This window comes from Acinetobacter sp. A1 (genome assembly GCF_012371315.1).
Lineage (GTDB): Bacteria > Pseudomonadota > Gammaproteobacteria > Pseudomonadales > Moraxellaceae > Acinetobacter.
This window is the reverse complement of the sequence record NZ_JAAZQY010000003.1, coordinates 1-115,343: the sequence shown is the minus strand read 5'-3', so window position 1 is coordinate 115,343 and position 115,343 is coordinate 1. Positions and strand designations below refer to the sequence as shown.

The 115,343-nt window shown below is 40.4% G+C and carries 115 protein-coding genes and 1 other RNA gene (1 of these 116 running past the window's edge); 36 read left to right on the top strand and 80 right to left on the bottom strand.

The window, feature by feature from the left end; translation table 11 throughout:
• The 3 genes from HHA41_RS02120 to HHA41_RS02110 form a co-directional block, all read right to left on the bottom strand.
• Positions 1-140, bottom strand: partial view of a SurA N-terminal domain-containing protein gene (locus tag HHA41_RS02120; protein WP_168460321.1) — the 5' end (the start) only. It extends 1,732 nt beyond the left edge of the window; only the first 140 of its 1,872 coding nucleotides appear in the window; it begins with the start codon at positions 138-140; its stop codon lies beyond the left edge, outside the window.
• A gap of 131 nt (positions 141-271) precedes the next feature.
• Complete coding sequence (locus HHA41_RS02115) at positions 272-544, bottom strand: HU family DNA-binding protein (RefSeq protein WP_168419049.1); 273 nt, start codon at positions 542-544, stop codon at positions 272-274.
• Between the two features lie 214 nt (positions 545-758).
• Positions 759-1,235: a phasin family protein gene (locus HHA41_RS02110; RefSeq protein ID WP_168419048.1), complete on the bottom strand. Its 477-nt coding sequence runs from the start codon at positions 1,233-1,235 to the stop codon at positions 759-761.
• A gap of 195 nt (positions 1,236-1,430) precedes the next feature.
• On the opposite strand from HHA41_RS02110, the gene HHA41_RS02105 reads away from it, so the two are divergent.
• The 10 genes from HHA41_RS02105 (at position 1,431) to HHA41_RS02060 (ending at position 8,765) form a co-directional block, all read left to right on the top strand.
• Positions 1,431-2,078, top strand: coding sequence for a hypothetical protein (locus HHA41_RS02105; RefSeq protein ID WP_168419047.1), 648 nt, complete (start codon positions 1,431-1,433; stop codon positions 2,076-2,078).
• 123 nt (positions 2,079-2,201) lie between these two features.
• Positions 2,202-2,675: an Rrf2 family transcriptional regulator gene (locus tag HHA41_RS02100; RefSeq protein ID WP_168460319.1), complete on the top strand. Its 474-nt coding sequence runs from the start codon at positions 2,202-2,204 to the stop codon at positions 2,673-2,675.
• Position 2,676: 1 nt separating this feature from the next.
• Positions 2,677-3,894, top strand: a complete 1,218-nt coding sequence (locus HHA41_RS02095) for an IscS subfamily cysteine desulfurase (RefSeq protein WP_168460317.1) — start codon at positions 2,677-2,679, stop codon at positions 3,892-3,894.
• A gap of 105 nt (positions 3,895-3,999) precedes the next feature.
• Positions 4,000-4,386 (top strand): Fe-S cluster assembly scaffold IscU, encoded by a 387-nt coding sequence (gene iscU, locus HHA41_RS02090; RefSeq protein WP_168419045.1) that lies wholly within the window; start codon positions 4,000-4,002, stop codon positions 4,384-4,386.
• Between the two features lie 36 nt (positions 4,387-4,422).
• Positions 4,423-4,743, top strand: a complete 321-nt coding sequence (iscA, locus tag HHA41_RS02085; RefSeq protein ID WP_168419044.1) for an iron-sulfur cluster assembly protein IscA — start codon at positions 4,423-4,425, stop codon at positions 4,741-4,743.
• 101 nt (positions 4,744-4,844) lie between these two features.
• On the top strand, positions 4,845-5,360 hold the full coding sequence (hscB, locus tag HHA41_RS02080) for a Fe-S protein assembly co-chaperone HscB (RefSeq protein WP_168460315.1): 516 nt from the start codon (positions 4,845-4,847) through the stop codon (positions 5,358-5,360).
• A 42-nt stretch (positions 5,361-5,402) separates the two neighbouring features.
• Positions 5,403-7,262, top strand: coding sequence for a Fe-S protein assembly chaperone HscA (gene hscA, locus HHA41_RS02075; RefSeq protein WP_168460313.1), 1,860 nt, complete (start codon positions 5,403-5,405; stop codon positions 7,260-7,262).
• A gap of 15 nt (positions 7,263-7,277) precedes the next feature.
• Complete coding sequence (gene fdx / locus HHA41_RS02070; protein WP_168419041.1) at positions 7,278-7,616, top strand: ISC system 2Fe-2S type ferredoxin; 339 nt, start codon at positions 7,278-7,280, stop codon at positions 7,614-7,616.
• Between the two features lie 172 nt (positions 7,617-7,788).
• Positions 7,789-8,127, top strand: a complete 339-nt coding sequence (locus tag HHA41_RS02065) for a hypothetical protein (RefSeq protein ID WP_168460312.1) — start codon at positions 7,789-7,791, stop codon at positions 8,125-8,127.
• Between the two features lie 209 nt (positions 8,128-8,336).
• Complete coding sequence (locus HHA41_RS02060) at positions 8,337-8,765, top strand: OmpA family protein (protein WP_168460311.1); 429 nt, start codon at positions 8,337-8,339, stop codon at positions 8,763-8,765.
• 141 nt (positions 8,766-8,906) lie between these two features.
• Here the strand turns inward: HHA41_RS02060 and HHA41_RS02055 are convergent, their stop codons facing one another.
• The 7 genes from HHA41_RS02055 to HHA41_RS02025 form a co-directional block, all read right to left on the bottom strand.
• Entirely contained in the window at positions 8,907-10,376 is a 1,470-nt protein-coding gene (locus HHA41_RS02055) for an adenylate/guanylate cyclase domain-containing protein (protein WP_168419379.1), read from the bottom strand.
• 68 nt (positions 10,377-10,444) lie between these two features.
• Entirely contained in the window at positions 10,445-10,879 is a 435-nt protein-coding gene (locus HHA41_RS02050; RefSeq protein WP_004976660.1) for an HIT family protein, read from the bottom strand.
• Between the two features lie 210 nt (positions 10,880-11,089).
• A complete protein-coding gene (mfd, locus tag HHA41_RS02045) occupies positions 11,090-14,551 on the bottom strand; it encodes a transcription-repair coupling factor (protein WP_168460310.1) in 3,462 nt (1,153 codons plus the stop codon).
• Between the two features lie 183 nt (positions 14,552-14,734).
• On the bottom strand, positions 14,735-15,094 hold the full coding sequence (locus HHA41_RS02040; protein WP_168419377.1) for a hypothetical protein: 360 nt from the start codon (positions 15,092-15,094) through the stop codon (positions 14,735-14,737).
• A gap of 228 nt (positions 15,095-15,322) precedes the next feature.
• Positions 15,323-16,102 carry a glutathione S-transferase N-terminal domain-containing protein gene (locus HHA41_RS02035; protein WP_168460309.1) on the bottom strand — a complete coding sequence of 260 codons (780 nt, stop codon included), beginning with the start codon at positions 16,100-16,102 and terminating at the stop codon, positions 15,323-15,325.
• A 49-nt stretch (positions 16,103-16,151) separates the two neighbouring features.
• The gene (rraA, locus tag HHA41_RS02030; RefSeq protein WP_168460308.1) at positions 16,152-16,664 is read right to left on the bottom strand and encodes a ribonuclease E activity regulator RraA; all 513 of its coding nucleotides are present in this window, start codon (positions 16,662-16,664) and stop codon (positions 16,152-16,154) included.
• A 12-nt stretch (positions 16,665-16,676) separates the two neighbouring features.
• A complete protein-coding gene (locus HHA41_RS02025) occupies positions 16,677-17,342 on the bottom strand; it encodes a nucleoside-diphosphate sugar epimerase (protein WP_168460307.1) in 666 nt (221 codons plus the stop codon).
• A 215-nt stretch (positions 17,343-17,557) separates the two neighbouring features.
• On the opposite strand from HHA41_RS02025, the gene rpsT reads away from it, so the two are divergent.
• Positions 17,558-17,827, top strand: coding sequence for a 30S ribosomal protein S20 (rpsT, locus tag HHA41_RS02020; RefSeq protein ID WP_004976669.1), 270 nt, complete (start codon positions 17,558-17,560; stop codon positions 17,825-17,827).
• A 197-nt stretch (positions 17,828-18,024) separates the two neighbouring features.
• Here rpsT and HHA41_RS02015 read toward each other — a convergent pair whose 3' ends face one another.
• The 5 genes from HHA41_RS02015 to HHA41_RS01995 form a co-directional block, all read right to left on the bottom strand.
• Positions 18,025-20,673 (bottom strand): M66 family metalloprotease, encoded by a 2,649-nt coding sequence (locus tag HHA41_RS02015; protein WP_168460305.1) that lies wholly within the window; start codon positions 20,671-20,673, stop codon positions 18,025-18,027.
• Positions 20,674-21,066: 393 nt separating this feature from the next.
• Positions 21,067-21,801, bottom strand: a complete 735-nt coding sequence (locus HHA41_RS02010; protein ID WP_168419373.1) for a histidine phosphatase family protein — start codon at positions 21,799-21,801, stop codon at positions 21,067-21,069.
• A 63-nt stretch (positions 21,802-21,864) separates the two neighbouring features.
• A complete protein-coding gene (locus HHA41_RS02005; protein ID WP_168460303.1) occupies positions 21,865-22,713 on the bottom strand; it encodes a 3'(2'),5'-bisphosphate nucleotidase CysQ in 849 nt (282 codons plus the stop codon).
• Positions 22,714-22,932: 219 nt separating this feature from the next.
• On the bottom strand, positions 22,933-23,112 hold the full coding sequence (locus HHA41_RS02000) for a hypothetical protein (RefSeq protein ID WP_168460301.1): 180 nt from the start codon (positions 23,110-23,112) through the stop codon (positions 22,933-22,935).
• A 374-nt stretch (positions 23,113-23,486) separates the two neighbouring features.
• Positions 23,487-23,732 carry a hypothetical protein gene (locus HHA41_RS01995; RefSeq protein WP_104851912.1) on the bottom strand — a complete coding sequence of 82 codons (246 nt, stop codon included), beginning with the start codon at positions 23,730-23,732 and terminating at the stop codon, positions 23,487-23,489.
• Positions 23,733-24,011: 279 nt separating this feature from the next.
• Here HHA41_RS01995 and HHA41_RS01990 point away from each other — a divergent pair, with 279 nt between their 5' ends.
• The 4 genes from HHA41_RS01990 to HHA41_RS01975 all read left to right on the top strand — a co-directional run bounded on the left by HHA41_RS01990 (position 24,012) and on the right by HHA41_RS01975 (position 27,075).
• Positions 24,012-24,686, top strand: coding sequence for an HAD-IA family hydrolase (locus HHA41_RS01990; RefSeq protein ID WP_168418944.1), 675 nt, complete (start codon positions 24,012-24,014; stop codon positions 24,684-24,686).
• Positions 24,679-25,119 carry a S4 domain-containing protein gene (locus tag HHA41_RS01985; RefSeq protein WP_104851911.1) on the top strand — a complete coding sequence of 147 codons (441 nt, stop codon included), beginning with the start codon at positions 24,679-24,681 and terminating at the stop codon, positions 25,117-25,119. Before HHA41_RS01990 ends, HHA41_RS01985 begins: the two co-directional genes overlap by 8 nt.
• Positions 25,120-25,262: 143 nt before the next feature.
• The gene (gene recA, locus HHA41_RS01980; protein ID WP_104851910.1) at positions 25,263-26,309 is read left to right on the top strand and encodes a recombinase RecA; all 1,047 of its coding nucleotides are present in this window, start codon (positions 25,263-25,265) and stop codon (positions 26,307-26,309) included.
• A 79-nt stretch (positions 26,310-26,388) separates the two neighbouring features.
• Positions 26,389-27,075 carry a regulatory protein RecX gene (locus HHA41_RS01975; protein ID WP_168460299.1) on the top strand — a complete coding sequence of 229 codons (687 nt, stop codon included), beginning with the start codon at positions 26,389-26,391 and terminating at the stop codon, positions 27,073-27,075.
• A gap of 47 nt (positions 27,076-27,122) precedes the next feature.
• On the opposite strand, the gene ffs is transcribed toward HHA41_RS01975, so the two are convergent.
• Positions 27,123-27,219, bottom strand: an RNA gene (ffs, locus tag HHA41_RS01970) — signal recognition particle sRNA small type.
• Between the two features lie 351 nt (positions 27,220-27,570).
• On the opposite strand from ffs, the gene HHA41_RS01965 reads away from it, so the two are divergent.
• Entirely contained in the window at positions 27,571-28,404 is an 834-nt protein-coding gene (locus tag HHA41_RS01965; protein ID WP_168460297.1) for a YbgF trimerization domain-containing protein, read from the top strand.
• A 93-nt stretch (positions 28,405-28,497) separates the two neighbouring features.
• On the opposite strand, the gene lpxA is transcribed toward HHA41_RS01965, so the two are convergent.
• The 12 genes from lpxA to rimO all read right to left on the bottom strand — a co-directional run bounded on the left by lpxA (position 28,498) and on the right by rimO (position 40,814).
• A complete protein-coding gene (gene lpxA, locus HHA41_RS01960; RefSeq protein ID WP_168460295.1) occupies positions 28,498-29,286 on the bottom strand; it encodes an acyl-ACP--UDP-N-acetylglucosamine O-acyltransferase in 789 nt (262 codons plus the stop codon).
• Positions 29,283-29,768 (bottom strand): 3-hydroxyacyl-ACP dehydratase FabZ, encoded by a 486-nt coding sequence (gene fabZ / locus HHA41_RS01955; RefSeq protein WP_168460349.1) that lies wholly within the window; start codon positions 29,766-29,768, stop codon positions 29,283-29,285. The genes lpxA and fabZ overlap by 4 nt, the downstream gene beginning before the upstream one ends.
• Positions 29,769-29,773: 5 nt before the next feature.
• Positions 29,774-30,844, bottom strand: a complete 1,071-nt coding sequence (lpxD, locus tag HHA41_RS01950; protein WP_168418939.1) for a UDP-3-O-(3-hydroxymyristoyl)glucosamine N-acyltransferase — start codon at positions 30,842-30,844, stop codon at positions 29,774-29,776.
• Between the two features lie 3 nt (positions 30,845-30,847).
• Positions 30,848-31,348 carry an OmpH family outer membrane protein gene (locus HHA41_RS01945; protein ID WP_168460293.1) on the bottom strand — a complete coding sequence of 167 codons (501 nt, stop codon included), beginning with the start codon at positions 31,346-31,348 and terminating at the stop codon, positions 30,848-30,850.
• A 41-nt stretch (positions 31,349-31,389) separates the two neighbouring features.
• Positions 31,390-33,834 carry an outer membrane protein assembly factor BamA gene (bamA, locus tag HHA41_RS01940; protein WP_216075684.1) on the bottom strand — a complete coding sequence of 815 codons (2,445 nt, stop codon included), beginning with the start codon at positions 33,832-33,834 and terminating at the stop codon, positions 31,390-31,392.
• A 40-nt stretch (positions 33,835-33,874) separates the two neighbouring features.
• On the bottom strand, positions 33,875-35,230 hold the full coding sequence (gene rseP / locus HHA41_RS01935) for an RIP metalloprotease RseP (protein ID WP_168460291.1): 1,356 nt from the start codon (positions 35,228-35,230) through the stop codon (positions 33,875-33,877).
• Positions 35,231-35,233: 3 nt separating this feature from the next.
• Entirely contained in the window at positions 35,234-36,430 is a 1,197-nt protein-coding gene (ispC, locus tag HHA41_RS01930) for a 1-deoxy-D-xylulose-5-phosphate reductoisomerase (protein ID WP_168460289.1), read from the bottom strand.
• Complete coding sequence (locus HHA41_RS01925) at positions 36,431-37,255, bottom strand: phosphatidate cytidylyltransferase (RefSeq protein WP_168418935.1); 825 nt, start codon at positions 37,253-37,255, stop codon at positions 36,431-36,433.
• 3 nt (positions 37,256-37,258) lie between these two features.
• On the bottom strand, positions 37,259-38,011 hold the full coding sequence (gene uppS / locus HHA41_RS01920; RefSeq protein WP_168418934.1) for a polyprenyl diphosphate synthase: 753 nt from the start codon (positions 38,009-38,011) through the stop codon (positions 37,259-37,261).
• Positions 38,012-38,014: 3 nt separating this feature from the next.
• Complete coding sequence (gene frr / locus HHA41_RS01915) at positions 38,015-38,569, bottom strand: ribosome recycling factor (RefSeq protein ID WP_004976711.1); 555 nt, start codon at positions 38,567-38,569, stop codon at positions 38,015-38,017.
• 88 nt (positions 38,570-38,657) lie between these two features.
• Positions 38,658-39,386, bottom strand: a complete 729-nt coding sequence (pyrH, locus tag HHA41_RS01910) for a UMP kinase (protein WP_019836498.1) — start codon at positions 39,384-39,386, stop codon at positions 38,658-38,660.
• A gap of 84 nt (positions 39,387-39,470) precedes the next feature.
• Positions 39,471-40,814 carry a 30S ribosomal protein S12 methylthiotransferase RimO gene (rimO, locus tag HHA41_RS01905; RefSeq protein ID WP_168460287.1) on the bottom strand — a complete coding sequence of 448 codons (1,344 nt, stop codon included), beginning with the start codon at positions 40,812-40,814 and terminating at the stop codon, positions 39,471-39,473.
• Between the two features lie 349 nt (positions 40,815-41,163).
• Between rimO and glnL the strand changes: the two genes are divergently transcribed.
• Both glnL and glnG read left to right on the top strand, forming a co-directional pair.
• The gene (glnL, locus tag HHA41_RS01900) at positions 41,164-42,273 is read left to right on the top strand and encodes a nitrogen regulation protein NR(II) (RefSeq protein ID WP_168418932.1); all 1,110 of its coding nucleotides are present in this window, start codon (positions 41,164-41,166) and stop codon (positions 42,271-42,273) included.
• Positions 42,260-43,738 (top strand): nitrogen regulation protein NR(I), encoded by a 1,479-nt coding sequence (glnG, locus tag HHA41_RS01895; RefSeq protein WP_168418931.1) that lies wholly within the window; start codon positions 42,260-42,262, stop codon positions 43,736-43,738. Before glnL ends, glnG begins: the two co-directional genes overlap by 14 nt.
• A gap of 103 nt (positions 43,739-43,841) precedes the next feature.
• Here glnG and HHA41_RS01890 read toward each other — a convergent pair whose 3' ends face one another.
• Entirely contained in the window at positions 43,842-44,171 is a 330-nt protein-coding gene (locus tag HHA41_RS01890; protein WP_168460286.1) for a hypothetical protein, read from the bottom strand.
• A gap of 127 nt (positions 44,172-44,298) precedes the next feature.
• Here HHA41_RS01890 and HHA41_RS01885 point away from each other — a divergent pair, with 127 nt between their 5' ends.
• Both HHA41_RS01885 and HHA41_RS01880 read left to right on the top strand, forming a co-directional pair.
• The gene (locus HHA41_RS01885; protein ID WP_168460285.1) at positions 44,299-44,745 is read left to right on the top strand and encodes a guanosine-3',5'-bis(diphosphate) 3'-pyrophosphohydrolase; all 447 of its coding nucleotides are present in this window, start codon (positions 44,299-44,301) and stop codon (positions 44,743-44,745) included.
• A gap of 56 nt (positions 44,746-44,801) precedes the next feature.
• Entirely contained in the window at positions 44,802-45,701 is a 900-nt protein-coding gene (locus HHA41_RS01880; RefSeq protein ID WP_168460283.1) for a LysR substrate-binding domain-containing protein, read from the top strand.
• A gap of 238 nt (positions 45,702-45,939) precedes the next feature.
• On the opposite strand, the gene map is transcribed toward HHA41_RS01880, so the two are convergent.
• Positions 45,940-46,734, bottom strand: a complete 795-nt coding sequence (gene map / locus HHA41_RS01875; protein ID WP_168460282.1) for a type I methionyl aminopeptidase — start codon at positions 46,732-46,734, stop codon at positions 45,940-45,942.
• A 329-nt stretch (positions 46,735-47,063) separates the two neighbouring features.
• Here map and brnQ point away from each other — a divergent pair, with 329 nt between their 5' ends.
• Together brnQ and HHA41_RS01865 are read left to right on the top strand one after the other, a co-directional pair.
• Positions 47,064-48,356, top strand: coding sequence for a branched-chain amino acid transport system II carrier protein (gene brnQ / locus HHA41_RS01870; protein WP_168460280.1), 1,293 nt, complete (start codon positions 47,064-47,066; stop codon positions 48,354-48,356).
• Between the two features lie 524 nt (positions 48,357-48,880).
• Entirely contained in the window at positions 48,881-49,117 is a 237-nt protein-coding gene (locus tag HHA41_RS01865) for a hypothetical protein (protein ID WP_168418925.1), read from the top strand.
• 124 nt (positions 49,118-49,241) lie between these two features.
• On the opposite strand, the gene HHA41_RS01860 is transcribed toward HHA41_RS01865, so the two are convergent.
• Positions 49,242-49,694, bottom strand: coding sequence for a hypothetical protein (locus tag HHA41_RS01860; protein ID WP_168460279.1), 453 nt, complete (start codon positions 49,692-49,694; stop codon positions 49,242-49,244).
• Positions 49,695-49,833: 139 nt separating this feature from the next.
• On the opposite strand from HHA41_RS01860, the gene HHA41_RS01855 reads away from it, so the two are divergent.
• A complete protein-coding gene (locus HHA41_RS01855; RefSeq protein WP_168460277.1) occupies positions 49,834-50,694 on the top strand; it encodes an alpha/beta fold hydrolase in 861 nt (286 codons plus the stop codon).
• 212 nt (positions 50,695-50,906) lie between these two features.
• Here the strand turns inward: HHA41_RS01855 and HHA41_RS01850 are convergent, their stop codons facing one another.
• Positions 50,907-52,430 (bottom strand): transporter associated domain-containing protein, encoded by a 1,524-nt coding sequence (locus HHA41_RS01850; protein ID WP_168460276.1) that lies wholly within the window; start codon positions 52,428-52,430, stop codon positions 50,907-50,909.
• 881 nt (positions 52,431-53,311) lie between these two features.
• Here HHA41_RS01850 and HHA41_RS01845 point away from each other — a divergent pair.
• Complete coding sequence (locus HHA41_RS01845; protein WP_168418921.1) at positions 53,312-53,776, top strand: MarR family winged helix-turn-helix transcriptional regulator; 465 nt, start codon at positions 53,312-53,314, stop codon at positions 53,774-53,776.
• Positions 53,777-53,806: 30 nt separating this feature from the next.
• Here HHA41_RS01845 and HHA41_RS01840 read toward each other — a convergent pair whose 3' ends face one another.
• The 5 genes from HHA41_RS01840 to HHA41_RS01820 form a co-directional block, all read right to left on the bottom strand.
• Positions 53,807-54,484 carry an SOS response-associated peptidase family protein gene (locus HHA41_RS01840; protein WP_168460274.1) on the bottom strand — a complete coding sequence of 226 codons (678 nt, stop codon included), beginning with the start codon at positions 54,482-54,484 and terminating at the stop codon, positions 53,807-53,809.
• Positions 54,485-54,585: 101 nt separating this feature from the next.
• Positions 54,586-56,028: an aldehyde dehydrogenase family protein gene (locus HHA41_RS01835; protein ID WP_168460273.1), complete on the bottom strand. Its 1,443-nt coding sequence runs from the start codon at positions 56,026-56,028 to the stop codon at positions 54,586-54,588.
• A gap of 191 nt (positions 56,029-56,219) precedes the next feature.
• On the bottom strand, positions 56,220-58,385 hold the full coding sequence (locus tag HHA41_RS01830; RefSeq protein ID WP_168418918.1) for a malate synthase G: 2,166 nt from the start codon (positions 58,383-58,385) through the stop codon (positions 56,220-56,222).
• A gap of 357 nt (positions 58,386-58,742) precedes the next feature.
• Positions 58,743-59,897 (bottom strand): cell division protein ZapE, encoded by a 1,155-nt coding sequence (zapE, locus tag HHA41_RS01825; protein WP_168460272.1) that lies wholly within the window; start codon positions 59,895-59,897, stop codon positions 58,743-58,745.
• A 101-nt stretch (positions 59,898-59,998) separates the two neighbouring features.
• Positions 59,999-61,006 carry an AraC family transcriptional regulator gene (locus HHA41_RS01820; RefSeq protein WP_168460270.1) on the bottom strand — a complete coding sequence of 336 codons (1,008 nt, stop codon included), beginning with the start codon at positions 61,004-61,006 and terminating at the stop codon, positions 59,999-60,001.
• 154 nt (positions 61,007-61,160) lie between these two features.
• Between HHA41_RS01820 and HHA41_RS01815 the strand changes: the two genes are divergently transcribed.
• Together HHA41_RS01815 and HHA41_RS01810 are read left to right on the top strand one after the other, a co-directional pair.
• Positions 61,161-62,639 carry an NAD(P)/FAD-dependent oxidoreductase gene (locus HHA41_RS01815; protein ID WP_168460268.1) on the top strand — a complete coding sequence of 493 codons (1,479 nt, stop codon included), beginning with the start codon at positions 61,161-61,163 and terminating at the stop codon, positions 62,637-62,639.
• A 69-nt stretch (positions 62,640-62,708) separates the two neighbouring features.
• Entirely contained in the window at positions 62,709-63,614 is a 906-nt protein-coding gene (locus tag HHA41_RS01810; RefSeq protein ID WP_168460266.1) for a lysine exporter LysO family protein, read from the top strand.
• A gap of 86 nt (positions 63,615-63,700) precedes the next feature.
• Here the strand turns inward: HHA41_RS01810 and pyrF are convergent, their stop codons facing one another.
• From pyrF to HHA41_RS01670, 28 genes are all read right to left on the bottom strand, one after another.
• Positions 63,701-64,381: an orotidine-5'-phosphate decarboxylase gene (gene pyrF, locus HHA41_RS01805; protein ID WP_168460264.1), complete on the bottom strand. Its 681-nt coding sequence runs from the start codon at positions 64,379-64,381 to the stop codon at positions 63,701-63,703.
• A 182-nt stretch (positions 64,382-64,563) separates the two neighbouring features.
• Complete coding sequence (locus HHA41_RS01800) at positions 64,564-64,929, bottom strand: lipopolysaccharide assembly protein LapA domain-containing protein (RefSeq protein ID WP_168419001.1); 366 nt, start codon at positions 64,927-64,929, stop codon at positions 64,564-64,566.
• Positions 64,930-64,946: 17 nt separating this feature from the next.
• Positions 64,947-65,252, bottom strand: coding sequence for an integration host factor subunit beta (locus HHA41_RS01795; RefSeq protein WP_168419002.1), 306 nt, complete (start codon positions 65,250-65,252; stop codon positions 64,947-64,949).
• Positions 65,253-65,412: 160 nt separating this feature from the next.
• Complete coding sequence (gene rpsA, locus HHA41_RS01790) at positions 65,413-67,089, bottom strand: 30S ribosomal protein S1 (protein WP_168419003.1); 1,677 nt, start codon at positions 67,087-67,089, stop codon at positions 65,413-65,415.
• A gap of 119 nt (positions 67,090-67,208) precedes the next feature.
• Complete coding sequence (gene cmk / locus HHA41_RS01785; RefSeq protein WP_168460263.1) at positions 67,209-67,901, bottom strand: (d)CMP kinase; 693 nt, start codon at positions 67,899-67,901, stop codon at positions 67,209-67,211.
• A 17-nt stretch (positions 67,902-67,918) separates the two neighbouring features.
• Positions 67,919-68,350 (bottom strand): SRPBCC family protein, encoded by a 432-nt coding sequence (locus tag HHA41_RS01780; RefSeq protein ID WP_168460261.1) that lies wholly within the window; start codon positions 68,348-68,350, stop codon positions 67,919-67,921.
• A gap of 66 nt (positions 68,351-68,416) precedes the next feature.
• Positions 68,417-68,944 carry a tRNA adenosine(34) deaminase TadA gene (gene tadA, locus HHA41_RS01775; RefSeq protein WP_168460259.1) on the bottom strand — a complete coding sequence of 176 codons (528 nt, stop codon included), beginning with the start codon at positions 68,942-68,944 and terminating at the stop codon, positions 68,417-68,419.
• Between the two features lie 28 nt (positions 68,945-68,972).
• Entirely contained in the window at positions 68,973-70,094 is a 1,122-nt protein-coding gene (locus HHA41_RS01770) for an enoyl-CoA hydratase/isomerase family protein (RefSeq protein WP_168419007.1), read from the bottom strand.
• Positions 70,091-70,804, bottom strand: coding sequence for a uracil-DNA glycosylase (gene ung, locus HHA41_RS01765; protein ID WP_168419008.1), 714 nt, complete (start codon positions 70,802-70,804; stop codon positions 70,091-70,093). Before ung ends, HHA41_RS01770 begins: the two co-directional genes overlap by 4 nt.
• A gap of 37 nt (positions 70,805-70,841) precedes the next feature.
• Positions 70,842-71,438, bottom strand: coding sequence for a 6-carboxytetrahydropterin synthase (locus HHA41_RS01760; RefSeq protein WP_168419009.1), 597 nt, complete (start codon positions 71,436-71,438; stop codon positions 70,842-70,844).
• Positions 71,439-71,616: 178 nt separating this feature from the next.
• Positions 71,617-72,597, bottom strand: a complete 981-nt coding sequence (gene gspK / locus HHA41_RS01755) for a type II secretion system minor pseudopilin GspK (protein ID WP_171525205.1) — start codon at positions 72,595-72,597, stop codon at positions 71,617-71,619.
• Between the two features lie 15 nt (positions 72,598-72,612).
• The gene (gspJ, locus tag HHA41_RS01750; protein ID WP_168460257.1) at positions 72,613-73,242 is read right to left on the bottom strand and encodes a type II secretion system minor pseudopilin GspJ; all 630 of its coding nucleotides are present in this window, start codon (positions 73,240-73,242) and stop codon (positions 72,613-72,615) included.
• The gene (gene gspI / locus HHA41_RS01745) at positions 73,239-73,619 is read right to left on the bottom strand and encodes a type II secretion system minor pseudopilin GspI (RefSeq protein WP_168419011.1); all 381 of its coding nucleotides are present in this window, start codon (positions 73,617-73,619) and stop codon (positions 73,239-73,241) included. The genes gspJ and gspI overlap by 4 nt, the downstream gene beginning before the upstream one ends.
• Entirely contained in the window at positions 73,609-74,160 is a 552-nt protein-coding gene (locus tag HHA41_RS01740) for a prepilin-type N-terminal cleavage/methylation domain-containing protein (RefSeq protein WP_168419012.1), read from the bottom strand. Before HHA41_RS01740 ends, gspI begins: the two co-directional genes overlap by 11 nt.
• Before the next feature lie 7 nt (positions 74,161-74,167).
• Positions 74,168-74,782 carry a TetR/AcrR family transcriptional regulator gene (locus tag HHA41_RS01735; protein WP_168419013.1) on the bottom strand — a complete coding sequence of 205 codons (615 nt, stop codon included), beginning with the start codon at positions 74,780-74,782 and terminating at the stop codon, positions 74,168-74,170.
• Positions 74,783-74,878: 96 nt separating this feature from the next.
• On the bottom strand, positions 74,879-75,652 hold the full coding sequence (locus tag HHA41_RS01730; RefSeq protein WP_168419014.1) for a TatD family hydrolase: 774 nt from the start codon (positions 75,650-75,652) through the stop codon (positions 74,879-74,881).
• A gap of 24 nt (positions 75,653-75,676) precedes the next feature.
• Positions 75,677-76,018 carry a PilZ domain-containing protein gene (locus tag HHA41_RS01725; RefSeq protein WP_168460255.1) on the bottom strand — a complete coding sequence of 114 codons (342 nt, stop codon included), beginning with the start codon at positions 76,016-76,018 and terminating at the stop codon, positions 75,677-75,679.
• 10 nt (positions 76,019-76,028) lie between these two features.
• Positions 76,029-77,018 (bottom strand): DNA polymerase III subunit delta' C-terminal domain-containing protein, encoded by a 990-nt coding sequence (locus HHA41_RS01720; RefSeq protein WP_168460254.1) that lies wholly within the window; start codon positions 77,016-77,018, stop codon positions 76,029-76,031.
• Between the two features lie 14 nt (positions 77,019-77,032).
• Complete coding sequence (gene kdsB, locus HHA41_RS01715; protein WP_168460252.1) at positions 77,033-77,794, bottom strand: 3-deoxy-manno-octulosonate cytidylyltransferase; 762 nt, start codon at positions 77,792-77,794, stop codon at positions 77,033-77,035.
• Complete coding sequence (lpxK, locus tag HHA41_RS01710) at positions 77,791-78,807, bottom strand: tetraacyldisaccharide 4'-kinase (protein ID WP_168460250.1); 1,017 nt, start codon at positions 78,805-78,807, stop codon at positions 77,791-77,793. The genes kdsB and lpxK overlap by 4 nt, the downstream gene beginning before the upstream one ends.
• 3 nt (positions 78,808-78,810) lie before the next feature.
• Positions 78,811-80,538 (bottom strand): lipid A export permease/ATP-binding protein MsbA, encoded by a 1,728-nt coding sequence (gene msbA, locus HHA41_RS01705; RefSeq protein WP_168460248.1) that lies wholly within the window; start codon positions 80,536-80,538, stop codon positions 78,811-78,813.
• On the bottom strand, positions 80,538-80,960 hold the full coding sequence (locus HHA41_RS01700; RefSeq protein WP_168419020.1) for a biopolymer transporter ExbD: 423 nt from the start codon (positions 80,958-80,960) through the stop codon (positions 80,538-80,540). The genes msbA and HHA41_RS01700 overlap by 1 nt, the downstream gene beginning before the upstream one ends.
• A 9-nt stretch (positions 80,961-80,969) precedes the next feature.
• On the bottom strand, positions 80,970-81,623 hold the full coding sequence (locus HHA41_RS01695; protein ID WP_168460246.1) for a MotA/TolQ/ExbB proton channel family protein: 654 nt from the start codon (positions 81,621-81,623) through the stop codon (positions 80,970-80,972).
• A gap of 30 nt (positions 81,624-81,653) precedes the next feature.
• Positions 81,654-82,541, bottom strand: coding sequence for a ParB/RepB/Spo0J family partition protein (locus tag HHA41_RS01690; RefSeq protein ID WP_168419022.1), 888 nt, complete (start codon positions 82,539-82,541; stop codon positions 81,654-81,656).
• Complete coding sequence (locus tag HHA41_RS01685; RefSeq protein WP_168460244.1) at positions 82,538-83,320, bottom strand: ParA family protein; 783 nt, start codon at positions 83,318-83,320, stop codon at positions 82,538-82,540. The genes HHA41_RS01690 and HHA41_RS01685 overlap by 4 nt, the downstream gene beginning before the upstream one ends.
• Before the next feature lie 24 nt (positions 83,321-83,344).
• Positions 83,345-83,977: a 16S rRNA (guanine(527)-N(7))-methyltransferase RsmG gene (rsmG, locus tag HHA41_RS01680; protein WP_168460346.1), complete on the bottom strand. Its 633-nt coding sequence runs from the start codon at positions 83,975-83,977 to the stop codon at positions 83,345-83,347.
• An 84-nt stretch (positions 83,978-84,061) separates the two neighbouring features.
• Complete coding sequence (gene murU / locus HHA41_RS01675) at positions 84,062-84,751, bottom strand: N-acetylmuramate alpha-1-phosphate uridylyltransferase MurU (RefSeq protein WP_168460242.1); 690 nt, start codon at positions 84,749-84,751, stop codon at positions 84,062-84,064.
• Positions 84,752-85,765 (bottom strand): phosphotransferase, encoded by a 1,014-nt coding sequence (locus HHA41_RS01670; RefSeq protein WP_168460240.1) that lies wholly within the window; start codon positions 85,763-85,765, stop codon positions 84,752-84,754.
• Positions 85,766-85,885: 120 nt separating this feature from the next.
• On the opposite strand from HHA41_RS01670, the gene HHA41_RS01665 reads away from it, so the two are divergent.
• Both HHA41_RS01665 and HHA41_RS01660 read left to right on the top strand, forming a co-directional pair.
• The gene (locus tag HHA41_RS01665) at positions 85,886-88,333 is read left to right on the top strand and encodes an LPS-assembly protein LptD (RefSeq protein ID WP_168460238.1); all 2,448 of its coding nucleotides are present in this window, start codon (positions 85,886-85,888) and stop codon (positions 88,331-88,333) included.
• Positions 88,333-89,634, top strand: a complete 1,302-nt coding sequence (locus HHA41_RS01660) for a peptidylprolyl isomerase (RefSeq protein ID WP_168419028.1) — start codon at positions 88,333-88,335, stop codon at positions 89,632-89,634. Before HHA41_RS01665 ends, HHA41_RS01660 begins: the two co-directional genes overlap by 1 nt.
• A 169-nt stretch (positions 89,635-89,803) precedes the next feature.
• Here HHA41_RS01660 and hfq read toward each other — a convergent pair whose 3' ends face one another.
• The 4 genes from hfq to tsaE form a co-directional block, all read right to left on the bottom strand.
• Entirely contained in the window at positions 89,804-90,322 is a 519-nt protein-coding gene (gene hfq, locus HHA41_RS01655) for an RNA chaperone Hfq (protein ID WP_168419029.1), read from the bottom strand.
• A gap of 92 nt (positions 90,323-90,414) precedes the next feature.
• Positions 90,415-91,359 carry a tRNA (adenosine(37)-N6)-dimethylallyltransferase MiaA gene (miaA, locus tag HHA41_RS01650; RefSeq protein ID WP_168460236.1) on the bottom strand — a complete coding sequence of 315 codons (945 nt, stop codon included), beginning with the start codon at positions 91,357-91,359 and terminating at the stop codon, positions 90,415-90,417.
• 6 nt (positions 91,360-91,365) lie between these two features.
• Entirely contained in the window at positions 91,366-93,345 is a 1,980-nt protein-coding gene (mutL, locus tag HHA41_RS01645) for a DNA mismatch repair endonuclease MutL (protein ID WP_168460234.1), read from the bottom strand.
• On the bottom strand, positions 93,338-93,814 hold the full coding sequence (tsaE, locus tag HHA41_RS01640; RefSeq protein WP_168419039.1) for a tRNA (adenosine(37)-N6)-threonylcarbamoyltransferase complex ATPase subunit type 1 TsaE: 477 nt from the start codon (positions 93,812-93,814) through the stop codon (positions 93,338-93,340). The genes mutL and tsaE overlap by 8 nt, the downstream gene beginning before the upstream one ends.
• A gap of 216 nt (positions 93,815-94,030) precedes the next feature.
• On the opposite strand from tsaE, the gene HHA41_RS01635 reads away from it, so the two are divergent.
• The 3 genes from HHA41_RS01635 to HHA41_RS01625 all read left to right on the top strand — a co-directional run bounded on the left by HHA41_RS01635 (position 94,031) and on the right by HHA41_RS01625 (position 95,948).
• Positions 94,031-94,945, top strand: a complete 915-nt coding sequence (locus tag HHA41_RS01635; RefSeq protein WP_168460232.1) for a pseudouridine synthase — start codon at positions 94,031-94,033, stop codon at positions 94,943-94,945.
• 109 nt (positions 94,946-95,054) lie between these two features.
• Positions 95,055-95,411, top strand: a complete 357-nt coding sequence (locus HHA41_RS01630) for a type II toxin-antitoxin system RelB/DinJ family antitoxin (protein WP_168419033.1) — start codon at positions 95,055-95,057, stop codon at positions 95,409-95,411.
• Positions 95,412-95,504: 93 nt separating this feature from the next.
• On the top strand, positions 95,505-95,948 hold the full coding sequence (locus HHA41_RS01625) for a GNAT family N-acetyltransferase (RefSeq protein ID WP_168419034.1): 444 nt from the start codon (positions 95,505-95,507) through the stop codon (positions 95,946-95,948).
• Between the two features lie 43 nt (positions 95,949-95,991).
• On the opposite strand, the gene HHA41_RS01620 is transcribed toward HHA41_RS01625, so the two are convergent.
• Positions 95,992-96,714, bottom strand: a complete 723-nt coding sequence (locus tag HHA41_RS01620) for a 16S rRNA pseudouridine(516) synthase (protein ID WP_168460230.1) — start codon at positions 96,712-96,714, stop codon at positions 95,992-95,994.
• 158 nt (positions 96,715-96,872) lie between these two features.
• Here HHA41_RS01620 and HHA41_RS01615 point away from each other — a divergent pair, with 158 nt between their 5' ends.
• A complete protein-coding gene (locus tag HHA41_RS01615) occupies positions 96,873-97,328 on the top strand; it encodes a DUF441 domain-containing protein (RefSeq protein ID WP_168460228.1) in 456 nt (151 codons plus the stop codon).
• 41 nt (positions 97,329-97,369) lie between these two features.
• On the opposite strand, the gene HHA41_RS01610 is transcribed toward HHA41_RS01615, so the two are convergent.
• Positions 97,370-98,536: an MFS transporter gene (locus tag HHA41_RS01610; protein ID WP_354667267.1), complete on the bottom strand. Its 1,167-nt coding sequence runs from the start codon at positions 98,534-98,536 to the stop codon at positions 97,370-97,372.
• A 127-nt stretch (positions 98,537-98,663) separates the two neighbouring features.
• Entirely contained in the window at positions 98,664-99,584 is a 921-nt protein-coding gene (locus HHA41_RS01605; protein WP_168419036.1) for a LysR family transcriptional regulator, read from the bottom strand.
• A gap of 209 nt (positions 99,585-99,793) precedes the next feature.
• Here HHA41_RS01605 and metE point away from each other — a divergent pair, with 209 nt between their 5' ends.
• Positions 99,794-102,094, top strand: coding sequence for a 5-methyltetrahydropteroyltriglutamate--homocysteine S-methyltransferase (metE, locus tag HHA41_RS01600; protein WP_168460225.1), 2,301 nt, complete (start codon positions 99,794-99,796; stop codon positions 102,092-102,094).
• Between the two features lie 72 nt (positions 102,095-102,166).
• Here metE and HHA41_RS01595 read toward each other — a convergent pair whose 3' ends face one another.
• The 6 genes from HHA41_RS01595 to HHA41_RS01570 all read right to left on the bottom strand — a co-directional run bounded on the left by HHA41_RS01595 (position 102,167) and on the right by HHA41_RS01570 (position 108,525).
• Positions 102,167-102,850: a hypothetical protein gene (locus tag HHA41_RS01595; protein ID WP_168460224.1), complete on the bottom strand. Its 684-nt coding sequence runs from the start codon at positions 102,848-102,850 to the stop codon at positions 102,167-102,169.
• A gap of 52 nt (positions 102,851-102,902) precedes the next feature.
• Positions 102,903-103,058 (bottom strand): hypothetical protein, encoded by a 156-nt coding sequence (locus HHA41_RS01590; protein ID WP_168460223.1) that lies wholly within the window; start codon positions 103,056-103,058, stop codon positions 102,903-102,905.
• A gap of 261 nt (positions 103,059-103,319) precedes the next feature.
• On the bottom strand, positions 103,320-103,517 hold the full coding sequence (locus tag HHA41_RS01585) for a helix-turn-helix domain-containing protein (protein ID WP_168460221.1): 198 nt from the start codon (positions 103,515-103,517) through the stop codon (positions 103,320-103,322).
• 83 nt (positions 103,518-103,600) lie between these two features.
• A complete protein-coding gene (locus HHA41_RS01580; RefSeq protein WP_168460220.1) occupies positions 103,601-104,584 on the bottom strand; it encodes an ion transporter in 984 nt (327 codons plus the stop codon).
• A 135-nt stretch (positions 104,585-104,719) separates the two neighbouring features.
• Positions 104,720-106,432 carry an AAA family ATPase gene (locus HHA41_RS01575; RefSeq protein ID WP_168460219.1) on the bottom strand — a complete coding sequence of 571 codons (1,713 nt, stop codon included), beginning with the start codon at positions 106,430-106,432 and terminating at the stop codon, positions 104,720-104,722.
• Between the two features lie 89 nt (positions 106,433-106,521).
• Entirely contained in the window at positions 106,522-108,525 is a 2,004-nt protein-coding gene (locus tag HHA41_RS01570) for a hypothetical protein (RefSeq protein ID WP_168419316.1), read from the bottom strand.
• Positions 108,526-108,979: 454 nt separating this feature from the next.
• Here HHA41_RS01570 and HHA41_RS01565 point away from each other — a divergent pair, with 454 nt between their 5' ends.
• The gene (locus HHA41_RS01565; RefSeq protein ID WP_168419315.1) at positions 108,980-110,152 is read left to right on the top strand and encodes an iron-containing alcohol dehydrogenase; all 1,173 of its coding nucleotides are present in this window, start codon (positions 108,980-108,982) and stop codon (positions 110,150-110,152) included.
• A 276-nt stretch (positions 110,153-110,428) separates the two neighbouring features.
• A complete protein-coding gene (locus HHA41_RS01560) occupies positions 110,429-111,406 on the top strand; it encodes an alpha/beta hydrolase (protein WP_168460218.1) in 978 nt (325 codons plus the stop codon).
• Positions 111,407-111,453: 47 nt separating this feature from the next.
• Here HHA41_RS01560 and HHA41_RS01555 read toward each other — a convergent pair whose 3' ends face one another.
• Positions 111,454-112,635, bottom strand: coding sequence for a transcriptional regulator (locus HHA41_RS01555; protein ID WP_104473543.1), 1,182 nt, complete (start codon positions 112,633-112,635; stop codon positions 111,454-111,456).
• A 244-nt stretch (positions 112,636-112,879) separates the two neighbouring features.
• Between HHA41_RS01555 and HHA41_RS01550 the strand changes: the two genes are divergently transcribed.
• On the top strand, positions 112,880-114,391 hold the full coding sequence (locus HHA41_RS01550; protein ID WP_005177426.1) for an aldehyde dehydrogenase family protein: 1,512 nt from the start codon (positions 112,880-112,882) through the stop codon (positions 114,389-114,391).
• A 176-nt stretch (positions 114,392-114,567) separates the two neighbouring features.
• Here the strand turns inward: HHA41_RS01550 and HHA41_RS01545 are convergent, their stop codons facing one another.
• On the bottom strand, positions 114,568-115,152 hold the full coding sequence (locus HHA41_RS01545; protein ID WP_168419311.1) for a YceI family protein: 585 nt from the start codon (positions 115,150-115,152) through the stop codon (positions 114,568-114,570).
• Positions 115,153-115,343 lie beyond the last annotated feature (191 nt).

Here is a 115,343-nt window from a genome sequence, read left to right as displayed (position 1 = left end):
CCATTCACGGTTTGTGCAGTGTCTTCAGACTGACCACCACTAAAATATCCTTCAATACCTACAAGTGCTAAAGGGGTCAAGAATAAAACGAGCAAAACTTTGCCCAACCAACCCTTAATAACTTTACGAAAAGATTCCATAAGTATTCCAATATTTTATTTGCGGAAGATTTTAACTGAAAACCCTCTGCGAATGAATGCATTGACGCCTTTTATTGACATTATTAATAAAAAACGCGCCAATTGGCGCGCTTTCTTGGCATTTTAAAAGATTATGCTACTGAATCTTTCAAACCTTTACCTGCTTTAAAGCTTGGTACTTTGCTTGCTTTAATTTCTAGGGTTGCACCTGTTTGTGGGTTGCGACCTGTACGTGCAGCACGCTCTTTCACGCTAAATGTACCAAAACCCACTAAAGTTACAGTATCACCAGCTTTAAGCGCTTCAGTAATTGAAGCAATTGTTGCGTCTAAGGCTTTACCTGCATCAGTCTTAGACAATCCCCCTTTCTCTGCAATTGCATCGATTAATTCTGATTTATTCATGAAGATTACGTCCTCTTAATATCGTTTATTTAAGGTCCAGAGATTTAATTTAAATTACCGTAACGCCTTTATAGCAATGCTTTGAGGGTAAAAGCAATACTCCCTGTACGCTTTTATGCAAAATAAATGGTAAAAAACGATGGAGCATAAGATACTATTGACAATTAGTCTAAAACCCGTCTCTCATCCACATCTGCATGTTTCTAAATCTAGGCTAGACACGTTTACTTTTTGCAACATCTTCTTTTAATTGTTTATTTTCTTCAATCAAGGCATCAACTTTGGCATGTAATTGTAATACTAAATGCTCTAAATGTTGAAGATCTTTTGCTGTTACTAAGCCAATTCTATTTAAAGAATGATTTACGCTATGGTCAATCAGACGCTCGACCTTGTCTTTGGTGTCTATCACCGATTCCTTGGCTTTTTCTGAAACCTTTTCAACAGTTTGGTCAGCAATTTCAGTGGTTTTAGATTCCAGCTCTTCCCCCACCTTGACCAGAGAGTCAAACAATTTATTGCCTTCCTCTTCAGCGCGTGAAAAAGCACCTAAACCTGCTAACCAAATTTGCTTGGTATATTTACGAAAATCGAGTGAAGATTTACGACCTGCACGTATTTTATCTTTATTTTTCAATGTATTTTCAGATTCAGAAGTATGTTCTTCTGGCGTTTGTGTTGCATTTTCCATGGACACATCTCCCGCTTATTTTATGCGCAAATGAATATAATAAACCTACAAAATACGCCAATAATAGCAAATTAAATACTTGATCGTTTTGCTAAACTGTTCTACAAAGCAAGATTATTGCATGTGTTTTCCGATATTTCTGATCAAAAAACACAAATTAAGGAATTCAACTTTTAAATTAAGGGACTTGGTTTTATGAGTGACTCGCAACAAAGACAAAGTAATCCGCATTTGTTGCTCACCATGGTTATGATTGTGCTTGAAACCATTTTTAGCTTTATTTTAAAGCACGATCGCGTTGTCGCATTGCAAGCTAAAAAATTTGTAGATCAAAAAATTACTATAAAAATTAATAGCTACATTCCTTATTTTGACATATATGTGCAATTTAGCCCACATGGCATTTTGTTTGACAGTAAAGCGCCTGATCAAGCTATTGATTTAGATGTACGCACCACTTTAATGGATTTATTTAAAATCTTCATTTTAGGCAACCGTCGTAGCATCAAACACATGCGTATAGATGGCGACATCACTCTAAAAGATGAATTTCGTGATCTGATTTTGCATTTTAGTGCGCCTAAAGTTTTGGCCGACTGGAAACAGTGGTTAAAAGAAGCACCTCAAGGGCAAGAAGTGGTTAGCTCTAAAAAACGTATTGCCCCACTTTTAGACAAAATTGATGAGCAGCGCTCTAAAATTAACACCTTACAAGTTGAGCTGAAACAACATAAAAACCGTATTCGTCGTATTGAGCGACGTCAAAAACGTATCAATATCGCCTTTAGCATAATAACAGTACTATTAATTACGTTATTAGTGTATAATTTATGGCTGAATTAAGAACACTAAAACATCAATAAAAACAGCCCTAAACCTCCGCTACAAGATAACAATAAAATACTTGACTAATTTAGTCGGGATTCATAGAATACACACATCTAGTCTAATCATGTGTATCGAATCATGCGCTTAACAACTCGCGGTCGCTACGCAGTGACTGCTCTACTTGATTTAGCTTTGCAGCCAACTGAACAAACGATCACGCTTGCTGAAATTGCAGCCCGTCAAACTATTTCTGTTGCTTATCTTGAGCAGTTATTCGCAAAACTTAAGCGCCACGGCTTAGTGTCTAGTGTTCGCGGTGCTAACGGTGGTTACCATTTAGCACGTAGTGCAAATGAAATCACTGTACTAGAAATTATTGAAGCCGTAAATGAAACAGTTGATGCCACTCGCTGCGACCATAAAGGGAACTGCCAAAATGGTGCAATGTGCTTAACTCATGACTTATGGCAAGAACTCTCCCATCATATCGCCGACTATCTCGCTAAAATCTCACTTGCTGACTTAGTAGCCCGTGACAACGTACAAACCGTTGCCATCCGCCAAAATACAGCTCCGTTTGATTCAGCCTTTTTATCGGTTACAGGTATTTGACATGAAACGTCCTATTTATCTTGACTACGCAGCAACCACTCCTGTAGATCCGCAAGTTGCAGAACGCATGATGGAGTGCCTGACTTTTGATGGGACTTTCGGTAATGCCGCTTCTCGCTCACACGCTTATGGCTGGCAAGCAGAAGAAAAAGTTGAATATGCACGTGAACAAGTTGCTAACTTGATCAAAGCAGACCCTCGTGAAATCGTGTGGACTTCAGGTGCAACCGAATCTGACAACCTTGCGCTTAAAGGTGTAGCACAATTCTACGCTTCTAAAGGCAAACACATCATTACCTCTAAAATTGAGCATAAAGCCATTTTAGATACCTGTCGTGAGCTTGAATCTGAAGGTTTTGAAATCACCTACTTAGAGCCACAACCACAAACAGGTTTAATTACTCCTGAAATGGTTGAAGCGGCAATTCGTCCAGATACGATTTTAGTATCTTTGATGATGGTGAATAACGAAATTGGCACCATTACCGATGTCGCTGCAATTGGCGAAATCACACGTGCTAAGAAAATCTTCTTCCACGTTGATGCTGCACAGGCCGCTGGTAAAGTTAAAATTGATTTATCTACTTTAAAAGTAGATTTGATGAGCTTCTCTGCACACAAAATCTATGGTCCTAAAGGTATTGGTGCACTTTTCGTTCGCCGCAGCCCTCGTGTTCGCCTAAAAGCGCAAATGCATGGTGGCGGTCACGAACGTGGTATGCGTTCAGGCACACTTGCAACACACCAAATTGTAGGTATGGGCGAAGCGTTTGAGCTTGCAGGTAAAAACTTAGCTTCTGAACAAGCACGTTTACGTGTATTGCGTGACAAGCTTTGGAATGGCTTAAACTCTATGGAACAAGTGTTCCTGAACGGTCACCCAACTCAGAACGTAGCAAACTACTTAAATATCAGCTTCAACTTTGTTGAAGGTGAATCTTTAATGATGTCACTGAAAGATGCTGCGGTATCTTCTGGTTCTGCATGTACATCTGCAACTTTAGAGCCATCTTATGTATTACGTGCTTTAGGTCTTTCAGACGAACTCGCACATAGCTCAATCCGCTTCAGCTTTGGTAAATACACCACTGAAGAAGATATTGATCATGTACTTGAAGTCACTAAAGCTGCTGTTGAAAAGTTACGTGAACTTTCACCACTTTGGGATATGTACAAAGAAGGCATTGACCTTTCTAAAGTGGAATGGACTGAGCACTAATTCATCCCTGAATCTAATGGCTTTGTTAGGAAGCCATTAGATTGATAAAGGTAATTTTACCCCCATATTCATATTAAGGCGGACCCCGAGGTTTGGAGAAGCGACATGGCTTATAGCGATAAAGTAATTGATCATTACGAAAACCCTCGTAATGTTGGCGTTTTAGACAAAAATGCTGAAAACGTTGGTACAGGTATGGTGGGCGCACCTGCATGTGGTGATGTAATGCGTCTACAAATTCAAGTTAACGATGAAGGCGTGATTGAAGAAGCACGTTTCAAAACTTATGGTTGCGGTTCTGCAATTGCATCAAGCTCGTTGGTAACTGAGTGGCTTAAAGGTAAAACTTTAGATGAAGCTCAAGCCATCAAAAACATTGATATTGCCAATGAATTAGCCCTTCCACCAGTAAAAGTACACTGCTCTGTGTTGGCGGAAGATGCAATCAAAGCCGCTGTTGAAGACTATCGCAGCAAAAAAACTAAAGCTTAATTTGCTGGGTTTTGTGAAAAGATAAACGGAGTTTTCATGATCAATTTAACTGAAAATGCTGCAACTCATATCAGCAATTATTTAAAAAATCGCGGTAAGGGTGAAGGTATTCGCGTTGGCGTGAAAACTTCAGGCTGTTCTGGTTTGGCTTATGTGCTCGAATTTGTAGATGAAGTAGATGCACATGACCAAATGTTCGAACAGTTTGGCGTTAAAGTTTTCGTAGATCCTAAAAGTCTAGTGTATCTAGATGGTATGGAAATGGACTACGTTAAAAACGGCTTAAACGAAGGTTTTGAGTTCAACAACCCCAATAAAAAAGGCGAATGTGGCTGTGGTGAATCTTTCACTGTATAACTAGCACCTCCCTCTTTTATGACTTAAAACAGTGTACAATACACTGTTTTAATTGCATTTATGCAGTCAATTTTGCACACTAATTGCGGATTCCATCTCCCATGAATCATTTTGAGTTGTTCAATCTTCCCGTCGCACTCGATATTGATTTCGCTGCTTTAAAAGCTGAATTTTTAAAGCTGCAGCAACAATATCACCCAGACAAAGCTGAAGACAAAGATCAAGCCCTGATTAAATCTAGTGAAATTAATCAAGCCTTTAAACAACTCTCTGCAATTGACAGTCGTGCAGCTTATCTGCTGTCACTGAAAAAACAGGATTATCACTTAGATCAATCTATTCATGATTTTGAATTTTTACAGGATGCTCTAGAAATTCGAGAGCAACTGGATGATGCAAGTGCTGCCGAAGACCTGCAGTCCCTCAAAGTTGAAGTTCAGCAATGGATTGATGGTTTGGTACGTGAGTTTAAAATTGACTATGCCGAAGAAGATTGGGCTGAAGCACGAGACACAGTCCGCAAGTTACGTTTTTTCATTAAAGTCATGGCAGATATAGACAAAGCTGAAGATCGTTTCTTAGATGACGATAGCTTTGATTTAGATGATGATTTTTAATTTAGTGTATTTAAATATTTAACGGGCAAAGGATTTTACATAATGGCGCTCTTGCAAATTGCAGAACCAGGTCAATCAAGTGCACCGCATGAACATCGTATCGCGATTGGTATTGACTTAGGCACCACCCACTCATTGGTTGCCACCATGCTTTCTGGTAAAGCCAAAGTGCTACAGGATGAACAAGGTCGTGTACTACTGCCTTCAATTGTCCATTATGCAGAACAAAGCAGCCAATATGGTAACGATGCTGCGCCGTTTATTACTACAGATCCTAAAAATACCATTGTTTCTGTTAAGCGCTTTATGGGGCGCTCTAAAGCAGACATCAAGTTTCAACACCCCTACACTTTGGTGGGTGAAGACACTCAAATGCCTGCTTTTGAAACAGCACAAGGTCGTAAAACGCCTGTTGAAATTTCCGCAGAACTGCTTAAACAGCTCAAAGACCGTGCTGAAGCAAGCTTGCAGAATCCAATCAATGGCGCAGTAATTACTGTTCCTGCTTATTTTGATGAAGCACAACGTCAAGCTACCCGTGATGCTGCAGAACTCGCAGGCTTAAAAGTTTTACGCTTATTAAACGAACCTACTGCTGCTGCAGTTGCATACGGTTTAGATCAGGAAACCAATTTAGAACAAGACCGTAACTATGTTATTTATGACTTAGGTGGTGGTACTTTCGACGTTTCTATTTTGCGTTTTTCACAAGGTGTCTTTGAAGTTTTAGCCACTGGCGGTCATACTGCTTTAGGCGGTGATGACTTAGATCGCTTAATTGTAAAATGGGCAAAAAAACAGCTTCAACTTGAACACTTAGACGACGCAGAGCATGCGCATTTTATTGTGTCTGCCCGCAAAGCCAAAGAAGCGCTTAGCCAAGCAGAAAGTGTTGAATTAAAACTTTTAGAGCATACCCTACACTTAGACCGTGCAACTTTTGAAAGCATTATTCAGGTTGCATTGGATAAAACCATTAGTGTATGCAAACGTGTTATACGTGATGCCAAACTTGACTTAGATGACATTCAAAACGTGGTTTTGGTTGGCGGCTCAACACGCTCTTATGCTGTACAAAAAGCAGTCCAAGAAGTCTTTAATCAAGAACCATTATGCACCATTAACCCAGATGAAGTGGTTGCAATTGGCGCATCTATTACGGCTAATCAGTTAATTGGCAACAGTAAAGATGGTTCTTTATTATTGGATGTTACCCCACTGTCTTTAGGTTTAGAAACCATGGGCGGTTTGGTCGAGCGTCTTATTTCACGTAATACCGCCATTCCAGTGGCACGTCGTCAAGAATTTACGACCTATCAAGATGGTCAAACAGCAATGTTGATTCATGTGGTTCAAGGTGAACGTGATTTGGTGGAACATTGCCGCAGCTTAGGCCGTTTTGTTTTGCATGGTATTCCACCAATGACTGCTGGTCAGGCACGTATCGAAGTTACTTTCCAAGTCGATGCCGACGGCTTACTCAGTGTGTCTGCCAAAGAAACGACCTCTGGCGTCAGCGCTAATATTGATATCAAACCTTCTTATGGCTTATCTGAAGCAGATACCGAGCGTTTGCTGCTTGATGGCTTTAAATATGCCGAAGAAGATAAACAATTGCGTCATTTGCACGAAACTAAAGTTGAAGCACAACGTGAACTTGAAGCCTTACAACAAGCTTTAAAAGTTGATGCACAATTACTTAACCCTGCTCAGCTTGAAGCATTAAATGCAGCAAAAGCACAATTGGATGCTGAATTGGCAGGACAAGATATTAAAGCCATTGAACATGCCGTTGAACAGCTTAAAATACACAGTGATGCCTTTGCAGCGCTTCGTATGAATCAACATATTGATGCGGCACTCAAAGGTACCAAACTTGACGACTGGTCAAACTCAAACTAATTTAAGGTAAAGATTATGCCACGTATTAAAGTACTTCCACATGCGCAATTCTGCCCAGAAGGTGCTGAGTTTGAAGTCGAACAAAATGCAAATTTATGCGAAAGCCTATTAAAAAATGGCATTAAAATTGAACATGCCTGCGATATGTCTTGTGCATGTACTACCTGCCACGTTGTTGTACGTAAAGGTTTTGATAGCCTAGAAGAAATGGATGATGTAGAAGCTGACTTGCTAGACCGTGCTTGGGGCTTGGAGCCTGACTCTCGTCTGTCTTGCCAAGTTAAAGTTGTGGATGAAGATTTAGAAGTTGAAATTCCAAAATACACGATTAACCATGCTTCTGAAAATCATTAATTCTTTTTCGTTATAAAGAACTCAAAAGGCTGCCTCGGCAGTCTTTTTTATTTTGCGAATAACAAAATGATAACTTGAGTATTGTGCCAATATGCTATTCTCCGAACAAATTTTATACCCAAACTTAAAGGCTGTTGCCCAATTAGATTTAAACAAAATTTTGGAGAGAATAATGAAAAAAGCGCATTTAGCTATAAGCACGGTGTTAAGTTTATGCTTATGTACAGCCTGTAGTAAAAGCGAAAAACCAGACCAGATCGAAACCAACACGACACAAACAGAACAGAAAGTTGAAACAGCCCAACAAGCTCAAAATTTTGATATTAATCAGTTAGCCCAGACCAGTTTCCTTATATTTCACTTCCTGAAGGGTATGCTGAAAATGGCCCATCACTACAGGATTATGAACAGTTTTATTTTGCAATTCAACAAAACTATCACGCGCTTGAAGGAAAACTCTATAAAGTTCCATTATCTAAAACTTCAAACAATATTTCAGAACTCATTTTAATTAAAAGTTTTGAACAAAATATGCAAACCATAGGTGCGTAAAAATTAAATGATACTGAAATTCCTTTTCAGCTAACAGAAAAAATAGCTTACACCGACTCTAATATAGAGCTGAATATTGGCCAAAAAACATATACATACGGGTTTAAAAACAATGCAGAACAAGCTGTAATTGCCCAGCTTAGCCTAAACTCACCTAAAATTGTGGTTATGGAACTCAAACCATTTGAAGCAAAAATGCAAAAAGTGCAACTGAACATGCAACCACAATCGGATGAATTAGCTCAATCTATTGCTGAAACAGGCAAAGCAATTGTGCATATTAATTTTGCTGTAGATAGCGCCAAAATTGAAGCATCTAGCCAAACAGCTATTCATGAAATAGTGAAACTACTGCAACAGGATCCACAATTAAAATTATCTATTGATGGGCATACAGATAATACAGGTCTAGCGCAGCACAATTTAAAACTTTCTGAATCAAGAGCTGAAGCTGTTAAAAATGCGCTCATACAAGCAGATATTCAGGCAGATCGTTTACAGCCACGAGGTTTCGGTGCGTCACAACCCATTGCTGACAACACAACGGATGAAGGCAAAGCCTTGAATAGACGTGTAGAATTAGTGAAAATTCAATAGCTTTCGGAGTTAGTTACTCACAGGCAATAACAATATTTTAACTAAGTGCTAATTTCATTCAACTCAGACTGGATGGAATTAGCCTATGTTAAACGCTTGTTTAATAATTTCCTGATGCAGAACTGCTGTTTTATTTTAGTGCTAATGATATTGTTCTGGTTGGCTCGGTTCTGGTGTGGTTTCAATCACTTCATCTTCAAGATTCAGTTTCACGATGCCTTGAGAGTTGGTCAGATGTTGCTGGGTTTGAATACGCTTGATCATTTTTTCCAGTACCGTAATCAGTTCAGGATACTCAAAGTTTTGCACTTCATCTAAGTTCAGCAATAAATGAAAACCTTTGTATTCGTAGTCAAACCAACGCTGATAATCAGACTTACTGGCGGCATATTTTTCCATCACCTGCCATGTTCTGACTGGCCCCTGAATTCCTTTTAAAAAGATCGGCGCTTTAGGCGCACACAAATAATCATCTTTAATTAATTTATAAGTGTCATCTGATAATAAAATTTCATCCACCTCTGCTGCACTTTGCAAACGTGCAGCTAAGTTGGCATCACGCCCTACAATGGTATAGGCCATACGATGTGCTGCGCCATAATTCCCTACGTGGCAATAACCCGTACTAATGCCCATACGAATATGCAACGGTGGATACCCCATTTTAACCCAGCGCTCGCGCAATAATTTCATTTGCTGACGCATGGCAATTGCCATTTCCACACAAGTTTTTGCGTCTTGTTCTACGCCTTGAGTATTCGGGTCTCCAAAGAAAATTAAAATCGCATCACCCATGAACTTATCTACCGTCGCTTCATATTGCTTGGCAATTTCAGTCATGTGGCTCAAATAATCATTGAGTAAAAATGCTAAATCGTCTGGAATTAAGGTTTCAGAAAGCTCTGTGAAACCCTGAATATCTGAAAAGAAAATCGTCATTTTCTTACGTTTATATTCAATTTTTGCTTCAGATTCCCCTTTCATAATAGATTGCCAAAGCTGCAATGGTGCATAACGGCTTAACTGATTGGCAAACTCCATATAACGGTTCATTTGGCTATAATAATGGTCTTTTTTTGCCATCGTGAAACGAATTCGCTGCGCTTGATATGCACTGCCCATACCAAAATAAAAAATCATGCACAGAAAAGATAAAATGGTCAGTTCGGTACTACTTTGTTCAAAGTACTCATGAAAACCAAAAATAAAAATATTACAAAGATAAAAAACGCTAACAGCAAGTAAAGACGCTAAGGCCACTAAAAAGAAGGAAACTTTAATATAAATTGCAGTGTATAACAGCGCAAACAACGCCACAAAAGTCAGAACCAAGTTTAAATGTACTGCAGAAAGACAGGTAGCTACGACAACAATATCAATAATAAATAATAAGTTACGCTTAGCTTGATGATTTCGTTTGTATTGAATCCAGCGTGAGAGTTTAGGAATAATTAATAAAAGAAAAATAAGAAAAATAGGAAGATAGATTTGGTAATTGGTATCGGCATAGGTGTAGTGGTATACCACCATAATCAGGGATAAACTCGCATACCCGACTAAACGATGCAGGAATTCGAATTGTTTGGGATCTTTTTCCATCCAATTATACATGAACGCCGCAACCTACTCCGATTTAGGATTAAAATGCCACGCTTCCTGCGTGGCACCCGTGTTTAGAATTAATCCATTCTCCAGTCAAAAGGCATATCCCCTTGACCACGTAGCGCAAGCATTAAAGTTTGACGCATGTGCGCTAACACTTCATTGCTATAAGGAACTGCTGGTGTACCCCAAACAGGTTTAGGCCATGCCACGTCATTTTGATAACGCACAACATGATGAAAATGCAATTGTGGAACCATATTACCCAATGCAGCAACATTCATTTTATCGGCACGGAATACACGTGATAACTGGCTAGATAACCAGCTCGATTCACGTAAAAATTGTTCTTGGTCTGCCTGACTTAATTCATATAGTTCTGTAACCCCTGGCACACGTGGAATTAGAATTAACCAAGGGAATTGCATATCATTCATTAAACGACATGTTGACAGAGGAAAGTCGCCTACAAAAAAAGTATCTTGAGCAAGTTGTGGATGCAAACTAAACATATCTTTATAAATGACGCAAATTGTAATGATGGGTAATACTATCACATCCCTATTGAACTGAGTATGATTCCCATCGTGTTTCAGTACAAATAAAACATAATTTAATCACAATATTATCATGAAAAATTTTCATCATAGAATCATGTGCTTCTAGATAAAGTTTTCATAAACCAGTGTTTAAACTTCGTGTTTCAATCGCATATTTTAAACTCAGTTGTGCAAGGTTTTTAACAAGCTGTTCAGCATGTCAGCAATAAACTGAATCCGCTTTTCAGGCTCTTCTAACATCACCATGACTTTTAAACGCTGCCCGCCATCCATACGGAAATAGGTCGGGTGTTTTTGCATCATTTGAATAATGCTGATGGCTTGCACTGGCGTATCTGGTGAAAATTCGATATGACCACCATTGCTGCCAATATCAATTTTAGTGATACCCAACTGTTCTGCTTTTAAACGTAGTTGATGCACTGCAAACAATTGCTTCACTGCTTGTGGTGGAATGCCAAAACGGTCTATTAACTCCATACGAATATGATCGAGTTTGTCTTGGGTATCGGTATTACTAATGCGTTTGTAGAACAATAAGCGTTGATGTACGTCACCCAAATAATCATCAGGAATTAATGCAGGCATGTGCAAGTTAATTTCAGCAGTCAGTAACAACGGCGCATCAAAATTCGGAGTCTTACCTTTTTGAATGGCTTTGGTGGCTTTTTCCAACATTTCCATATACAAGCTATAGCCAATGGCTTGCATTGAACCACTTTGTTGCTCGCCTAATAGCTCTCCTGCACCACGAATTTCTAAATCTTCTGTCGCAAGCATAAAACCTGCACCCAAGGTTGATGCACGTTGAATTGCATCTAGGCGTTTTTCAGCATCGCCCTTTAAGCCCTTGATAGACGGCACAAGTAAATAAGCATAAGCTTGGTGATGCGAGCGCCCAACACGGCCACGTAACTGATGCAGCTGTGCCAATCCAAGTTTGTCGGCACGTTCAATTAAAATGGTGTTGGCATTTGGAACATCAATGCCTGTTTCAATAATGGTTGAGCATACCAAAACATTGTATTCTTTATGATAAAACTGCTGCATGACCTGCTCTAGTTCACGCTCTCGCATCTGCCCATGTGCCACAGCCACACGTGCTTCAGGTACTAGCTCACGAATCGTTTCTGCACTACGCTCAATAGTGTCTACTTCATTGTGCAGGAAGTACACCTGACCACCACGTAATAACTCACGTAAAATTGCTTCTTTTACGGTATCGCCCGTATGTTCCTGCACAAAGGTTTTGACTGCTAAACGGCGAGCGGGTGGCGTCGCAATAATCGACAAATCACGCATGCCACTAAATGCCATATTTAAGGTACGTGGAATAGGTGTCGCAGTAAGCGTCAGCATATCTACATCGGCACGTAGCGCTTTAATACGTTCTTTATCTCGCACACCAAAACGGTGTTCTTCATCGACAATCATTAAGCCCAATTGCTTGAACTGAATATTTTCTTGCAGAATTTTATGCGTGCCAATCACAATATCGACTTTGCCTTCGGCTAAGTCTTCAATGGTTTTTTGATGTGATTTACTTGAACCAAACCGTGATAAGACTTCAATACGTACTGGCCAATCGGCAAAACGGTCTTTAAATGATTCATAGTGCTGTTGTGCCAACAAAGTCGTTGGAACCAGTACAGCCACTTGTTTATTGTTCTGTACTGCTACAAATGCAGCACGCATCGCCACTTCGGTTTTACCAAAACCGACATCACCACACACCAAACGATCCATAGGTTTCGCCAATTGCATGTCGTGCAAGGTCGCTTCAATGGCATTGGCTTGATCTAGGGTTTCTTCATAGGCAAAGCCGCTAGCAAACTGCATATACAAGCTATGATCTAACTCAAAAGCAAAACCAGGTTTAGATTGGCGACGTGCTTGAATATGCAGCAATTCGGCCGCTACATCATGAATTTGCTCCAAAGCTTTGCGCTTGGCTTTATTCCATGCATCTGTGCCCAACTTATGCAAAGGCGCAAGGTCTGGATCACCACCACTATAGCGACTAATCAAGTGCAAATTGGTCACAGGTACATACACTTTGGCAGCATCGGCATAATCGAGCTGCAAAAACTCATGCTCTTGTTCATCGATGCTTAAAGTGATTAAACCTGCATAGCGCCCCACACCATAATCAATATGTACCACAGGTGCACCAATGCTTAATTCGGTCAAACTGCGAATTAAAAACTCTTCAGAAACTTCCTGCTGGCGTTTACGACGGCGTTGTACTACCCGATGCTCATAAAGCTGATTTTCTGAAATAACACTGAGTTTATCTTGAATGACTAAACCACGATCTAATGGTGCATTGGTGATTGCAATGGCTTGTAATGACTGCTGAAAGGCCTCAAAACTGTCGACTTGTGGAATTTCACCCAAAGCGGCTCGTAACGCATCTTTTAAAGTTTCTCGACGGCCTGCACTTTCTGCTACCAATAAGACAGGATGATTAGCAGCATCAATATATTGCTTCACTGCATGAAAGGGTTTTTCTTGTTTTGGATCTACTGCTAAACGTGGTGGTGTTAAGGTATTAAGATTCACTACACCTACTTTTTGCTCAAAAGCTTCGGGAGATGCAATCACTCGTCCAAACTGATTCAACTGTTCTAACAATTGGTGCGGTTGTAGAAATAATTGTTCAGGTGGCAAAATTGGCTGGTCGATGTTATGACGTCGGTCTTCATAACGATACAATACATCTTTCCAAAATTGAGTCAGTCCTTCATCCACAGCCTTATCTGTAATGACAATGCAATGCTTAGGTAAGTACGAAAGCAGTGTATTTTGACCTTCAAGCTGTTCATTAGTGAAAAATAGCGGGAAATAAAACTCTAAACCTGGTGATGCGATACCTTCCAACACATCCTGATACACTGGGTTCTTTTTTGGGTTGGCTGTTGGAAAACTCTCTGCATATCGGTCACGGAAAACTGCACGACCTTCTTTTAACGGAAACTCTTTCGCGGGTAAAACTGTAAAGTTTTTCAGACTTTGCGTGGTACGCTGCGTTTCTGGATCAAAAAACTTTAAGGTTTCAACTTCATCATCAAATAAGTCAATACGAATGGGGGCTTCCTGTCCCGAAGCATAAATATCCATAATACTGCCACGTACGGCAAACTCGCCGTGATCATAGACTGTATCAACCAAATGATAGCCTGCTTGTACCAAACGCTGTTTTTGTTGTTCTAAAGCAAATTTTTGCCCAACACGGATATCAAAATGCTCACCGAGTACCCACGTAGTTGGTGCAACACGCTGCGCCAAAGTCGTTGCAGATACCAGTAACACACCTTGCTGTGGCATATTGGACAAAATTGCCAAACGCTCTGAGACAATGTCTTGATGAGGTGATAGACGGTCATACGGTAAAATTTCCCAATCTGGGAAAATGGTCGGTTTAACCCCATAAAACTCTAATTCACTTTCCAACTGCGCCAAGTGTTGTTGATTCCGCGCCACAATGACAAATAAATGCCGACTCTGCTGACCAATTTCTTTAAACAATAATGCCGCAGCAGAACCTTGTAGATTGCCAATCCAGCGTTTTTCACCCGCTTTAAGTTGCGCTAAGTTGAGTTGAGAAATTTCTTGTTGGAACATGTATATAGCTTTAGGGTCTAAACAACATGGGGCTTATACTAGCACGATGAATTGACGGATTTGCGTAATTTTTATTAATCCTAAAGCTGTATATTTCTCATACTGGCATGCCCTTTTGAGTAAGCTTTTATATCTTTGAGCGACTTTAAAATTGTATTCACTAATTTTGTGCTATGCAGAACTTTACTTTTTATCACGTAAGAACTGTCGATAATAATCATTCAATTTTTTAACAATTACCTTAAATTCAAGCAAATTTTCTTCTGTATTGCCCACCATTTCATTAAACCGCTGCTGTGCAATTTCAAGATCAATTTTTTCATTGATAATCATGGCTGTAGAATACAGCTGTGCTAAATCATCAAACTGCTGCATACGGCGGTTTGACAAATAATTTAATCGTTCTGCCAAAATTTTGTTTAAAACAATCCCTTCTACAATATACCCCTGCTCAGCATCCCATTGTATTTGATGTGCTTCAAGATAAGCCTCTTCTTCTGCTTGCGCTTTATTTTTAAATAAACCTGTCAGCTTATTGAGCATATTGAACCTTCGGATGGGATGAATCTAGCAAAGTGCTGCACAGTTTAAAGGCTACACTGAACTGGATGCAACTGATCGAGTTTTATAGGCGTTCACTGTATTTAGCAAAGAATGACTGTGCTTAGGCTATTTGTAATAGACTTTTATTTTCAACGCTATTATTTCCCACCCTAAAAATGCAAAAAGCATCCTGAAGATGCTTTTCAATCCATTAAAAGTTTTTACAACTTATTTGCCGTAAGTTTTCTGCAAATATTTCACTATTTTTGCTGACTCAAACAAGCGTGTTTGTGTATTTGGATCAATTAAAAATGGGACTTGAATATTATTCCCCATGACCTTTAAAACTTGCTCGCGCTTACCACCCGCCAAAGGTACATATTTACCGGGTTTTAAGCGTAGTTTTGCCAAACCCTGATCTTGCCAACGCTCTTTAGCGACATTATGAAACTTATAAGGTAATTCAAGCTCTGTAAGTACACCTCGTACAATTCGCGTATAAGGACTACTTTCAAAACCCCATAATTCAAGTAATTGCTCAGGTGCAGCACGCTGAGTAATTTTTTGATTCACCCAAACACCACGTGCACCATTCAGCAAAGTACCCGCTAAAGCCAGATAAGGAATTTTTGGGTAATGCGCATATTTTTTCGGTGTTGTGCCTTTGTTACCATAATGTTTGAATAAATGCTGGATGATCTGCTCAGACTCATAAAGTTGATCACCAGTATTTTCATCTATTAAAAATGGAAATTGAGTTTTACCACCCAATTCTTTCACCAAAGGTCGATATTTTGTACCGCCTTTGGGGCATGGATAGACCTCATAATCTAAATTTAATAAGGTCATGACTTCTCGCACACGGCGGCAAAATGGTGAACCCTCAAACTCATATAACTTTAAAGCTTTTTCAGGTTGCTTAGGAAAAGCAGTGCCGTTCACACCACGCCCACCTTCAGTCAGCATAGATGCCAAAGCCTGTATCACTTTAATTTGATGATGCACCATCTTGTTTTCCTTTTTATATGCAAAACTGTCAGTCACTTAATCAAGTGGCTTATAGCTCTACCAGTTTTTCCTTTGCCACAATAATACCGTTGTTATCGGCATAGACGTAATCGCCCGAATTAAAAGTCACTTGTCCAAAATGCAAAGCCACATCAACTTCGCCCACACCTTTACGGTTACTTTTTTGTGGAATTGAAGCTAAAGCATGTACGCCTAGATCAAGTGCTGAAATTGCATCGACATCACGTACACAGCCATAAATGATCACACCATTCCAGTGATTTTTTACTGCAGATTCTGCAATCAAGTCACCCATTAATGCGCAGCGCATAGATGCGCCACCATCTACCACCAACACTTTGTCTGTGCCATCTGTAGCAAGTAACTCTTTCACACGTGAGTTATCTTCAAAACATTTTACTGTGACAACTTGTCCACCAAAGGTTTTTCGTGCACCGTAACTTTTGAAAAATTTACCATCTAAAGATGGAATCACCACTTGAAGGTTGTGGTCTGGATGGTCATCTAATAAGTCACAGGTCACAAATGGTACTGTAGACACGTCTTTCCCCTTTTACTTGGTTTTTTGTATTTGTAAATTATCATAGATTTGGTATTTATGAATTTGTGATTGTGCTGCCTCGACCATAGTATGAGCCACTTGCTTGGCTGTCACTGGCTTATATTGAAAATGCTGCGGGATAAAATGCGATATTTTATGATATAGCTTTTGACCTAGTCCTTCTAAACGGCGCTGTTCGTGGCGCTCCCCCAACAATAAAGATGGGCGCAAAATAGAAACTTTATCTAAATCCAGCATTTCAATATATTGCTCTAATTCGCCTTTAACACGGTTATAAAACAATTTCGAATTGGCATTGGCACCTAAAGCACTGACCAAGAGATAATGCATACCCTTTGCCTGTAGTAATTCTGCGAAATGTGCATTAATGCTGTAATCCACCGCATAAAATGCTTGCTGAGAACCCGCCTTTTTTAAGGTGGTGCCTAAACAACTAAATGCATGGCTATAGCCACTCACGTCTTCATCATTGAGCAACAAAAAATCTTCTAATATCAGACTTTGGACTTTTTCTAAGCTTTCTAATGCTGCACAAGGCTTACGTAAAACCACGGTAATTTTTTCACATTCAGGCAGCAGACTTAGCTGTTTAACCAAGTGCTGCCCAACCAAACCATTTGCACCAATTACAATTGCATTTTGAATAAAATTTGTCATTTTTTAAACAATCTCTGAGGCTTAGCCTTAATCTACCTGTTTCTTTCTGATTTTTCTGCATCTAAAATGTTGTCAAAGCATGTCAAGACTTGACTTAACTGTCTAGTTTCATCAAAATATGGCACTTGTTTACGGGCTGGTGATAATTCTTCTGATGTTGGTTTTCGGAAGTAATTGCAGCCCGCCCAGACCAATCTATTTCAAGGAGTGCACGAGTGGCAAACTCTGCTCAAGCTAGAAAACGTGCTCGTCAAAACGTTAAAGCACGTAAACACAACGCAAGCTTACGTTCTATGGTTCGTACTTATTTAAAACGCACAATCGCTGCTATTGCTGCTGGTGATTACGCGGTTGCTACTGAAGCTTACAAAAAAGCTGTTCCAGTAATTGACCGTATGGCTGATAAAGGCATCATCCATAAGAACAAAGCAGCTCGTCATAAGAGCCGTTTAAACGCTCAAGTTAAAGCTTTAGCTTCTAACTAAGTGTTATCAGCAAAAAAAGCCCGTTAGGGCTTTTTTTGTGCCTGTTATTTGGCGTATCTAATCTTTAACACCCGCTCGCATACAGTAAAAGCTTGCTGCATACCGCCAAGCAATCATAACCTCAAAATAAAAAACACCTCCTGAACAAGCCAAAAGGTGTTTTTAATGCAGATGATTATTTAAGGTCTAGCAACAATTTACTTCAGCATTAGCCTTAAATTTTGTGGACTTAAATACGCTAATTGCAAGCTGTTGTTGGCTTTTAATTGTGTCCATTGCTGGTTAGCTCCGCCCGTACAACCATAACGAATTAAACGTGCACGATTTTCTTTTAAATAGCCATGTTCTAAGTCAAAACATTGGCTACCCTGACGAATCGTCCCCGAAGCCGTGTGCATTTCCCATACTTGGCTGTCTTTAGAAGTACTACAACTTGCCAATGACACCACATTGCCGTTATTGGTTAAACATTGATCCATCTCAGCTTTGCTATGAATACGCCCTAAACCGTCATATATCCATTGTTCAGTTTCATCACCCGTACAGGCACTTGCACCACTGATATAGGCATTTTTCTGACCACTTGCCAATGTTTCAACTTTCAAACAGTTATTTCGGTTTTTCATGAGTGTGGTTTCAGCCACTACATTCTCATTATCTAAACCAAGTTGCGTGACAAAACTGCTTAAAGCCGTTGTTGCTTCTGGTTTTGCTTTTTCTAAGTGAGCACGATAAACATTCATCCAACGGTTTAATCGGTAGATGGCATTTTGCTGCTGCTCATAACGCTGTAACTGTTGCTGTGCAATAGAGCTTAATTCCTGACGGTGAGCTGCATAAGAATTATATAACAGCTGTGCTGCAGGTTTTAAAGCGACAACGGGTTGATTGGCTTGAGCCCCCAACTGTGCCTGAAACTCAGGTAATTCAATTTTTCTCAGTGCATCATAACCGTTCTCACGCCCAATTTTCACTGCAGGTTTTATGCTGTCGGTATATTGTGGAATATTCAGCGTAGATAATAGTTTTTCAGTTTCATTGGCTTTTTTACAGCACAACTGTACTTGTTGCGGCTGCTCATTCAGGGCTAAATTCACGTGTAACTTGTTGGCATTGCCTCGCATACGATTAGGAGACAAAGCCACGTTTTGGTTCCGATTGGCGTATTTAACATCTAACCAACATGCGGAATTTTCCAAACCACGTTGTGCAGCAGGTAAGTTATAGACATTCCCCCAGTTACTACGCGCAGCAGGATATAACACCCCTTGCTGAGTTTCAGGGTCATAGCCACCAATAATTGTAATGACAGGCACACCAAACAAGCGTGGTTTTAAATAATAACCATCAGCACTGTTATACCAAACCTCACTTGAGTTTGGCACTTTAGGATACGCCACTTCCATTTGGCGCGTGTCTTTATTCCACAATTTATAACCACTTGGCGAACTTTGATCCCACACGTGACGTGCGCCAAAATGTGGCTGAATTCGGATATGCGTACTATAACCAGTGTAGTGGGTATAACGGGAAATACTACTATTGGTTGCACCGCCAGACATGGCATCCCAACCATAAGCATATTGTTTTAAGAAGTTTGGAACACCATTTTTTCCATCACCCAAATTTCGAGAATGCCATGCTAAATTTCCGCACATTTTATTACGATAGCTAATATAGCCCCACCCACTGTCGGCATGGTGCGCAGCCCAAAACATGTTCTCGCCTTGAGAGCCAGGATAATGCCCTAAACCATAATGATGCCCAATTTCATGGCTAAACTCATTCCCCACCGAATCATAGAGTGTGAGCATACCATTACCCCCACTTAAGCCATGACTTTGATCACCATTGCTGTATTTACCACGCGCATGGTGAGTAATGACTGTTTGTGTCAGTTGGGGTTGTTGATGGCTCAACATGGAGGCACTGGTCACCCCCCAATTCGCAAGGTTAATGCCCACACTAAAGGTCGATTTTGCAGTATTTTCCCGCATATCACCCGAGTAGACACCACCTTCACCCGCACTTTGCGTATCGTAAATGGTGCCATTTGCCACCATCACCCGATCTAATTGAATATCATCATATTTCGCTACAGTCATTTGTGCGGCAGGAATGGTCTGAAAATAATCGGTACCCGCTTTTTCTGGTTCAAGCAACATATAATGCCCACCAGATTTTGGCGGTGCGGTTAATAAACCAATACGAATATTATTCAGCACCAACTCACCCGGAGCGGCAAAATCAATTTTTTCTGCTGGCAAAGTCCCGCTACGCTGCTTAGAATCCACCAAACGTAATTTCAAACCAGGGCGTATTTCATCCCAGTTTAATTTCGCTGACCATGCACGTTTACTATATAGCACCTCTGCACGACCATCCTGATTGCTCTGATCTGAAGCAGGTAACTGAGCTGGATCAGCTAAAGCAATACGACGTAACAAGCGTTCATTTTGATACACTTCAACTTGCAAAGTATTGATATTCTCCATACCCTGATTTGGCGTGACCAATAGCAATGCTTCTTTTTCTGAGGTCAAACGCGGCATTTTTTTTGCTTCGTTGCCATTCGGATCGACCACATGCCCTTGCGCGAATTGAATCATCGCCTGTAAATCACCTTCTAAATCATTACGCACTTCACGTGATTCAGAATTAGCGTTGTAATCAAAAAAACCGAGTGCAGACTGATTAATCACATCTTGCTTGGGTTCAGGATATGGATTGGCATGATTTGAATTAGTCGCCTCATCCCCACCGCCACCGCCGCCACATGCTGCAAGCATAGATGATAATACACATACACTTAATAGACTAAGCGAAAACCGAGTCACATTTTTCATTAATTTTTTTACCCCAATGTCAATTATCGACTAAAAACACAACAATAAACACATATTATTCAATGGCTTATAAAATCATATTAATAAGGTTATAAAATTTATGCAATCTACTGAAAAATGCAGCATTTAACTCAAAGCAATAAACTTGTTATTTTTTCTTAAAAATTGGCGTAAATAATTTAACAATAGCGCACGTATTGAACCCTGATTTTTGACCGAGTCAACAATCTAAATAAAAAGTGATAAAAGAAAATAAGAGAAAAATTTTTGAATATTTTTAGGTTTTAGACGAACGGTATGAGGAATGTCTAAGGCAATATGAATTCGTATCCACAATAATTCATGGTCTTAACCGTAGTTATTTATGCGTTTTAGATATAAAGAGCGTTTTGTCTAAACTTTTTGCCGAAATTGTGAGATATCTAAAGTATGAATTTGACCACGCCAAATCCATTTTAATTTAGATTCCAAGAACTCATCGCCCTCAAACCATACAAAAAGCCCTTCCATCATGTCAGGCCAATCGCTTTGAGTAACTTCATTTCGTCCAGAAATAACGGCAATAATTGCAGCTAAAATAGTGTCGTGACTCACGGCCAAACTAAGGCCATATTGATTGGTTGGATGCGTGTTATAAATCAGTTCAAGCACATCCACCACGCCATGTATTGGATGCTTCATGCCAGGCAACGCATTATTCACAAAGCTATTAATAAAACCCAAAGCACCTTGCTTCTGAAAATATGGGCCCGCCTGTTTAATGTCCAAGACAAAACTGCCTGGCTCCACCAATAAGCCCTGCTCTACAATTTCAATATGATGGGTATTCGGCTCAAGGGTAATACCATCTGCGCCTTGAATCATCAAAGCTGCGGTATCGACACAACGTTGAATTGGACTTGAAATACAATGCTGAATCACACGGTCTGTATTACCAACCAAGTAACCGCCCCAAGCTTCCGCCAGATCACGCCCTTGCTCAGTCAATTGCAAGTTATAGCCCGCCAAACCCTGACCCACCACAATTTCACGTATAGAATGACGGGTAAATAAAGTTACAGGAGTCTGAGCATCAGGCAATAAATCAATTGCTTTAAGCATACTTGCAGGGAGTAATTCTAATGCCATGATCTAGCCAAAATTTTAACTTGGTTAGCTGACACTATACCATGTTCAGCACTTTGCTCAATCTCACTTCGCCATAAGTCCTAGTGCCTGCAAGGCAATCTGCTTCATCTTGGCATTTTTATAGGCAATAAAGCCGCCGTTAAGCAAGGTATCACGCTGATTATATAAAAATGCACGACCTTGAAAATCGACTAAGCCTCCACCAATTCGCTCCAATAAACATTGTCCTGCACTGGTGTCCCATTCTGAAGTTGGGTGAAAACGCGGATAAATATCGACACGGTCTTCCAAAATCATACAAAATTTGTAGGCACTGCCCGCTTTTAACTCTACATACGCGGTCAACTTTGCCAAAGCCTGTAAATACGCGCTGTACTGTGGCTTGCTTTGGCTGCTATGACTTAGACCTATATTCAAAATCGATGTTGTATGATCATTTGCTTGATACACATACCACTGCTGCGTCAAAATGTGATATTTCAACGGCATGCCTTGTTCTGGGCAAAAGTAAATATTGTGTTCCCCTGGCACTGCCAACACTGCAAAAGTCGTTACCGCACCACGAATTAAACTCAGGTTAATTGTAAATTCAGGGCGCTGGTGTAAAAACTCTTTGGTTCCATCTAAAGGATCGAGCAACCAAAACTCATGCCATGCTTGCCGTTGGCTTTGCTCACCTTCTTCTGACAGCAACGGCAAAGTAGAAATTTCAGCCAAAGCCTGTGTTAAATAATGATTTACCCGATAATCCGCTTGAGTAACAGGTGAATTGTCCTTCTTTTTCTCTACATCAAATGTCGCACCCGAGCAATATTGCTGAAACTCCTGATTAAGAATATCACATGCTTGCACCATCACGGGAAGCAACTGCTCAATCAGTGCATGCTGCGGTTGCGTTGCTTTTATAAACATAGATATCCTTGATCAGTGTCATTTTGACACTTCTTACGCATTACATGAGTTCTATTGTAATAAAATTTATGAGCTATGCGATGTCTAGAACCGTGAATTTATTTAGCGCTTACAACCAATTTGTCTAAGTTCATACTAGCGTATATTTTATACAAATTATTTATCAAAATATAATTTCTTGTTTTCAGTATCTATAAATAAAAAAATGCAAATATCCGATTAATCTTTAAATGGATTGGATAAACTTTTCTTAAACATTGATAAAGCCAACCCACCACTTACCAATAATAAAATTCCCACAATCACCAAATAAGTTTCGCCACCAATAAAACCGAGAATAATTGCAGCAATACCCAAAAGCCCTAAAATCGTAGTAATGGCAATTCCTAAAATAGGCATCACAGTTCCTTTATTTTATTTAATGACTAAAAATTGTGATTATTGTCAGCGATCGCTCTGTCACATTCATTTCACTTTTGATAGTTGATACGTAACATTTGTATGTGATAACCCACATTTACATACAGAACCTATACTAAAAATAATCTCTATAAAGCGTGATGATTTCACTTTGGTAACTTGAAGCTTAAATACTAATTATGACAGCTTTATGCATTTTGCTTGATCGTAAGGATTAATCAGCAGTGTTAGATCAAGTTTATGTGACTTAAATCACAAGCCCATCAAATAAAAAGCCTGATATAGGCATATCAGGCTCTTATTTATGTACACAAATATGTACATATTAAAAAAATATGTACTTTTAAAAACGCTTAATCTTTTTCAAGGAAAGTCAATTCACCTTCATCTGACGTGATTTTAATTTTAACTTTACGGTAACTGCGTTTATCAGGGTTTAAAGCAGATTCTGAAACATGATGAGCAAACTTTTCATCTCCCATTAAATGCGTAAATAGTTTATAACCGATACGCATTTTCTTAATTTTTTTCTTCTTTTTCTCAAATTCATCTAACTGCTTATCTAAATACTTCAAATCTAAATACTGTTGTTCAGCCATAGCTGACTCCCTAATTAAGCTAAGTTTTGCATTCTATTGCTACGCTTATACAGTTTAAAAAATACAGCACTATGTCAAAAAAATAGTTTTTGTGAACGCTACAGTAAGATTTTAAAAAATTGACTGAATCTTAGAATTTCAAATTCAAAACTGCATAAATTTCACACATTCAGCCTAACATAAAACCTCAAATAATCGGACAGTATTTTGTGTTATTCGCCAAGCATGCTTAAATGAGCCTGTTTACTTTACCTATTGGCAATATTTCAGGGTAGCTCAATGCAAAAAAATATCATCATGTTTGACATGGATGGCACACTGTTAGACCTCGCTTATGATGATTTTATCTGGAATGAACAACTGCCTATTCGTTATGCAGAAGTTCATGGCTGTTCTTTAGCACGCAGTAAAGAAATTTTATATGATTTTTATCAGGCACATAGTCACACCCTCGAATGGTACTCATCCAGCTTTTGGACTGCAAAGGTTGGAATTGACATGCTTGCCATGCAACTTGAATACAAAAACCAAGTCACCTTGCGTCCACAGGCAATTGAACTATTAGACTACTTAAAAAATAAGGGCTACCGACTTTGGCTCACAACTAATGCCGACTGCGCAGGCTTAGATTTTAAATTAGCGCATACAGGTTTAGCGCATTATTTTGAAGTTATTGTTAGCTCTGAGAGTATTGGTTACGCCAAAGAACGGATTGAATTTTGGCAAAAGTTACAACAGTTGCATCCTTTTCAAGCCGAAGACTGCTATTTTATAGATGACACTGAAAAAGTGTTAAATGGTGCCAAAAGCTTTGGCATTGGTCACTTATTTAGTATTGCTCAGCCTTCTTCGGCAAAGCCTGCCCGCCAGACTTGTAATTACCCAATGCTGCACCAATTAACAGATTTAATTCCTGTCTTAGAACAATTTGAGGACACTCAAAAATATGCCTAAAACTTCGTCACACGAAGCAATCGAAAGCATCCGAATTGATAAATGGCTATGGGCTGCACGTTTTTTTAAAACCCGCTCTATTGCAAAAGCGGCCATTGAAGGCGGTAAAGTTCATCACAATGGTGAACGCGTTAAAGTTTCTAAAGAAATTCGTGTAGGTACTGAACTGACTATTCAACAAGGCTTTGATAAAAAAACGGTATTGGTCAAAGCGCTGTCAGGAGTACGCGGCCCTGCTCCTATCGCACAACAACTTTATGAAGAAACTGAAGTGAGTATTGCGCGTAGGGAATTGATTGCCACCCAAAGAAAGTTGCATAATCTAGCACGACCTGATCATCGACCAAGTAAAAAAGACCGTCGTGATATCAGCAGATTTAAACAAGAGAATGATCAGCAATTTGACCAGTTTTGGTCATATAATGATGATTAAATAGAGCGTCACAGGCTGTCGTACAGCTCGTGATATAAATAGAATTACAGGACAAATTCTGTCACTATATGCACGTGGAAACGATTTAAGTAAATACATCCACTTAAGTATATTATTTAGTGACATCGTATTGAGGTTGTAAGATGGATGAGAATAAAAGCAAGGCGCTGAATGCCGCTTTAAGCCAAATTGAAAAGCAATTTGGCAAGAACACGGTGATGCGCCTAGGCGACAACACTGTGCAAGCGGTAGAAGCAGTTTCTACAGGCTCATTGACCCTAGACATCGCCTTGGGCATTGGCGGTTTACCTAAAGGCCGTATCATTGAAATTTATGGCCCTGAATCATCAGGTAAAACCACAATGACTCTGCAAGCCATTGCAGAGTGTCAAAAAGCAGGTGGAACCTGTGCCTTTATTGATGCCGAACACGCGCTTGATCCTCAATATGCACGTAAACTTGGTGTAGATATCGACAACTTATTGGTATCTCAGCCTGACAATGGTGAACAAGCCCTTGAAATTGCAGATATGCTAGTACGTTCAGGTGCAATTGACCTGATTGTTGTCGACTCCGTTGCAGCCTTAACCCCTCGTGCCGAAATTGAAGGCGAAATGGGTGACTCACACATGGGCTTACAAGCACGTTTAATGAGTCAGGCCTTACGTAAAATCACGGGTAATGCCAAACGCTCAAACTGTATGGTGATTTTCATTAACCAAATTCGTATGAAAATTGGTGTAATGTTTGGTAGCCCTGAAACAACAACAGGCGGTAACGCACTGAAATTCTATGCTTCTGTTCGTTTAGATATTCGTCGTGTAGGTCAGGTTAAAGAAGGTGACGAAATTATTGGTTCAGAAACCAAAGTTAAAGTCGTTAAAAATAAAATGGCACCTCCATTTAAAGAAGCACTATTCCAAATTCTTTATGGTAAAGGCGTTAACCACTTGGGTGAGTTGGTCGATTTAGCTGTTCAACAAAATATCGTTCAAAAAGCAGGTGCTTGGTATTCTTATCAGGGCGATAAAATTGGTCAAGGTAAAAACAATACCATTCGCCACCTTGAAGAGCATCCTGAGCTTGCAAAAGGTATTGAAGCAATTATTCGTGAACAACTACTGACTACAGGTCAAGCTGCCCCAGTAGAAGATAAAGACGAAGAAGAGTTTGACTTACTTGATGTTTAAGCATGCAGTAAGATGAACACAGACCGATTTAAATAAAACGCTCTACGGGGCGTTTTATTGTATATGGATACCCTTTTGTATGTCTGAGCCCAAATTCCCAAAACTGATTGATTACGCAGCCTTAAAACAACAATTTGGCGAAGATGATGCGCCGACATCGCAAACCGTGCATACGCATCAAGATACAGACACTGCACTACGTTTTACTTCCACTCATGTCCAACCACTGTCTCAAAATAATAGCGATCATAAAGATACAGTAGCTTATGAAGATGAGGGTGCAAGCAACGATCAAACACAACAAACAAAACGTCCTGGACTCACAGGTTCTCGTTTACGCAGTTATGCCTTTGCCGTGCTCACACGCAAAGAATATTCTAAAAATGACTTAATTGAAAAATTAGCACTCTATGCAGACAACCGCGAGGAAGTGATTGCATTAGTCAATGAATTAGCACAAGAAAATTATCAGAGTGATCAGCGTCTTGCAGAAATGCTCTTGGCCAGCCAAAAACGCAAAGGCAAAGGGCCAAATCGCATAAAAATGGCACTTAAAAATAAGAAAGTAGATACAGCTTTAATCTCAGAAGAACTCAAAGAAACCGATTGGGCAGAACAGGCCTATCAACTCAAAGTGAAAAAATTCGGCACAGAAGTCGCAAACGAGCCCAAACTTAAAGCCAAACAAATTCGGTTTTTACAATATCGAGGTTTTGATATGGATGCGATTATGAAAGCAATTCGTAGACAAGAACAAGAGTTTTAAATTGAATAAAGAAGATAAATAATTATATTTTTTAAATCTGGTGGCAACCCTACCAGCAAGACTTCGGCACATCATAGTTCTACTACCGCTGCTACCTTCCGGTCCTGACGGGGTTCGTAGAGTACAATTGCGAAGTAACCGGCAGGGCTACCATTGCAAAACAGAGTATAGAGATTTTTAGCAAACTTGCAAGTGTTGAACAAAATTTCCTGCGTTAAAGCTATCCATTTGATTATTTTAAAAACAACTCAAGCAATTTGGCTTATTTATAACAGCAAAACAAAACCTTTTGCTTTAACAGCATACCATTCAAATTAAATTTACTTGGTTTAGACATCTCAAATTCACAATCAGCACAGATTGATAATAAGTTTGTAAAAGCTTATTGCATTTCCCTGCCCGGACGTTTTAAATGTCAAAATGACAAGATTAACGGATTGTGCCTTTTCATATAGGGAGGCTCAATCCATACAAGATTTAAATGGATATTCAACTATGCTAAAAAAGCATGCACTCTGTGCCCTTGCCCTACTGTGCTCTACATCTGTATTTGCCAATATTCCAATTGAAAGTCACAACCTTAGCCAAAGCAGTGCCAACTATGCCAACAGCCCCGCAATCGGGACAACTAACATGGGAACAGCCAATGTTCCTACCAATGTAAATTGGCAATTAATGCAAAAAAATCAACAATTAGATAATGATATCCGTCAATTACGTGGCAAAATTGAAGAGCAGGAAAATGAAATTTCACAGCTCAAACACGAATTACAGAATCGTTATACGGATTTAGATCAACGCTTAGAATTACTACAGCAAAAAGTCGATCCTGAGTCTGCACCAATGTCTGAGGAGGATAACCAAAAGGATAGCTCTCCCAGCCCCAGTAACAACCAGTTAAACATTCCAGCGCCTCAGTCTGCAAACAATGCGACACCAACGGCACAAGGCTTAAATGCCAATATTGAGCAGGAAAAAGCAGCATATACCATCGCACTAGATGCTTATAAGCAAGGTGGGGCCAAAAAAGCCATTGCACCCATGCAAAATTTCATTAAAAACCATCCAGACAGCGTGTATATCAGTAATGCTTACTTCTGGTTGGCTGAGTTTAATTTAGCAATTGAACCTACCAATTACACGGAAGCTAAAAAGAATTTTGAAATTGTAGCAACTAAATACCCGCAATCTGCAAAAGCTGCCAGTGCTTTATACCGCTTATATAGTATTGCCAAAGATGTTGACCATAAACCTGCTTTAGCAGGCCAATATAGAAGCAAAATTCTCAGTCAATATCCTCAATCTGAAGAAGCAGGCTTCGTAAAATAAACTTAAGCTATTGCAAATTTAAGCCAATAAAAAAAGACATCCGAGGATGTCTTTTAATTTTTTGATGCAATGAGCATTAAACAAATTTATATCTTAACGTACGATACCACGTTCAGACTGTTCCAGAGAATCAATCAAACGCTGTGCTTCTGCCACATTTGGCAAAATATCATCACGAATTTGTTGAATGGCCTGCTCTGTCGTTAATCCAGATTTATAAATCAGTTTAAAGGCTTCTCGAAGACCTTGAATCACATCCTTCGACCAACCTTTACGACGCATGCCTTCCACATTCATTGCAAACGCATGTGCAGGATTACCAGACACCATTACATATGCAGGTACATCTTTAAGAATAAGTGATGCACCACCAATCATGCTGAAAGAATCAATTTTACAGAACTGATGAATACCCGAGTTTCCACCCACAACTACATAATCACCCACATGCACATGGCCTGCCACGCCAACATTATTGGCAAAAATATTGTGATCACCCACCATACAGTCGTGAGCAATATGCGTATTCACCATGAGTAGATTGTGACTACCAATTTTGGTCAGGCTGTTATCTTGTACCGTACCACGATGCAGACTGCAATGTTCACGAATCTTGTTGTGATCACCAATTTCTAACCAAGTTTCCTCGCCCGCATATTTCAAGTCTTGGCAGACTTCGCCTACGCTTGCGAACTGGAAGATTTCATTGTGCTGACCAATACGGGTATAACCCCCAATCACCACATGCGAATGAAGTTTTGTACCCTCACCAATCGTTACATTTGGGCCAACAATACAATATGGTCCAATCGTCACATCTGAAGCAATTACTGCAGATGAGTCAATTATAGCGGTTGGGTGAATGAGTGGGTTATTGCTCATGCTTGCTCTGTTTTCTGATGCGAAACCATAATTTCCGCGGTTGCTGCGACAACGCCATCAACGGTGGCGATACAATTATATTTGTAAATGCCTCGTTTTTGCATAACTAATTCCGATTTTAATACAAGTTGATCGCCTGCAACGACTTGTTTTTTAAATCGAACTTTTTCAGCGCCTGCAAAAAGAAACAGTGAACCTGCGCTTGGTTTCTCATTATTCATGATAAAACCTAGAATACCCGACACTTGTGCCAATGCTTCAACGATTAAAACACCAGGCATGATCGGATAGTTCGGGAAGTGGCCTTGCAAGAATTGTTCGTTAATAGATACATTCTTATAACCCACGATACCGTTATCAGTCACTTCGACAATACGATCGACCAATAAAAATGGATAACGATGGGGTAAATACTCACGAATAGTTTGAATGTGCATTGGCAATTCAGGTTTAGTGAAGGTGCTAGAATTCGACTCAGTCATCATAATTATTTACGCAATTTAAAAGTTGATTCAAGGGACTCAATTTGAGATTGCATATCATCAAGTCTTTTCACCAATTGGGTCAATGGCACATCTGCTAATTGTCTGAGACGCACAACAGTACGTTTCCACTTTTGATTTTCAAACAAGCCAATACCTGAAGAATATTTCCCTGCTTCAGAAATATTATTTGTGACCATTGACATTCCCGTCAAAGTCACATTATCGGCAATATTTAAGTGCCCTGAAATTGCACTTCCACCACCAATGATACAGTTTTTGCCAATCGTCACACTTCCTGCAACGGCAGTCTTTGCCGCAATTGCGGTATGTGCACCAAGTTTGACGTTATGTGCGATTTGCACAAGATTATCAACAATGACGCCATCTTCCAAAATTGTATCGTTTAATGCGCCACGGTCGATGCTGCTGTTCGAGCCAATACGGACATCGTTGCCAATAATGACTGAACCGAGTTGTGCGATACGATGCCATTTTCCCTGATAAGGCGCAAAGCCAAAGCCTTCACTACCAATTACCGTGTTGGCATGAATACGTACCCGATCCCCCAGTTTAGCCTCACCTGTTAAGGTCACGTGAGAATCGATAAAACACTGTTGACCAATTTCAACAAAATCATCAATTTTACAATGCGATTGCACAATCGTATTGTCACCCACAACACAGTTTTCACCAATCACCACATAATGACCAATATAGGCACTATCGGCAATCATGGCAGATGGATGAATTTGTGCAGTGCTTTCAATACCACGTTGAGTATGTTTGCGCTCAAACACATGAGTCAGAATTGCAAAAGCCAAATACGGGTTATCCACCACAATAAAGTTATGATGGTTGTCTAACTCAGCTTGCAGTTGAGCAGTCACAATAAAAGCCCCCGCTTGGGAGCTACGTGCTTGTGCTAAATACTTATCGCCATTTACGAATGTAAGTTGATCTGCTTGAGCACACTCAAGGCTTGCCAAACCTCGCAAACGTAAATCGGCCTGTCCAATGTATTGACCTTGAACTAGAGCAGCAATGTCTTCTAAGCGATAATATTGAGAACTCATTGATTATTTAATTGCGTTAACCTTTTGAATCATTTTATCAGTTAAATCATGCTTCGGGTCATAGGCAAGTGCTGAGTTTTTATTCAAAACCACATCTAAACCATTTTCTTTACGCAATTGTTCAGCAATTTGCTTCAAACGTGTTTCAAAACCATCGTTAATTTTCTGCAATTCTGCCTGAACACGGGTTTGTACAACTTGCTGCAAACCATTAAATTCTTTTAGCTTGGCTTGGAATTGGGTATTCATTTTCTGCTTTTCAGCATCAGATAAATTGTTAGATTGTTGCGCACGCTGCTGCATGGTTTCTAACTCTTTGGCCAATTGCTCAAGTTTAGTGGTTTGCGGTTTAACTGATTGTTGCAATGCCAAATTTTGCTGTTTGAGATAACTGCTGCTTTCAACAACACGTTCCAAGCTCACCACACCATAACCTGCAGCATGCGCCACAGCAGCCATGCTAGACAAACCAAACAATGCCAAACTCAATATTGTTTTTTTCATGTGCTACATCCTGTGTTTAAACGATCCAATTTGGGTCGTACTTAGAAAGTACGACCAATTTCAAATTGGATATTTTTGGTGTCATCGCCTTGTTTATCATTCAATGGATATGCATAGCTAAGTGACAACGGACCAATCATGGTAATCCAAGTAAAGCCTACACCCACGCTATAACGCATCTCACCGAAGTCAAAGTTATAGTTGTCTTTACAATATTTTCTCAAATCAGCTGATGAAGAAATATCACACTGGGTATCAAATACTTGCGCACCTTCGGCAAAAATCACAGGGCGTACCTGACGTGTCCAATCGCCTTTAAATGGTACAGGTAAAGCCAGTTCAGTACCAAATTGTACCAAGGCATTACCACCAACTTCTTCCAAATCATAATTTTCCAATGAATTATGTTCTGCATAGACACTGTCATATTTAGGACCTAAGGTACTGTTGTCATAACCGCGTACAGAACCATAACCACCTGCATAGAAGTTTTTATAGAATGGTAAATCATTACCAAAGCCTAGCTTACCATAACCACGCAAGACAAAATCTTTACCTAATGGAAAGTAGGCTTGGGCATCATAAGTGACTTTTTGGAATTCAACATCACTGCCAGGCAAAGCAATTTCAGCATTGACACGATGCGACATACCATTGGTTGGGAAAATTGGACGGTTTAAAGTATTGTATGACCAACCCAAATTTAAGTTATATGTTAAATATTCTCCAGAAAAACGATCTGGTTTAGACTGCGTTGTACAAGGATCATTACTATCAACACAATAATCTGAGAACCCGATTTCTTTACCACCATTCTCTAATAAATAATCACGAATATAAGTCGAAACCCCATTACCTGTGGTTACCTCAGTCTGGTCAATGATTAAACCTGCACTAATGCTTTGGTTTTCATCAATTGGGTAACCGAAGTTAATGCCACCACCTAAACTGTCTGTCACATAGTTGTTGACGTTATAGGTATCATCTAGTTTAGTTTTGCGGTAGTACATGTTATAGCCGCGACGTACACCATCTATGGTAAAGTATGGGTCGGTCACACTTAAGTTATAATAGTCTTGCGTTTCAGAACGTGATAAATCAATCGAAACTGCATTACCTGTACCCAAGAAGTTAGTTTGACTTAAACCAGCCTGGAATGTCACACCGCCACTTTGAGAGAAACCGACCGCTAAGGTACTGGTACCAGAGTGCTGTTCTTCTACATTTACATTTAAATCAATTTGGTCTGGCACATTTGGAATACGCACAGGCTTAACATCTACGGTTTTAAAGAAACCCGTACGCTCTAAACGCACTTTGGACAAGTCAATTTTTTCATTACTTGCCAATGCACCTTCCATTTGGCGCATTTCACGACGTAAAACTTCATCTGCAGTTTTGCTGTTACCTGCAAAGTTAATACGACGCACAGTTACTTGCTGACCTGGGTTAATGTAGTAGTTTAAATCGACCAGTTTGGTTTCTTTGTCAATTTGCGGAACAATATTGACTTCGGCATAGTAATAGCCTGCATTACCATATTTACGCAGCAATAATTGTTTTACTGCATTCACTTTTTCTTGTGAATAAGTTTCACCGTCTTTGTAAATTTGCAGTGCGGTCAGTTCTTCAGGCTTATATAAAGCATCGCCCAAGAATTTACTCTCACCAAACTTAAATTGCTCACCTTCATCTACAGACACTTCAACAAAGATATGCTTTTTATCTTCGCTCAAGTTCAAACTTGAATTGGTAATATTGAAGTTGATGTAACCTTTATTGAGGTATAGAGCACGTAATGCTTCAAGACTTGCCGCCATTTTTTCGCGTGCATAGCGATCATTACGGGTAACAATTGAACTCCAGCTACTTTCTTTTACCGCAAAAGCCTGCTTAATTTCACTTTCTTTGAAAACTGTATTACCAATGATGTTGATATCCACCACTTTAGCGGCTTTACCTTCAACAAACTCAACGGTTAAATCTACACGGTTATTTGGACGTGCCGTGGTGATGACGCGTACATCTGCATCATAACGGCCTTGCTGCATATATTGCTGCTCAAGCTCAGACTCTAAAGTTTGTAGTGCAGATTTTTTCAGCACTTCACCTTCAGCCACGCCCATTTTCTTTAAACCGTCTTCCAATGCTTCTTTTGGAATCAGTTTATTGCCCTTAAATTCAACTTTAGAAATGATTGGACGTTCAACCACTTTAAATACTAGCGTGTCTGCTTCACGAGTGGCCTGAATATCATCAAACAAACCGGTGGCATACAGTGAGCGAATTGCATTGGCTAAAACGGCCTCATTGACACGATCACCACTATTGACTGGAATCATTCCATAGACATTGGCTGGCGTTAAACGAACAAGACCATCTATTTTTATATCTCGTACAATGAATTCATCTGCTGCATATACTTGTTGTGTTGCCGCCATTGCACTGACGAGTGCCAAGGGCATAAATAAATGTGTGTGCTGCATGCCAGTCTTTTCCAATGTTAAATTTTTCGTATCTACGTTGTTATAAACGCATAATGTCATTAAATAATGCCAGAAGCATCATACTTCCAAGCAGTACCATACCAATTTTTAAACCAACTAATTGTATTTGTTCAGAAACAGGTTTACCACGAATCAGCTCGATAAAATAATAAACTAAATGCCCGCCATCCAACATTGGAATTGGCAATAAATTTAGAATTCCTAAGCTTACGCTCATGAGTGCCATAAAGGAAATGAACGTTTGCCATCCCATTTCTGCACTTTGTCCTGCTACTTTGGCAATGGTAATTGGGCCTGATAAGTTATCTAAACCAATTAGACCACGTACCATTTTGACAGTAGAATTCAGAATCATGCTTGATAGCTGACCTGTTTTATCTACGGCCATCAATAATGCTTCGCTTGGGCTATATTGAATGGTTTGCTTATAGTCCTCTGGAATTACAATTTTTCCAGGATCACTTTGTACACCCAATACACCCGAAACATTACCCATGTTATCGCGTTTACCTTGTGGCATGACTTCCAGTTGCTGTATTTGATTATTGCGGAGCACATCAACTTTCAGTAATTTTTCTGGCGATGCCTGAACCACTTGTACCACATCGTACCAGTCATTCATTTTTACACCATCAATTGCCACAATTTGATCGCCCTCTTTCATGCCTTGACGAATCGCTGCACCATCTTCACTTAATTTGCTGACAATAGCAGGAATTTGTGGACGATAAGGCGTAAAGCCCAGTACATCTAAAGGCGACTGAGATTGATCGTTAATAAAATTTTGAATCGGAAGATTAAAGGTTTTGATTTCACCTGCACGTTCAGCCTGTACCTGAATATTGCCTGTTTCACCCACACGATCAACCAGTGCAAAGTTAAGTTTTTCCCACGTACTTACAGATGTGCCATCAATGGCTGTGATTTTATCGCCTACTTGCATTTGTGCAGCTGCTGCAGGTGTATCTGCCAATACTTTACCCACACGCGTATTCAGTTGCTCTTGAGCAGGTAAAAATAAAACCCAAAACAATAAAATAGCAAAAACTAAGTTAATGAGCGGCCCTGCTGCCACAATCGCAATACGTTTCCACGGATGCTGACGGTTAAAAGCATAAGGTAAATCTTCTTCAGCAACGCTTTCTTCACGCTCATCTAGCATTTTGACATAGCCACCTAAAGGCAATGCTGAAAGCTGATATTGAATACCTGACTTTTTAGAAGTCCATTTTAAAATAGTTGGCCCAAAGCCAATGGAATATACTAAAACTTTGACACCAAGCTTACGTGCAACAAAATAGTGCCCAAATTCATGTATTGCAATTAAAGGGCCAAGCAAAAGAATCGCGGCAACCACAATAAATAAGGCACTCATGCTTTAGCTTCCTTTATTTAATACAAAATGCTGTGCAATCGCACGAGCGTTGTTATCTGCCTGCAAAATCAGCTCAATGCTTTCGGCGGCTGAATTTTGTATCTGATTCAATGTATGCACAACCACTGTCGCAATTTCGGTAAAACGAATCTGTTGCTTTAAAAAAGCATCGACAGCAATTTCATTGGCTGCATTTAAAATAGCAGGAGCCAAACCACCTTCTTGCATGGCTTGACGTGCCAAACTTAAGGCTGGGAAACGTGTAGTATCTGGAGCCTGAAAATCTAGCTGATGATTCACAAACAAATCTAATGGTGGCACATGCGTTTGAATACGCTGCGGCCATGCCAAAGCATGCGCAATTGGCGTACACATATCAGGATTACCCATTTGCGCCAAAGTTGAACCATCCACATATTGAACCATGGAGTGAATAATACTCTGTGGATGCACAACGACTGTAACAAAATGTTCTGAAATTGCAAAAAGATGGCACGCTTCAATTAATTCCAACCCTTTATTCATTAAAGTTGCAGAATCGACTGAAATTTTTTGTCCCATAGACCAGTTTGGATGTTTGCAGGCTTGCGCAGGAGTAACGTGTTGTAATTCTTCTAGGCTATGTTTTAAAAATGGACCACCTGAAGCAGTCAATAAAATTTGCGATACGCCCAATTTAGGCTGTCCGTTGCGTTCCGCTTGTAAATAATGTTCAGGTAAGCACTGAAAAATCGCATTATGTTCAGAGTCTACTGGCAACAACAAAGCACCATGTTCACGAGCTGCCTGCATCATGATATCACCCGACATCACCAATGCTTCTTTATTGGCCAATAATACACGCTTACCTGCTTTAACTGCTGCCAATGTTGGCAATAAGCCTGCAGCACCTACAATAGCTGCCATGACCACATCCACTTCAGGATGTTCAGCAACCGCAATTAGCCCCACTTCATCACTTAAAATTTCAATATTTGAAATTTGATTTTGGCGAAACAGTTGATGCAATTCATCTACTTTGGCGGCAGGTACAACCACAACTTTAGGATGGTACTGTTTGCATATTTGAACCAGTTCTTGAATTCGGCTATGGGCCGTGACTGCAAAAACTGAATACTGCTCAGGATGTTGTTGCAGTACTTTTAGGGTGCTTTGTCCAATTGAACCTGTCACACCCAAGATACAAACAGCTTGTGACATTTATAAATCTACACCAATAAGTTTTAAAACATACATACCCGCAGCAAAAATTGGAGCTGCTGCAAGCAAAGAATCAATACGATCTAATACACCGCCATGACCCGGCAAAACACGTCCAGAGTCTTTAATTCCTGCACGGCGTTTGATCATAGATTCAAATAAATCACCCAATACTGAGCTAAATACTGTAATGACTGAAAGAAGCAGGAATAAGATGTGTTGTGCCAAGGTCAGGTCTAAATACACCACCTCAACCACAATCACGATTAGCATAGCAGTGAACACACCACCATATAAGCCTTCTACGGACTTGTTTGGGCTGACATTCGGTGCAAGTTTTTTCTTGCCCAGTTTACGCCCAACAAAATAAGCACCAGAGTCTGCACCCCATACCAACAGGAATAGGTACATCAACCACCACGGTGAGCTTTCCCAAACTGAAAAAATAGCGGTGACTGCGGCAGAAATTAAAATGAAACCAATAAAGCTTAAGCTCGGGTTATACCATGCGTCATAATCTGGATAAGATTTAACCCAATAAATACTGAGTAACCATGTAAAAATTGAAGCTGCCCAAAGTAATAAGGCAATATCACTAAAATATAGTGCCATCGCTGCCAAAGCGGCAGTCAATACACCAAAGCCCCAAGCCATAGGCTTGAGTACGTAATTTGTTTTTCTTGGCATGAGTTTGAACCACTCATAGCCCGCAACCCCTGCTGCAACAATCATCAGCATAAACATTGGATAATGAGACTGAGTTGCAAACATGCAACTCAATACTACAGCGACCAATACCAATGCGGTAATAATCCGCTCTAACATGTATTAATTCTCAATTTTCTCTTGCTGAATTTGCTCAGAAGTTTTACCAAAACGACGTTCACGACCACCAAATACGGCCAGCGCATCGTCAAATTCTTCTATACAAAATTCAGGCCACAAGGTTTGGGTAAAATACAATTCAGCATACGCAGCTTGCCAAAGTAGAAAGTTGGACAATCTAAAATCGCCGCCTGTACGAATCAGAAGATCTACAGGTGGTAAGTCTGCCAGACTGACGTATTGACCAAACAAATGTGTATCTATCTGTTCAATTTCGATTTTATTTGCCACAACATCTGCTGCAATTTGTTTCGCAGCTTGTGCCATATCCCACATACCACCATAACTAATGGCAATTGTGAGTGTCATGCTATTGAAATTAGCAGTCCTTTGTTCAGCATGCAACATTAACTCGCGCAAATGCGGTGACAAACGTGAACGGTCACCAATAAAACGTAAGGCAATATTGAATTTTTCCATGCGTGGAAGTTGCTCATGAATTGTGGTTTCCAGCAATTGCATGAGTAAATCCACTTCAAACTGTGGACGGTTCCAGTTTTCACTAGAAAAAGCAAAAACGGTTAAAGCTTGAATATGTTTTTTTCTACAGTGTTCAACAATCGGGTCAAGCACATCTTTGCCAGAGCGATGTCCTTCCCCTTTTTGCATTTGATTTTTTTTTGCAAAACGATTGTTGCCATCCATAATGATGGCAACATGTTTTGGCAAAGACAAACAGTCTTCAGATGTGGTCATTGATTAGACCTTCATCAACTCAGCTTCTTTTGCAGCAAGACGCTTATCTACTTCTGCAACGTATTTGTCTGTGATTTTCTGAATGTCATCTGCTGCACGGCGCTCATCATCTTCAGAAATTTCTTTTTCTTTCAATAAAGCTTTGATGTCGCCCAATACATCACGACGGATGTTACGAATCGCGACTTTGGCATTTTCAGCTTCAGAACGTGCAACCTTTTGCATGTCACGACGAGTTTCTTCAGTCAATGCAGCAAGTGGTACACGAATTGCGTCTGCTGTAATTGGGTTTAAACCCAAATCTGACTCACGAATGGCTTTATCAATTGCAGACACCATTGAACGCTCAAATGGCTGAACCAATAAGGTACGTGAATCTTCAACACCAATGTTAGCAACTTGGTTTAATGGCACATCGGAACCGTAGTAAGAAACCATCACACCATTTAAAATAGATGGATGTGCACGACCTGTACGCACTTTGGCAAAACCATGTTCTAAAGACTCTAAAGTCTTGCTCATACGTTCTTCGCTGTCTTTTTTAAGATCGTTAATCATAAGATCTTCCTTACTGTATTCTAAAATTTGAGTCAAAATATAGGGTTAAATTAGTCTGTAGTATAAAGAGCTTTCAGGCTCACGTACATTAGTTCGTAACGTGAGTCCCTTCTTTTTCACCCATAACCACAGAAAGCAACGCACCTGCTTTATTCATATCAAATACTTGTAGCGGCACATTGTGGTCACGGCACAAGCAAATCGCTGTTAAATCCATTACACCTAACTTTTCATCTAAAACTTGGTCAAAAGTTAAAGTGTCGTATTTCACCGCATCTTCGTATTTGCTTGGGTCTTTATTGTAAACGCCATCTACCTTAGTTGCTTTTAAGATTAAGTTGGCTTCAATTTCGATACCACGTAAACATGCTGCGGTATCTGTGGTAAAGAATGGATTACCCGTGCCTGCAACAAATACACACACTTCACCTTGAGTCAGATGACGAATTGCATCTCGGCTTGAGTAAGACTCGACTACAGTGCCAATAGGTAATGCAGACATTAAACGGGTTTTGATGTTACGGCGCACCAAAGCATCACGCATGGCCAAACCATTCATCACGGTTGCCAACATACCCATTTGGTCACCAGTTACACGGCCAACTAAGCCATCTTTTTGTAATTGGCTGCCACGATACAAGTTACCACCACCCACAACAATACCAACTTCCACACCTAGACCAACCAAGTGTGCAATAGCCAAAGACATTTGATCGAGCACTTGCGCATCAATCCCCATGTCTTTATTGCCTGCAAGCGCTTCACCCGATAGTTTCAACAAGATACGTGCATAACGTGGCTTTTTTGAATCTAACATTGTCATTACTCCAATTCTAAATTCTAAACTTTAAATTCTTACAATTCGTCTGATTTACAACTTGAAATCTTAGTCAGAGAAACCCTAAGCAGACTTGACCTGAATCAGTTTGGCAAATAAGTCGTATTCATCGGCATCGGTAATTTCAACTTCAAGCAAATCACCTGCTTTAATTAAATTCTTGTCGATATCTTCTACAAATACGTTGCCATCAATTTCTGGTGCATCGGCATAAGAGCGTGCTACTGCCACTGGAAATTCCTCTTCCAAATCATCAACCAATACCGTCATAGTTTGACCAATACGCTTTTGAAGTTTGGCTGCAGAAATTTCTTGCTGAACCTGCATAAAACGCTCATAGCGTTCTTGTTTAATTTCTTCAGGCACATGATCAGGTAAATCGTTTGCTGCGGCACCTTCAACTGGTGAATAGGTAAAACAACCCACACGGTCTAGTTGCGCTTCTTTGAGCCAATCCAGCAAGATTTGGAAATCTTCTTCTGTTTCACCAGGGAAACCCACCACAAAGGTAGAACGAATAACTAACTCAGGGCATTTTTCACGCCACAGCTTTAAACGCTCTAAAGTGTTTTCGCTGTGTGCAGGACGCTTCATTAGCTTTAACACTTTCGGGCTGGCATGCTGAAACGGAATATCTAAATAAGGCAAAATCTTGCCTTGAGCCATTAAGTCAATCACAGCATCGACATGCGGATATGGATAGACATAGTGCAAACGCACCCAAATGCCCAACTGCCCTAAGGCTTCACACATATCATAGAATTTGGTTTTAACCGGCTGACCATTCCAAAAATCTAATTTGTACTTGGTATCTACACCATAGGCAGAAGTATCTTGAGAAATCACAAGTACTTCTTTTACGCCCGCACGTTTGAGTGCAGCAGCTTCTTCTAAAACTGAACCCACAGGACGTGAAACCAAATCACCACGCATGCTTGGAATAATACAGAAGGTACAACGATGGTTACAGCCTTCAGAAATTTTAAGGTAAGCATAATGCTTAGGCGTCAAACGGATGCCTTGTTCAGGAACCAAATCGAGGAATGGATTATGCTTTGGCGGCTCAGGTACATACTGGTGTACCGCTTCCATAACTTCCTGATACGCTGCCGCGCCTGTGACTTTTAATACATTCGGGTGCATTTGACGAATCTTGTCTTCATCTTTACCCAAACAGCCTGTCACAATCACACGGCCATTGGCATTCATTGCTTCGCCAATCGCGTCTAAGGACTCTTGTACTGCAGATTCAATAAAACCACATGTATTGACAACAACTAAGTCTGCACCATCATAATCAGATGCAACATCGTAACCTTCAGTTTTTAACTGAGTTAAAATTCGTTCGGAATCTACCAATGCCTTAGGACAACCTAAAGAAACAAAACCGACTTTGGGGGATTTCATAGAATCTGCACTCCACTAGAATGCGCGTATTGTATGACTTTTCTTTGCATAAAAATAGAGAAATAGCCGACTCTTTGTATAATGCACCAAAATACAACCATTCAGGCTGAATGATTTATTTATCGCACCATTTTAATGCATTTTTTATTTACAGTGTTTCTGTTATCCGTTATATCTTGAAAATTCAGTCCAGTTGCAGCGCATTTTTTTGAACTTGCGAAGATAAATGCACTAAAAACTTAAAGTTGGCGTGCATTTTGCTTAATTCACCTCAATTCGATCCAAATTTGGAACATGGCTGCTACATGATAATACCCTTGCGCTATTTTAATACAGGAAGTATTCGCTAATGGATCAAACCCAGAGCATTGACTACCGCCTTTTGGTAGACAACTTAAGCACTGCAATTTTATTGGTTGACCGTGACCTGAATATTTTTTATTTAAATTCTTCGTGTGAAGCCTTGTTTGATATCAGTTTGATTCGTGCATCAGGACAACCTGTTTTAAATCTGCTGCACATGCCTAATGATGAGTTTAATACTCAAGAGGCTTTTCTAAACACACTCAAAACGGGTCAACCTTATACACGCCGTGAAGCAACAATTAATGTCAATTTTAAAGATATTCATGTCGATTACACTGCATCACAGCTAAATTCAGGCAAGCCTTATCATCCCTTATTGCTGATTGAATTAAATCCGATTGATCGGATGCTCAAAATTTCCAAAGAAGAGAACTTTATTCAGCAGCATCAGGTGGCACGTCAGCTTATTCGTGGCGTGGCGCATGAAATAAAAAACCCGCTTGCAGGGATTCGTGGTGCAACTCAACTTTTAGCACGCAGCTTAAATGATCCGAAATATGACGAATTTACCGACATTATTATTAGTGAAGTCGATCGTTTAAGAAACTTGGCCGACACGATGCTCGGTTCACGCCAATTACCAAGTTATGAATTGGTCAATGTGCACGAACCGTTGGAACGTGTACGCAGTTTAATTGTCAATCAAACCAAAAATAAAATAAAAATCATTCGTGACTATGACCTTTCCTTACCTGAAGTCATGGCAGACCGTGATCAATTGATTCAAGTCATGCTGAATATTTGTGCCAATGCGGTGCAAGCCATGACTGAAAATGCTGATTTCTTTATCGAGCATCAACCTGAATTGGTTTTAAGAACTCGTATTCAGCGCTTAGTCACCATTAATGGTGTACTGAACCGCTCTACGGTGCGTGTTGATATTGAAGATAACGGTCCTGGTGTACCTGAAGACATTTTAGAGTCTGTATTTTATCCGTTGGTGACTGGACGAGCCAACGGTACAGGGCTTGGCTTGAGCATCGCACAAAATATTATGCATCAACACAACGGAATGATTGAATGCCAATCCATTCCAGGAAAAACAATATTTAGCTTATATTTACCTTGGGAGGCGAGTCATGTCGCGAAATAAAATTTGGGTGATTGATGATGACCGCGCAATGCGTTGGGTACTGGAAAAAACCTTTAGAGAAGAAGGTTTTGAAGTCACTAGTTTTGAAGAGGCTCAATCTGCACTGGATGAACTCAGCCAAGATGCACCCGATGTAATTTTGACCGACATTCGTATGCCTGGGGTGGATGGCCTGACCTTCTTAGCCAAAGTCAAAGCAAATTACCCAGACCTACCTGTCATTATTATGACTGCACACTCCGATTTAGAGTCAGCAGTTTCAAGCTACCAAACTGGTGCATTTGAATACCTGCCTAAGCCTTTCGATATTGATGAAGCTTTGGCATTGGTTAACCGTGCGATTTTACACATCACCAAATTACAACAGCAAGAATCTGCAAAATCTACAGTACAGCCAATTCAATCGACAGAAATTATTGGTGAATCACCTGCTATGCAGGAAGTATTCCGCGCCATTGGACGATTATCACAATCACACATTACCGTGTTGATTAATGGAGAATCTGGTACAGGTAAAGAGCTGGTGGCACATGCACTGCATCGCCACTCCCCACGTAGCAGCAAACCATTTATTGCACTAAATATGGCGGCCATTCCTAAAGATTTGATTGAAACCGAACTATTTGGGCATGAAAAAGGCGCGTTTACGGGTGCCAATACACAACGTCAAGGCCGCTTTGAACAAGCCAACGGTGGCACACTGTTTTTAGATGAAATTGGCGATATGCCTTTTGAAACTCAAACTCGTTTATTGCGAGTCTTGGCTGACGGTGAGTTTTACCGTGTTGGTGGGCATATACCTGTCAAAGTAGATGTGCGTATTGTTGCAGCGACGCATCAGGACTTAGAAAAACTGGTACAGGATGGTCGCTTCCGTGAAGACTTGTATCACCGTCTGAACGTCATTCGTATTCATATTCCTAAACTGGCGCATCGCAGCGAAGATATTCCGATGTTGGCGCAACACTTTCTGGCACGTGCAGGCAAAGAATTGGGTGTGAGTCCAAAAATATTGCGACCTGAAACTGTTGAATATATGCAACAACTGCCTTGGCAAGGTAATGTACGCCAGCTGGAAAATACCTGCCGTTGGCTAACCGTCATGATTACAGGCCGTGAGGTCTATCCTGAAGATTTACCAACTGAACTCAAGCAAATTCCAATTGAAAAATTAGGTGAGCATCCTGCACAGCACTTGGTAGATCGAGTGTCTATGCACCACTGGGATGAATTGTTGGGTCAATGGGCAGTTCAAAAGCTCAAAAATGGTGAAATGAAACTTCTGGATATTGCCATCCCAATGTTTGAACGTACTTTAATTAATGCAGCACTACAACAAACCCGTGGGCGTAAACGCCATGCAGCAGAACTATTGGGTTGGGGACGTAACACTCTAACCCGAAAGCTCAAAGAGTTAGGTATGGACAGTGCAGATGATGAAGTAGAAGAAGAAATTGAGAGCTAAATCAGTTAAGCACAAATAAAAAACTCCATGCTTCATCACAGAGGGAGACTCAATGCCTGAGTTTCCCTTTTTTATAGGCTTAGATGCTTTAAGATCAAGCCAATTAGGCAGCAGTAAAGCCAATGTAACGAGACAAATCCTGCACACCTAAGTCAGTCTTATAAATTAAATATTGCGGGTACTGGCTAGATGTCAATTCCTGCCACATATCCAACTGATCGTCATGTGCATGAATATCATCAACACTACGCAGCATACTCTGTTCAAATACATCTGCCACGAATTCAAAACCCAAGTCCATTGCCACAAATAAAGTATGCTCACAAGGCTGAATATATTGCTCTTCAGCCCAATTAATCACAGCATGCTTACAATGTGGACAAAGCAAATTTTCTGTGGCGGGTGTATTCAATTCAATCAATTGATATGGCATAGCGTGTCGTCACCAAAAATAAAAATAAAATGCGTAAAATACGCTATATCGTTCGCATCATAGCAAGCAATTGCTATATTTTGTGGTATCAGCCACTTATAATCATCAAAAATTTTGTTTAAAAAACATGAGTACTTTAGAAAACGCAATTACATTGGCAGCACAACAGCATGCAGGCCAAATCGATAAAGGCGGTCGGCCTTATATTTTGCATCCATTACGCTTAATGTTGCAATTACAGCACCCTGATCAACAAATTGTGGCAGTGCTACACGATATCCTTGAAGATACCTCCACTACGGCAGAAGACCTGCACAACTTGGGCTTTCAAGCACATATTATTCAAGCGATTCAAGCACTGACTAAACAACCACATGAAACCCGCATCCAAGCCGCACAGCGTACGGCGTGTAATTCACTCGCACGCAGCGTGAAAATATTGGATGTGCAAGACAATATGAATCTTGCGCGTATCTCACATCCAACAACACGAGATTTAGCACGTTTAGAAGAATACAGACAAGTTTTAGATATTCTGCAAAAAGCGCAGCAACAAAGTGCAATTAATAATTGACATCATGCAACGATGCCTCTTTAATTTAAACATTGTTGCACAAATGGAATTTAGTCATGCTCACAGATTTGGATGATTTTTATTGTTTTGCCCAAGTGGTCGAACACGGTGGTTTCAGTGCTGCAGAACGTGCAACGGATATTCCAAAATCCAAACTGAGCCGCAGAGTCCATAATCTGGAAGAACGCTTAGGTGTACGTTTAATTCAACGCAGCTCACGCCATTTTGCGGTGACAGAAATTGGCATGAACGTCTATCGTCATGCACAGGTTATGATGAATGCTGCCCAAGCTGCACATGATCTGGTTGATCACTTAAGTATTCAGCCACGTGGGGTAATTAAAGTCAGCCTTCCGGTTTCAATTGCGCAAAATGAAATTGCCAAAATTCTGCCTGAGTTCTTAAAGACTTATCCTGAAATTAAAGTGCAGCTGATTGTTAGTAACCGCCGTGTGGATATTGTCAATGAAGGCATCGACATTGCCCTTCGTGTTCGCTCAAATTTGGATGATGACCCAAGTTTAGTGATTCGTAAATTTAGCCATATCGAGCAACATTTGTTTGCCAGTCAGGCTTATTTAAATGAATTTGGTGATTTAAAAAAACCTGAAGATTTAAGCCAACATAAAATTTTAAGCATGGCAGATGAACATTTAGACCAATTTATGGTGGTACACGATCAACAGCAGCAACCGAAAAAAGTTAAAGTTAATCCAACTGTCATGGGTTCAGATTTGATGATGTTGGCTCAATTGGCACGACAAAACTGTGGCATTGTTTTACTCCCCGACACCATTGTAGAAGATTATGTAGCTTCTGGAGAGTTGGTGCGTGTATTACCAGACTGGCATGCGCCGCATGGAATTTTCCATGCCGTCTACCCTTCACGTCGTGGCTTGTTACCTGCGGTACGTGTATTTATTGATTATCTGGTCGAAAAGCTCACCATTCGCTAGTAAACAATTTTTACTGTTCATGCAAATAATAAGCAAAAAAAAGCTTATCTAAGGTAGATAAGCTTTGAAAACTACAATCTAAAATAAAAACATAAGAACATAAGAAATATAAAACAAAGAAACTACAGCAAGTATCTGTGGTTATTATTATAGCGATTGTTCATTTTTTAACAAATAGTTTAAAACTAAAGTCTAAGATGTTTTTTCAATAAGTCTTTCGCACTGAATGATACAAAGATTAAATTTCAGGATAATCTCCCGTACCTTCAGGCCATGGTGATAACACTTCAAAACCAGTATCGGTTACTGCCACCATGTGTTCCCACTGTGCAGAAAGTGATTTGTCGGTGGTCACTACCGTCCAGCCATCTTTTAGCTCTTTAACTCGTGCCTTACCTGCATTCACCATTGGTTCAATGGTAAACACCATACCTTTTTTAAGCACCAAGCCTTGCCCAGGTTGCCCATAATGCAACACACTCGGTTGTTCGTGATATACCTGCCCAATACCGTGCCCACAATATTCGCGCACAATACTATAACCTTCGCGATGTGCCACACTCTGAATAGCGAAACCAATATCCCCCAAAGTTGCGCCGGGTTTAACCGCATGAATGCCTGCACGCATTGCCTCATAGGTCGTATCCACCAGTTTTTTAGCTTCTGGCTTCACTTGCCCTACATAGTACATACGACTGGTATCGCCATAAAATCCATCTTTAATGACTGCAACATCAATATTAATAATGTCACCATCTTTTAAAATAGTTTTAGCTGATGGGATGCCATGACAAACTACCTCATTTGGAGAAATACAAGTGGTTTTGGTATAGCCGTGATAGCCCACATTGGCAGGAATGACTTTAAGTGTGTTCACAATATAGTCATTACACAAATCATCTAAATATTCTGTGCTCACCCCAGGTTTGACATGCTCGCCTATCATCGCCAAAACCTGAGCTGCCAAGCGTCCTGAAACGCGTAATTTTTCTATATCTTGCTCGGTTTTTAAACTGACTTTAAGGGCGCGCATAGTGAACTCCTGATCTGAAGTTCAAGATTATAGCCCTTTCACCTTTTAAAATCAGCTTTGTGTGACCTATGGCACGGCTCAACACTGGAACAATGTATAAGAACTGAACACTTAGATAACATTTTAAATAGCCCAATGAAACCTTAAGTGCCGAATACACTCAGCTGTTCAAGTATAATTTTTAACTGATAAATCATAATGATATGAACCACAGACTAACCATTAAACTACATGCATTATGATAACTATTTTTTATACTATTTATAAAATAAATTAGAAAATCATGCTTTGTTCTACTAGAATCGCTTCTTTTGTTTGCTTACTCTCCCATGACCAGTTTACGTACACGGGATATTATTGCCTTAGGTTTTATGACCTTTGCACTATTTATTGGTGCGGGTAATATTATCTTTCCTCCTATTGTTGCTCAGCAGGCCGGCGAACATGTTTGGCTGGCTGCATTCGGTTTTTTAATCACTGCTGTGGGCTTACCTGTGATTACCATCATGGCCTTATCGCGTGTAGAAGGCTCAATTCAAATTTTAAGTTCACCCTTAGGCAAAGCCGCAAGTTTAATTTTAACAATCATCTGTTACTTAGCCGTTGGGCCACTATTTGCAACACCCCGTACCGCAACCGTGTCTTATGAAATTGGTTTTTCAGCCTATTGGGGCGATTCTGCACAGACATTATTCATTTATAGCGCAATTTATTTTGCTTTGGTGATGTTGGTATCACTCTACCCACACAAAATTTTAGACACTGTGGGTTATGTGCTGTCGCCACTTAAAATTTTGGCATTACTTATTTTAGGTATAAGTGCCTTTTTACTCCCAACAGGGCAAATTGCACCAGCAGTAGATCATTATATAAATCGACCTGTGTCTGAAGGCTTTATTAATGGTTATCTCACCATGGATACTTTGGGTGCTCTGGTTTTTGGTATCGTGATTATCAATGCAATCCGCTCACGTGGCGTTACCAATAAAAAACTCATTACACGCTATGCGGTTTGGGCCAGTTTAATTTCAGGTATTGGACTCACGCTTGTTTATATTAGCCTGTTTAAACTGGGGATGGGCAGTCATGAAATTGCAACAAATGCGAGTAATGGTGCGATTATTTTACATGCCTATGTGCAACATGCATTTGGTCCTTTTGGCGCTATTTTTCTTGCGGCTATGATCTTTATTGCCTGTATCGTAACTGCAATTGGCCTCACCTGTGCTTGTGCAGGTTACTTTGAACAGATTACTAAAATTCATTACCGACGCTGGGTCTTTATATTGGTGGGTTTTGCGTTTGTTATATCCAATTTGGGGCTTACCCAGCTCATCGCCATATCTGTGCCCATTTTAAGTGCAATTTACCCACCTGCGATTGTGGTTATTCTACTCAGCTTTTTTTGGAAGTTTTTTCGTATTCCCACACGTGTTATTGCACCAACTGCAGCGGTCGCTTTACTTTTCGGGTTAATTGATGCCATGAAAGCTGCAAATCTAAGCTCTTACTTGCCAAATGAACTCACCAGTCTTCCACTCAGCGAACAAAATCTTGCTTGGCTAATTCCCGCCTTGCTAATATTTTTGCTGGCAACATTTCGTGATCGCTTAAAAAAATAAGAGACTTGATCGCCTTAGAATCATGTTTTACCCAAATATGATGTGAAGGAAGTTCGCAAATAAACAATAATTGTCAGGTTTTACCCAAACAGACATTTATTGTTTTATGGTGCAATTGAGCATGCTGTTTTATGTCAATTGTTGTAGCAAAGTCATGACGTCTAACGGTTAAAATAAATAATTGAATTAGCAAATTTTAAAATAAAAATTTCAAAAATTATGCTTAAATTCAACTTTATACCCTAAGAAAAATTAACGCTAAAGTCGTATAGTCTGCTGCAAAATTAGCTGGCATAAAATATGCAAGTGATTCAAAAAGCACTTTTCATGGGCTGAAAAATATCACCCTTTGTTTCATTTTGTAAATAAATGATATGGAAATCAGGTATTTTTCAACAAAATGACGTTTTCTAAGGAAATATAACCATAAGGGCTTGAAATAGTTCTCATAAAGCAGTACAACATTAAAAGCAATCTGACTAAAACGCTCTGATTTTAGTGATTTATAACAAGGAGGGATGGAGATGTTTTCACATTTCAATACGCAAGTCTTCATTAGCGCTCTGAAGGCTAACCAAAACTTAGTCACATTTTTAAGCACCACTTTTGCATTGATGCTAACCTTATTGCTACAAGGTACAATTCAAGGTAACTTGAAACCAACCTATTTCTTATATGCCTTTTTGGTATGTATTGCCTTTGCAATTTGGACATCAATTGATCAAAAGTTCCGCCAAAGCCAAAACGCCGAAGCTCGTTAATTTTTAGCCCTGCACTGCTAAAAATTAAGCCATCATCTAACATTCTGCGGCAGTTGGATTATTCCACTGCCGCCAACTCTCAAAATAATTCTAAAATTCAATAGCTGCCGATCTAGCCATAAATCTATAATAATCCGTAGATTGCACCAAGCAATAACACGCTTGTTCCTCCAAGTTCCGCACCTATTAACAACAACATTGCCAAACTCATACACCACGCTGGTAGTTGCCACTTTGCAAGCTGATGCGGTTGTTTAAATTGATTCGTGGTATCTTTTAATAGCCCATGCAAGATATAACTTAAAATTGAAAAGCTAAAAAATGCTAAATTCAAGATCACACAAACTAAAATAACAGTGGTATCCCAAATACAAAAATAAGCCAATACCGCTAAAATTAAACTTGCAGGTGCATAGAGCAAACTACTTCGGTGTGCAATATCAACATAATAATGTGCACGTGCTTGAGCTGAATTCCTAATTTGCCAATATTTCCAGACACCTGTCAGCATTCCCACCCATAAAAAAATCCCACTAAAAATAATGGCCAGACGCACTGCCCAAGACAAACCATCCATGTAAGTTACTCTGTTATTTTCATTCTGCTATTTAACTACAGTCACTGCCAACTTATCTGACTTTAGAGTCAGCATAAATATCAAGTTTCTTTTTGGAACTCGTGTAAAGTGAGTTTATTCAAAACTGTGTTAAAGCATTATGAGTACTTTTGAAAATTTAAATATTATTTGTTCAGACGGTTATTCTTTAGCTGCACGATATTACCCAAATCAATACAACCATACCCAACGGTTGCCAGTACTAATTTGCCCTGCAACAGGCATAACCAAAAGCTTCTATCATGCATTTGCTGCATGGTTAAGCGAACACGGTCACGCAGTATTATGCTTTGATTTTCGTGGTATTGGCGACTCTTTGCATCAACCCTTAAAACAATGTGAAGCCAGTATTGTCGATTGGGGACAACTTGATATTCCTGCCGCTGTGAATTCACTATTGCAAAAATCACAGGCTGAACAAGTCATCTTGTTGGGTCACAGCGCTGGTGGACAACTTCTGGGAATTAATCCTGAATACCATAAAGTCGCCAAAGTGGTAGCTGTTTCTGGCTCTACAGGGCACGTAAAAGGTTTAAAGGGACGTACTCGCCTACTCGCACCTGTCATGTTTAATTTAATCTTCCCAATTGCCCGATTAACCCATGGTTATGGCCCAACCAATGCAATTGGCATGGGTGAGAACTTACCTAAAAATGTCGCACAACAATGGGCTCAATTTTGCAGTAAACCTGGCTATGTCATTAACGCAGTCGGTAAAACTGTGCAGCGTGATTTCCACACAGAAATTCAATGCCCAATTACAGCCATTTGGACTACAGATGATGAAATTGCCACTGAAGCCAATGTGCAGGATTTACTGCGCTTGTATCCGAATGCTGCAACTAGCATGATTGAATTAGAACCGCATCGTTTCTCACATAAATCTATTGGACACATGGCAATGTTTAAAAAATCACATCAGAACTTATGGGAAATTATTGCCGATCAGTTGGTGGTTTAAACAGCTACAAATTGATGGATATGCACTGCTGTAGATGCTTGTTCCAGTTTAAGCAACCAAATTTATAATCCTGTTTGGTTGCTTCTTTTTTATGGATGTTGATTATTCTTTAACACAATAACTCACCCCCATGTAGTCGTAATTTTCATTCAGATGACAAAAAAAGCTCCGCCAATTTGGCAGAGCTTTTTATTAATTAGGGATGATGCTGATTAAGGCAAACGAATCATCACAGTTTTAATGCGGTTTGCATCAAGTTCTGTTACTTCAAAGTGCACCCCTTGATAATCCAACTGTGTACCTACCTGCACTTCACCTTGGGTTTTATCTAGAATCAAACCTGCGACACTAATATATCCCGCATCTTCTTCAACTAAATCTAACATACCCAACTCAAGTTCAAGCTGATACAAATCCAGCATGCCTGTTGCTTTCCACTCGTTGTCATTAATTTTAATTAAATCCAACTGTTCATCTGCATCAGGGAACTCACCCGCAATCGCTTCAAACACGTCTAATGGTGAAATGAGGCCTTGAACGTTACCGAACTCATCGCTAACCAACACCAATGAGCCTTTAGAGGTACGTAAAGTATTGATGGCATCAATCACTTTCATTTTTTCAAAAATGTAAATTGGACGCTGACGTTTAATTAAAGCTTTAAGTTCAACTTCATCATCTACAACATCTAACAATTCTTTTGCACGAACAATGCTGATGACTTTATCTAGACTACCCCGACACACTGGAAATAAGCTGTGTGGAACTGACAAAATCTGTTCACGGATTTGTTCAGGCGAATCTTCAATGTCTACCCATGAAATTTGACTGCGTGGCGTCATAATCGAAGCCACAGAACGCTCTGCAAGTGTTAATACACCGCCAATCATGTAGCGCTCTTCATCAGCAAATGCTTCTTGTGCTTCGACATTCATATCTGGGCTGCTGGTTTCCAATCTGCCACCCATCAATTTTAAAATCGAGTCGGCAGTACGATGGCGTAATGGAATTTTTGCTTCATGTTTTGCAACATTGCGCTGACCAAATTGGTTAAACGCTTCAATTGCAATCGCAACACCAATACCTGAATAGATATAGCCTTTTGGAATATGGAAGCCAAAGCCTTCTGCAATTAAGCTGATACCAATTAATAGTAAGAAACTTAAACACAGAATCACTACGGTTGGGTGTCGGTTAACAAAGGCTGTTAAAGGCTTAGATGCAAGTAACATCACCAACATTGCCACGACCATTGCCACCATCATCACATAGATGTTGTCGACCATACCAATTGCGGTAATGACCGAATCCAGTGAGAACACAGCATCTAGAATGACAATTTGAGCCACAACAGCTGTAAAACCTGCGTACACGACATTGGTTGTGACTTTGACTTCAGGCTTGCCTTCCATCTTCTCGTGCAGCTCCCCCACGGCCTTATAGACCAGGAATAGACCACCGCCCAAGAGAATCAGATCTCGCCCAGAGAAGGTTTTATCAAATATGGTAATTAAAGGTTCGGTTAGGGTCACCAACCAAGAGATTGCAAATAGCAATCCTAAACGCATAAACAACGCCAAAGACAAACCGATCACACGGGCTTTATCACGTTGTTCAGGAGGTAATTTTTCTGCAAGAATAGCAATAAAAACTAGGTTATCAATACCCAGTACGATTTCTAAAATAATAAGTGTAATTAAACCAACCCATATTCCCGGATCTAATAAAAACTCCATTAGTTTAAATCTCCGAGAAAGTTAGCAGAAATCGAAATATAAAGTAGACCTGCGCACGGCGACGGATCCATAAAAGTAACCTTTTTAGCAATTGATAGATTAATTATGCACAATCTTGAAGATTTGTAATTATATTTTTGAAAATTTTGAAAAAAACTAAACAAAGCAATCGGTCTTTCTTTTTTATTGTATTTTTCAAACATAAACTAAATATGGAGTGATTAGCACAAAACCATAACATTGAAAAATAAGATAAAAAGTCAAACCCATTTTAGGCAATAAATTTGACGAATGAGTCATTTGAGCAAAATTTACTTTTTATTCAAAACAAATACATTACAAGCTATTGTTATTTAAGTGATATTAATATTTTAAGATTTCGAACCCATATCTTCTGCGTATCATGATCAGATTCACGCAACCTTTTGAATGAAATGCGAAGTGTACAAATGTATTTTTTTGACTAAAATGCTGCCTAATTATGAATATTCATTGTGGCACACACAATGTGATTGCTAGATAACAACAATGAATTGCTAATCCCCGTACTAAAAAAATTCTAGAGGATTAATAAATATGTGGTATGACAGACCTACAAGCTACAACCAAACATTGAACTTTCTGTTCAAACGCCAAAATACAATTAAAAATTTACACTCAAAACAATGCTGAATTCACGCTAATGGCAATCACGATCTTGCATTTACAACGCAAAATTTACGTGAATCTGTTTAAGAATTTTTTATTTATTAGACCTTTATTTTATTAAGTTTAGCTTCACACTAACTTTAAGTAATAAAAACGTCTTGCTAAGCACATGAGTTTTCACATAAAATGTGAAATATCAAAAAATACAATTAAAACAATGCAAGGAATATGCAATGTCCAAGAAATATTCTAAATTTCTGCCTTCAACTGATCATTACGATCTTGAACAATTTCCATATTATTGGGTGACACAAGTGCATGCACAATATGTGCAAAATGTTGATCACGCTTTAAAGAAATATGGTTTAGACAATTCACGTCGCCGTATTTTATTGGCGCTACGTTCTAAACCGCATGCAAGTGTATCTGACTTGTCTGATATGGTGGTATCTAAAATGTCAACCACCACTAAAATTGTTTATCGTCTTAAAGATGAAGGCTTAGTGGAAACTTATTCCTGTGATGATGATGCGCGTATTACTCGTGTTGTACTCACAGAAAAAGGTGACGACATGACCAATAAAATCAATGATTTGACTAGTGTTGTGCTAGAGCAATCCTTTGATGGCTTGACACCACTACAAATTGAAAAAATGATGGAAAGCTTACGTCAAATTTTTAACAACTTAGCTCGCTAAGAAGCTATATCACAAGCCATTGAAATACTGTTAAAGATCGAAAAAGTTGAGTTGGGGACTTACTTTTTCGATCTTTGCTTTTGGAACAAAGGAACATTCAAACTCATCTACAGGAAAGCCTTGTACAAAACTTTGTATATTGGGCGTTTTCAGGCTTAACCATTCATCCAAACGTGCATGTGGAATCACAATAACTGAACGCTTCACAGGGCCAGGCACATGAAAATCTTTCATCATGTCATGGTCAATTGCGTCCATGGTAATCATACTGGCTGAGCGTACAACCTCTTCATTTTCTTGCCCCACATTTAGCCTAGAAATTTCGTATAGTGCTGCTATAAAGAATGCCTGCCCATCTTTACGTCGTACACCCCAGCGCTGAGCCTTACCTTCAATATATTTTGACTCATAAAATTCAGATACTGGAATTACACCAAATTTGCACTTATAGGCAGCTTCGCTAAAACTGGGCTTTTCCAGTATAGTTTCATTACGACAGTTATAAGTTTTTAAAGCAATGCTTTTGTCTTCGGCCCATTTTGGAATCAGGCCAAAATTTACCAAACGCCACTCCAAACCCGTCTCAGACTTAAATAATAAAGGCGCAGTACTGTTCGGATAAACTTCGTCAGGATATTCAAAAGGTATTTCTGGTAAACCTAAAGCAGATAACTGCGTTAGGCTCAAGGGTTTAAAATTGGCACACATATTTAGCTTGTATAAAAAAACAAATTTACTATATCACGCATATTATCGCTTACCCATGCACTCAGCATGTTTAAGCGCAATATGCTTGCAAACAGCCATCTTTAAGCGGGACACGTCATCCAATGTGTTCGAGTAAACCCTTCAAATATCCAGCGACCATTAAAACGACCTAAACCTGAGTTCTTCTCTCCACCAAACGGTGCATTCGCATGATCTGCAACGGTAATACCGTTTATATGCGTCATCCCCACATCGAGCTGCGCAGCAAAATCACTGCCACGCTCTAAATTTGCTGTACATACTGCTGCTGATAACCCGTATTGGGTCTGATTTGCCAATTGCAAAGCATGTGCTTCATTTTCGGCCTGCAAAATTGGTAATATTGGCCCAAAACTTTCATGCTGCACAATCTCAGCCTTGGCATCAACATTTACAAAAATATGTGGTGCCACTAGATTTCCGTTTATGCCACCTTCATAAATTAATTCAGCGCCCTGAGCTTTTGCTTTTTGAATGATTTGCTGATGTTTTTTCACTTGCTCTGAATTAATGATTGGACCAATAAGTGTATTTTTTGCATTAGGATCACCCACCACTAATTGCTGCACACGAGCTAACAACTTATCGATATACACAGCATAAATAGACTCATCGACAATAACCCGATTGGTACTCATGCAAATTTGCCCCTGATGTAAAAATCGACCCATTACCGTAAGTTCCACAGCTAAATCGACATTGGCATCATCTAAAATGACTAAAGGTGCATTGCCACCAAGTTCTAACGCGACACGTTTCAGTGTTTCTCCCCCTACTGCCTTTTGCCCTACACGCTGCCCAACTGCTGTAGAACCAGTAAAGGAAATCATTTTAGGCGTAGCATGCTCAACAAAATAATCACCTATTTCACGGCTAGCTCCAACCACGACATTCAGCACGCCTGCAGGCAAACCTGCCTCTTCAAACAATTTACCCAAGAGTGTTCCACCTGTGACTGGTGTGTCGCTGGCAGGTTTCAACACTACACTATTGGCGCAAGCAATTGCTGTGACCACCGAACGCATAGATAAATGAAAAGGAAAATTCCAAGGGCTAATCACTGCAATAACACCCAAAGGCTTGCGTAAAACAAAACTGCGCACATGAGGATCTTTACTTTCTAATAGTGTGGTCGTCATTTGATCAGGAAATTGTGCAGCTTCTTGAATAACCCCTAGTGCAGCATCCACCTCAATATTGGCTTTTAATCGAGTACTGCCTGACTCATCAATCAGCCACTGAACAATTTCCTCCCGTCGCTGCTGAATGACTTGCTGTAATTTGGTAATGACTTGCTTACGCACTTCGGCAGATTTAATCACCTGTTCATCAAAGGCTTTTTGTGCCGCACTATAGGCACTATCAACATCTACCACACTGGCAAACTGCATCTCAAAAATCACTGTTTGCTGGTATGGATTGCGATTGGTCATGCTCTTGGTTGATGTGCCAGTCGTCCAATGTCCACCAATAAATTGTTGATTCAAACCTTGATATGCTTGCATGGAGTCATCCTTTATATTCGCTACTTTCACTCTAGTCTGCATTCATATTTTTTACTAGTTACAGGTACATCCTGTAACTATTCCGCAGTTATTAGCAGTTGTAAAATTACCAATAACCAGACAACAAAAAAGCCTCCGAAGAGGCTCATTTGTTTGTATTACACAATCAGTGAACATTCATTCCCAAAGGATTAGTCACCTGTATAACCTTTTAATTTTAAACGCGCAGCGTGTAAAAGTGGCTCTGTATAACCAGAAGGTTGCTCACCACCTTTAAAGATTAAGTCAGACGCAGCTTGGAATGCGATGTTGTTCTCAAAGTCGTTAGACATTGGCGTATATAATGGATCATTAGCGTTTTGCTGATCCACAATTTTAGCCATACGTTGCATTACTTCTTCAACTTGCTCACGTGTCACGATACCGTGACGTAACCAGTTGGCAACGTGTTGTGAAGAAATACGTAAAGTTGCACGGTCTTCCATCAAACCAACATCGTTGATGTCTGGAACTTTAGAACAACCTACACCCAAATCTACCCAACGTACAACGTAACCCAAGATACCTTGACAGTTGTTTTCAAGCTCTTTAGTTTTTTCTTCGTCAGACCAGTTAGTGTCTTTTGCCAATGGTGGAGTTAACAAGTCATCTAAAGATAAAGGCTCAGTTGCCAATAATTCTTGTTGACGGTCTGCTACGTTCACTTGGTGATAGTGAATAGCATGAATCACAGCACCTGTAGGTGATGGAACCCATGCACAGCTTGCACCCGCTTCAGGATGTTCAGTTTTGGTTTTGTACATGTCTAAAAGCATGTCTGGTTTTGGCCACATGCCTTTACCAATTTGTGCTTTACCACGTAAACCTGCTTTCAAACCGATCATCACGTTACGGTTTTCATACGCTGGGAACCAAATTTGACCTTTTACTTCGCCTTTACGAACGAATGGACCTGCTTCCATGAAGGTATGGATTTCGTCACCTGTACGGTCCATGAAACCCGTGTTAATGAAGATAGTACGGTCTTTAGCTTGAGCAATACAGTTTTTCAAGTTTACAGAAGTACGACGTTCTTCATCCATGATACCGATTTTTAAAGTCTTCGCAGGCAAGCCAAGTACTTGTTCAGCACGTTCAAACAATTCAACTGCAAATGCAACTTCATCTGGACCATGCATTTTTGGCTTCACGATGTACATAGAACCTTGACGTGAGTTCTTGATCGTGTTTTCACCGCGAATGTCAGCAAAAGTCAATAATGGAGTGATCAATGCATCCATGATCCCTTCATAGATTTCTTGACCATCAACCAAAATTGCAGGGTTAGTCATTAAGTGACCTACGTTACGTAGTAACATTAATGAACGACCATGAACTTTAGTTTCACCGCCTTCTAGGTTTTTGAAAGTACGGTCAGCGTTCAATGTACGAGTCATGGTTTTGCCATTTTTCTCGATTGACTCTGATAATGTACCTTTCATTAGACCTAACCAGTTACGGTAGCCTTCAACTTTTTCTTCAGCATCTACAGCTGCAATTGAGTCTTCTAAGTCTTGAATTGTCGTTACAGCAGCTTCTAGAACAACATCTTTTACACCAGCTGCATCTGTTTGGCCAATTGGACTAGTTGCATCAATTTGAACTACAACGTGTAGACCATTATTTTTGAATACGATTTCTGTTGGAGCAGCAGCTTCGCCATTATAACCAACAAATAATGCTTCATTTGCAAGTGTTGTTGTAGAACCATCTTTAAGGCTTACTACAAGTTTGTTTGCATCTACAGCATATTTAGTCGCATCGGCATGTGAGCCTTGCGCCAATGGGAAAGTTTCATTTAAGAAGTTTTTCGCAAATGCAATTACTTTTTCACCACGAACTGGGTTATAGCCTTTACCTTTTTCTGCGCCATTATCTTCAGAAATAACGTCAAAACCGTAAAGTGCGTCGTATAACGAACCCCAACGTGCGTTTGCTGCGTTCAAGCAGTAACGTGCGTTACGTACAGGTACTACGAGTTGTGGACCAGCCAATAATGAGATTTCTTCATCAACATTTTCGGTGGTAATTTGAAAATCTTCTACTTCTGGTAATAAGTAGCCAATTTCAGTCAAGAAAGCTTTGTAAGCTTCTAATTCAAATGTATTATTGCGGTGCCATTCATCAATTTTAGCCTGAAGCTCGTCACGCTTTGCAAGTAACGCTTTGTTCTTAGGGCTAAGATCGACAACGACTTGTTCAAAGTTTTTCCAGTATGCATTACTGTCTAAACCAGAACCTGGTAGTGCTTCATTTTCGATGAAATCGTAAAGTTCTTTAGCAATCGCTAACTTGCCTTTTTGAATACGTGCAGTCATTGTCTTTCCTGATATTGCTACTTTTTATACAAGAGATTCTAGTATACTGATTTATATTTAGCTGAATAGTATTATCACATTTCAAAATAACGATCATTTATTACAAGATGAGTGACAATAAACACCTGAAATTCTGATCTGAAACATGACATTATTATTCATATAAATACACTTTCACAGTGTATAAAGTTTTTGAAATGTCGAAATTAGACTTAAGTTCAGATTTTGTTGTAAAAACCATCGACAGTCCTGTTTCAACACCACAAGATTAAGCCATGTTTATGACAAAATGTCGATAAAACCAGCAGTCACTGAATTTCTAACATAAAAAAGCGCCTAATTCTAGGCGCTTTAAAATCAACTCATTTGCTGTTCGGCTTCTGTTGCCTGTATTTGGCGGTGTTCTGCATTTAAATAGTCATCGGATTGCATTTCCAATAAACGTGAACGCGTGCGTTCAATTTCAAATGCTAACTTTTCGCCCTGATAAATTTCGATAATTGAATCTTCTGAGGTCAATAACAGTTTTACCCCACGGTCATAGAATTCATCAACCAAGTAAATAAAACGACGTGTGCCTTCAGACAAGAAATCAGTCAAATGCGGTACATTGCTGACCAATACTGTATTATAGATATTGGCAATTTCAATAAAGTCTGCAGGACTACGTGGCTTAAAGCACAGTTCAGAAAACTCACACCACAACACATCTTCAGTATGTGCAATGGTTTCTACAGTACGCTGATTAATAATAATCGGTTCAGATGAATGCTGCTGGGTATTGGTCAATGCACTGAAACGCTGCGCCATCCAGTTTTGGTTATCATGGCTGAGTGGCGATTTAAACAACTGAGCTTGTTTTAATACACGTAAACGATAATCTACCCCAGCATCGACATTGAGTACCTGACAATGCTTTTTCACCATTTCAATGGTTGGAATAAAACGGTCACGGTGGATGCCATTTTTATACAAACCATCTGGAGCAATATTTGAAGTTGCGACCAAAGTAATCCCACGATGGAACAGTTTCTGGAATAAATCACTCAAAATCATCGCATCGGTGACGTTTGAAACGAAAAACTCATCAAAACAAATCACCACTGCATCTTTATAAATTTGATCTGCAACAGAGTCTAAGGGATTACGCTGCCCTGAAAGTTTGTTGAGTTCACGATGCACATATTGCATAAAATGGTGAAAGTGCATGCGGGTTTTGCGACGAAACGGAACTGAATCATAGAACTGATCCATCAACCATGTTTTACCACGACCTACACCGCCCCACATATAAACACCTTGTGGCGCAGTCTGACGACGAAAACGTCGAAATGCTTTTTTTGAAGCTTTATAGCGTTGAATTAATTCCTGCCACACACGGTCAAGTTCGTGTACAGCCTGCGCCTGTGCATCATCTGGCATGAACTGCCCAGATGCAATCGCTTGCGCATAACGCTCTGCAGGTGACAGTGGATTAAAGGCTGTATTGTGTGGTGAATTAAAATCAGACATATTCATGGATACTTGTTTGGGCAAATAGATTATAACGAAGATCGAATCACGAGATATAACACTTTGGCATAGGTTTGCTGAATACTTCAGCTAAACACAGGCTATTTGGTATATTGGCGTGGGCTTTGCCCAAACCAGCGCTTAAAGGCATGGTTAAATGCCGCAGGCTCCGAATAACCCAACAGTTCTGCAATCACTTCAATTGAATACTCCTGATATTCAATTAAACGCAGTGCTTTATCTTTGATTAAATCTTCACGAATTTGTTTGTAACTGGTGTTCAATTGTTGCAGTTGATGCCTTAACGTCCGCTCTGGAATTTGTAAGGCCTGTGCTGTTTCTGCCATGCTAGGCATACTGCCCTGTTGCAGCTCTAAATAATCTTTAACACGTTGCACCACTGAAGGCGTATTGTCTTCTAATTTTAAGCGGTCTAGCTCTACAATACATTTAGCTTCGTAGCTACTAAACGTTACTGCATCTGCAGATGGAATACGTGCATTCAACACTACATCATCAAACCAAAATGCGGCTTGAGGCTGATTAAAGACAATGTCTTGACCATAATAATCATAAAAGGTTTGCAACACTTCACTTTGCTGCGGCTGTGCAAAGGGTAATTCTATGCGAATACGTGGTGCGCTCAAGCCCATCATTTTATAAAGGTCTTGAATAAACTTAAATGTGCCTGAAATTTCACATTGTGCGCGTAGTATCCCTAAACTGCTGTGCAGATCATTCGGTTGATAGCACAGTGCAATCTGTTGTGTTTGATGCTGCAAACTCAACTGACCGCTCAAATGAGTCAAACCCTGATATTGAATACCCTTTTCTAATGCTGTTGCAATATTAGGACTGGTCACCAATAACATCAGCAAAGGACCATAACCTGCCAAGGCATAATGCTGTCCAATAAACAGCCCCATTTCAGGTTCAACATCCGCACCAATGACTTTTAAAATATCCCATTCCAGACTTGGATGAATCACCGAACTGGTGTCCAATGCGTCTGCACGCAAGCCGATACTTTGCAATTTTGCATCGACATCAACGCCTGCTTTACGCATGCCTTGTATTAAATACATCAAGCCAAGTATAGATCTTTTCATAAAATGAACAGTGCGAAATAGAATATCCTTTTTACCTGATTCACCCACAGATAGAAATTGCCGAAAATATCAATTTTCATGTCAGCACGATCATGTTGTCAGGCATCGGGTTATTCTATCCTGAGTCAAACAAAATAAATATAAGGATGTCTTCATGCAGGATGCAGTAGCTCATTATCAAGTCGCAATTATTGGTGCAGGCTTTGGTGGCTTAGCCATGGCGATTCGTCTATTACAACGCAATATTCAAAATTTTGTGATTTTAGAAAAATCCAATGAAGTGGGCGGAACTTGGCGTGAAAACCAATACCCTGGTGCTGCTTGTGATGTGCAATCGCATCTATATTCATTGTCTTTTGCACCAAAAACCGACTGGAGCAAACGCTACGCAGAAGCACCAGAAATTTTTCAATATATTCAGGATGTGGTGCAACAGTTTAATTTACGTGACTATTGTCAATTCAATAGCGAAGTGGTGCATACCGAATATCAGGAAAAAGACTGTGTGTGGCACATTGCTTTAAAAGATGGCAAACAATTAAGTTGCCAATATTTAATTTTGGCCTCTGGCCCGCTGCATGTTCCGCAAATTCCTAAAATTAAAGGCATTGAAAAATTTAAGGGCAAAGTTTTTCATTCTTCGCAATGGGATCATCAATACGACTTAAACGGCAAAGTGGTTGCCTCTATTGGCACAGGCGGTAGCGCCATTCAATATATTCCCGAAATTGCACCAACAGTCAAACAATTGTATGTAATGCAGCGGACAGCAGCTTGGGTTATTCCAAGGGATGAACGTAAATATTTAGCTTTAGAGAAAAAAATCTTTCAGCGACTGGACTGGTTTAGAAAGCTGCATCGTGCTCGTTTATATTGGTCAAATGAATCACGTGCAATTCCAATCATGCAACCCAGTGTGATGAAATACACTCAGAAGCTAGCAGAAGCGTATATCCGTTTTCAGGTCAAAGACAAACAATTGGCAGAAAAGCTCATCCCTGATTATATTATGGGATGCAAACGCATTTTAGTTTCCAACAAATACTTTCCGACCTTTAATCGCAAAAATGTTGAGCTAGTCACTGATGCCATTCAAGAACTGACTGAGGACAGCATCATTACAGCAGATGGTCAAACGCGTAAAATTGATTGTTTGATTTATGGCACAGGTTTTATTACCGACCCACGTATTTATTTACAGCCATTTAGTTGTATTGGCGAGCAAGGCATTGATCTTAAACAAGCTTGGAAAGATGGCGCAGAAAGCTATTACGGTATTAGCCACAAAGGGTTTCCGAACTTGTTCCAGTTACTTGGGCCAAATACAGTGTTAGCACATAACTCAGTTATTTTTATGATTGAAGCGCAAGTCGATTATATTTTGCAAATGATGGATTTGGTGGATCAATCGCATGCACAGGCGATTGTAGTTAAAGATCAAGTGCAAGATCAATTCAATCAAAAAGTTGAAGCAATGCTAAACAACACTGTTTGGCAGTCAGGCTGTGTGAGTTGGTATCAACAAGATGGTGGCAAAAACTTTGCGCTTTGGCCAACTTATACTTGGAAATACTGGCTTCAAACCAAGTCACTGCATCCTAGTGATTTTAGATTAATCAGTAAAGCAGCATAAAGTTCCGATTTGTCATTTGAATAGGCATAATCAACAGGTGTTCAATCCACCTTCTCACCTGTTGATGTCATGCAATCTCTTTGGCTGATTTTCCAATTATTATTTTGTTTATTTTTAGGCTTTATACTCGCTAAACGCTTGCCCGTTATCATTGAAAAAATTGCATTCCAATTACTGCCATATTTTAGCTATATCTTACTCATTGCGATTGCATTTGAATTTGCACAGACATTTAGCACACTACAGCAACCCGTGCAGATTCTATCTACAGCTATGCAAATTGCATTTGCCACCTCAATGGGTGCATTTCTATGCTGTTATCTTTTATTTAAAGGTATTGGAATACAAACCACACACGGTAAAGTGTCACTGCATTTATTACGCAAATCCTGCCTGAACATCAGTTATGCATTTCTAGCGTTATTTGCTGGTTATGCACTGCATCAAATTACAGATAGCTTGAATTTTCAAGCACAGATACAAACGTGGTACTTACTGTTATTTTTTATGTGGATGATTGGACTCGATCTTGCCTATTCACCATTGGATCGCGCTTGGTTGAATTGGAAAATATTGTTGGTTCCTGCTGGATGCATCATGGGTTCTGTCGCTGGCGTGTTACTTTGTGCACTATGGCTACCCATCCAGCTCAAAGATTTACTGATGTTGTCACAAGGTTATGGCTTTTATTCTATGAGTGGCATTGTCGTATCTGAACTACGTACACCTGAGTTGGGTAGCATTGCGTTAATGAATGACTTATTCAGAGAGATTTTTGCAATATTGTTGATGTATGCACTTGGCTGGCGTTATCCACGTGCTGCAATTTCAGCTGCAGGTGCAACAGCAATGGATGTGACTTTACCCATGGTCAAACAAGCCTGTGGTAATGATTTTATTCCACATGCAATGGTCAGTGGATTTGTATTGTCAGTCCTTGCCCCCATTGCTGTAAGTATATTGGCTGCTATTTAAAAGTAGAATCCACAATTGTCCTCTCTCCCTTTGGGAGAGAGTTAGAGAGGGCTTATCTTTCTTTTAGAGAGTCTGAGATTGGAAAATTAAAGCGTCGCTAAAATATCTTTCAAACTTTGACGAGGATTCTCAGATTTAGTAATCGGACGACCAATCACCAAATGCGTCGAACCATCCAGCATAGCTTGTTTGGGTGTGACAATACGTTTTTGATCATCAGCGTTAGCACCTTCTGGGCGGATACCTGGCGTCACCAAGGCAAAATCTTGTCCCAAAGTTTCACGCAACATTTTTGCTTCTTGCGCAGAACATACCACCCCATCTAAACCACTATCTTTTGTGAGTTTAGCCAATCGCTGCACTTGCTCAAATGGCTCAATATCTAGACCCAAGTCTTTTAAATCTTCACGCCCCATAGACGTCAATACAGTTACCGCAATCAGTTGTGTTTGGTAATTCCCTGCTTTTAAACGCTCCACGCAGGTTTCCATCATTTTTCGGCCACCAGAGGCGTGCACATTAACCATCCACACACCTAAATCTGCCGCAGCACAGACCGCTTGCGCAGTTGTGTTTGGAATATCATGAAATTTTAAATCCAAAAACACTTCAAACCCTTGCGCATGCAAGGCTTTAACTACACTTGGACCTTCATGGGTAAATAACTCTTTACCAACTTTTACTCGACATAATGCAGGATCTAACTGTTCTGCAATGGTTAAGGCGTCATATTGGCTTTTAGCATCGAGGGCAACAATGATACTCAAGAGAATTACCTATGAATTAGACAAATAATGCTTATTATAAAGTGATTCGCATGAGGCAGATAGTCAAAAGACAGCTCAAATCTGATCATAAGCGGAATAGATGACTATAAAAATATAAGCATAAAAAAACACCCCAAAGTAAACCTTGGGGTGTTGCTTTTAAATTAACTTAATTTGCTAATTTAAAGGGCATTAGAAGAACGGTCTTCTGTATGCACATCTAATACTGTTTTTTCATGGCGCGTATGTGCAGCAGCTTCAGCAGCAGCCAGTTGAGCCGCATGAATTTGCTCTTTACGCAGATGTTCGATGTCTTTACGTAGTCGCTTAATTTCCCAACTATTTTGGAATACACGGAAAACTTGCACACCCAACAACAGTCCCAACACTAAACCAAGTGCTAACGTGATTAGTAATAATAAGCCCAAACGCATAGCAGGTACTTGGGTAAACAATAGATCAACCGAAAGTTCAGTGCCGTTTTGCAAAACCAGTGCCAGAGAATATCCAAATAGAATAACTAAAATAGCGACGAGAACGTAACGCATAAACACCCCTAGGAATTTTATTTATTTGCCGATTCGTTTACTGCATCACGTAGTGCTTTACCCGGCTTAAAGTGCGGTACAGCTTTAGCCGCAACTTCTACAGACTTACCTGTTTTTGGGTTACGACCTACACGTGGTTCACGGTGATGCAATGCAAAACTACCAAATCCACGAATTTCAATTCGGTTATCTGCCGATAATGATGCAATCATTTGATCTATCATTATCTTAACAGCTTCTTCCACTAATGGCTCAGCCAGATGTGGATTTTTCAAAGCAATTCGTTCTATCAAGTCAGACTTATTAAGTGCTTCAATAGTCATCTGTGACCTCTTTAATTATCAAGCTACTTTTACCTAAAACTGATAATAACCTGTTTAAATACAAAACGGTAGCGTAATAATTGAATACTACGCTACCGTTTACAGTATTTGTGTAAAAAGTATTAGTTAATTTACATTAACAATACAGTTTACCCGCAACTTAGTTGCCCATTTGAGCTTTGATCAAATCACCAATAGTCTTAGGACCATTGTCTTGACCGCTAGCTGCTGTTTTCAAGTTAGCAACTGCTTCTTTCTCTTCAGCTTCGTCTTTCGCTTTGATAGACAAGTTGATAGAGCGAGATTTACGATCTACGTTGATGATTTTCGCTTCAACTTCTTGACCAACTTCTAAGAACTTAGTTGCATCTTCAACGCGATCACGGTTGATTTCAGATGCTTTAAGAGTTGCTTCAACTTCGTCAGCTAACTTAACAGTTGCGCCACGAGCGTCAACAGCAGTTACTGTACCTTTAACCAAAGCACCACGTTCGTTAGCAGCTAAGAAATCGTTGAATGGATCACTGTTCAATTGCTTGATACCAAGGCTGATACGGTTGCCTTCAGCGTCTACAGAAAGGATAACTGCTTCAACAGTGTCACCTTTCTTGTAACGACGGATAGCTTCTTCGCCTTGCTCGTTCCAAGAAATGTCAGACAAGTGAACTAGACCATCGATACCGCCTGGTAAACCGATGAAGATACCGAAGTCAGTGATTGACTTGATAGTACCTGAAACTTTTTCACCTTTGTCGTGGTTCTTAGCAAACTCTTCCCATGGGTTAGCACGAGTTTGTTTGATACCAAGAGAAATACGACGACGCTCTTCGTCAACTTCAAGAACCATAACATCAACTTCATCACCAATCTGAACAACTTTAGATGGGTGGATGTTTTTGTTTGTGTGGTCCATTTCTGAAACGTGAACTAAACCTTCAACGCCTTCAGCGATTTCTGCGAAACAGCCGTAGTCAGTTAAGTTAGTTACGCGAGCTTTAACGATAGAACCTTTAGGATAACGGCTCATGATCGCTAACCATGGATCTTCGCCTAATTGCTTAAGACCTAAAGATACGCGGTTACGCTCTTTGTCAAATTTAAGTACTTTAACAGTAACTTCTTGACCCACTTCAACCACTTCTGATGGATGCTTGATACGTTTCCAAGCCATGTCAGTGATGTGAAGAAGACCATCAATACCACCAAGGTCAACGAATGCACCGTAGTCAGTAAGGTTCTTGATTGTACCAGTAACAGTTTGACCTTCTTCAAGCTGAGCAAGAAGTGCTTCACGGTCAGCTGAAGATTCAGCTTCCATCACTGCACGACGAGATACAACAACGTTGTTACGTTTAGCATCAAGTTTGATAACTTTGAACTCTAACTCTTTGCCTTCAAGGTGAGTTGTGTCACGGATAGGACGAGTGTCTACCAAAGAACCTGGTAAGAACGCACGAACTGGACCGATGTCTACAGTGAAACCGCCTTTAACTTTACCAGAGATAACACCAGTAACGATTTCGCCGTCTTCAAAGATTTTTTCAAGTTTAGTCCAAGTTTCAGCACGTTTCGCTTTTTCACGTGATAAAACAGTTTGGCCCATACCGTTGTCAAGTGCTTCAACAACAACATCAACGGTGTCACCAACTTGAACTTCAAGTTCGCGTTGTTCGTTTAAGAATTCAGCGCGGTCTACAACGCCTTCTGATTTAAGGCCAGTATCAACTGTTACCCAGTCAGAGTCGATGCTTACTACAACGCCTTGGATGACAGCACCCTTTTCAACGTTGAGGTTTAATTCGCTTTCTTCAAAGAGGGCTGCAAAAGATTCGGTCATGATATACCTGATAAAGTCAGCGGTCTTGGATCAGACAAGGCCGGTTTAGTTAAGCGTCTACATAGTCCGTATAAAACTGATCAAGCTATGCGTTCGCTGAATATATTGGTTCACGCCTATTAAGCGCGGCTAATACCAAGCTTCTGATCGACATAAGCCGTCATTAATGCAAATACTTCATCAATGTTCAGTTCAGAACTATCAATGATGTAAGCATCATCTGCCGGCTTAAGCGGAGCAACAGTGCGCTCCATGTCACGTTTATCGCGAGCTTGGATATTCGCTAAAATGTCGCTTATTTTAGCATCCAGCCCCATACCCTGCAACTGTTTTACACGTCTTTGTGCACGTGACTCCGCCGAAGCCGTTAAATAGATTTTGGCTTGCGCTGCAGGAAAAATACTGGTTGCCATATCACGCCCATCTGCCACCAAGCCTGGTGCTTGGGCAAAAGCGTGCTGGCGGGCAAGCAATGCGATTCTTAGTTCTGGCACAGCTGCCACTTTAGAAGCATACTCACCTACACGTTCAGTACGAATAGTTTGGCTAACATCTTCACCATCCAGTAGCACTTGAGTTGCATCTGATTGGGTTACAAATTGAATGTTTAAGTGTGTTGCGATGTCGATGCACGCTTGCAGCTCTGTATCTAGACGATCTAGCAGATTTTGCTTATGTAAAGCCAAACCAAGTAAACGATACAATGCACCTGAATCAAGCAAATGAAATTGATAATGCGCTGCCAGTTTTGCAGCTAAGGTGCCCTTACCTGAGCCACTTGGGCCATCAATGGTAATAATTTGAACGGTCATGATGTTTCCGTAATGATTTAGAGAGATTTGGCCAGTTTAGACAAGCCAATTTTAATTGCAGTTTTTAGTTGAGCCAAAATAGCCTTACTCACAAATGGCACACGAGTTTGCAACTCAATGCTGTAGGTCACCAAAGTTTTATTATCAGGCATATCTTGAAATTCAATTACCCCCAAATGATGTTTGATCAATGAGTTTTTAATGATTTTATATTCAATACGCTGATTCGGTTCGAGCAAAGTAATTTGCTCCTGCAAAGGCTTAATTGGCCCAATACCCATGCGACGTACAGAACCTACTCCATCAGGGCGCTCAGGGTCAGCTGAATCTTTCACACGTACTACCTGCATAGGCGCAAAGGCAATGTTATATGTCGCATGTTTAGACAGTAATTCAAAAACCTGCGACACAGGCGCATTAAATTCTTTTTTGATTTGAATGGCATTCATGGTAAGACCTGAGAATAAATTATTAAATGATCTGTCATTCAGTTTAACGCAAATCAGCAGTAAAACTCAGGTTTGCTTTTGATCATCTAGGTCATTTATTAGCTGTTGCTGCTTTTGTTGTTTCTTTTGTGCACGACGCATTTTAAAAAAATCACTTAACTGACTCGAGCATTGTTGCTCTAAACAACCTGATTGATATTCAAAAATATGATTGTAATAACCCGATTCTAAAAGCTTTCTGGCACTGATTAATGAACCCGCTTTGGGTTCTGTCGCGCCAAACACTACCCGTTTAATTCGCGCATGAATCAATGCCCCCACACACATGGTGCAAGGCTCTAAGGTGACATATAAGGTTGCGTCTTCGGGTAAACGATAGTTTTTAATATTGGCGCAAGCAGCACGAATAGCCACAATTTCAGCATGTGCAGTTGCATCATGTAAAGAAATAGGTGCGTTATAGCCCGCACCGATCACTTGATTTTGACTCACAATCACTGCACCCACAGGAATTTCTCCCTGTGCCGCAGCCAATGCAGCCTGCGCATAAGCAAGCTGCATCCAATCTTCATCACTATAGTGTTGTTCTGACATTCAAATAACAGCGAAATAGAATGAAAAATTAAATAATTTCGTATTGCTTTAACAATTCATTCCAGCTTTCAATAGTGGTCACAGGTGGATTATCTACAAAAATATTTTTGAGATTAATCTTGCCGTTTTGTTGCCATGCAGGTGCCAAGTCTTTATCAACTAAACGCGCACGCACACCTTCTACAAAATCTGCGTGACGGATTTTCCAGTCAGAAATTTGAGTTTCTAGTTCAAATACTTCATTCCAAGAATGAACTTGTTTACCCCATTGCCATAACAACCAAGTTAAAGCCGCTGTGGTTGGTGAACCTTTTTGCAGATTTTCGCTGGCTTGACGCAACCAGTCACTACGCGCATCACTCAAACCAATAATCGACTCATAGTCACTTTCAAAACTCACACCACGGCACACACTTTGAATCACATCTAAAGAGTTTTGCAACGGCCCTGGGCCTACAGGACGATGCATACTGTTCAAGGTGTCGTCAATGGCACGGAAGTCACCTGCTGGGTAATGATTCCAGTCAATATTAATGACTTTATCTAACACTGCTGCACGCTGCGCATCACAAATATGCGTTGCCCAACCAATACCATAGGCACCCGCTGCAGTCATGATTGAACCTGTTAAACCAGTGAACAAACCAATCGCACCACGGTCTGCCAAGAAGCGGGTTGCACCTACATCTGGGTACAAGCCAATATTAATTTCTGGCATCGCTAAACGTGAATATGGTGTTACCAAACGGAATGGCGCAGCCATGAAGAGACCTAAACCACCGCCCATCACATAACCTTCACCCCAAACCAACACTGGCTTGGCATAGTTATGCAACAACAAGTCCAGTGCATATTCTTGCTCAAAGAATTTATTGGCGGTTGCAACTTCATCATTAATAACCAACTGGCGTAACTTACGCACATCACCGCCTGCACAAAACGCTTTAGGTGTAGTTGAATCCAGCCAAATTGCTTTCACGCTGTCATCGGTATGAAAGTCTTCAAATACTGCCAATAATGCAGAAACAATTGATTCATCCAAAGCATGCAATGATTTTGGGCGATTCAAACGCACAATGCGCCAGCCATTTTTTGCTTCTTCTACAATTAAATCTGGGTGGTATTCTTTTGAAATGGGAGAATGTGTCATGCGTCCAGCTGCCAGTCTATAGGCTCAATGCCATTTTGTTTAAGATAATTATTTGATTTTGAAAATACTTTACACCCAAAAAAACCACCACGATTTGCTGCCAGTGGCGATGGATGTGCTGCCTTCAATATCAGATGTTTATTCGGATCTATACGTTGTCCCTTACGTTGTGCATATGCGCCCCATAAAATAAACACAATATGCTCACGTTGTTGATTTAACACATCAATCACATGATCTGTAAAATCTTCCCAACCCTGCTTTTGGTGCGAGGTTGGTTGTCCTGCTTGTACAGTTAACACACTGTTGAGTAACAACACCCCTTGTTCCGCCCAATGGGTTAAATCGCCGTGGCGTGGAACAGGTATACCTAAATCTGTATGTAACTCATGGAAAATATTACGCAAAGATGGGGGTAATGCAACCCCTCTTTGCACAGAAAAGCTGAGTCCATGCGCTTGATTTGGCCCATGATAAGGGTCTTGCCCAATAATAACCACTTTCACCTGATTTAAAGGGGTGGTATTTAAAGCGTTAAATATCAGCGAACTTGGTGGATAAATCACCTTATTCTGTTGTTTTTCTTGCAACAAAAACTCACGTAGCGCATCCATTTGAGGACTTAATAAAAATTCAGCCAAGCTGTATTTCCAACTGTCATCCAACTGGACTTTGTTTAAGCTCGCATATTGCTGCTCAGTAAAAGACATGCTTGTATCAATCCTTGTAGATGTCTAATGGTCTGGTTTAAAGTTTGACTTGTAACTCAACATTAGGGTTTTGAAACTTCATCCCCTGTTTTAATTTTTCATACATTTGAGGGTCTGACCACTCTGCCTGCACTTGATCAGAAAAATGGATTTGCGCTAACTGCAACTCACCCATTTGTGCATTTTCAATATCTTCTAAAAAGCTTTGTGCATAGCCTGTATCTGTTTCATGCACAATCACAGAATAGACCTCTACATCACCTTCCCCATTTTGTGTGATGGTCGATGCCAATACCTGCTGTGCCAAATAAAAGAAAATGCGAGAAAACTGCTCTGCCGATGGTGACACAGGCAAAGATACCCAACGTGCACTAAATTTTTTGCAGGCCTGAATATACTCAGGGTCATCATGCTCCCAAAAACAAATTGCATGATCAAAAGCATCAAATAATTCTTTAATAACGCCTTTGAGTAAGCCAAAGTCATACACCATTTGACCATGATCAAGTTTGGAAGCTTTCAGTAACAATTCTACTTTATAGCTATGACCATGAATCGAGCGCTTGCAACGGTCGGAAGTGCAATTACGCACAATATGTGCATTTTCAAACTTAAATAACTTACGAATTATCATGTGTCGTTAGGTCATCACAATATTTGGGGGATATTCCTTATAATTATAATGCAAAACGTGAACAATAAGCTAATTTTAGCCCTCAGATTGCCTGACAATAACAGTATTTAAAGATGCGTTCTCATGTCAATTTGAGCTAAGATCAAAAGCTCAGCAAAGCTCGCCCACTTAAAACCAATTAAAAAGGCGTCAAACTTCGATATGCCACATCAACCGTTTTCTCACTACGTACAAATTCACTGCTAAATTGTCGTTTACGCTCACTCAACACCACTTCTATTTTCGCTTTAAAATAATTAGATTGCACACCCAGCAAACCTGAAAACTCGTTGCGTATTGACGCATCTACATTCTGAAAGCCTTCCAACTCCCACAACGCATTCACGTTACTAAAATGTTCTAAGTTCGCATTGCGACGGTCTAATAAATTTTGTATAGCAGCAACATCCAGTTTTTCATCTAAACTCACCAACACTAATGCTGGTGCAGTATTGATGTTGATGGTCGTGTCACGTTTTGGCAATGCACTCACATAAGGCGTAAGTAACTGATATTTACCGCCCTCGAAACCTCGGACTTGTTTTAATTCCTCAACACTGTGAAATAAATTATTGGGCGGTAAATATGGCAGCGGCAAACCTTGATAATAACTCGACTCTGCACCCATTGCGCCACTCGGTTCATCATCCGGGTCTTGCCAATCAATCACCGCTTCACTCAGCTGCGCAGGCAAACCCACCCGCTGCAACAATTTTTCAAAATACTTTTTAGCTTTTTCATTGATCTGATTTTCAGGTGTCAGCAAACTATTTAAATTAAATTTACCCGACTCATCTTGTAGCACACCTGACACATAGCCATCTTCGACTGGAAATGGTGGCATTGGTTTCGCCCAGTTTTCTTGTAAATGATCGACCTGCCCTGCATTTTTAGCATCATCTTGCAGCAACTCTGAAAAAAATACTTCAGCACTTTTGGCATACAAAAGTGCCTGATTTTGTCGCATTAAATAAGCAGTATTCTCACTGGTATACATTTGTCGTTTAGCAATGGTCGCCGCCAAAATTGTAGCTAAGGCAACCAACATCAAAATCGTAATCAAGGCTATACCTTGCTGTGATTTGATAATGCGTGAGGTCTGTGTATGGTGTAAACGCATGGCCGCCCTTTGTCTTTATTTATTTTGATTATTTTTATTTAAAAAATCGGTCTGTAATAAACTAAAAACCCATTCATACTGCACATCACGCACAGTCAAATTAATTTTTACGCCTTTGGGTAAAAGTCGAAGCTGCTCGGTTTGGTTTGGATTGATCGGGTTTTCAGGCCAGCTATTTAATGTTTGAGGATTTAATACCATTATTTCAAACGCATCGACCTGATCCAACAACACGCTTGATTCAGGCTGGTCATGCCCTGTTTGATGCAAATTACGATATTTTAAACGATACACCTTTTTTTCATCGGCACGATATTGATATTCGACACGTTCATTCGGTGAAATACCTTGTTGCAAAGGATCAGTCACACCTGTTTTACTAAAATTAAAACGTCCATTTTGTAAGACCAATGCAGGTTGTTGTTGCCCTTTTACATTCGCAGCCAAAGGCACAGCCTGTAAGGTATCACGTAAAATTTGCTGATAGCTTTCCTGCAACTGCTCCAAATTGGCTTCATGCATGGCGTTGCGGTCTTTGACTTTAGATAAATAATCAAACACCTTCCAACCCAATGCAGACAGCACAGCAAAAATGGCAATCGCAACCAATAACTCAACTAGGGTAAAGCCTTTTCTTGCACTCATAGGTTTTGCTCACGTGCATTAAAAAACACCAAAGACGTTACCCCTGCTTCAACCTGCCCAGTCTCTGTATTATATAAACTGATTTGAATATCCACACGTTGCACATTTGGGCTAATGGTCGCTTGTGTGGACTTGTCAATTTGCCAAGTTTCACCCTGCTGAGTAACCTGTTTTGACTCTGTACCACTTAACCACTGGCGATTCATTTCCATAGATGCCACTTCATTCAAGGCCACAAATTGCGCCTTGGTTCTTAAAATAGCGTTTGCGGTAGATTGAGTGTACTGCATGGCTACTTTAGTCATGGCCATGGCAGCCGTTGCAAAAATTGCCAAAGCGACCATCACTTCAAGCAGTGTAAATCCGTTAACTTTCATGGATTTTCCCTAAATGATCGACTTCAATTTCCGCACCTACAGGGCGTTGTTCAAAATAAAATTGAATCCGCACAGGTTTGGCTTCACCATTACCCAGCCAAATCAAGGCAGGCGCATTACTTTGCAATAACTCACTCTGATTCGCTTGTGGATAATTTTGCTCTAAAGATAAAATTTGGATAGAAACTTGTTCAGGCAAAGTTCTCGTTTTAAATTCTGTATAAGTTTGCCATTTTTGATTATTTTGCAGGCTTAATTGCTGCTCTGAAGCGTAAGGCTGATATTCCAAAACGTCATAGCGTGCAGGAGAAACATCGGTTGCGGTATGCAAATTTAAAGCAAAAATACGTGCTTGATCATTGGCTTCACGGTTCAGTTGACGCAAATCCAATAAAAACACTTCCCGTGCCTGCATGGCTTTACGCTGATCGACACCACCAATATTCATTAAAACCAGTGATGCCATGATTGCCATAATCACAATCACCACCATCAATTCAATGAGCGTGAAACCGCGTACCGAAGACAGTGGAGTGTTCATATTTTAATTAGGTCAATTGTTCAAAAGACTGTGCTTGTTTTGGCATAGCCAAAGCCTGATCAATATAGGCCACGCGTAGAGTATCCCGCGAACCCAAATAACGCTGATAAAAGCTTGAGTTTAAAATAGCTGCCGCACCATGCGTCAACGCCCAAATGGAAGCTAAATAGTCACGTACTTCCATGTGACTATGAATAGATTCTAAATATTGTTCAGTCATGCGGATAATAATGCGTAATCGGCTTTTACGAACTTGATAGAGTTCACTAAACAACAAGCCAATGCCAACACCTGTGGTAGAAAGACGCTCTTCAATTTGATGAAAAAGCACAGTGCGCTCAGGATGATGCAAGTGATGCAGCATAAAAAATGCTAAATGTTCTGGAAATTGCTTTTCAGCATCTTTAATCATTTCTAGCAACATGCGCTCATTACGAATAATGAGCAACATGTACAACTCATCTTTACTTTGAAAGTGTTTATATAGAGTCCCTTTGGCCAAATCCAGTTCTGCTGCCAAAGCATCAAGAGTCATTCCTGCTTCACCATTTTCCAAAAGCAATTGCTCTGCCACTTGGAAAATTAACGTTTCTCTTGCTCGAAACTGAGCCTGACGATCCATCTTCACCCGATAAACTCTCTTTTCACTATTCTATCAATTAAAATTTTCATATCTCACGTGGACATGCGCCACATTTACACACATCCAGCGTGTAAATTAATGTCCTTTGAGTAGGTTTTCAAAGTTTTGTGTTGTTATGAAAGCCATTTCCTCTAAGGACTTATCATATACATCACTTAGGGCTTTGGCTACATACGGAACGTATTTTGGCTCATTTGTCTTACCGCGATATGGCACAGGTGCCAAATATGGACTGTCTGTTTCTATGAGCACACGATCTAAAGGCACTTGTTTGGCCACATCCCGCAAATCTTGTGCATTTTTAAAAGAAACAATGCCCGAAAATGACACATAGTAACCGCAATCTAGCACCGCTTTGGCAGTTACCCAATCTTCAGTGAAACAATGTAAAACGCCATGGGTCGATTTTTCGGCACGGATGATATCCACCGTGTCTTGCTTGGCAGCGCGGGTATGCACTACAACTGGTTTCTTCACAGCTTGCGAGGCATGAATATGGCGTGCAAAACAGGCTTTTTGCTCCGCAACAAAATCGGTACTGTGAAAATAGTCTAGACCTGTTTCCCCCAAAGCCCAGACTTTGTCTGCTTGTGCCAAAGCTATCAGTTGCTCTATGGTAGCTCGTGCCATATTTTCCGCATTTTCACAGGGATGTACCCCAACGCTATAACCTACATCAGCATGACGAGCTGCAATTGCAGCCAAGGCGATATGATCGTCCAACTCAACCGAGATACCCATTATTTTAGAGACACCTGCGAGACGTGCCTGTGCAATAGCTGCATCTAAGTCACCATCATAAGGGCTTAAATCCAACATGGTTAAATGACAATGTGTATCTACAAACACGATTTTTTCCTAAAAGCAAACTACCTACATAGTGTAACTTGTACGGTTGTCAGACTTAAGCCCCGCAAGGATTCTTTCGGCTTCTGATTTGTAATAAATGCCTTTTTCACCGCTGAGCTGAATGCCAAAGCCCTGCAATTTGATACCATTTTGCTTTTGGGAAATCCAAATCACTTTGCCTGTTAGGGGAATTTTTTGTGATTGCTCAGGTAAAGTCGCGAGTACAAAAATTTCTTCGCCCATTTTTACAGGTTGTTTTGAGGGTACAAATAAGCCACCGCCTACAACGTATGGCATATAACTTAAATATAGCGTGTCAAGATCAGGAATATTGGCCTGAATAATACCGCCCATACGTGGTTGCATGATGTTCCCCTTAAATATTCATTAACTTAATACATAATTGATCAAGCACCAGATTACTTTGCACGTTTTGCTCAAGCATTGGCTTGGCTTGCTGTAATTCTGCATATAAGCCAAACAAACGTTCCAAGTCATATTGTTCGGCTAAATGCTGCAAAGCAGTGCTTAAATCTAGATTTTTAATGCTTTGATTTAGCTTGACACAAATTAAATCACACAACAAGTATTCAAACATCTGACTAAAATCAGGAAAGCTCAGCGCTTTGTTCCATTTTGTTGCGATTGCCATTGGCATATTCTTTTGAGTGACCAATCTATACCAGTCTTTAAGAAAATCTGTACGTTGCTCAAGCCATGCTGCCTCTGCTAACGCTAAAGCCTGCAATGGCATGTGGTTAGACAGATTCATCAACAATTGTTGCTTTGTTACATCCAAATCGGGTAAATGCTGCTGCAAATATGCTGTAGCTTGTACTGAATCAATTCGATCTAAAGCAAAATGCTGTAAACGGCTGCGAATGGTTGCAGGTAATTTAAGATAATGATCTGCCAGCAAAATAATCACGATGCGATCACCCGGTTCTTCGAGGGTTTTCAGCAAGGCATTAGAAGATGCAATATTTAAGGCTTCGGCAGGTTCAATCACAATTACCCGCCAACCATCTACCGTTTGCTGGACAAAAGGTAATAAATCACGGATCTTCTCGATCTTAATTTTCGCGTTTTGTTTTTTATTCTCTTCATCGGTGCTGATATAGACATAATTTGGATGTGTATCTGATTTTAACCACTGACAACTACTACATTCATCACAAGGCTGTGATTGCACATCACGCTGCTGGCACAAAATCCATGCTACAAATTGTTGTGCAAAGGCTTCTTTACCACAACCCTGCTTACCAAAAAATAATAAACCATGCCCCATTTGGGGAAATCGACCAGTCAGGTTTTCCCAAACTTGTTGCTGCCACGGATAAACGTGTCCAATTACATCATGCTGCATGGTGGGCAATTCACTTATTCAAAATGGGCAATATCCATTGCATTTAATCGGTCTAAGTCTGCCTGCGTATCCACGCCAGGTGGTAAATTCGCTTCTGCAACTGCAATAGCAATACGATGGCCATTTTCCAACACACGCAACTGCTCTAAACTTTCCAATTTTTCCAATGTACCCATTTCCCAAGTCACATATTCTTGTAACAACGCTACACGGTAAGCATATAAACCTAAATGACGATAGGCATGTGCATGCAATTGAGCTTCCGCTGCTTTTGCACCATCACGGTCATAAGGGATTGTGGCACGACTAAAATACAAAGCCTGATTGTGCTTAGACATTACCACTTTCACAATGCTATCACGAGTGAATTCATCTAGTTGCTGAATCGGCTCACACAACGTGGACATAGAGCACTCGGGTTGATCTTCAAGTAACTGTGCCACTTGTTGCACCAACTGTGCAGGTAAAAGAGGTTCATCGCCCTGCACATTCACAATAATATCGTTTTCATCCCAACCTTTTATACGTGCCACTTCACTTAAACGGTCTGTACCTGAAGGATGATCTGCCGAGGTCAGCACCACATCAACCCCTTCGGCACGACATAATTCAGCAATACGAGCATCATCGGTCGCCACACACAAGTCATCAAAACCTGCCACTTTTTTTGCCTGATCGACCACACGTAAAATCATGGCACGACCATGAATTTCCAATAAAGGTTTGCCTGGTAGACGTGAGCTGGCATAACGTGCAGGGATAACAATGTGTTTCATAATGTTCCTTCAGGCAGGTTTAAACCTAATTGTTTCAATTGTTGATGTAAGGTGACATAGCAGGCCGATGACAATACGGCCTCTACAGGCACGACCCAAATTTCACGCTGAAAATCTGGATATTGCTTTAACAATGCTAATAATTTCACTGCATCTTTTTCTGTGGTAATGATCGGTTGCGAGTCTTCAAACTGCAAATCGGTAATTTCATAGTCATGGTGATCTGGAAATTCGTGACATTGAAACTGCGTTACTCCCATTGACTCTAATGTTTTATAAAACCGTTTTGGAAAGCCAATACCAACCACCGCATAAAAACTTTGGGTCGGGTCAAAAATTAGTTCTTGTTCAGGATGCAATAAATACGGTGCCGCCACAGCGAGATGCATATTTAAGTTCGAGTGCGGTTGTGCTGCATGTTCAATCACGGTGGCATCATCCAAACGCGATTTTGGTTCTCGCAAATAACCTTCAGGCAAAATTTTCTCGTTACCCAATCCACGGTTATTATCTAAAACAATCCATTCTAGTTGACGGTTTAAAGCCAAATGCTGCAAACCATCATCACTGATAATCAAGTCTAAATCATGCTGTTCAAGCAGTAGCTCAATACTTTTTTGACGATTTGGCCCTACAGCCATCGGCACACCTGTTGATTGCACAATCAAGGTTGGCTCATCGCCTACTGCCTCAACATCGGCATCAATACCTACATAGGCTGGAAATGGACCTTTGCCGCCATAGCCCCGACTGATCACGCCAACACGTACATTTAGACTTTGCAGATATTTCACCAAGTGAATCAGTAAAGGGGTTTTACCACTACCACCAACAGTAATGTTACCAATCACCATGACTGGTACGGGCGCGGTATAAGCCTTTTTAATACCTGAACGATATAAATTTTGATTCAATAAACTCACGCCACGATACAACATCGACAACGGTCTAAGCACAACCAGCCATTTGGCTTGTTTATGCCAAGCGTCCTGAATGAATTGTGCCAAAGACATGAGTTAATGTTCCTCAAAATTACGTTGATGCAACTGAAAGTATGCACCTTTTCGCGTCATAAGCTCTTGATGTGTACCTTGCTCTAGAATTCGTCCCTGATCCATCACCACAATACGATCAGCATTTTCAATGGTAGATAAACGGTGTGCAATAACAATGGTCGTACGGTTTAGCATGGCTGCATCAAATGCGCGCTGAATAAAATATTCAGATTCATTATCTAAAGCACTGGTAGCTTCATCTAGAATTAAAATGGGCGCATTTTTTAAAATAGCACGAGCAATGGCGATACGTTGTCGTTGACCACCTGACAAGTTCAATCCTTGCGCACCCAATGGTGTGTCATAGCCTTGTGGTAAAGCCATAATAAAATCATGTGCATAGGCGGCTTTGGCTGCAGCAATAATGGCATCATCACTAGCACCTTCTAGCTGACCATAGGCAATATTTTCTCGTACCGTGCGGTTAAACAACACCACTTGCTGATTAACCATGGCGATTTGTGAGCGTAGGCTATTTAACTCAATATCACGAATATCTTGCTGATCAAATAAAATTTGCCCTGAGGATGCTTCCTGAAAACGCACCAACAGATTGACCAATGAAGTCTTGCCTGCACCAGAACGCCCCACTAAAGCGACCGTTTCACCTGCTTTGACATCTAGATTAAAGTCATGAATAGCATGATGACCATCTGAGTAAACCAGATTGACATTCTTAAACTGTAAATTACCCTTTAGATTTGGCGTGAGCGTGCCCTGATTTTCTTCCTCAGGCATATCTAGCAGTTCAAATACTGAATGTGCTGCAGCCAAACCACGCTGTAATTTTTCATTAATATCGGTCAAGGCTTTAATTGGTTTACTGAGCATACCAGCCGCAGTGATATATGCTACAAACTCACCTGCTGAAATATCACGCAAAATTTCAGGTCGTAATGCAATCCAAATAATAATGGCCAACGCAATCGACATAATAAACTGCACAACTGGGCTGTTCAGTTGTTGTACAGCCACCATCTTTAGACCACGACGTAAATTTTCTAAAGAGTTTTCCTTAAAACGGGTTTGTTCATAGCTTTGACCACCAAAGCCTTTCACCACCAAATTGCCATTTACAGTTTCTTGCACCACATGGTTTACATCACCCATGGTGTCTTGTACCTGAATAGACAAACGGCGCATACGTTTTGCTGCTTTACGAATCAGCAAACCAATTAATGGACCAAACACCAAAATACATAAGGTCAAACGCCAGTTGGTGTACAGCAAATACCCCAACAAACCCAAAGTAATTAAACCCTGCTGTACCAAAGTACGCAGGGACTCCGTAGAGGCAGCGGTCAACTGTTCTACGTTATACATAATTTTGGCCGTAATATGGCCACTGGTATTATCCAGATAATACTGTGCAGGCAGACGAAGTAGTTTTGCAAAAACTTCCTGACGAATATTAAAAACCAAATTACGTGAAATCACCGCGGTAAAGTATCCTCCAATAAAGGTGCCTAAACCGCGGAAAAACATTAAAGCAACAACTAAAAGTGGAAAAAGTGTCGTAAACGACTGGTCTCGCTCCTGAATGGCGTTAATAATTTTCTCTAAGAGTTTTGCCACTGAAACTTCTGTGGCTGCATTGATGGCAAAACCAACAATGACCAGAATAGCCAAACCCCAAAAAGGGAGCAAATATCTCAGAAGACGGCGGTAGACCTGTAAATCCTTCTTCACTAATAACCTCGAGTTGGGACTTTCGTACTGATATTGATGTTGACGAAACCAAGTTGTCCTGCGACATCCATCACCCGAATCACATCCTGATGGCTTGCTTTGGCATCTGCAGCAATAATAAACATTAAATCACGACGATCTTGCGAAATTTGTTTAATTGCTGTGTTTAAATCTGCCACTTCTTTAGTAGAAAGTGCCTGACCATTCACAGAGTAATGCCCTGTAGAGTCGACTACCACTTCAATTTTATGTTCATAGGATTTTGGTGGAACACCCTGCGCTTCAGGCAAGGTTAAATTCATGCGGCTAAACTGGTTAAATGTGGTCGAAAGCAATAAAAACACCAAGATAAACAATAAACAGTCAATCATTGGTGTCAAGTTAATATGAATATCTTCGACTTGCGAGCGTTTGAATTTCATATCTTCACCCTAGCTAACTTTCTTCACATCTTGCGCATTCAACTCAGGTTCAGCCTGAGTAAGTGTTTTTTGATGAAAAAGTCCCGCATGAAATAGGGTCGATTGCTGCTCTAATTCCGCAACATATTCTTGCACCAAACGCTGAAAATAACGATAGGCAAATAACGCAGGAATTGCAATTAACATCCCCGCCGCTGTAGTAATCAAAGCTTTAGAAATCCCTGGAATCATGAGTGTGGGATTGCTTGCGCCTACATCAATCACTAAAAATGATTCAATAATTCCAAGCACTGTACCTAACAAACCTAATAATGGCGCAACAGCACTAAGCGTCCCTAAAAAATTAATATTTTTTTCTAAATAACCAATTTCTTGTGATGCAGTCGCTTCCATTTGTGCACGTGCATATTGTTCTGATTGTTGTTGGTTACGTGCGCCAGCAGTAAAAATACGACCTAGGGTACTGTTTTTTAAGCTTTCACTTTGGTTCAACTGTTGCAACACTGTAGACAAACTCTGTCCACGGTTTAATAACAGTGCATTTGGTAACACGCCAGCACGCTTTAAACGCATAAAACGTTCAATGGTGATGGCAACGGTAAATACCGAGCACAACACCAACGGTAGCATGAGCCAACCACCTGCTTTTACTAATTCCCACATTCGTTTTTCCCCAATAAATACGAATTAAAATTAATCGGACAGGCAAATATTTAAAATGCCATCCAGCTCTTCCAGAGAGTGATAGCTGATGACCAATTTGCCTTTGCCCTGCTTGTTATAATCAATTTTTACATCTGCACTAAAGCGCTCAGACAAACGCTGTGTGAGTTGTTGAATATCGGGAGCAACCACAGTTTTAGGTTTTTCTTGTTTTGGTGCATTGAAATCACGCACCAATTGCTCTGTTTGTCGTACCGATAAATTCTTTTCAATCACATGCTGCGCAACTTTGAGCTGATCTTTGGCTTTTAAAGTCAAAATCGCACGTGCATGCCCCATATCCAGCAAACCTTGCTGCATCAAATCTTTTACAGCGTCGGTCAAAGTCAATAAACGTAATAAATTGCTGACTGTAGTACGTGCTTTACCCACTGTTTCTGCAATTTCCTGATGACTTAAACCAAACTCATCATGAAAACGCTGTAATGCAAGTGCCTGATCAATCGGGTTTAAATCTTGACGCTGAATATTTTCAATTAACGCCAAAGCAATTGCCACCTGATCGGTCAGGTCACGCACAATTGCTGGAATTTCGGTTAAACCTGCCAACTGCGCTGCACGCCAGCGACGTTCACCTGCAATAATTTCATAAGGGTGCTGTTCATCGTCAATTGGACGAATCACAATCGGTTGCATCACACCATGTTTTTCAATAGATGCGGCCAGCTCCTGCAAATCTTGCTCATGAATAAAACGACGTGGTTGGTATTCACCCCGCTTTAATAAATTAACATCTACCTGTTTCAGCTGACCGTGATCTAAGGCTTGTACTTCGAGTTGTAATTTTTCTTTTTGGATCGATCCTAACAAGGCATCCAAACCACGACCTTTGGCTAATCCGCGTTTTTTTGTGGTCATGCTTTACTTCCTTTTTTCACTTTGCTTTTTTTCAACATTTCAGCTGCTAAATTTAGGTAGGCAACAGCCCCCTTAGAGCTTTTTTCAAAATAAATGACAGGCAGGCCATGTGCTGGGGCTTCTGCCAAACGCACATTACGTGGAATTACGGTATCGTATAATTTTTTGCCAAAATAATGTGACAATTCTTCTGAAACATCACGAGTTAAGGCATTACGTGCATCATACATGGTGCGTAGTACACCAATAATTTCCAAATCAGGGTTCAAGGCTTGCTGAATACGGTCGATGGTTTGGGTTAAATCGGCTAAACCTTCCAAAGCATAGTACTCACACTGCATTGGAATCATCACACTCTGCACAGCAGCCAAAGCATTCACCGTAATTAAGCTTAAACTTGGCGCACAGTCGACAATAATGTAATCAAAATCTTTTTCAACTTCCTGCAAAGCATTGCGTAAAATAAATTCACGTCCTTCTTGCTCGGCAATGACCAGTTCAACCCCTGCCAATTCACGATTGGCACCCAAAACTTTATAGCCAACTTCTGCTTTGGTAATCGCTGTTTCAATGGGTACTTCACCCAACAATACATCGGTCACAGAATAGAGCAAATCATTTTTTTGAATACCCGACCCCATGGTGGCATTGCCTTGCGAGTCCATATCGACCAATAAAACGCGCTTTTTCAAAACAGCTAATGATGCTGCCAAATTTACTGCGGTTGTGGTTTTTCCTACACCACCCTTTTGGTTCGCAATCGCAATAATTTGTGCCATGATCACCCCAGTCCTTTGAAAAATTTAAATACGTTTTAATAAAAGTAAATGACGCTGTTCGTCTAAACGTGGAACTTTGAGCTCGATAATTTCACAGCTAAACTCATCTTTCAATGCTTCCACTTCATCGGCAGGAACCAAACCTTTCATAGAAGCAATAATACTTTGTTCATGCATAAATGGTTTAGATGCTGCAACAAAGTCAGTTAAAGATGCAAAAGCACGACTGGTAATTACATCAAACTGACCTAGCTCACGAATGCTATCTTCATTTTCGACACGAGTTTGTACAGCAACTACATTTTTCAGTTTTAAATCAGCAATAAACTGCTTTAAAAAACGAATTTTTTTACCATTAGAATCTAATAGCACGCAATCACGTTCAGGCTGACATAAGGCAATGATCATGCCTGGCATACCACCACCTGTACCAATATCCAACAAACGACCGGCAGGCAAATCTTTTAAAATACTTAAGCTGTCTAGCAAGTGCTTCACTAGCATTTCTTTCGGATCACGAATTGCTGTGAGATTGTACGCTTTGTTCCATAGCACCAAAGCATCTTGGTATTTGAGTAATAAATTTAAAGCCTCATCACTGAGCTCTAAACCTAAAGCCTGACTACCTTGCTTGAGTTCCTGAAAAAACGAATGCATCACAATTCACATCTCGAAAAAGTTAATGGAAGTATACCGATTTATAGTTGCAGTCATAGGGGCGAATGCTTAGTGAATATGCACTTAAGCGTACACACCCTGCTGAATTTGTTGATCTAGTGCATTTAATCGCTCAGGAGTGCCAACATCCACCCAAACGCCCTGCAATTTCTGTGCAGAAATTTTTTCTTGCTGCATGGCTTGTTTCAACAATGGCGCTAGTGGACGCTTGCCCGATTCTAAACCAACAAACATTTGTGGATGCATCACCGCGACCCCACTGTAAGTCAGATTTTCACCTGACTGTGCTTGCTCAAAGGTATAAGCCTTATTTTCAGACAAGGTAAAATCACCTTGTGGATGCTGCACGGGATTTTCAACCAAAACCAAATGTGCCAAAGCATCCTGCAGTTGTACATTCAACAAAGGTGCGAAATCCATCGTGGTCCAAACATCACCATTCACCAATATAAAAGGCGCATTGCCTAATAATGGCAACGCATTAATGATTCCGCCTGCTGTTTCCAAGCCTTCACCTTCATGCGACCACAAAATTTTCACACCAAACTGAGAACCATCGCCCAAAGCATCTGCAAGTTTTTCACCTAGCCATGCGGTATTAATGACAATTTCCTGCACACCAATTTTTTGCAACTTTTCGATGTGCCACACAATTAAAGGCTTACCACCGACTTCCAATAATGGCTTAGGCGTATGCAACGTTAAAGGACGCATACGATTACCCATGCCCGCAGCAAGAATCATGGCTTTCATTTAGGCAACCACCTCATACTGACCATATTTGGCTGTAAATTTTGGCATTACTGTATTGTGAATGAATTGCATAAATGGTTGTAATTCAGGATACGGCTTGCTTTCTTCAAGCAAATACCACATTACTCTAGGTAGGTCTTTGAGATAACCCGACTTACCATCACGTTCAAACAGACGCACAAAAATACCTAAAATTTTGATATGGCGCTGAATTGCCATCATATCGGCATCTTTTTTAAATTGTTCAAAATCACGATCTTGCTTAGATGCTGCTGGCAACAAGTCATAGAACATTTTAAACCAGCGATACACACGCTCAGCATTCCACTGCACATAAGCATCACGTGTAATTGAAATCAGGTCATAGGTGTCTGCACCAATCACTGCATCCTGAAAATCAATTACTCCTAACTCGGCATCATCATTAATTTTCATTAAGTTACGACTATGAAAATCACGATGCACAATCACTTGTGGCTGCGCCAAAGCAGCATTGGCCAAAATCGCAAATGTACGTTTAATTAATGCACTTTCTTCAGCCGTTGGCTGAATCTGTAAAGCGGGCAATAACCAGTCGGTGAGTAGCTCCATTTCACTGACCAACTTGTCATACGAATATCCAGGGAAATGTGCCGCACCATCAATCGCTTGTAATTGAATCAGTTGCTTAAAGCACTGTGCATAATAGTCATCTACTGTGTGTTCATTTAATAAGGTCGATAACAGCACATCGCCAAAATCTTCCAACAACAAAAAGCCTTGTGTCAGGTCTTTGGCCACAATTTTGGGTACACGCACAGCATTGGCAGCAAAAAATTCATCAATCGTGACAAAAGAACCACAATCTTCTTTTTCTGGTGGTGCATCCATGAGCATAAATGTTTTATTATTCAATTTGATTCGTGCGTAACGACGGAAACTTGCATCGCCTGCTAAAAAATGAGTTTCAAATTGATCTGAACCAAGTACAGATGTTATCCATGTTTGTATCAATTGTTCACGTTGTGTATTCATTTGCAATAAATTCTAATACAGGCTGAGTTTTTAAAGTGCTAAGTGTAGCTACTTCTGCGCTTTTTCTCTATGATGCGACAATAATTAATTGCGATTAAGCACTCTTGGTTGATGAGATAAATGAAGCATCAGTTTAAATTTAATCCTTTAGCGACTGCGGTCTTAACTCTGTTATGTGGTCACTCTGTTTCCAGTTATGCACAGACAGCAGATCAGGCTTCATCGGTCAGTCATATTGACAACCAACGGCTTAAACAAAGTATTCAAGAGACTTACCCAGGTCAGCAATTCTTTGAGCAATATTATGTTGATAAAGCAACGCCCGAAGCGCAACAACAATTTGGTAACACAGCCAGCTCGGCTTATTGTAAAGGTGCTTGGCTGACACCTATCAGTTCAAATACAGTTGCTGTAGACGCTGCAGAAGCAACCTCTACCGTTACTGCCGATTATGGTCACTATGACCCAAATGGCGATTCTGTCTTAGAAGGCAATGTCCTGATTGACCAGCAAGGCCGTCAAATTCGCGCCGATAAAATTACCATTGATCAGACCCAAACCTTTGCCAAAGCCGAAGGTCGTGTTCAAATGGCACAAGCTGGTTTACTTGCGCAAAGTGATGAAATTAACTACAACCTTAAAACTCAGCAAGGCGATTTAAATAACAGTTTTTATATTGCTGAAGAACAGCATGCTCATGGCATGGCAGAAAAAATTGCACGTACCTCAACCAATACCATGGTACTCAATAACGCCACCTACAGCACCTGCCCGCCCGAGCAAGCGCCAACCTGGAAAATTCAAGCCAACGAAATTAAGCTCAATCAGGAAACTGGACGCGGTGAAACACGCGGTACAAAACTATATGTAAAAAATGTACCGGTCATGGCTGTGCCTTATTTTAACTTTCCGATTGACGACCGCCGCACGACAGGTATTTTGACCCCAAGTTTTGGTTTTACCAATGATGGTGGTGTTGAACTTTCTGTACCTGTGTATTTGAACCTAGCACCTAATTACGATGCAACCGTTAGCCCGCGCTATATTGGCGATCGTGGTGCAATGCTAGAGGGTGAATTCCGTTATTTAACTGAAAATTTTGGTTCAGGCCAAATCTGGGGTGGTTATTTAGCTTCAGATGCCAAATATAATGATCAAGACCGTAAAGACTTGCACTTTTTACACAACTGGCAAATTAACAATCAGTTTTCGACTAATCTTGAATACAACTATGCTTCAGACAAAGATTACTTTGCCGATTTAAATAATAACCCTAACTCCAAAACCGATCTTAATTTACGTCGTGCTTGGGAACTTAACTATCGCAATGGTATTCCTGGCTTAAAAGCTCAGCTCAAAGTTGAAGATTTCCAAACGCTGGATCAATCTATTGCCTATGAAAAACGCCCTTATGCACGTTTACCACAATTCTTGTTGAATTATAAAACAGGTAATCCTCAAGGTTTCCAAGTCGAATTTAATAACGACACAGCTTACTTCAAAAAAGATCTAGCTGCGCAAGATGGGGAACCAAGTGGTACGCGTATTTATAATGACTTTGCTGTGCGTTACAACTACCGCAACCCGTGGTCATTTGTAATTCCTGAAGTATCGTTACGTAACATCAACACCTTCTATGACAAAGAGACCCTAAGTACAGATACGTATAAATCTTCAAGTAAAAGTGAGTCGGTTACTGTTCCGCAATTTACATTGGACACAGGGATTACCTTTGAAAAAGATGGCCGATTCCTACAAACGATTACACCACGTGCATTCTATGCCTATGCACCGTATAAAAATCAAAATGACCATCCCAACTTTGATTCTGCAACAGCATCAATCAATTATGATCAATTGTTCAGTCCAAACCGTTTCTATGGACATGACCGTTTAGAAGATAATAATTTCTTATCTTTAGGCTTAAGCTACAGCCTGTTTGATGAAATTGGTTTGGAACGTATTAAGGCAGGCATTGGTCAAAGTTTCTATTTTGAAGACCGCCGTGTCACACTAGAAAATACCAGCGATGATTTTGATACGCAAAGCCGTACAGGTCCAATTGTCAGCCTCACCAGCCAATTAAGCCAAAACCTCAGCATCGGTGCCAATGCTGCTTGGATGTCTAATGGCGACAATGCTCAGCGTAATGTAAATCTGCTTTACGCTGGCGATCAGGGTAACTTATATAACTTTGGCTATATTAACCGTCGTTATATTCCAAACCGCCAAGACCATTATGATCAAGTGGTTGCATCATTCATTCAACCCATTCACAACAACTGGCGTATTTTAGGTCACGCACAATATGACTTAGATAACAGTGTGGCACGTGAGTATTTACTGGGTGTAAATTACGAATCATGCTGCTGGGGTATTTCAGTCTATGGTCGCTCTTACTATAACGACTTGGACGATGTGACAGATGCAGGTGTTAAACCAAAACGTGCCATTATGGCAGAGCTAAATTTAAAAGGTTTAGGCAGTTTCAATAATAAACTTGCTTCTTTGCTTGAAAACCGTATTTTAGGTTTTAATAAAATTAATCAATCTTGGACACAACGTTAATGAAGACAGTACAGTTAAAACGATTTTTAAAAGCATCTACCTTGGCACTGAGCATGGCTGTTAGCCTGCCTGCATTTGCCGCTGCGAATGATCAAATTGTGGCTGTAGTTGACAATAGTGTCATTTTAAAAAGTGATTTAGCGCAAAGCGTGGTTGAACTTAAGCAACAGCTTGAAATGCAAAAGCGCCCTGTTCCACCTCAACAAATTTTAGAACAACAAGCCTTAGAGCAATTAATTGTACGTCAGGCTCAATTAGAACAAGTAAAACGCTATAACATTAAAGCTGATGAAAAATCCCTGAATGAAGCTGTGTTAAAAGTTGCACAGCAAAATGGAAGCAATAGCTTAGAGGCTTTTCAGCAAAAGTTAGATAAATCATCTCCTGGCAGTTATGCATTTTTACGTAATCGTATTGCAGAAGATTTGGCCATGAATCGTTTGCGTCAGCAAGTGGTGATGTCACGTATTCAAATTAGCGATCAAGACGTTGATAACTTTCTGAAAACCCCACAAGGTCAGGCCGCTTTAGGCAACCAAGTCCATATTTTGCATGTGCGTGTTTCAGGAAAAGAAAATGCAGCTCAGGTTGCGCAACAAGTCAAAGCTGAACTGGCGCAGAACAATGACATTCAAGCCATCAGTAAAAAATATACAGGCAACGGCATAACTGTTCAGTCTGCAGACATGGGCTTACGTAACTTGACCGATATTCCTGCAGAACTTGCTGCACGTATTACGCCATTAGATGTGGGGCAAACCAGTGAATTGATTGAAGTCCGTGATGGTATTCATGTCGTAAAATTACTGGAACGCAAAAGTACTGAGCAACGTGCACTAGTTCCACAATACCAAACTCGACATATCTTGATTCAGCCAAGTGAAGTAGTAAGCCCTGAAAATGCGAAACACATGATTGACAGTATTCACAACCGTTTAAAAGCGGGTGAAGACTTTGCAACCTTAGCTTCGACTTTCTCTAATGATGCTGGCTCTGCACGTGATGGCGGTAGTCTAGGCTGGGTGAATCCTGGCGTGATGGTGCCAGAATTTGAAAATCAAATGAAAAACACTGCAAAAGGTGAAATTAGCGCACCATTCCAAACCCAGTTTGGTTGGCATGTACTGCAAGTGACCGATACACGCCAGCAAGATATGACTCGTGAATACCAAGAACGTATGGCACGTCAAATACTAGGTGAACGCCAGTTTGATACTGAATTGGATAGCTGGTTACGTGAAACGCGCAACAATGCTTTTGTAGAAATTAAAGACCCAAGCTTAGACCGCAAGAAAAACTAAGCTTAAGTTTTCTGCTATTTCTAAGATTAAAACCAGTGTTGCTACACTGGTTTTTTTATGCTTTTCTAACATGTGCACCGCATCTTATTTACTACTCAAATATGACTTTGATAAAAACCATAGACATAAAAAAACCTCTCATTTCGAGAGGTTTTTTTAAGAAGATCAATTAATGGTTGTTATCGTCTTCTGAAGATTCTTCAAATTTAGAATCGTTGTCAAAACCGCCTGTTGCTTGACCGCCACCGAAGCCACCTTGACCACCGAAGCCACCTTGACCACCAAAGCCGCCGCCTTGACCACCAAAGCCACCTTGACTACCGAAACCGCTACCTTGACCACCGAAGCCGCCTTGACCACCAAAGCCGCCACCTTGACCACCGAAGCCGCCTTGACCACCAAAGCCACCACCTTGACCACCGAAGCCACCGCCTTGACCGCCAAAGCCTGCGCCTTGACCACCAGCAGGTGCACCAGCAGGACGTGGATTACGTGCAGGAACAACTGTAGAAATTGCATGTTTGTAAACCATTTGGCTTACTGTATTTTTTAATAAAACAACATATTGGTCAAAAGATTCAATATGGCCTTGTAGCTTAATACCGTTCACAAGGAAGATAGAAACAGGAATACGTTCTTTACGGAGAGAATTCAAGAACGGATCTTGTAAAGTTTGACCTTTAGACATGTTATAACTCCAAAAATAATTAAAAATCAGCGCAAAAACTATCTCTATTTTTCAATTAAAAATTATAAAAAAGACAGTAGGTAAATTTTGCTTTATCCGTAACAGTTTCGCAAGTCTTCTTGAGCCTGCTTTATCGTAAAATATGTGTGAAATTTATGCGATTCTTGCAACGATCTGAGCCAAGTATATTGACGTTTCGCGAGTTGTCGTGTCGCGAATAGCGCCTTATCCTCCATTTCCTGCATTTTTTCGCGACTTTCATCACCGTTTTGCAAAAACTCTAAAGCTTGACGATAGCCAACTGAACGCATAGAGGGTAAATTAGCATCTAAATCGTAATTTTCAATAAGATGCCGCACCTCATTCAAAAAACCCATTTCCCACATAATCTCTAAGCGTTTTTGAATACGCTGATGTAATTCTACCCGATCAGGCATCAAAGCGTGGTTATGAAAAGTGTAACGATATGGTACATTTTTGGGTTGTTCTGCCTGAAGCTGGGTAATTGGCGTTCCTGTTAATTTATAAACTTCCAGTGCACGAATAATACGTTGTTTATCTGACACCTTAAATTTTTCACCTGCTAGTGCATCTACTGCACATAACTCTGCATAGACCGCCTCCCAACCTTCGCGTGCAGCTTTATCTTCAATTTCTGCACGGACGTCATAATTGGCACTGGGTAAATTAGAAGATAGCCCTTCAAGCAAAGCTTTAAAATACAGCATGGTACCACCCACTAAAATTGGGGTTTTTCCACGTGCGTGCATATCATCAATTAAGGTGCAGGCATCTTCCACAAACTGTGCAGCAGAATAAACTTCAAGCGGGCTAATAATATCAATCAAATGATGCGGATAACGCGCCTGTTCCGCTTTAGTTGGTTTGGCTGTACCAATGTCCATATCTCGATAAACCAGCGCAGAATCGACTGAAATTAGCTCAAAATGACCTAGTTCATAGAGTTCACATGCCAAAGCAGTTTTACCACTTGCAGTTGGTCCCATTAAATTGATGACCGGCAATTGTTTTGACATGTAACACTACTCTCCTCGAGCAAAAAGTTTATCTAATTGAGCCAATGGAAAAGCACGCCATGTTGGACGACCATGATTACATTGGCTGGCAAATTCAGTTTGTTCCATTTGACGTAACAAGGCATTCATTTCAGAAAGACTCAGCATCCGATGTGCACGCACCGCGCTATGACACGCCATACCCGCCAAAATATGATCACGTTTTTGCAGTAATGCCTGCGCTTCATCATTTGGGTCTAAATCATTCAGTAATTCAGGAATCAACTCTGCAAAATCCGCTTTATGCAAAATGGCTGGCACACCGCGCACAATGACTTGCTCATCGCCATATTGGTCAACATCCAAACCTAAACGTGCCAATTGTGGTTTTAAATCATCTACACGCATGGCCTGCATACGACTAATGCTGATGACTTTGGGAATGAGCAATTGCTGAGAAGTCCAAAACTCTGGTTTATCCCACGCAGCTTTCATCTGCTGTAAAACGATACGTTCATGTGCGGCATGCATATCGACAATAATCAAACCTTCGCTGTTTTGCGCCAGAATATAAATACCGTGCAATTGTGCAATCGCAATTCCAAGTGGGTGTTCATCTACAGCTGTCGTCGATTCATACGCTACGCTAGTTGAATCTTGAGGGTCAGCATCACGCAAAGGTGCAAGATAGCTTTTTAAGGCATTATTCAGCTGTTGTGAGCCTTGGTACCTGCCTTGCATCGCTTGGCCGTATTGCACAGTTTGCGGATGGCTACGATCAAACTCGGTAAGTAGATCACTACCCGATGCTGTATTGGATACCTGATCTACATCTACCCTTTGTTCATACGGATTCAGAGGGTTGGTCTGCACAGATTTGTGCAGCTGAAATTGTTCTTGGTAACGTGGCTGTACGACATAAGGTGCTGCCTGCTCTACTGGGTCGGCTTTCATTGCGGTCGCAAGATCAGCTGTTGCAGTTTGAAATTGTGCTAAGGTTTCTTTGGCATAATGCCGTACAAACTCATGCACTTCACGCTGATTTAAAAAGCGGATTTCATGCTTAGTTGGATGCACATTGACATCAATATTTTCAGGTTCAACTTCTAAAAACAGTAAATATGCCGCATGTTGATGCCCATGCAAAATACCATCATAAGCCATGCGTAAAGCATGGGAAATGGTCTTGTCTTTAACAATACGCCCGTTTACATACACATATTGCAAGTCGGCTTGCGAGCGTGCATCGGAAGGATGACCCAACCAGCCCGATAAGCGCATAGTGACACTGTCAGCATCTATCCAATAGGCATTTTCAACAAAGTTACGCCCTAAAAGTTGCTGCACGCGCTGAAAACGCAATTCGCCACTGTCGGCAATGGGTAAATTCAGCTTGATGCTGTCGTTGTGTTCTAAAACAAAACGAATATCAAAATGCGTGAGCGCTAAACGGCGTACAATTTCTTCAATATGCCCAAATTCCGTACCCGCTTTTTTTAGGAATTTACGCCGTGCAGGAACATTAAAAAATAAATCCTGTACTCGAATATGTGTACCTTTGGGAGCAGCAACAGCCTGAATGTCTTGATGATCAAAGGCCGTACCATTCACTTCAACTTGATAACCCACACCATCTTCCGTTTGACTACTGACTAAAGTCAAACGAGATACCGCTGCAATTGAAGCCAAGGCCTCACCACGAAAGCCTAAACTGACAATGGCATGTAAATCATCAGCTGTCTGAATTTTACTGGTTGCGTGACGAGTGACCGCCAAAGGTAGGTCTTCGGCATGAATCCCACGACCATTGTCAATAATTTCAATCAGTGTACTGCCGCCTTGTGCCACACGAATAATCAGCTCAGTTGCACCTGCATCAATCGCATTTTCTAATAATTCTTTGACTACAGACGCAGGCCGCTCAATCACTTCCCCTGCAGCAATTTGGTTGGCTAATGCAGGTTCAAGCGTATGAATACGACGTAGATTTAACGCATCATTAGGCATGATTAAACTGTTGCTCCAAAGCTTGTTGTAACTCAGCCGAAGATGAACTCAGTGTTGCAAAACGGCTTAATTCATCTTCAGATTTTTTAATATCAATAATGAGGTCGGCAGCTGGAATTTCATCGCCACCTTTAGAAGGCCATTCAAACAAAAATAAGGCATTTGGAGTTTCTAAATAATCACGAATACCCATCAACTCCAATTCGTATGGGTCGTTTAAGCGATATAAATCAAAATGAAAAATATCTTGCCCTTGAATTTGGTACGGCTCTACCAATGTGTAAGTCGGGCTTTTAACTGCACCCTGATGCCCCAAATGCTGCAAAAAATAGCGCGATAAGGTGGTTTTTCCTGCACCTAAATCGCCGATCAAATAAATCACACCAGAACGAAAATGCGTAGCCAAAACCTGTGCCAGATTTTGGGTATCTTGCTCATTATTTAAAGCCAAATTAAATGAATACTGCATAGCGCTCACGACATGATTCAAAAGACCAATTATGATAGCATCGCACTGCTTTAAAGCCTATGTACTGATGTATAAAACTGTGTAAATGTGGACAATATATTGCATATTTATACAGCTAGATTGTCTGATCTGACGCAATTGAATACCCGAATTTGCTTAGGCTATTTGTATTTAATCAAATGTAAACTATTTTCACCTCATACGAGCAATTCGCAGATGAAGTCGACTCACCTCAGCCCTTTTATTCCGCCTATGTTAGATGGTGTGAGCGCCAGCAAATTGCATTTACCCAAATTAGACAACAACCCTAGCTCTGTTTTTGATTATTTAACAACTCAATTTGCGCATATTTCTGCGCAGGAATGGCAACAACGCTTTGTAGATGGTCTGGTTTATGACAATCAAGGCAATCGTCTAAATGTAGATGCACCTTACCTCGCACATCAGGATATTTTTTATTATCGATTTTTAGCACATGAAGTTACTGTGCCTTTTCAGCATCAAATTTTGTTTGAAAATGAACATTTACTGGTGGTCGATAAACCTCACTTTTTAACCATGAGCCCCACTGGGCAATATGTACAAGAAACCTTATTGGTAAGGCTGAAAAAACAAACGCAAAATGAACAACTCACCCCTATTCATCGCTTAGACCGTGAAACTGCAGGTGTGGTGCTGTTTTCCAAACAGCCTGAAACTCGTGCGGTATATCAACAATTATTTGCAGAACGTCAGGTGCAAAAAATTTATCATGCAATTGCGCCTTATCGAGCGAATTTAACACTGCCATGTAAAGTGCAATTACGCATGAAAAAAGGCGAACCTTTTTATTTGATGCAAGTGGTGTCAGGCACTGCAAATAGCGAAACAGATATTCATTTACTTGAACATAATCAGACATGGGGAAAATACGAACTGCATCCCACCACAGGTAAACAACACCAATTGCGAGTACATTTAAATCATTTAGGCATCCCAATTAAAAATGACCCTTTTTATCCTATTTTGCAGCATAAAAAAAATGATGATTTTTCTCAGCCATTACAATTACTGGCCAAGCATTTAGCATTTTTTGACCCGATCAGCCAACAGCAATTACAATTTAGTGCAGTACAAGAATTGACATTGTAATATGTTTGTCATTACAAAATAGCGTATTTTATCTGTAGTCATATTGAAATTACACTCCAATTGTTTACAATAACGCTAAAATTTAAATCTTTTTATTCCATTAAAAATTATGAGAAAAACTGAAGTCTATCAAGTACGCTTGGACTCTCAAGAGAAAAAACAAGCTTTTGCTGTGTTTAAACAACTCGGGATTACACCTGCGCAAGCAGTACGCCTATTCTTTAAGCAAGTGGTACTAACAAAATCAATCCCCTTTTCAATTGAAAATCAGAATATTAATTTGGAGCAATTGATTAAGTTACGTAAATTAAAACAAGAGCAAAAAGCAGACCTTACAGAGCCATCTGCAACCCCAGATACAAGCGCAATGCCTACCGCTCAAACCGAAGAATTTGAGCTAGATGATGAGCATTTAGATCTGTTTGATGAGTTGAATGCCATTTTGGGTGAAACTGACAAAAATTAACAGTGTTGCATTTTTAAACAAAATTTTAAAAAATAGCTTTAAAAACTTAGCTATGCTTCATGCAAGGATAATAAAAAAGCATGGAGTACCAATATGATTGTAAGACGTGCCACTTTAGAAGATTTAGAACAACTTGCGGTATTGTTTGATGAGTATCGTCAATTTTATGGCGCTTCCTCAAATTTAAGCCTTTCTGCAGCCTTCCTAAAACAGCGTTTTAAAAATCAGGAAAGTGTGATTTTCATACATATCAAAGACCATAAAATTACTGGATTTGTACTACTTTATTTAGGTTTTTCATCTGTTGCCTGTTCAACTTACTATATTTTAGATGACGTCTATGTCACCCCAGTTTTTAGACGACAAGGCTCGGCCAAACAGCTAATTGATACCGCTATTTTATTTGCACGACATGAAAATGCACTACGCATTAGCCTTGAAACACAGAAAAGTAATTACCAATCGCATCAATTGTATGAAAAGATGGGTTTTGTCAAAGATGATGAGTTTCAAACCTATCACTGCTTTTTAAAATAGTAGTGCACCTTACTAGCTTTGCATCAGTAGTTTTATTCGTGCTTTATTCAATACGTGTTTTTGCTAGTTGGATTTGTTCGGGGCTTAAATAGACCCATTCACCAACATCTATAGCCAAATCATTCAAATTTAATGCACCTACCTGCTGGCGGTGCAATTGTTCCACCTTGTTGCCTACTGCCGCCAACATACGTTTGACTTGATGATATACCCCCTGATGAATGGTCATCTGCAATTCACATTCAGCAAGTAGCTGCACTTCTGTTGCAGCAAATAGCCCTGTTTCATTACGCAATGCGACACCCTGCTTTAGTTGCTGTATTTGTGCAGCACTTATTGGGTCTGCTGTATGCATTGAATACACTTTTGCCACATGCTTTTTAGGATGGGTCAACGCCTGTAAAAATTGTCCATCATCGGTCAGCAGCAACAGACCTGTAGTATCTTGATCTAAACGTCCTACACATTGCAAACCACGGTTCAGTAATACATCCTCAAACAAGTCAAACACACTAAAGTGATGCGTCGCTTGATGCGAACACTCATAGCCCTGTGGTTTATGCAAGGCAATATATACCTGTTCACGGTACTGATAGTTTTGTCCGTACACGCTAAACTGCAAAGTAGTATCTGGTTTTATGTGGATAGCGAATTTAGGATTGGTCTGAATTTCATTCTGAATACTTACTGCACCATTTTTAATAAGTTGCTGGCAATGTTTACGTGAACCAAAACCTTGTGATTGCAACATTTTTTCCAGCAACATAACGACCTTTCCGTGCATAAACATTTAAAAATAACTGTTGCCCGCTATTCTAAACCAAATACACAGCAATTTCCGATCAGTTCGCGCGCTCTGCCCGTTCATGACTAAAAACCGCTACAATAACGACACTTTTCCAGTTTTCTATTGTATTGATCACCATGCTCTCCCAATTAGACCTTAACTTAATGGTACTGATCGTGCTGCTGGCCTGCGGTATTTTCAGCCAAAATACGGCTGTGACCATTGCCGCAGCAGTGCTGATTGTTTTTAGAATTACACCGCTGAGTGAGTTTTTCCCACTATTGCAGCAGCACGGTTTAAATATTGGCATTATTATTCTGACCATTGGTGTACTAACACCCATTGCCAGTGGCAAAATTCCTGGTGATACGATTTTAAAATCTTTTCTTAGTTGGAAATCGTTACTTGCCGTTGCGATTGGCGTTTTTGTTGCATGGTTAGGTGGGCGTGGTGTGAAACTAATGACCAATCAGCCCGATGTCGTAGCAGGCTTATTGATCGGCACTGTGACTGGTGTTGCTGTGTTACGTGGTGTTCCTGTCGGCCCATTGATTGCCGCAGGAATTTTAACTTTATTTATTGGCTATTCTTAAACTTAGTTTTATTACGCATTGGAAATGAAATCCTTCCAAATTCAGGCAGTTTTACGAAATAAGATAGCACTTAACAGCATCCCTATAGCAGATAAGACTGCCATTAAAATACCGACCCAAAACCATGTTCCTGTGACAGAAACGATAGCCGCCACCACAGGGGGCAACAAAAATTGAGAACTTGCTGAACATTGCAGCACCAAACCTATGGTTGTACTAATTGCAACAGGTTGTGGTGCAAAATGCATAACTTGTGCAAATATCACCGCAGCAACCAAACCGCCAAATAAAGAAAAATTGAGTACCAGTAAAAACTGTACAACAAAGGGTAAAGCTTCGCGCAATATGTAAAAACTCAGCGCGCACAGTATAAGTACAACAAAACCAAGTTGCATCAAAACCAACGCTCTAAAACCACGTTGCAATAAAATTCCACACACAAGTGTCCCAACTGCATTGGCAATTGCCACCATTGCCGTGAGTATACCTGCAGTTTGTAATGAAATTTGATATTGCTGATAAATCGTAGGTAAGAAACCCACCAAACTGAACCACTGCCCTGCATATACACCAAAAACCAAAGCCAGTATCCATGCAGGTGGATGGGTCAAAGTCGCTTTGATCAGGTCAAATATGGCGATCATTTGCGTGCCGATCTGCACACTCGGCACGACTTTATAAATAATGATTGCAAGGACAAAGGATAACAATGCAAAACACATCCACACGCCTTGCCAATCCAACACATTTAATAAAAAAGGTGTGGTCAATAAGCCAATGCCCATGCCACCACCCATATAGGCGCTCCAAAGTCCCATTTTGGCAGGCAGTTGTTCTATAGCAACCAATTGACGAATAATTGCAGGACCACTCAGGGTGACCAGTAAGAAGCCAAAACCTTCAATGACACGCAGTATTAATAAGGCTGAATAGTCTTGAACAAAACCACCTATAAAACTGGCGCCACCCAGTAAAGTCAGCCCCAGTAATACGCAACGCTTCAATCCAATTTTTGCGGTATAACTGCCCAACAGCAAGGCAAAACTCATGCCTGCAGCTTGTACCAAAGACAGTAAAAAGCCTGCCTGAACCAAACTAATCCCAAGTTCAGCCTGTAGCACAGGAACAGTGGGCGGCAATTTGCCAATATGCATTGCGGCCATAAAACCCGCAGCCACAATCCACAAATCCTTTGTCAGCCAACGCACCAAACTCACCATGCTCTCCCTTAATATTTGCAAGGCAAGCTTAGCAAGAACATTCCGTTGGCTTTAGAGAATATTTGAATCAGCTTAATGCTTTTAACGATAAGTCTGCACTATCTTTTAAGCGTGCTCAGCTTGAATAATACTGTGTCCGCTTTTGTGAAAATTTTTCGAGCTGCTTTAAAAATCCTTCAAAATAACTCTTTTCTTTTTCTTCGCTCCGATAACCCGCATACAAAGTACGGCGTAACCCGCCTGCAGCAACACAATCTAAACGACGTGAAGTCACCCAGCCTTTTTGTTCATATTCATTCACCACCCAGTCAGGCAAAGCACCAATACCGCGACCACTGGCCACAAGCTGAATTAACATTTGGGTTAGATCTGTAGTACGAATGGCTTTGGGCTGAATATTGGCAGGAATAAACAGCTTAGACATAATATCCAAACGGTGTTTATCTACAGGATAGGTAATTAACGTTTCTTCAGCCAATTCCTGTACGGTAATACGCTCTGCACGTACCAAAGGATGGGTGTTGGACAATACCAAACGTGATTCATATTCAAAAATTGGAAAATATTCGATGCCTTTGAGGGCAATCGGGTCTGCGGTAATCAACAAATCAAACTCTGCCGTTTGCAGCAATTCATGTGGATTAGCTTCAAAACCTGAAGCAAAATCCAGATCTACATCAGGATATTGTTGTCGATACTGATTTAGTAGCGGCATCAACCAATCAAAACAGCTATGACATTCCGAAGAAAAAATAATTCGCCCCGTTTGACCATGGACAATGCGGGTGATGTCGGTTTGGGTAATCTGAATTTGCGGCAAGACATCATCAGCCAATTTTAATAATCGTTGCCCCACATTGGAAAAAGTCACAGGGCGGCTACGGCGGTTCACCACTTCTACCCCATACCAATGATCTAATTCTTTTAACTGGTGAGAAATTGCAGATGGCGTCAAACACAAATCATTGGCGGCAGCAACCAAAGAACCATGCTCACGCAGGGCTGCCAAAGTTTTTAAGTGACGAATTTCAAGCATTGCTTGTTCCTAATTTTTTAAACTGCTGATGTATTTGTTCGATGCTTTTATTGAGATTTAATCTGTAGCAGATCATTTCACAAAGCTTAAATGCAAACACAAAAAATGAATTTAATTAATTTTAACATGAAAATAATGAGTTTGTTTCATCTTATTTTTTATTTGATGATATTTACAACATAATCAGCTCAATCTCCCTTGGAATTATCATGACATTAACCACACATATTCTAGGCTACCCACGTATTGGGGCAAAACGTGAACTCAAATTTGCAGAAGAATCCTATTGGAAAGGTGAAATTCAACAAGTTGACTTTCTAGCTGAAGCTCAAGCGGTTGAAGCCGCTAACTGGCAAGCACAGGTAGATGCAGGGATTTCTATACTTACAGTGGGTGACTTTGTACTTTATGACAGCGTTCTCACACATGCTGTACGTTTAGGTATCATTCCAGCACGTTTTAAAGATGCAGCAAAACTGAATCAAGTCGATCAACAATTTTATTTAGCACGTGGTCGTGCACCAAACTGTAGTGATGTTGCAGCGCTGGAAATGACCAAATGGTTCGACACCAACTACCATTATCTTGTACCTGAATTAAATTCAGCTCAGGAATTTAAAGCTGATTTTTCCGACTTATTTGCACAAGTGGAACGCGCAAAAGCCTTTAATAAACCGCTAAAAGTTGTTGTACCCGGCTTGCTAACGTTTTTGTACTTATCACGCATTGTCGATACCTATGAAACGCTAGAAACAAAACAGCATACGTGTGAATGTAATATAACGCAGCGTGAAGTTGCCGCAAATCAAGCCACTTTGCAATTTATAGATGCATTACTGCCTATTTATGCTGCATTGTTTGATGAACTAAAAGCACGTGGTGTGGATTATGTACAACTCGATGAACCTGCCTTGGTTTTAGACCTTGAGCCAGAATGGCAAACTGCATTTGAACGGGTTTATCACCTATTACAGCGTCGTGATGGTTTAAAACTGATTGTTGCCACTTATTTTGAAAGTTTAGGTGCAAACTTAAATCTTGCGGTTAATCTGCCTGTTGCAGGTTTGCATATTGACATTAGCCGTGAAAAAGCAGGTGAATTTTTCTGGAAAAAAGTCATTGATCAATTACCTGCCCATAAAATTTTATCTCTGGGTTTAATTAATGGCCGTAGCGTCTGGGCCAGTGATTTGACTGCGCTCAATGACATTGTACAAACAGCACAAAAAAGCTTGGGGGATCGTCTCTGGCTATCTAGCAGTTGTTCTTTACTGCACGTCCCTGTAGACCTTGATTCGGAAATTATACCTGCCGAAGTAAATGGTAAATTGGCTTTTGCTCGCCAAAAATTAAATGAACTGGTCGCACTGGCACAAGGTAATATTTATACCAATGCGAAATTATCACCAACCACAACTCAAACATTTAATTTGGTCGCTCAGTCACGCCCAGACACATTTTCAGCACGTTTTGAAGCACAACAAGAAAAACTAAAATTACCGTTATTACCCACCACGACCATTGGTTCTTTTCCACAAACTACAGAAATTCGTGCAGCACGCGCAGCGTGGAATAAAGGTGATTTAACCCAAGCAGCCTATGAAGCAGCAATGCAAAAAGAAATCGCTTACGCCATTCAACAGCAGGAACAGTTGGGTTTAGATGTTTTGGTGCATGGTGAAGCAGAACGCACCGATATGGTGGAATATTTTGCAGGTCTACTTGATGGTTTCTGGTTGTCTAAATTTGGCTGGGTACAGTCTTATGGTAGCCGCTGTGTACGCCCACCCATTATTGTCGGTGACATTCAGCGCCCAAACACAATGACAGTCAAATGGATTCAATACGCCAACAGCTTAACAGACAAAATCGTCAAAGGTATGCTGACAGGCCCTGTGACCATTTTAAATTGGTCATTCCCTCCTGCACACCGTAGCCGTCGTGAAGTCTGTTTACAGTTGGCAGAAGCAATTCGTCTTGAAGTAGCAGACCTTCAAGCCGCAGGGATCGGCATTATTCAAATTGATGAAGCGGCATTTCGTGAAGGCTTACCACTACGTAAAGCAGATCAGGCTGAATATTGGGATTGGGCAGTGAAATCTTTTAAACACTGTTCAAGCAGCTCCCGCGTAGACACCCAAATTCATACCCACATGTGCTATTCGGACTTTAAGGATTGTTTGCAGCAAATTACCACAATGGATGCCGATGTAATTACCATTGAAACGTCCCGTTCTGGTTTGCAGTTACTAGAAGTTTTCCATGAACAAGGCTATCCGAATGCTATTGGCCCAGGAGTGTATGACATTCATAGCCCACGCACACCAACTGCCGACAATATGCGTACAGTGATTGATGCAGCCTTAAAAACCATACCAGCTGAACGTTTATGGATTAATCCAGACTGTGGTTTAAAAACTCGAAACTGGGCAGAAACCAAAGCCGCACTCGCAGAATTGGTCCGCATGGCCAAACAAGTGCGTCAAGAACTTGAGTCCCAGGCGGCTTAAGCAGATCGCCTAAGCAAAGCAAAAACCAGAACCGCCGACTGTACATGCAGTCGGCGTTTTGTATTTAAAAATTTACGAAGAATATTGTGAACTTAATCGCTTACTTCGTTTATATAACCAAACCAAAATTAGCGTTGGTAGAATAAAACCAATTACAACTAACACACCATGAATCATTGAGGCATAAGGTTCAGCAAGCATAGCAACGTGTTTCATTGGTGATGTCCACGGAGACATTTGTAATGCGAGTAAGCCAATAAAGCCCAATTGCCATGAAATATCCTCACCCACTTTTAAATGTTGACGATATGCATAAATTAAAAGAACAGCTGAAAACCCAATTTCAAGCACCCAAGACCAAACACCCCACTTTTCCCACAAACTAAAACCTAAATATTGCCCTGCATAAGGATATAAGGCCAAATCTGCATTATGCATTGGAATATCAGCGATAAAGTGCAAAAAACAAGCAGCTCCTGCAACAAAGGCGACTCGCTTATCTTTTAAGAAAAATGCAGCCCAAACCAATGACCAAATTATTGCCATTAACAGCGAATGATCCCAATCAATAAAAGTTAAATCAAAATACAGATATGGGAGGGCATTTAAGTTCGCTGTGACTTTTTCAACCCCAATTACCACTAATGTTCCATTAATAATATCCAAAAAACCTGCACCCAAAATGATTGGGAGCAATGGCACATCTATATATTTTGCTTTTAATGCCATACCCACTGCAAAGTGTCCAAAATACATACTTCACCCATTTTATTGATTGAACATTCATTCAATTTAAAATTAAAAAAATTTAGTCCACTTTCCACAATATGAGTAAATGCTGAATCATTTGCGAACGCTGTAATGGGTCAGCAATATCACATCCTATATTTAAGTTGAGTAAATGTGAAAATCCATACTGTATGTTAATTGCCATAAATTGTTGTGCTGCAAGATTAAAATTCATCTGACGAACCTCCCCCTGTTCATAGCGTTGTGCTAATAATGTGGCTAACTATTTTTGACGTGTTTGAAATAATTGATCTATGACTTTAATTTCATCAAGCTGCATACTTTCACTTTCACATAAAATAATTTTAAGTAGGGCGCGATGTTCAGAAAATAGTTGTACGCTTAACTCACATAAAGTATTTAACACTTGGCGAATTGGAGCAGCTTCTAAATTTTGATTTGACTGGCTTAATTGTTGCAGTGCATTTTGAACGCCCTAGGCCAACAAAACCCTAAGAATCTCTTGCTTACCCGCTGGAAAATGGTGATACAGAATGCCATCAGACAACCCGACTTTACGAGCAAGTGCTCGAATAAACGTTTTGCTATACCCCTGTTCTGAAAACAAAGCCAATGCACCATCTAAAAGCTTTTGCTTGGTTTCCATAGCCTGATCTGCTCGGGTATTACTCATGTTTAGTACAAGCCTCTCAACATCATTGAACAATTGTTCAATCAAAATATACAATTTTAGGCTGTGTGCAAATCAAAGATGATTTATTCTGACAACTTCTCTCCACAGTGTGGGCAGTATTTATAAGGCTCTTGCTCTAAACGCAGTTCTTCTTCACGACGCTCACGAATTAACTGCAATAAAATATCCTGTGTTTGCTCATTGGTTAAACCAACCTGTTTACGTAAATCTTCAATTTTTTCCTGATCATTTAACAGGTCAATTTCACTGTTTTGTAATAGCTCTCTAAATTTCAAGCCTAAATGTTGCTTACGTTGTTCAAGTTCGTTGGCTAAACCTGTAGCCAAAATACCAGCAGGCAATGCTGCCAAGCCCACACCCAACACCGTAATTAATGCACCTAAAATTCTGCCCCAAGGTGTAATGGGTGTGACATCACCATAGCCTACCGTGGTTAGGGTTACCACTGCCCACCACATTGAGGCAGGAATCGAACTGAACGCTTCAGGCTGTGCTTTACTTTCAACCACATACACGCCTGCAGCAGACATCACAATCATAATTGATAGAATAAAAACAACAGCCTGAAATGAGCCTTTTTCCCGCTCAATCACTCTTAATAGAATCTGCAAGGACACAAAATAACGTGTCAGTTTTAATAAACGCAGCAAACGTAAAATTCTGAGGAAACGTAAATCTAAATGCACAAAGAAGTTGATATAAGCAGGTAAAATTGCCAATAAATCTATAATCGCCCCACCACTGCTGAGCCATTTTAGACGCTGCTTCCAAGGGGATATAAACGGGTCTTTTTCGGCAATACTCCAGATCCGCAGCAAATATTCAACGGTAAAAACGGCGATGGAAAAGTTTTCAAAATGGTCAAAAAATATCTGATATGCAATATAGACATCATTGACCGATTCCAAAATAACCGCACTGGCATTGCCTAAAATCAGTATAATCAAAAAATAGTTAATGCAACGACTAAACCATGTTTCGTAGTCATCATCGTGTAAGTTGTTATAGACGAATTTGCGTAATGTGTACCACGGTGTAAATGCCATACCGAATATTATATTTAGGCTTACAGTGCTGGCAGTTTAACCGAAGTTTTTCTTCAATCGAAATTATTTTATATACTGTTTTACTGTGCAAAAGACCACTCCGCAAAAGCCTGTAGTCTTTACAGCCATCCTCAACTACTGAATAAACAACAGTGCCAAGCGCACTTGGTCATAGCCCATTCTCGGACTGGTGGCTTCAACAATAGGACGCAACTTAATTGCCCCATCATCGCTAAAATGATCTGCATTTTGGCGCTTCATTAAACGCTTATAAATTTTTCGTACTTCTTCCACTACTTCTTCACCTGGATGTGCCACGGAAATATCCAGATTTTGTTCTTTTTGCAACCGTGCTAAATGGTTAATGATGGTTGCAGGTGTTAAGCCACGCTCCACGGCAATATCTTGAATATCATAACCTTCTTCAAATAAAGCGCGGGTTTCATCCAAGGTGGCGGTGGCATAATTGGTTTTACCACCTTTGGCAATTTTCTTTTCATTACGCAAAATTTCGGTTTCGTTCAATGTGCCACCACAATGACGAATAAATGCATTATGTTGTGGGGTTAAATCCATCAGTTCATAGTGTGTTTCGGCTTCTTCAGACAATTCCTGAAAACGCCGGTCAGCCTTAATGGCTAAACTGTCCAATTCCAATGCTTGGCTGTTAAAACCCAATAAGCGCAAACCACTTAAAGATTTTAAACGTGACAAGGCCACATAACCCTGCCCTTTTTCAAAAGTATGGCTTAAATTAATTTCTGCAGCTTCTAAGGTCATACCTTGTGACTTGTGGATGGTAATGGCCCACGCTAAACGCAGCGGAATTTGCTGAAAACTGGCAATGGTTTTACCAGCATCATTATCTACCGACCATGTTTCAGGCTCAACCAACAAGACGGTGCCATCGGTCAGTTTCACTTTAGGCAAAATGCCATGATCATCATCTTCTTCAAAGCCAATCACTTCGCCCAAACTGCCGTTAATGTAGCCCATATCAAAGTTGTTTTTAACAAACATCACTTTGGCATGTTTTTTCAGATTTAAAATTTCAGGTGCACGTACTGATGATTTCAGGGTTTCAATCAGTTTTTCATTGCCATCACAAACGGCATCAAACTGCTTGCTCTCAGTTTCAATTTCATTCAGATGTTTAAAGTTGATGTTGTCTACATCCATATTATGGGTATATAGACGGGTGAACGTATCTCCAATATCTTGCCGACGAGTTTGTTCCAAAGCCTGAATATGTGCTTGTTCAATATTCTGCGCCCGAATTGCATTTAAAATATCATTTAAATAGTCATCGCCCTGACGGTGTTGTTCGGTCAAATAACACACACGGAACTTGGCTTCTACCCACGCGTCCGACATAAAACAGAATTTATCTCGGTTGCGCTCATCATTTTTCCCTACAGGCGGTAACTGGAAAAAATCTCCCGCAACAATCACCTGAATGCCGCCAAAGGCTTCATCGCTATCTTTAAAATATTTTAAAACCTGATTGACTAAATTCAGTTGCTTGGCATGCAACATCGAAATTTCATCAATAATCAACACTTGCGCATTTTCTAAATGTTCTTTGAGATATTTGCGCTCTTTCATATTTTTTAGGTCTGCCTCGGACAAAAAATCTTTAATACCAATGCCTGCCCATGTGTGAATGGTCATGCCATTCATGTGCGTTGCAGCAATACCTGTAGATGCAGTGATGGCTACAGGTACTTTTCGTGCTTTTAAATAATTGATGTATTGATTCAGGGTATAGGTTTTACCCGCACCAGCAGAGCCTGTTAAAAAGACATTTTCGCCTGCTTTTAAAAGTTTAAGTGCAGTTTCCTGTTTCATAAGACCTATACCATTGCTGAACGGCTATAGCCTAACGAGTTTTTGCCCAAAAGTTAAGGCTCAAGTCTGCGAATACGATAACTGTTGTCTTATGCTTTAGCTTGCAATTGTGGATTCAGCCATGCAATAAACTGCTCTGCAATGGTCACCAGTAACTGTTCCGCTTTTTGATTATTCGGATATTCCAACTGATCAAATTCAAGTTGCCCCTGCCGAAAATGACAGCCCAGAGTCAATTGCTGCGCATAATGTGGTGACGCCATGTGAAAAGCCACATATTGCCCTTCACTCATTAGCTTAGCGTAGCTAAGTGCCAAACAGTGTTTAAAGTTTTGTGATTCTTCAATAATACGGTCTAAATGAATCATTTCCTCAAAGCACCAGCCTGAAAATTTTAGCGTTGGCATAGGGCTTTTGGCCTGCCATGCACTGCACTGAATTTCCTTTTTTAATTTGGCCATCAGTTCTGCTTTGTAGACCTGTTGATGCCAACGCACCGCCTGATAAAATAACCCCAACCAACTCAGACTCTTAGGAATATGTGTATGCGCTGCAAAATATTCCAGTAAATAGTCACGTACATAACTGTCAAACACTGAAACTCGCGTATGCTGCGCCCGTAAATAAAAACGCTGCCGAAAATCATCAGGTTGAAGTTGATAACGCTGCAACACCGTATAAAAATCACGCTGCTGCTGACTCTCGGGCTGAATATAGTCCAACAAGGCAGGCGGTAAATCCTGTGTGATTTGCTGCAAATAAGTCATATAACTTTGCATAACACGACTCAAACGTCTAAAAACATGCTTCACCAAATGCTCATCTTGCTGCGCCACTGTTTTTAGCAAACTCATCCATTCATCCAAATACAAAATGGAAGGACTAATCGCAACACGTGGATCATCTACAGATTGCTTTTCACCATGTGGCATTAGACTGACATTATGTGCATGCGCAAACCATGCCTGCTGTGTCGCATACACATTACAGCTTTGAATAAACATACGCGCCGCAGAATATTGAAAATATTGCAATGTCGCTAAAATAATACGTGGATGTGCCTGACTACAATCGACAAAACTGAGCGCAGTCACTGCGACCCGCACACTGGTATGCTGCATATTTAAACTGAGCCAATCCAACACTTGTGCAGACTGTTTAAACAGCCAGTTCACCGCTCGTGGATAATCAAATAACGGCAGTTTGGCAACCTTCTTTTGCCAAATTAAAGGACAGGATTTTAAGAAATGCGGTTTTGCCAATGCATCGGAACGCTGCCACACTTCTCGATGCATTAAGCGGGCAAAACCCAGTAAATGACCATGTTCTTCGGCATGCCGATACAACAACTGAATATCATCCTGATGGTCAATTAAATCCTGCAAATTAAAACGCTCAGGAAAGGACACCGCCAAAATTCGATACATGGCTTTAGGCAAAAACTGTGCAGCACTAAAACAAAAATCATCATAACTGTGCATTAAGGCTTGCACAGGCAAAAAGGTATCACCCTCAATAAATTCTAAAGCACACAATGCAGATAAGGCCGTTAATGTTTCATCTGGAATGACCGCACCATGCTGTACAGCACCTGTAAAAACAGCATGCTGGGCATAATCAGACTGAATCAAGGCTTGATCTAAAATCTGAGCCTGTACACCATCTAAATGCAGCAGCAACTGTTGAACACGTGCAGCACCATCCACCCACATATAGGCTTGCTGCATAATCAGATGTCGTAATTGCTGCGCCTGATTACGCAAAAATAAGGAGTGTTGTGGCTTTAAATCACCCGTGTGAAACTGTAAATCATGCAGAAAAAAATCTTCAAACGCTTCTTGATGCTGCCCCGCAAACTCAAACTGCGTCTGAATTAAACTAGGGTTAGATTTAGGCGGATAAAATTCAAGGCTAAATAGACCGTTTAGCAATTCAATCCGATGCTGTAAAGGATCAATACGGAACATATTTTGTGCAGTGAGATGCCCAACTAGCTCCATTTGATCTTGATATATTTCTGCGGCCACACTGGAAATACGTACCAATTGCTGTGCAACGGCATGCAATTGGCTATGCTGGCGACTTGGCTGCATACACACTCCTCATGCTTAAGTACGGTCTATCTAAGTTGCATCTTATTTTTATTTAATTGCAGCGACTAGACCAAACTCGTGATTAATCCCTATTTTTTGTTTTATTTTCCATTTTCATAAAGCACTTGATGCTTGAATTTTCCTTAAATCTGCCTATGCATCAACTTCCACTAGACTGGTTTTATGCACAGTATCTACACATAAAACCGTATATATAAACCACTATAAACAAGATTTCTGGCCTTGCCTATAGCTTTTATAAAGCTTCAGATGAAATATGACTCTTTTAAAATCCCATAAATTACAATAGATTAATTTGCACTATTTCCTCACAAAATAGGGTTGGTTTTTGGTAGGTAGGATTTGCATACAAAGCATTGAATACTCAAATCACGGTTCAATACCGCGATAACAACATATTATTCCAATACCCAATGCAAGAAGGAATCTGAGCATGGCTTTTAAAAATATTGCAGATCAAACCAACGGTTTTTATATTCCTTGCGTGTCACTATTTGGCCCTGGTTGTGCCAAAGAAATTGGCGTAAGAGCACAAAACTTGGGCGCAAAAAAAGCCCTAATTGTGACAGATGAAGGACTATTTAAATTTGGCGTGGCCGATACCATTGCAGGCTACTTAACTGAAGCAGGCGTTGCCAGCCATATCTTTGCAGGGGCAGAGCCAAACCCAACCGATATTAATGTCCATAACGGTGTCGATGCCTACAATGCCAACAACTGCGACTTCATTGTGTCTTTAGGCGGTGGCTCTTCGCATGACTGTGCTAAAGGTATTGGCTTGGTCACTGCAGGAGGTGGACATATTCGTGATTATGAAGGCATAGATAAAAGTACCGTGCCAATGACACCGCTGATTGCCATTAACACCACAGCGGGAACAGCTTCAGAAATGACCCGTTTCTGTATCATTACCAACACCGACACCCACGTAAAAATGGCCATTGTCGATTGGCGCTGTACCCCACTCATCGCCATTGATGACCCTAAACTTATGATTGCCAAACCTGCGGGCTTAACCGCTGCCACAGGTATGGATGCCTTGACGCATGCGGTAGAAGCCTACGTTTCAACTGCGGCCAACCCGATTACCGATGCCTGTGCGGAAAAAGCTATTCGTATGATTAGTCAATGGCTGAGTCCTGCAGTGGCAAATGGTGAAAATATTGAAGCACGTGATGCCATGAGCTATGCGCAGTACTTGGCCGGTATGGCATTCAATAATGCATCATTAGGCTATGTACATGCGATGGCGCATCAATTGGGTGGTTTTTATAACTTGCCACACGGTGTCTGTAATGCAATTTTACTGCCGCATGTTTGTGAATTTAACCTGATTGCCTGCCCTGAACGCTATGCAGACATTGCAGAGTTGATGGGTGTAAATACAGATGGTTTAACCACCACAGAGGCTGCTTATGCTGCAATTGATGCAATCCGTGAATTATCGAGTTCTATTGGTATTCCAACAGGTTTGGCAGAGTTGGGCGTTAAAGAAGATGATTTAGCGATTATGGCGGAAAATGCACAAAAAGATGCCTGCATGCTGACTAACCCACGTAAAGCCAACCATGCGCAAGTGGTCGAAATTTTCAAAGCGGCTATGTAAATATCGCTACACGGCTGAGTGAATCTACATTTGCTCAGCCTCTCCCATCCTCTAATCAATTGTCTTTTTCTCATTTTGTTTCTTGTTTTAATTTTTAACTTCCCTTTGCAGAACCATGTCACGTGTGTTCTGCTTTTTTTAATCTGTGCTGCGCATATAGACATTTATACACAATCTACAAAATATCTAAATGTTGATGCTTTTCATAATTCAATTTGACAAATGCACACAGCTCATCAAGGATATAGACAAAATAAAATTGATGATGAGCGCCTTATGCCACTTCGTAAAAAACAAAAAGCTGCCCCTAGCTACCATCCTGATATTTTAGGTCCTGATTATCAACAAATGACGTTGGACTTCCCCGCCGATTATGAAGGTAAAGTGATTGCCACTTTGGTACGCAAAAAAGCCGAACAAGAAACCCGTAAAGCTGTGCTCTATATTCATGGTTTTATTGATTATTTTTTTCAGACTGAAATGGCAGAACAGTTTAATCAACATGGTTATGACTTTTATGCGCTCGATTTACGGAAATATGGCCGCTCACATTTGTCACACCAGCACTGGTATAACGTGCGTAACCTATCTGAATATGATGCAGAAATTTCGGCTGCACTTGAGCAAATAGCGGCCGAACAGCATGATTCCGTTATTTTATGTGGTCACTCTACAGGTGGATTAATCACCACACTCTATGTGGCACATCATCCAAATCATCCTCTAATTCGCGGCCTATGGTGTAACAGCCCTTTTTATGATTTCAATATGACCGAAATTGAGAAAAAAGCTGGCGTTCCTCGTTTAAGTCAACTTGGAAAATTATTTCCAGATTTGAAGTTTCCAAGCCGCCTAAATCCTTTTTATGTGCCAAGTTTACACAAGCAATATCATGGTGAATGGTTATTCAATCTGGAGTGGAAAAAACCACGTTACCCTAAAGTACGCCTGAGTTTTGTGCATGCCATTCATGAAGCACAAAAGGAAATTCACGCCAGTGTGCATTTGGGTGTACCAACCTTAATTATGCATGCGAGTCAAAGTAGTTATCCACGCCAATGGAATGAGATTGCGCAACGCACTGACGTAATTTTAGATGTTGCAGATATGCAAAAATATGGGCATCACATGCATGGTGATATTCAGCTTTGCCAAATTGAAAATGGCATGCATGATTTGGTGCTTTCTGCGCCCGAAGTCCGTGCGGAAGTATATCAGTCCTTGTTTGACTGGTTAAACCGCAAAGGGCTATAAAAACTAAAGGACAGTGAAATGAAAGCCTAAATGACTTGAGTCGTCCTTTAGGCTTGGTATTTTAATAAAATTTGATGTGCAGGATGATGCTTTGGCATCAATTCAATTAAACGCTCCACCGCGTCAATCGCTTCAGGGCTGCGTGCCAAATGTTTTAGCAATGCATCGGTATCTTGTGCATTAAAAATGGCTTCACTCAGGCGAGATTCTAAGCAATCTCGCCATGCACATAAAAATGGACTTTCAGTTTTCGCCAAAAATACCCCTGCACACGTTTGCAAGGCTGACTGCACATAACCTGCATCTAAAGCCTGCTCGGCTTGTAAAAAATCGGCTTCTATATGCGCTAAAACTCGGTAAGGACGCGAACCAAGCATCCCGCCTAGAATATCACGTAATTGTGACATTTCAGCTTTTAGCGTCCCCAAACTAACTTTACGCTCACCATATAGGGCTTGGTGTAAAGTATCTAAACTCATGCCTTGTGGGCAAAGTGCCAAAATCACCAATATTTCAATTTGACGCGGTGTCATCACCACCACTTTGCCATTAAATAACACCTGTGGCACGCGAAACGCGCGAATATAAAGCTGCTGTTTTTGCTGTTCAAGTAGTGCATTTTGAATCAAAGAAGCACAGCGTTCTGCTGCCAACAAACCCAAACTGTTATGGTTTTTCCAAGTAGTCGATAAATCAATCACACCCAAAACCTGTTTGGAATGTGGATCGACAATTGGTGCGGCATAACACACCCAATCATGCAAAGACGACATATAGTGTTCACTGGAAAACACACAGCTGGCTTGCTGAGTTTTGAGTGACAAAGCCAAAGCATTCGTACCCACCAACTCTTCACGCCACTGCCCACCTTCTACAAAATGCACCTGTTCCGCCACATTACGCATTTGCGCGCTCGCAGCAGTCCAAATAATCGTAGTGCCCACATCGCCCACGGCTGCCACCATGTCGGACTGCTGCGCGATATGTCTTAAATCCTCTGCACAGTTTTGCACAGCACGTTGTAAAGCCGAACCGCCTTGCGGATGCGATAAACGAGAATTTAACGGGGCTGCCAGCCGATCAACAGGAATTTCCGCAATTTGAGAGCGTTGCCAAGAATTTAAAATACTCTGCTGAATTTGCTGCGCATGTAGCGGTGATAAACTACTGCTTTGTCTAAACCGTTCAATATGCTGTCTTTTTTCCAATAGGCCTTGTTTTTTCATCATGACTGATTCTCACAATCCTGTGGGCATTACATCCAATGTACTGCTTGTTTTTGTAAGTATTTGTTTGTTGCTTGTAAACCTGCAACTTTCCAACCTTTTTCCAACCTTATATTGGTATGCTAAACAAATAGCGTACCAAAGTACCTTATACCTTAGCCGTAAATTTAAACTGATTTTAGACATAGGATTATTCTAAACGGTAAAGAGACGGCAGATTATAAAAAACCATCAAAGGAAGTGAATTATGCGTTACGTAGATCCCAATCAACCCGGTTCAAAAGTTCAATTTAAAGCACAATACGAAAACTTTATTGGTGGCGAGTGGGTAGCACCAGTCAAAGGCGAATACTTTGAAAATATCTCTCCTGTAGATGGCAAAGTATTTACCAAAGTCCCACGCTCATCTGCAGAAGATATTGAACTGGCTTTAGATGCTGCACACAAAGCCAAAGCTCAATGGAACAGTTCATCTCCAACTACTCGTTCTAATATTCTGTTAAAAATTGCAGATCGTTTAGAACAAAATCTAGAATTACTGGCGGTTGCCGAAACATGGGATAACGGTAAACCTGTACGTGAAACATTAGCAGCCGATATTCCCTTAGCGATTGACCATTTCCGCTACTTCGCAGGCTGTATCCGTGCGCAGGAAGGTGGAATTTCTGAAATTGATGAAGATACCATTGCCTACCACTTCCACGAGCCTTTGGGCGTGGTTGGACAAATTATTCCATGGAACTTCCCTATTTTAATGGCGACATGGAAACTTGCACCTGCATTGGCTGCGGGTAACTGTATTGTGCTTAAACCTGCAGAACAAACGCCTGCCAGTATTTTAGTTTTGGTTGAACTCATTCAAGATTTATTGCCTGCAGGCGTATTAAACGTAGTCAATGGGTATGGCGTAGAAGTTGGTCGTCCATTGGCAACCAATCCACGTATTGCCAAAATAGCATTCACAGGTTCAACACAAGTTGGCCAGTTGATCATGCAATATGCCACTGAAAATATTATTCCAGTGACCTTGGAACTTGGTGGTAAATCTCCAAATATTTTCTTTGAAGATATTATGGCGCAAGATGACGACTACTTAGATAAAGCCCTTGAAGGCTTTGCTATGTTTGCGCTGAATCAGGGTGAAATTTGTACTTGTCCATCACGTGCACTCGTACAGGAAAGTATTGCTGACCGTTTCCTTGAAAAAGCCATTGAACGCGTTAAACGCATTAAAACAGGTCACCCGCTTGATACTGAAACTATGATTGGTGCGCAGGCTTCACAAGAACAACAAGATAAAATCTTAGGTTGTATCGCCACAGGCCGTGCAGAAGGTGCACAAGTTTTAACAGGTGGTGGTGAACGTCAGGAAGTGGGTAGCGGTTTCTATATTGAACCGACCATTTTCAAAGGCACCAATGATATGAAAATTTTCCAAGAAGAAATTTTCGGCCCTGTGCTTTCTGTCACTACATTTAAAGACTTCGATGAAGCTATTAAAATTGCCAACGATACCATTTACGGTTTAGGTGCTGGGGTTTGGTCACGTTCTGCGCATACCTCTTACCGTGCAGGCCGTGCAATTCAGGCAGGTCGTGTCTGGACCAATTGCTATCACATTTACCCTGCACACGCTGCCTTCGGTGGTTATAAAAAGTCAGGTATTGGCCGTGAAAACCACAAGATGATGTTAGAGCATTATCAACAAACCAAAAACTTGTTGGTGAGCTATTCAACTAAACCTGCGGGCTTCTTCTAAGTCTTGTTAAGTTTAAAAAGCTAAAGCTCCTATCTAAAAATGCGAACTTCGGTTCGCATTTTTATTTCATCCATTTCAATATTAGACTCAAAATCTGCCACACATATAAATACATCTAAAATACAGACACAAAAAAAAGCACCATATCAATGGTGCTTTTATCACATCATATCTGCTTATTTTTTTGCAGCTACAGATGCTTCAGTGGTGATGTTTACAGTAATTTTATCACCTACGTTTGGTACATAGCTTGCAATACCAAATGCAGAACGGTTGAATGAAGTTGTTGCATTAAAGCCAACAGTCGCCGCCTGAGTCATTGGGTGTGGACCTTGCTTGTTCAATACGGCATCAAGTACTACCGGTTTAGTCACACCTTTTACAGTTAAATCACCAGTGATTTTAAAGTTTTTCTTGTCTTGAGTTTCAACTTTAGTACTTTTGAAAGTAATTGTTGGGTATTTTGCTGCATCAAACCAGTCTGCTGCCATTAAATGCTCATCTAAAGCTTTAACGTTAGTGTTAATGCTGCTTAATGGAATAGTTACGTTAACAGATGAGTTTGCAGGTTTTTTCTCATCAATATTGATTGTACCTTGAATGTTTGAGAAGTTACCTGATGGTGTAGAAAAACCGAAGTGATCCCAAGTAAATACAGTTGCAGTATGGGTTGGGTCAATTTGATAAGCTACTGGTTTTGCGATAGTCATTGTTGCTGCAGAAGCGATAGCCAAACCTAATGCAATTGATTTCATGTTCATGTTGTTGATCTCCAAAAGAGTGAATTCGTTTTCAATGATGTTTAGTTTATAGATTTTTGATGCAAATACACGTGTAAAGATAAAACGTTATGTTGCATGACTGAAACGATAAATGAGACTGTAAATTAAATTGTGTAATTGCCTGAATTTGCTATGTTCATATTCACAACGGAGTCAGGCAACATGATGAA

Bases quoted from the DNA above. Each gene is read 5' to 3' on its own strand.
- lpxK (WP_168460250.1), bottom strand. From the start codon at position 78,807: ATGTCTTTGGCACAATTCATTCAGGACGCTTGGCATAAACAAGCCAAA.
- HHA41_RS01975 (WP_168460299.1), top strand. From the start codon at position 26,389: ATGTCTGAGCCCAAATTCCCAAAACTGATTGATTACGCAGCCTTAAAA.
- HHA41_RS01700 (WP_168419020.1), bottom strand. From the start codon at position 80,960: ATGAAATTCAAACGCTCGCAAGTCGAAGATATTCATATTAACTTGACA.
- hscB (WP_168460315.1), top strand. From the start codon at position 4,845: ATGAATCATTTTGAGTTGTTCAATCTTCCCGTCGCACTCGATATTGAT.
- HHA41_RS01860 (WP_168460279.1), bottom strand. From the start codon at position 49,694: ATGGATGGTTTGTCTTGGGCAGTGCGTCTGGCCATTATTTTTAGTGGG.
- HHA41_RS01800 (WP_168419001.1), bottom strand. From the start codon at position 64,929: ATGCGTTACGTTCTCGTCGCTATTTTAGTTATTCTATTTGGATATTCT.
- HHA41_RS01670 (WP_168460240.1), bottom strand. From the start codon at position 85,765: ATGAATACACAACGTGAACAATTGATACAAACATGGATAACATCTGTA.
- HHA41_RS01620 (WP_168460230.1), bottom strand. From the start codon at position 96,714: ATGTTGCTGGAAAAAATGTTGCAATCACAAGGTTTTGGTTCACGTAAA.
- HHA41_RS01990 (WP_168418944.1), top strand. From the start codon at position 24,012: ATGCAAAAAAATATCATCATGTTTGACATGGATGGCACACTGTTAGAC.
- rseP (WP_168460291.1), bottom strand. From the start codon at position 35,230: ATGAGTGCCTTATTTATTGTGGTTGCCGCGATTCTTTTGCTTGGCCCT.
- bamA (WP_216075684.1), bottom strand. From the start codon at position 33,834: ATGCAGCACACACATTTATTTATGCCCTTGGCACTCGTCAGTGCAATG.
- tadA (WP_168460259.1), bottom strand. From the start codon at position 68,944: ATGTCAGAACAACACTATAGTGATGAAGATTGGATGCAGCTTGCTTAT.
- mfd (WP_168460310.1), bottom strand. From the start codon at position 14,551: ATGTTCCAACAAGAAATTTCTCAACTCAACTTAGCGCAACTTAAAGCG.
- HHA41_RS01575 (WP_168460219.1), bottom strand. From the start codon at position 106,432: ATGAAACAGGAAACTGCACTTAAACTTTTAAAAGCAGGCGAAAATGTC.
- HHA41_RS01890 (WP_168460286.1), bottom strand. From the start codon at position 44,171: ATGCCATATCAATTGATTGAATTGAATACACCCGCCACAGAAAATTTG.
- HHA41_RS02050 (WP_004976660.1), bottom strand. From the start codon at position 10,879: ATGTTTAGTTTGCATCCACAACTTGCTCAAGATACTTTTTTTGTAGGC.
- recA (WP_104851910.1), top strand. From the start codon at position 25,263: ATGGATGAGAATAAAAGCAAGGCGCTGAATGCCGCTTTAAGCCAAATT.
- HHA41_RS02110 (WP_168419048.1), bottom strand. From the start codon at position 1,235: ATGGAAAATGCAACACAAACGCCAGAAGAACATACTTCTGAATCTGAA.
- HHA41_RS01605 (WP_168419036.1), bottom strand. From the start codon at position 99,584: ATGCTTGAAATTCGTCACTTAAAAACTTTGGCAGCCCTGCGTGAGCAT.
- HHA41_RS01560 (WP_168460218.1), top strand. From the start codon at position 110,429: ATGCCACTTCGTAAAAAACAAAAAGCTGCCCCTAGCTACCATCCTGAT.
- hscA (WP_168460313.1), top strand. From the start codon at position 5,403: ATGGCGCTCTTGCAAATTGCAGAACCAGGTCAATCAAGTGCACCGCAT.
- HHA41_RS01660 (WP_168419028.1), top strand. From the start codon at position 88,333: ATGAAGACAGTACAGTTAAAACGATTTTTAAAAGCATCTACCTTGGCA.
- HHA41_RS02000 (WP_168460301.1), bottom strand. From the start codon at position 23,112: ATGCCTATTTTAGGAATTGCCATTACTACGATTTTAGGGCTTTTGGGT.
- tsaE (WP_168419039.1), bottom strand. From the start codon at position 93,814: ATGCAGTATTCATTTAATTTGGCTTTAAATAATGAGCAAGATACCCAA.
- glnG (WP_168418931.1), top strand. From the start codon at position 42,260: ATGTCGCGAAATAAAATTTGGGTGATTGATGATGACCGCGCAATGCGT.
- HHA41_RS02015 (WP_168460305.1), bottom strand. From the start codon at position 20,673: ATGAAAAATGTGACTCGGTTTTCGCTTAGTCTATTAAGTGTATGTGTA.
- HHA41_RS01740 (WP_168419012.1), bottom strand. From the start codon at position 74,160: ATGAACACTCCACTGTCTTCGGTACGCGGTTTCACGCTCATTGAATTG.
- HHA41_RS01695 (WP_168460246.1), bottom strand. From the start codon at position 81,623: ATGTGGGAATTAGTAAAAGCAGGTGGTTGGCTCATGCTACCGTTGGTG.
- HHA41_RS01985 (WP_104851911.1), top strand. From the start codon at position 24,679: ATGCCTAAAACTTCGTCACACGAAGCAATCGAAAGCATCCGAATTGAT.
- hfq (WP_168419029.1), bottom strand. From the start codon at position 90,322: ATGTCTAAAGGTCAAACTTTACAAGATCCGTTCTTGAATTCTCTCCGT.
- HHA41_RS01830 (WP_168418918.1), bottom strand. From the start codon at position 58,385: ATGACTGCACGTATTCAAAAAGGCAAGTTAGCGATTGCTAAAGAACTT.
- lpxA (WP_168460295.1), bottom strand. From the start codon at position 29,286: ATGAGCAATAACCCACTCATTCACCCAACCGCTATAATTGACTCATCT.
- HHA41_RS01820 (WP_168460270.1), bottom strand. From the start codon at position 61,006: ATGAAAAGATCTATACTTGGCTTGATGTATTTAATACAAGGCATGCGT.
- gspK (WP_171525205.1), bottom strand. From the start codon at position 72,597: ATGCGTTTACACCATACACAGACCTCACGCATTATCAAATCACAGCAA.
- HHA41_RS01590 (WP_168460223.1), bottom strand. From the start codon at position 103,058: ATGAATTTTAATCTTGCAGCACAACAATTTATGGCAATTAACATACAG.
- rsmG (WP_168460346.1), bottom strand. From the start codon at position 83,977: ATGCATTCGTTTTTTCAGGAACTCAAGCAAGGTAGTCAGGCTTTAGGT.
- HHA41_RS01945 (WP_168460293.1), bottom strand. From the start codon at position 31,348: ATGAAAAAAACAATATTGAGTTTGGCATTGTTTGGTTTGTCTAGCATG.
- HHA41_RS01770 (WP_168419007.1), bottom strand. From the start codon at position 70,094: ATGACACATTCTCCCATTTCAAAAGAATACCACCCAGATTTAATTGTA.
- map (WP_168460282.1), bottom strand. From the start codon at position 46,734: ATGCGCGCCCTTAAAGTCAGTTTAAAAACCGAGCAAGATATAGAAAAA.
- rpsA (WP_168419003.1), bottom strand. From the start codon at position 67,089: ATGACCGAATCTTTTGCAGCCCTCTTTGAAGAAAGCGAATTAAACCTC.
- HHA41_RS01625 (WP_168419034.1), top strand. From the start codon at position 95,505: ATGATTGTAAGACGTGCCACTTTAGAAGATTTAGAACAACTTGCGGTA.
- HHA41_RS01685 (WP_168460244.1), bottom strand. From the start codon at position 83,320: ATGGCACAAATTATTGCGATTGCGAACCAAAAGGGTGGTGTAGGAAAA.
- HHA41_RS01995 (WP_104851912.1), bottom strand. From the start codon at position 23,732: ATGGCTGAACAACAGTATTTAGATTTGAAGTATTTAGATAAGCAGTTA.
- HHA41_RS02005 (WP_168460303.1), bottom strand. From the start codon at position 22,713: ATGTTTATAAAAGCAACGCAACCGCAGCATGCACTGATTGAGCAGTTG.
- HHA41_RS01840 (WP_168460274.1), bottom strand. From the start codon at position 54,484: ATGTGTGCCAATTTTAAACCCTTGAGCCTAACGCAGTTATCTGCTTTA.
- iscA (WP_168419044.1), top strand. From the start codon at position 4,423: ATGATCAATTTAACTGAAAATGCTGCAACTCATATCAGCAATTATTTA.
- HHA41_RS01635 (WP_168460232.1), top strand. From the start codon at position 94,031: ATGAAGTCGACTCACCTCAGCCCTTTTATTCCGCCTATGTTAGATGGT.
- HHA41_RS01845 (WP_168418921.1), top strand. From the start codon at position 53,312: ATGTCCAAGAAATATTCTAAATTTCTGCCTTCAACTGATCATTACGAT.
- HHA41_RS01690 (WP_168419022.1), bottom strand. From the start codon at position 82,541: ATGACCACAAAAAAACGCGGATTAGCCAAAGGTCGTGGTTTGGATGCC.
- HHA41_RS01780 (WP_168460261.1), bottom strand. From the start codon at position 68,350: ATGAATGCCATTCAAATCAAAAAAGAATTTAATGCGCCTGTGTCGCAG.
- HHA41_RS01925 (WP_168418935.1), bottom strand. From the start codon at position 37,255: ATGTTAGAGCGGATTATTACCGCATTGGTATTGGTCGCTGTAGTATTG.
- HHA41_RS01550 (WP_005177426.1), top strand. From the start codon at position 112,880: ATGCGTTACGTAGATCCCAATCAACCCGGTTCAAAAGTTCAATTTAAA.
- HHA41_RS01545 (WP_168419311.1), bottom strand. From the start codon at position 115,152: ATGAACATGAAATCAATTGCATTAGGTTTGGCTATCGCTTCTGCAGCA.
- HHA41_RS01965 (WP_168460297.1), top strand. From the start codon at position 27,571: ATGCTAAAAAAGCATGCACTCTGTGCCCTTGCCCTACTGTGCTCTACA.
- HHA41_RS01885 (WP_168460285.1), top strand. From the start codon at position 44,299: ATGAGTACTTTAGAAAACGCAATTACATTGGCAGCACAACAGCATGCA.
- murU (WP_168460242.1), bottom strand. From the start codon at position 84,751: ATGAAAGCCATGATTCTTGCTGCGGGCATGGGTAATCGTATGCGTCCT.
- HHA41_RS01855 (WP_168460277.1), top strand. From the start codon at position 49,834: ATGAGTACTTTTGAAAATTTAAATATTATTTGTTCAGACGGTTATTCT.
- glnL (WP_168418932.1), top strand. From the start codon at position 41,164: ATGGATCAAACCCAGAGCATTGACTACCGCCTTTTGGTAGACAACTTA.
- uppS (WP_168418934.1), bottom strand. From the start codon at position 38,011: ATGACCACATCTGAAGACTGTTTGTCTTTGCCAAAACATGTTGCCATC.
- HHA41_RS01630 (WP_168419033.1), top strand. From the start codon at position 95,055: ATGAGAAAAACTGAAGTCTATCAAGTACGCTTGGACTCTCAAGAGAAA.
- pyrH (WP_019836498.1), bottom strand. From the start codon at position 39,386: ATGTTAGATTCAAAAAAGCCACGTTATGCACGTATCTTGTTGAAACTA.
- HHA41_RS02060 (WP_168460311.1), top strand. From the start codon at position 8,337: ATGGAACTCAAACCATTTGAAGCAAAAATGCAAAAAGTGCAACTGAAC.
- HHA41_RS02065 (WP_168460312.1), top strand. From the start codon at position 7,789: ATGAAAAAAGCGCATTTAGCTATAAGCACGGTGTTAAGTTTATGCTTA.
- fdx (WP_168419041.1), top strand. From the start codon at position 7,278: ATGCCACGTATTAAAGTACTTCCACATGCGCAATTCTGCCCAGAAGGT.
- HHA41_RS01815 (WP_168460268.1), top strand. From the start codon at position 61,161: ATGCAGGATGCAGTAGCTCATTATCAAGTCGCAATTATTGGTGCAGGC.
- HHA41_RS02095 (WP_168460317.1), top strand. From the start codon at position 2,677: ATGAAACGTCCTATTTATCTTGACTACGCAGCAACCACTCCTGTAGAT.
- metE (WP_168460225.1), top strand. From the start codon at position 99,794: ATGACATTAACCACACATATTCTAGGCTACCCACGTATTGGGGCAAAA.
- zapE (WP_168460272.1), bottom strand. From the start codon at position 59,897: ATGTCTGATTTTAATTCACCACACAATACAGCCTTTAATCCACTGTCA.
- HHA41_RS01865 (WP_168418925.1), top strand. From the start codon at position 48,881: ATGTTTTCACATTTCAATACGCAAGTCTTCATTAGCGCTCTGAAGGCT.
- HHA41_RS02100 (WP_168460319.1), top strand. From the start codon at position 2,202: ATGCGCTTAACAACTCGCGGTCGCTACGCAGTGACTGCTCTACTTGAT.
- HHA41_RS02105 (WP_168419047.1), top strand. From the start codon at position 1,431: ATGAGTGACTCGCAACAAAGACAAAGTAATCCGCATTTGTTGCTCACC.
- HHA41_RS01580 (WP_168460220.1), bottom strand. From the start codon at position 104,584: ATGGCATTTACACCGTGGTACACATTACGCAAATTCGTCTATAACAAC.
- HHA41_RS02025 (WP_168460307.1), bottom strand. From the start codon at position 17,342: ATGACAAATTTTATTCAAAATGCAATTGTAATTGGTGCAAATGGTTTG.
- HHA41_RS01795 (WP_168419002.1), bottom strand. From the start codon at position 65,252: ATGACTATTGAAGCACTTAATAAGTCTGACTTGATAGAACGAATTGCT.
- HHA41_RS01565 (WP_168419315.1), top strand. From the start codon at position 108,980: ATGGCTTTTAAAAATATTGCAGATCAAACCAACGGTTTTTATATTCCT.
- HHA41_RS01735 (WP_168419013.1), bottom strand. From the start codon at position 74,782: ATGGATCGTCAGGCTCAGTTTCGAGCAAGAGAAACGTTAATTTTCCAA.
- frr (WP_004976711.1), bottom strand. From the start codon at position 38,569: ATGATTAACGATCTTAAAAAAGACAGCGAAGAACGTATGAGCAAGACT.
- HHA41_RS01850 (WP_168460276.1), bottom strand. From the start codon at position 52,430: ATGGAGTTTTTATTAGATCCGGGAATATGGGTTGGTTTAATTACACTT.
- HHA41_RS01665 (WP_168460238.1), top strand. From the start codon at position 85,886: ATGAAGCATCAGTTTAAATTTAATCCTTTAGCGACTGCGGTCTTAACT.
- brnQ (WP_168460280.1), top strand. From the start codon at position 47,064: ATGACCAGTTTACGTACACGGGATATTATTGCCTTAGGTTTTATGACC.
- miaA (WP_168460236.1), bottom strand. From the start codon at position 91,359: ATGTCAAAACAATTGCCGGTCATCAATTTAATGGGACCAACTGCAAGT.
- gspJ (WP_168460257.1), bottom strand. From the start codon at position 73,242: ATGAGTGCAAGAAAAGGCTTTACCCTAGTTGAGTTATTGGTTGCGATT.
- kdsB (WP_168460252.1), bottom strand. From the start codon at position 77,794: ATGAAACACATTGTTATCCCTGCACGTTATGCCAGCTCACGTCTACCA.
- HHA41_RS01760 (WP_168419009.1), bottom strand. From the start codon at position 71,438: ATGATAATTCGTAAGTTATTTAAGTTTGAAAATGCACATATTGTGCGT.
- mutL (WP_168460234.1), bottom strand. From the start codon at position 93,345: ATGCCTAATGATGCGTTAAATCTACGTCGTATTCATACGCTTGAACCT.
- fabZ (WP_168460349.1), bottom strand. From the start codon at position 29,768: ATGACTGAGTCGAATTCTAGCACCTTCACTAAACCTGAATTGCCAATG.
- HHA41_RS02035 (WP_168460309.1), bottom strand. From the start codon at position 16,102: ATGGTGCATCATCAAATTAAAGTGATACAGGCTTTGGCATCTATGCTG.
- HHA41_RS01720 (WP_168460254.1), bottom strand. From the start codon at position 77,018: ATGCAGCATGATGTAATTGGACACGTTTATCCGTGGCAGCAACAAGTT.
- iscU (WP_168419045.1), top strand. From the start codon at position 4,000: ATGGCTTATAGCGATAAAGTAATTGATCATTACGAAAACCCTCGTAAT.
- HHA41_RS02040 (WP_168419377.1), bottom strand. From the start codon at position 15,094: ATGCTCAATAAGCTGACAGGTTTATTTAAAAATAAAGCGCAAGCAGAA.
- HHA41_RS01585 (WP_168460221.1), bottom strand. From the start codon at position 103,517: ATGAGTAATACCCGAGCAGATCAGGCTATGGAAACCAAGCAAAAGCTT.
- HHA41_RS01570 (WP_168419316.1), bottom strand. From the start codon at position 108,525: ATGCAGCCAAGTCGCCAGCATAGCCAATTGCATGCCGTTGCACAGCAA.
- HHA41_RS01835 (WP_168460273.1), bottom strand. From the start codon at position 56,028: ATGCAAGCATATCAAGGTTTGAATCAACAATTTATTGGTGGACATTGG.
- HHA41_RS01555 (WP_104473543.1), bottom strand. From the start codon at position 112,635: ATGATGAAAAAACAAGGCCTATTGGAAAAAAGACAGCATATTGAACGG.
- ispC (WP_168460289.1), bottom strand. From the start codon at position 36,430: ATGTCACAAGCTGTTTGTATCTTGGGTGTGACAGGTTCAATTGGACAA.
- HHA41_RS01810 (WP_168460266.1), top strand. From the start codon at position 62,709: ATGCAATCTCTTTGGCTGATTTTCCAATTATTATTTTGTTTATTTTTA.
- HHA41_RS01615 (WP_168460228.1), top strand. From the start codon at position 96,873: ATGCTCTCCCAATTAGACCTTAACTTAATGGTACTGATCGTGCTGCTG.
- gspI (WP_168419011.1), bottom strand. From the start codon at position 73,619: ATGAAAGTTAACGGATTTACACTGCTTGAAGTGATGGTCGCTTTGGCA.
- HHA41_RS02055 (WP_168419379.1), bottom strand. From the start codon at position 10,376: ATGTATAATTGGATGGAAAAAGATCCCAAACAATTCGAATTCCTGCAT.
- HHA41_RS02010 (WP_168419373.1), bottom strand. From the start codon at position 21,801: ATGGCATTAGAATTACTCCCTGCAAGTATGCTTAAAGCAATTGATTTA.
- lpxD (WP_168418939.1), bottom strand. From the start codon at position 30,844: ATGAGTTCTCAATATTATCGCTTAGAAGACATTGCTGCTCTAGTTCAA.
- HHA41_RS02115 (WP_168419049.1), bottom strand. From the start codon at position 544: ATGAATAAATCAGAATTAATCGATGCAATTGCAGAGAAAGGGGGATTG.
- ung (WP_168419008.1), bottom strand. From the start codon at position 70,804: ATGTCTTTTACTGAGCAGCAATATGCGAGCTTAAACAAAGTCCAGTTG.
- rimO (WP_168460287.1), bottom strand. From the start codon at position 40,814: ATGAAATCCCCCAAAGTCGGTTTTGTTTCTTTAGGTTGTCCTAAGGCA.
- HHA41_RS01725 (WP_168460255.1), bottom strand. From the start codon at position 76,018: ATGCAACCACGTATGGGCGGTATTATTCAGGCCAATATTCCTGATCTT.
- cmk (WP_168460263.1), bottom strand. From the start codon at position 67,901: ATGACCGTTCAAATTATTACCATTGATGGCCCAAGTGGCTCAGGTAAG.
- HHA41_RS01595 (WP_168460224.1), bottom strand. From the start codon at position 102,850: ATGTATTTTGGACACTTTGCAGTGGGTATGGCATTAAAAGCAAAATAT.
- HHA41_RS01880 (WP_168460283.1), top strand. From the start codon at position 44,802: ATGCTCACAGATTTGGATGATTTTTATTGTTTTGCCCAAGTGGTCGAA.